General features: G+C 72.1%; 79 protein-coding genes and 3 tRNA genes. 38 read left to right on the plus strand and 44 right to left on the minus strand.

All coding sequences use genetic code 11. From position 1 onward, the window contains the following. The 3 genes from E9934_RS12980 to E9934_RS12990 form a co-directional block, all read right to left on the minus strand. Positions 1-552 (minus strand): sugar O-acetyltransferase (locus E9934_RS12980; protein WP_202977291.1); only part of this gene is annotated, 552 nt, incomplete at its 3' end. Further along, a complete protein-coding gene (locus E9934_RS12985; protein ID WP_136563322.1) occupies positions 545-1,081 on the minus strand; it encodes a PGPGW domain-containing protein in 537 nt (178 codons plus the stop codon). The genes E9934_RS12980 and E9934_RS12985, both read right to left, overlap by 8 nt. Then, entirely contained in the window at positions 1,078-1,605 is a 528-nt protein-coding gene (locus E9934_RS12990) for a nuclear transport factor 2 family protein (protein WP_136563323.1), read from the minus strand. The genes E9934_RS12985 and E9934_RS12990 overlap by 4 nt, the downstream gene beginning before the upstream one ends. 89 nt (positions 1,606-1,694) lie before the next feature. On the opposite strand from E9934_RS12990, the gene E9934_RS12995 reads away from it, so the two are divergent. Both E9934_RS12995 and E9934_RS13000 read left to right on the plus strand, forming a co-directional pair. Then, positions 1,695-3,302, plus strand: coding sequence for an adenylate/guanylate cyclase domain-containing protein (locus E9934_RS12995; RefSeq protein ID WP_136563324.1), 1,608 nt, complete (start codon positions 1,695-1,697; stop codon positions 3,300-3,302). Positions 3,303-3,333: 31 nt separating this feature from the next. Beyond that, positions 3,334-4,512: a PKD domain-containing protein gene (locus tag E9934_RS13000; protein WP_136563325.1), complete on the plus strand. Its 1,179-nt coding sequence runs from the start codon at positions 3,334-3,336 to the stop codon at positions 4,510-4,512. Between the two features lie 6 nt (positions 4,513-4,518). Here E9934_RS13000 and E9934_RS13005 read toward each other — a convergent pair whose 3' ends face one another. Together E9934_RS13005 and E9934_RS13010 are read right to left on the minus strand one after the other, a co-directional pair. Next, positions 4,519-5,103: a TetR/AcrR family transcriptional regulator gene (locus tag E9934_RS13005; RefSeq protein ID WP_136563326.1), complete on the minus strand. Its 585-nt coding sequence runs from the start codon at positions 5,101-5,103 to the stop codon at positions 4,519-4,521. A gap of 7 nt (positions 5,104-5,110) precedes the next feature. Continuing rightward, positions 5,111-8,134 carry an efflux RND transporter permease subunit gene (locus tag E9934_RS13010; RefSeq protein WP_193556909.1) on the minus strand — a complete coding sequence of 1,008 codons (3,024 nt, stop codon included), beginning with the start codon at positions 8,132-8,134 and terminating at the stop codon, positions 5,111-5,113. A 147-nt stretch (positions 8,135-8,281) separates the two neighbouring features. Between E9934_RS13010 and E9934_RS13015 the strand changes: the two genes are divergently transcribed. Next, entirely contained in the window at positions 8,282-10,012 is a 1,731-nt protein-coding gene (locus E9934_RS13015; protein ID WP_238694945.1) for an FAD-binding dehydrogenase, read from the plus strand. A 7-nt stretch (positions 10,013-10,019) separates the two neighbouring features. Here the strand turns inward: E9934_RS13015 and E9934_RS13020 are convergent, their stop codons facing one another. The 5 genes from E9934_RS13020 to E9934_RS13040 form a co-directional block, all read right to left on the minus strand. Continuing rightward, a complete protein-coding gene (locus E9934_RS13020) occupies positions 10,020-11,168 on the minus strand; it encodes a zinc-binding dehydrogenase (RefSeq protein WP_136563327.1) in 1,149 nt (382 codons plus the stop codon). Between the two features lie 49 nt (positions 11,169-11,217). After that, positions 11,218-12,129 carry a glycoside hydrolase family 16 protein gene (locus E9934_RS13025; protein WP_136563328.1) on the minus strand — a complete coding sequence of 304 codons (912 nt, stop codon included), beginning with the start codon at positions 12,127-12,129 and terminating at the stop codon, positions 11,218-11,220. Between the two features lie 191 nt (positions 12,130-12,320). After that, a complete protein-coding gene (locus E9934_RS13030; protein ID WP_136563329.1) occupies positions 12,321-13,256 on the minus strand; it encodes a glycoside hydrolase family 16 protein in 936 nt (311 codons plus the stop codon). Positions 13,257-13,404: 148 nt separating this feature from the next. Beyond that, on the minus strand, positions 13,405-15,225 hold the full coding sequence (locus E9934_RS13035; RefSeq protein ID WP_136563330.1) for a phosphoenolpyruvate carboxykinase (GTP): 1,821 nt from the start codon (positions 15,223-15,225) through the stop codon (positions 13,405-13,407). Positions 15,226-15,430: 205 nt separating this feature from the next. Beyond that, positions 15,431-17,341, minus strand: a complete 1,911-nt coding sequence (locus E9934_RS13040; RefSeq protein WP_136563331.1) for a DEAD/DEAH box helicase family protein — start codon at positions 17,339-17,341, stop codon at positions 15,431-15,433. A 122-nt stretch (positions 17,342-17,463) separates the two neighbouring features. Here E9934_RS13040 and E9934_RS13045 point away from each other — a divergent pair, with 122 nt between their 5' ends. Both E9934_RS13045 and E9934_RS13050 read left to right on the plus strand, forming a co-directional pair. Continuing rightward, positions 17,464-19,299: a TolB-like translocation protein gene (locus E9934_RS13045; protein ID WP_158294996.1), complete on the plus strand. Its 1,836-nt coding sequence runs from the start codon at positions 17,464-17,466 to the stop codon at positions 19,297-19,299. Beyond that, entirely contained in the window at positions 19,296-21,770 is a 2,475-nt protein-coding gene (locus tag E9934_RS13050; protein ID WP_136563333.1) for a hypothetical protein, read from the plus strand. Before E9934_RS13045 ends, E9934_RS13050 begins: the two co-directional genes overlap by 4 nt. Positions 21,771-22,104: 334 nt before the next feature. On the opposite strand, the gene E9934_RS13055 is transcribed toward E9934_RS13050, so the two are convergent. Further along, entirely contained in the window at positions 22,105-22,614 is a 510-nt protein-coding gene (locus E9934_RS13055) for an Lrp/AsnC family transcriptional regulator (protein ID WP_136563334.1), read from the minus strand. 129 nt (positions 22,615-22,743) lie between these two features. Between E9934_RS13055 and hppD the strand changes: the two genes are divergently transcribed. The 7 genes from hppD to E9934_RS13090 all read left to right on the plus strand — a co-directional run bounded on the left by hppD (position 22,744) and on the right by E9934_RS13090 (position 31,260). After that, entirely contained in the window at positions 22,744-23,964 is a 1,221-nt protein-coding gene (gene hppD, locus E9934_RS13060; protein WP_136563335.1) for a 4-hydroxyphenylpyruvate dioxygenase, read from the plus strand. 53 nt (positions 23,965-24,017) lie between these two features. Continuing rightward, positions 24,018-25,238, plus strand: a complete 1,221-nt coding sequence (locus E9934_RS13065; RefSeq protein WP_136563336.1) for a homogentisate 1,2-dioxygenase — start codon at positions 24,018-24,020, stop codon at positions 25,236-25,238. After that, the gene (locus E9934_RS13070) at positions 25,235-25,978 is read left to right on the plus strand and encodes a hypothetical protein (protein ID WP_136563337.1); all 744 of its coding nucleotides are present in this window, start codon (positions 25,235-25,237) and stop codon (positions 25,976-25,978) included. The genes E9934_RS13065 and E9934_RS13070 overlap by 4 nt, the downstream gene beginning before the upstream one ends. Next, positions 25,975-27,090: a fumarylacetoacetase gene (gene fahA / locus E9934_RS13075; RefSeq protein WP_136563338.1), complete on the plus strand. Its 1,116-nt coding sequence runs from the start codon at positions 25,975-25,977 to the stop codon at positions 27,088-27,090. Before E9934_RS13070 ends, fahA begins: the two co-directional genes overlap by 4 nt. Continuing rightward, positions 27,087-28,328 (plus strand): Glu/Leu/Phe/Val dehydrogenase dimerization domain-containing protein, encoded by a 1,242-nt coding sequence (locus E9934_RS13080; RefSeq protein ID WP_136563339.1) that lies wholly within the window; start codon positions 27,087-27,089, stop codon positions 28,326-28,328. Before fahA ends, E9934_RS13080 begins: the two co-directional genes overlap by 4 nt. A gap of 89 nt (positions 28,329-28,417) precedes the next feature. Continuing rightward, the gene (locus E9934_RS13085; RefSeq protein WP_136563340.1) at positions 28,418-28,609 is read left to right on the plus strand and encodes a hypothetical protein; all 192 of its coding nucleotides are present in this window, start codon (positions 28,418-28,420) and stop codon (positions 28,607-28,609) included. Between the two features lie 68 nt (positions 28,610-28,677). Next, the gene (locus E9934_RS13090) at positions 28,678-31,260 is read left to right on the plus strand and encodes a LuxR C-terminal-related transcriptional regulator (protein WP_158294997.1); all 2,583 of its coding nucleotides are present in this window, start codon (positions 28,678-28,680) and stop codon (positions 31,258-31,260) included. A 14-nt stretch (positions 31,261-31,274) separates the two neighbouring features. On the opposite strand, the gene E9934_RS13095 is transcribed toward E9934_RS13090, so the two are convergent. Continuing rightward, entirely contained in the window at positions 31,275-31,802 is a 528-nt protein-coding gene (locus E9934_RS13095) for a hypothetical protein (RefSeq protein WP_136563342.1), read from the minus strand. Then, positions 31,799-32,236, minus strand: a complete 438-nt coding sequence (locus E9934_RS13100; protein WP_136563343.1) for a hypothetical protein — start codon at positions 32,234-32,236, stop codon at positions 31,799-31,801. Before E9934_RS13100 ends, E9934_RS13095 begins: the two co-directional genes overlap by 4 nt. A gap of 102 nt (positions 32,237-32,338) precedes the next feature. Between E9934_RS13100 and E9934_RS13105 the strand changes: the two genes are divergently transcribed. Then, positions 32,339-34,858 carry a LuxR C-terminal-related transcriptional regulator gene (locus E9934_RS13105; protein ID WP_136563344.1) on the plus strand — a complete coding sequence of 840 codons (2,520 nt, stop codon included), beginning with the start codon at positions 32,339-32,341 and terminating at the stop codon, positions 34,856-34,858. A gap of 14 nt (positions 34,859-34,872) precedes the next feature. Here E9934_RS13105 and E9934_RS13110 read toward each other — a convergent pair whose 3' ends face one another. The 3 genes from E9934_RS13110 to E9934_RS13120 all read right to left on the minus strand — a co-directional run bounded on the left by E9934_RS13110 (position 34,873) and on the right by E9934_RS13120 (position 38,949). Then, complete coding sequence (locus E9934_RS13110; RefSeq protein WP_136563345.1) at positions 34,873-36,426, minus strand: collagen binding domain-containing protein; 1,554 nt, start codon at positions 36,424-36,426, stop codon at positions 34,873-34,875. After that, a complete protein-coding gene (locus E9934_RS13115; RefSeq protein WP_136563346.1) occupies positions 36,423-36,866 on the minus strand; it encodes a hypothetical protein in 444 nt (147 codons plus the stop codon). The genes E9934_RS13110 and E9934_RS13115 overlap by 4 nt, the downstream gene beginning before the upstream one ends. 148 nt (positions 36,867-37,014) lie before the next feature. Further along, positions 37,015-38,949: an LTA synthase family protein gene (locus tag E9934_RS13120; RefSeq protein ID WP_136563347.1), complete on the minus strand. Its 1,935-nt coding sequence runs from the start codon at positions 38,947-38,949 to the stop codon at positions 37,015-37,017. A gap of 146 nt (positions 38,950-39,095) precedes the next feature. On the opposite strand from E9934_RS13120, the gene E9934_RS13125 reads away from it, so the two are divergent. Genes E9934_RS13125 through E9934_RS13140 form a run of 4 tightly spaced genes read left to right on the plus strand, consistent with a single transcriptional unit; the run spans position 39,096 to position 42,861 of the window. Then, a complete protein-coding gene (locus E9934_RS13125; RefSeq protein WP_136563348.1) occupies positions 39,096-39,803 on the plus strand; it encodes an Abi-alpha family protein in 708 nt (235 codons plus the stop codon). Between the two features lie 4 nt (positions 39,804-39,807). Continuing rightward, entirely contained in the window at positions 39,808-41,082 is a 1,275-nt protein-coding gene (locus E9934_RS13130) for a DUF445 domain-containing protein (protein WP_202977292.1), read from the plus strand. Between the two features lie 53 nt (positions 41,083-41,135). Next, the gene (locus tag E9934_RS13135; protein ID WP_136563349.1) at positions 41,136-41,663 is read left to right on the plus strand and encodes a gamma carbonic anhydrase family protein; all 528 of its coding nucleotides are present in this window, start codon (positions 41,136-41,138) and stop codon (positions 41,661-41,663) included. A 13-nt stretch (positions 41,664-41,676) separates the two neighbouring features. Beyond that, a complete protein-coding gene (locus E9934_RS13140) occupies positions 41,677-42,861 on the plus strand; it encodes an MFS transporter (protein WP_136563350.1) in 1,185 nt (394 codons plus the stop codon). On the opposite strand, the gene E9934_RS13145 is transcribed toward E9934_RS13140, so the two are convergent. The 4 genes from E9934_RS13145 to E9934_RS13160 form a co-directional block, all read right to left on the minus strand. Continuing rightward, on the minus strand, positions 42,851-44,242 hold the full coding sequence (locus tag E9934_RS13145; protein ID WP_136563351.1) for a VWA domain-containing protein: 1,392 nt from the start codon (positions 44,240-44,242) through the stop codon (positions 42,851-42,853). The two genes, E9934_RS13140 and E9934_RS13145, sit on opposite strands and share 11 nt — an antisense overlap. After that, positions 44,239-45,777 carry an amidase gene (locus E9934_RS13150; protein ID WP_136563352.1) on the minus strand — a complete coding sequence of 513 codons (1,539 nt, stop codon included), beginning with the start codon at positions 45,775-45,777 and terminating at the stop codon, positions 44,239-44,241. Before E9934_RS13150 ends, E9934_RS13145 begins: the two co-directional genes overlap by 4 nt. 89 nt (positions 45,778-45,866) lie before the next feature. Continuing rightward, entirely contained in the window at positions 45,867-46,547 is a 681-nt protein-coding gene (locus tag E9934_RS13155) for an alpha/beta fold hydrolase (RefSeq protein ID WP_136563353.1), read from the minus strand. A gap of 183 nt (positions 46,548-46,730) precedes the next feature. Then, positions 46,731-47,456 (minus strand): SDR family NAD(P)-dependent oxidoreductase, encoded by a 726-nt coding sequence (locus E9934_RS13160; RefSeq protein ID WP_136563354.1) that lies wholly within the window; start codon positions 47,454-47,456, stop codon positions 46,731-46,733. Between the two features lie 51 nt (positions 47,457-47,507). Here E9934_RS13160 and E9934_RS13165 point away from each other — a divergent pair, with 51 nt between their 5' ends. Beyond that, positions 47,508-48,308, plus strand: a complete 801-nt coding sequence (locus E9934_RS13165; RefSeq protein WP_136563355.1) for an alpha/beta hydrolase — start codon at positions 47,508-47,510, stop codon at positions 48,306-48,308. Between the two features lie 159 nt (positions 48,309-48,467). Further along, positions 48,468-49,589 (plus strand): integrase core domain-containing protein, encoded by a 1,122-nt coding sequence (locus E9934_RS13170; protein ID WP_136563356.1) that lies wholly within the window; start codon positions 48,468-48,470, stop codon positions 49,587-49,589. 47 nt (positions 49,590-49,636) lie between these two features. Here the strand turns inward: E9934_RS13170 and E9934_RS13175 are convergent. Next, positions 49,637-49,709, minus strand: a tRNA-Arg gene (locus E9934_RS13175). A 107-nt stretch (positions 49,710-49,816) separates the two neighbouring features. On the opposite strand from E9934_RS13175, the gene E9934_RS13180 reads away from it, so the two are divergent. Then, positions 49,817-50,830, plus strand: coding sequence for a phospholipase D-like domain-containing protein (locus tag E9934_RS13180; protein ID WP_136563357.1), 1,014 nt, complete (start codon positions 49,817-49,819; stop codon positions 50,828-50,830). A 30-nt stretch (positions 50,831-50,860) separates the two neighbouring features. Here the strand turns inward: E9934_RS13180 and E9934_RS20465 are convergent, their stop codons facing one another. From E9934_RS20465 to E9934_RS13190, 3 genes are all read right to left on the minus strand, one after another. After that, positions 50,861-50,995, minus strand: a complete 135-nt coding sequence (locus tag E9934_RS20465) for a hypothetical protein (protein ID WP_275106633.1) — start codon at positions 50,993-50,995, stop codon at positions 50,861-50,863. A gap of 255 nt (positions 50,996-51,250) precedes the next feature. Next, positions 51,251-51,340 (minus strand) — tRNA-Ser (locus tag E9934_RS13185). Positions 51,341-51,453: 113 nt separating this feature from the next. Next, entirely contained in the window at positions 51,454-51,912 is a 459-nt protein-coding gene (locus E9934_RS13190) for a hypothetical protein (RefSeq protein ID WP_136563358.1), read from the minus strand. A gap of 114 nt (positions 51,913-52,026) precedes the next feature. Between E9934_RS13190 and E9934_RS13195 the strand changes: the two genes are divergently transcribed. Then, positions 52,027-52,114, plus strand: a tRNA-Ser gene (locus tag E9934_RS13195). A gap of 106 nt (positions 52,115-52,220) precedes the next feature. Next, on the plus strand, positions 52,221-53,018 hold the full coding sequence (locus E9934_RS13200; protein ID WP_136563359.1) for an NPCBM/NEW2 domain-containing protein: 798 nt from the start codon (positions 52,221-52,223) through the stop codon (positions 53,016-53,018). A 60-nt stretch (positions 53,019-53,078) separates the two neighbouring features. Here the strand turns inward: E9934_RS13200 and E9934_RS20470 are convergent, their stop codons facing one another. From E9934_RS20470 to E9934_RS13210, 3 genes are all read right to left on the minus strand, one after another. After that, positions 53,079-53,210: a hypothetical protein gene (locus E9934_RS20470; protein ID WP_275106634.1), complete on the minus strand. Its 132-nt coding sequence runs from the start codon at positions 53,208-53,210 to the stop codon at positions 53,079-53,081. A 76-nt stretch (positions 53,211-53,286) separates the two neighbouring features. After that, positions 53,287-54,339: a hypothetical protein gene (locus tag E9934_RS13205; RefSeq protein WP_238694946.1), complete on the minus strand. Its 1,053-nt coding sequence runs from the start codon at positions 54,337-54,339 to the stop codon at positions 53,287-53,289. A gap of 11 nt (positions 54,340-54,350) precedes the next feature. Then, complete coding sequence (locus E9934_RS13210) at positions 54,351-55,133, minus strand: carbon-nitrogen hydrolase family protein (RefSeq protein WP_238694947.1); 783 nt, start codon at positions 55,131-55,133, stop codon at positions 54,351-54,353. Positions 55,134-55,170: 37 nt separating this feature from the next. Between E9934_RS13210 and mobA the strand changes: the two genes are divergently transcribed. The 4 genes from mobA to E9934_RS13230 all read left to right on the plus strand — a co-directional run bounded on the left by mobA (position 55,171) and on the right by E9934_RS13230 (position 57,975). Beyond that, complete coding sequence (gene mobA, locus E9934_RS13215) at positions 55,171-55,770, plus strand: molybdenum cofactor guanylyltransferase (protein ID WP_238694948.1); 600 nt, start codon at positions 55,171-55,173, stop codon at positions 55,768-55,770. A 52-nt stretch (positions 55,771-55,822) separates the two neighbouring features. Further along, a complete protein-coding gene (locus tag E9934_RS13220; protein ID WP_136563361.1) occupies positions 55,823-56,146 on the plus strand; it encodes a DUF6457 domain-containing protein in 324 nt (107 codons plus the stop codon). Between the two features lie 148 nt (positions 56,147-56,294). After that, positions 56,295-57,272, plus strand: a complete 978-nt coding sequence (locus E9934_RS13225; RefSeq protein ID WP_136563362.1) for an NAD(P)H-quinone oxidoreductase — start codon at positions 56,295-56,297, stop codon at positions 57,270-57,272. 109 nt (positions 57,273-57,381) lie between these two features. Further along, positions 57,382-57,975: a bacterial proteasome activator family protein gene (locus tag E9934_RS13230; protein WP_136563363.1), complete on the plus strand. Its 594-nt coding sequence runs from the start codon at positions 57,382-57,384 to the stop codon at positions 57,973-57,975. A gap of 17 nt (positions 57,976-57,992) precedes the next feature. Here the strand turns inward: E9934_RS13230 and E9934_RS13235 are convergent, their stop codons facing one another. The 4 genes from E9934_RS13235 to E9934_RS13250 all read right to left on the minus strand — a co-directional run bounded on the left by E9934_RS13235 (position 57,993) and on the right by E9934_RS13250 (position 61,998). Then, positions 57,993-58,688, minus strand: a complete 696-nt coding sequence (locus tag E9934_RS13235) for a hypothetical protein (protein WP_136563364.1) — start codon at positions 58,686-58,688, stop codon at positions 57,993-57,995. Further along, complete coding sequence (locus E9934_RS13240) at positions 58,685-59,554, minus strand: HAD family hydrolase (RefSeq protein WP_136563365.1); 870 nt, start codon at positions 59,552-59,554, stop codon at positions 58,685-58,687. The genes E9934_RS13235 and E9934_RS13240 overlap by 4 nt, the downstream gene beginning before the upstream one ends. Further along, positions 59,551-60,831 carry a serine--tRNA ligase gene (gene serS, locus E9934_RS13245; protein WP_136563366.1) on the minus strand — a complete coding sequence of 427 codons (1,281 nt, stop codon included), beginning with the start codon at positions 60,829-60,831 and terminating at the stop codon, positions 59,551-59,553. The genes E9934_RS13240 and serS overlap by 4 nt, the downstream gene beginning before the upstream one ends. A gap of 180 nt (positions 60,832-61,011) precedes the next feature. After that, a complete protein-coding gene (locus E9934_RS13250) occupies positions 61,012-61,998 on the minus strand; it encodes an aldo/keto reductase (protein WP_136563367.1) in 987 nt (328 codons plus the stop codon). A gap of 79 nt (positions 61,999-62,077) precedes the next feature. Between E9934_RS13250 and E9934_RS13255 the strand changes: the two genes are divergently transcribed. Then, positions 62,078-63,655, plus strand: a complete 1,578-nt coding sequence (locus tag E9934_RS13255; RefSeq protein WP_238694949.1) for a bifunctional phosphatase PAP2/diacylglycerol kinase family protein — start codon at positions 62,078-62,080, stop codon at positions 63,653-63,655. A gap of 27 nt (positions 63,656-63,682) precedes the next feature. Here E9934_RS13255 and E9934_RS13260 read toward each other — a convergent pair whose 3' ends face one another. Continuing rightward, positions 63,683-64,081: a DUF4446 family protein gene (locus tag E9934_RS13260; RefSeq protein WP_136563368.1), complete on the minus strand. Its 399-nt coding sequence runs from the start codon at positions 64,079-64,081 to the stop codon at positions 63,683-63,685. A 61-nt stretch (positions 64,082-64,142) separates the two neighbouring features. On the opposite strand from E9934_RS13260, the gene E9934_RS13265 reads away from it, so the two are divergent. The 3 genes from E9934_RS13265 (at position 64,143) to E9934_RS13275 (ending at position 66,705) form a co-directional block, all read left to right on the plus strand. Beyond that, entirely contained in the window at positions 64,143-64,979 is an 837-nt protein-coding gene (locus E9934_RS13265; protein ID WP_136563369.1) for a prephenate dehydratase, read from the plus strand. A gap of 159 nt (positions 64,980-65,138) precedes the next feature. Beyond that, positions 65,139-65,513, plus strand: coding sequence for a Crp/Fnr family transcriptional regulator (locus tag E9934_RS13270; RefSeq protein WP_136563370.1), 375 nt, complete (start codon positions 65,139-65,141; stop codon positions 65,511-65,513). A 277-nt stretch (positions 65,514-65,790) separates the two neighbouring features. Then, complete coding sequence (locus tag E9934_RS13275; protein ID WP_477529283.1) at positions 65,791-66,705, plus strand: adenylate/guanylate cyclase domain-containing protein; 915 nt, start codon at positions 65,791-65,793, stop codon at positions 66,703-66,705. A gap of 42 nt (positions 66,706-66,747) precedes the next feature. On the opposite strand, the gene E9934_RS13280 is transcribed toward E9934_RS13275, so the two are convergent. Next, positions 66,748-67,710: a DUF5926 family protein gene (locus E9934_RS13280; RefSeq protein WP_136563372.1), complete on the minus strand. Its 963-nt coding sequence runs from the start codon at positions 67,708-67,710 to the stop codon at positions 66,748-66,750. Between the two features lie 10 nt (positions 67,711-67,720). Then, on the minus strand, positions 67,721-68,536 hold the full coding sequence (locus E9934_RS13285; RefSeq protein WP_136563373.1) for a glycerophosphodiester phosphodiesterase: 816 nt from the start codon (positions 68,534-68,536) through the stop codon (positions 67,721-67,723). A gap of 125 nt (positions 68,537-68,661) precedes the next feature. Here E9934_RS13285 and E9934_RS13290 point away from each other — a divergent pair, with 125 nt between their 5' ends. Both E9934_RS13290 and E9934_RS13295 read left to right on the plus strand, forming a co-directional pair. After that, positions 68,662-68,886, plus strand: a complete 225-nt coding sequence (locus E9934_RS13290) for a PspC domain-containing protein (protein ID WP_136563374.1) — start codon at positions 68,662-68,664, stop codon at positions 68,884-68,886. A 20-nt stretch (positions 68,887-68,906) separates the two neighbouring features. Further along, positions 68,907-69,677: a putative protein N(5)-glutamine methyltransferase gene (locus tag E9934_RS13295; RefSeq protein ID WP_136563375.1), complete on the plus strand. Its 771-nt coding sequence runs from the start codon at positions 68,907-68,909 to the stop codon at positions 69,675-69,677. Positions 69,678-69,687: 10 nt separating this feature from the next. Here E9934_RS13295 and E9934_RS19930 read toward each other — a convergent pair whose 3' ends face one another. Next, complete coding sequence (locus tag E9934_RS19930) at positions 69,688-70,773, minus strand: serine/threonine-protein kinase (RefSeq protein ID WP_193556910.1); 1,086 nt, start codon at positions 70,771-70,773, stop codon at positions 69,688-69,690. Positions 70,774-70,791: 18 nt separating this feature from the next. On the opposite strand from E9934_RS19930, the gene E9934_RS13305 reads away from it, so the two are divergent. Continuing rightward, positions 70,792-71,358, plus strand: a complete 567-nt coding sequence (locus E9934_RS13305) for an RNA polymerase sigma factor (RefSeq protein WP_238694950.1) — start codon at positions 70,792-70,794, stop codon at positions 71,356-71,358. A gap of 39 nt (positions 71,359-71,397) precedes the next feature. On the opposite strand, the gene E9934_RS13310 is transcribed toward E9934_RS13305, so the two are convergent. Both E9934_RS13310 and E9934_RS13315 read right to left on the minus strand, forming a co-directional pair. Beyond that, positions 71,398-72,501: a hypothetical protein gene (locus E9934_RS13310; RefSeq protein ID WP_136563377.1), complete on the minus strand. Its 1,104-nt coding sequence runs from the start codon at positions 72,499-72,501 to the stop codon at positions 71,398-71,400. 103 nt (positions 72,502-72,604) lie between these two features. Then, positions 72,605-73,234, minus strand: coding sequence for a TetR/AcrR family transcriptional regulator (locus E9934_RS13315; RefSeq protein ID WP_136563378.1), 630 nt, complete (start codon positions 73,232-73,234; stop codon positions 72,605-72,607). Positions 73,235-73,287: 53 nt separating this feature from the next. Between E9934_RS13315 and E9934_RS13320 the strand changes: the two genes are divergently transcribed. From E9934_RS13320 to E9934_RS13340, 5 genes are read left to right on the plus strand one after another with little or no spacing between them, the layout of a single operon-like run. Then, entirely contained in the window at positions 73,288-74,280 is a 993-nt protein-coding gene (locus tag E9934_RS13320) for an alpha/beta hydrolase (RefSeq protein ID WP_136563379.1), read from the plus strand. Positions 74,281-74,282: 2 nt separating this feature from the next. After that, the gene (locus E9934_RS13325; RefSeq protein WP_136563380.1) at positions 74,283-75,107 is read left to right on the plus strand and encodes an SDR family NAD(P)-dependent oxidoreductase; all 825 of its coding nucleotides are present in this window, start codon (positions 74,283-74,285) and stop codon (positions 75,105-75,107) included. A gap of 13 nt (positions 75,108-75,120) precedes the next feature. Continuing rightward, on the plus strand, positions 75,121-76,071 hold the full coding sequence (locus E9934_RS13330; protein ID WP_136563381.1) for a ferritin-like domain-containing protein: 951 nt from the start codon (positions 75,121-75,123) through the stop codon (positions 76,069-76,071). A gap of 8 nt (positions 76,072-76,079) precedes the next feature. Beyond that, positions 76,080-76,571, plus strand: coding sequence for an NAD(P)/FAD-dependent oxidoreductase (locus E9934_RS13335; protein WP_202977293.1), 492 nt, complete (start codon positions 76,080-76,082; stop codon positions 76,569-76,571). Next, positions 76,568-78,073, plus strand: a complete 1,506-nt coding sequence (locus tag E9934_RS13340) for a flavin-containing monooxygenase (protein WP_136563382.1) — start codon at positions 76,568-76,570, stop codon at positions 78,071-78,073. The genes E9934_RS13335 and E9934_RS13340 overlap by 4 nt, the downstream gene beginning before the upstream one ends. Before the next feature lie 25 nt (positions 78,074-78,098). Here the strand turns inward: E9934_RS13340 and E9934_RS13345 are convergent, their stop codons facing one another. The 7 genes from E9934_RS13345 to E9934_RS13375 form a co-directional block, all read right to left on the minus strand. After that, positions 78,099-78,722, minus strand: coding sequence for an SHOCT domain-containing protein (locus E9934_RS13345; protein ID WP_136563383.1), 624 nt, complete (start codon positions 78,720-78,722; stop codon positions 78,099-78,101). A gap of 29 nt (positions 78,723-78,751) precedes the next feature. Continuing rightward, on the minus strand, positions 78,752-79,504 hold the full coding sequence (locus E9934_RS13350; protein ID WP_158294998.1) for a sirohydrochlorin chelatase: 753 nt from the start codon (positions 79,502-79,504) through the stop codon (positions 78,752-78,754). Beyond that, on the minus strand, positions 79,501-80,625 hold the full coding sequence (locus E9934_RS13355; RefSeq protein WP_136563385.1) for a uroporphyrinogen-III synthase: 1,125 nt from the start codon (positions 80,623-80,625) through the stop codon (positions 79,501-79,503). Before E9934_RS13355 ends, E9934_RS13350 begins: the two co-directional genes overlap by 4 nt. Beyond that, entirely contained in the window at positions 80,622-81,047 is a 426-nt protein-coding gene (gene nirD / locus E9934_RS13360; protein WP_136563386.1) for a nitrite reductase small subunit NirD, read from the minus strand. The genes E9934_RS13355 and nirD overlap by 4 nt, the downstream gene beginning before the upstream one ends. Next, entirely contained in the window at positions 81,044-83,635 is a 2,592-nt protein-coding gene (nirB, locus tag E9934_RS13365) for a nitrite reductase large subunit NirB (RefSeq protein WP_136563387.1), read from the minus strand. The genes nirD and nirB overlap by 4 nt, the downstream gene beginning before the upstream one ends. 3 nt (positions 83,636-83,638) lie before the next feature. Continuing rightward, complete coding sequence (locus E9934_RS13370) at positions 83,639-85,222, minus strand: FAD-dependent oxidoreductase (protein ID WP_136563388.1); 1,584 nt, start codon at positions 85,220-85,222, stop codon at positions 83,639-83,641. A gap of 246 nt (positions 85,223-85,468) precedes the next feature. Further along, positions 85,469-86,403 (minus strand): molybdopterin oxidoreductase family protein (locus E9934_RS13375; protein WP_158294999.1); only part of this gene is annotated, 935 nt, incomplete at its 5' end.

Below are 86,403 nucleotides of genomic sequence, written 5' to 3' on the forward strand. Positions count from 1 at the left end.
CGCGAGCACGCCGGCCGGCAGGTCCTTCGTGACCACGGCGCCGGCGCCGACGACGGTGTTGGCGCCGATCGTGACGCCGGGGCAGACGATGACGCCACCGCCGAGCCAGACGTTGTCGCCGATGGTGATCGGCTCGGCGCGCTCCCACTTGCTGCGGCGCAGGTCGGCCTCGAGGGGGTGGATCGGTGTGAGCAGCTGGACGTTCGGGCCGATCTGGACGTCGTCGCCGATGACGATGTCGACGACGTCGAGGGCGACGAGACCGAAGTTGACGAAGCTGCGGGCGCCGATCCGGATCTGGGTGCCGTAGTCGACCTGGATCGGGGTCCGGATCTCGGTGTCCTCCCCGATCGCGCCGAGCAGCTCGGTGAGCAGCTCGCGGCGTCGGTCGACCTCGCGGGCCGTCGTCGCGTTGAAGGCGGCCGTGAGGTCCGAGGACCGGTGGATGGCCTCGACGATCCCGGGGTCGTCGGCGAGGTACCAGTCGCCGGAGACCATCCGCTCCAGCATCGGCCGACGGTCGTCGGGAAGCGGGTCGACGTGCTCAGTCATCGTCACGGTCCCGTCGCTCGTCGATCTTGTGGCGCATCCGGCCGCGCTGCTCCTCGGCCTCGTCGTCGGCCTCGTCGATCCTGCTCTCCAGGGCGGCGCGCGCCTCGGGCTTGCCGTGGAAGCGGCGGTAGGAGTAGACGAGGAGACCGAGGGCGATCAGCGAGGACAGGATGAGGGTGACGCCGGTCCAGGGGCCGCCGACCAGCCACCACTTGTCGTCGATCGGCCACCACGACGGCGCATCCGGCTTCACGATCCACAGGGCACCGAACCCGCCGAGGGCGAGGGCACCGAGGGTCGAGGCGAGGATCCGCGGCCAGGTCTCGACGCCCTCGGCCGCGGCGCGCAGCGCGCGCAGCAGCACGGGGTCGAGGAGCCGCTCGGCCCAGGTGTACTGCTGCGACAGGACGGCCAGGCCGGCCGCCATGAGGAGCAGTCCGGGGCCGGGGAGCACCATCGCCGCGATGCCGGCGAGCAGCAGCACCCAGCCGAGGACCTCGAGGAGCACCCGCTTCGCCGCGCCGGTCACGACCGGGGCTCCCGGCCGCCACCGAACCGGTCCAGCCAGACGAGCACGTCCTCGTCGGCGTTGCCGTGGGCGGCGGCGATCCGCGCCCAGGTGAGGGCCATCGTGTGGAAGCGCAGCGGGTTGTAGACGTCCTCCTCGCGGGAGAAGAGCCCGTCGCCGGCGTACGTCATGATCGTGATGTTGGGCTCGGTGAGCATCGTCCCGTCGCCGGGATCCGGCATCGGGTTGAGCACCTCGCAGACGAGCCGGGCATGGTCGGCGTCGACGACCTGCCAGGAGATCGGGAAGGCCGGCATCAGCCGCCCGGGGTACGACGTCATGGTCCGCACCGACCAGGCGCGGATCTCCTCGCGGCCGGTGAAGGTGCCCATCGCGTGCTCGACGTAGGTCGCGTCGGGGGTGAAGAGGTCGGCGTAGCCGTCCCAGTCGCCGGTCTCGGCGAACACCGCGACCTTGGCGTGGAAGGCGGCGTAGGCGTCGGTGATCTCGTCGGCGGTGAACGTGGGGGCGGACGTGCCGGTCATGACCTGATCCAAGCAGGTCGCGCCCAACGGGTCAGCCGAACGGTGTCCGGGCGGGCACCTGGCGTGAGTTTCGGGCATAGGCTCCGGCCATGCCTCGCCGCACCCCGTCCGCGCGCCGCAGCCCTTTCGGCTCGCGGCTGCTCGGGCCACGGGACCAGGCGCCGCGTGCGCTGCGGATCCGGATCCAGGTCCTGCTGACTGTGATGCTGATGGCGACGCACGTGATCGGTGCCGTGGTGGTCTGGGCGGTCAGCACCTGGGCCGTGCCCACCCCGCCGCCCCGGGGCGCGATGCTCGTCGCGCTGGCGATTGGCGTGCCGGCGTACGTCCTGTTCGCGGTCGTGGTCGTGACGATCTGGGGGACGACGTCGGCGCTGCGCTCGCTGCGCTGGGCCACGCAGCCCGACGTGGACCCCGACGCGGCGCAGCGGCTGAAGGCCCTGCGGGTGCCGTTCTCGCTGACGGCGGCGCAGTTCGTCATGTGGATGGGCGCCACCGTGCTCTTCACGCTCCTGGCGGTCGCGCTGCAGCCCGAGCGGGCGCTCGCCACGGGGCTGACGGTCGGGATCGGTGCCGTCGTGGTGTCCGGCGTCTCCTACCTGCTCACCGAGTTCTCGTTGCGTCCCATCGCCGCTCGTGCGTTGAGCGACGTCCGCGTCACCGAGCGGATGCGTGGCGTCGGCATCGGCTCGCGAATGATCATCTTCTGGGTGGTCGGCACCGGCGCGCCCCTGGTCGGCCTGGTGATCGCCGCTGCCCTGTCGTTCGCCCCCGGCGAGGACCAGCCCAGCCTCACCCAGATGGCGGTCGTGACGATCGTGCTGTGCGTGATCGTGCTGGTGTTCGGCTTCCTGCTGACGGTCCTCAACGCCCGCGCACTGACCACCCCGGTGATCGCCGTCCGTGACGCGCTGCGGGAGGTGGAGCAGGGCGAGTTCGACGCCGACCTGGTCGTCTATGACGGCACGGAGATCGGCCAGCTCCAGAGCGGCTTCAACTCGATGGTCCAGGGGCTGCAGGAGCGTGAGCTGATCCGCGACCTGTTCGGCCGCCACGTCGGCAAGGAGGTCGCGGCGGCCGCCGCGGCCCTGGGCGCCGGCGAGGTGGAGCTGGGCGGCGAGACGCGCACCTGCTCGGTGCTCTTCGTCGACCTCGTGGGCTCGACGACCTATGCCACGGCGCACTCGGCCGCCGAGGTCGTCGCCGTCCTCAACCGCTTCTTCGGGGTGGTGGTCGACGAGGTCGACCGTCACGAGGGACTGGTCAACAAGTTCATGGGCGATGCCGTGCTCGCGATCTTCGGCGCCCCGGTGGAGCATCACGACCACGCCGCCTCGGCGCTGGCCGCCGCGCGGTCGATGGCGGTGCGGCTGGCGGCGGAGGTGACCGAGGTCGGCGCCGGGATCGGGGTCGCCACCGGACAGGTCGTCGCCGGCAACGTCGGGCACGAGCAGCGCTTCGAATACACGGTCATCGGCGACGCGGTGAACTCCGCGTCGCGCCTCACCGACCTCGCCAAGGACGTGCCCGGCGGGGTGCTCGCGGCCTGGGACTCCGTCCAGGCCGCCGCCGACGCCGGCTCGCCCGAGGCGGGTCACTGGGTCGAGCACGGTGAGACGACGCTGCGCGGCCGGACCACGCCGACCCTGCTCGCGGTGCCGCGGGAACCCGGGACCTCCGGCGGACCTGCGCGTTGAACCCCTGACCCCGGCAGGAGGTGAGCGCAACGTGCATCGGAGGATCGCCGTCGTCATCACCGTCATCGTCAGCACGCTCGCTGCGGCGCTCACTGCAGCGCCCGCGAGCGCCGCGACGGGCGCGGTGCAGATCTACGCGCCCGCGACGGTCGCGCTCGACGAGGGACCGGCGACCCTCCTCGCCGCGGTCGACGAGGAACCCTGCTGCGGCCAGTCGGTCACCTACGCCTGGGACCTCGACAACGACGGTGCCTACGACGACGCCACCGGCGATCGGACGGAGTGGGACCCGACCCGGTGGGCCACCGGCCCCGGTCAGCGCACCGTGCGCGTCCTGGCGGCCGTCGACGGCGCCTCCTTCGTCGCGTCGTCGACGATCACGGTCATCCGGTCGTCCTCGCCCTTCACGCTCGTGCTGCAGTCGCTGATGTCGGCGGCGACGACCGGCACCGCGGTCGGCTTCTGGGCCACGACCACCAATGCACCCTCCGGCAGCGTCCTGACCTACGGCTGGGACCTCGACGCCGACGGCGACTTCGACGACGTCGCGGACCCGGGCCAGGGCTACGTCTCGCTCGCCTGGGACCAGCCCGGCAGCCACGTCGTCACCGTCCGCGCCCGGCACGACCAGATGGGCGACGACCCCTGGGCGATCTCCTCCACGACAGTGGTCGTCACCGTCCCGGTCACGCTGACCGACCCCACCCTCACCGGGATCGCTCGCGTCGGGCAACGACTCACGGCCACCGGCGCCACGGCGAGCCCCGGCAACGCGGTGCGGACCTGGGAGTGGCTGCGTGACGGCACCGTTGTCGCGACGACCGGCGTGGCGTCGTACGTCCTGACGACGGGGGATGCCGGACGCCGGATCAGCGTGCGCGTGCGGGCCGCCCTCGCCGGGCACCAGCCGGGGACCTCCGTGGTGAGCAACGCGCTCGCGGTCGCCGCCCACAACACCGCCCGACCCAGCATCACCGGCGTCGCCCGGGTCGGACGCAGGCTCACCGGACGCCCCGGCTCCTGGGTGGCGCCGGGGCACACCCGCAGCTTCCAGTGGCTGCGCGACGGGCGCGTCATCCGGGGAGCGACCCGGTCGTCGTACGTCGTGGCGCGGGGCGACCGCGGCCATCGGATCTCGTTGCGGGTGACGATGCGGCGCGCCGGCTTCCCCGTGGTCAGCGCCGTCAGCGCGGCCCTCCCGCGCGTGTAGCCCGGATCAGGCGAGGGCGTCGAGCGCGGCCGCGACCCGCTGGAGCAGGTCGCCCGGGGCATCGACGAGCGGGTGGGCGGCGACCAGGTGGGCGTCGCGCTGCAGGACGGCGAGTCCGTGGACGGTCGCCCAGCTCAGGGCGGCGAGCTCCTCCACGGGCAGGTCGGGGCCCCACCCGGTCGCGCGGGCCGCGGTGAGGGTGTCGATCGTGAGGGCCAGGTGGGAGCCGCGTGCGGCGGCGAGCCGCTCGTCGTCGACGTGCACGAGCTCGGGCCGGAACATCACGTCGAACATGGTCGGGTGCCGCCGCGCGAACTCGAGATAGGCGACGCCGGCGATCGCGACCTGCTCGCCACCGGGCTCGGCGAACGTGGCGATCGCCGTGCGGGTGCGGGCCTCGAGGGTCTCGAAGCCCTCGATGGCCAGGGCGGTGAAGAGTCCGGCACGGTCGTCGAAGTGGTGCGCGGTGGCCTGGTGGGAGACCCCGACGCGGCGGGCGATGCCGCGCAGGCTGGTGCGTGCCAGCCCGTTGGCCATGATCTCCTGCTCGGCCGCCCGCAGCAGGCGCTGGCGCAGGTCGGCGTGCTTCATCGGCCACTCACGAGGGGGAGTCTGCCGCACTCGAGCCACTCGGGGTGGGCGGCCTCTGGGGCCACCACAGCCGCTGGCCGAGGAGGGTCGCGAGCGCGGGCACGAGGAGCGAGCGGACGATGAAGGTGTCGAGCAGGAGGCCCGCCGCGATGGTGAAGCCGACCTGGCCGATCGTGGTGACCCGGCCCGCCAGCATCGCGGCCATGCTGACCGCGAAGATGACGCCGGCGGTCGTGATGACCCCGCCGGTGGCGGCGGTCGCCCGGACGATGCCGGCGACCGACCCGTCAGGCGCCTCCTCGTGGATGCGCTTGGTGAGCAGGAGGTTGTAGTCGGCGCCGACGGCCACGAGGATCACGAACGCGATCGCGGCGACGGTCCAGTCGAGCTGGATCCCGAGGCCGATCTGCCACACGAGGATCGAGACACCGATGGCGGCCGCATAGGACAGGACGACCGTCGCCATCAGCACGAACGACGCGACCAGGCTGCGCAGCAGCAGGAGCAGGACGAGGAAGACGGCGAGCAGGGCCGAGGCAGCGATCAGCTCGAGGTCCGACTGCGAATAGTGCTGCAGGTCGAGGTTGCTCGAGGGCATCCCGGTCACGAGCACGGTGGCGTCGTCCAGTCCGGTGCCGTTGAACGACTGCTCGACGAGGTCGCGCAGCTCGGTGGACCGGGCGGAGGCCTCGGGGCCGAACGCGTCGGTGTTGCCGAGTACGGCGATGCGGGCCGTGCGTCCGTCCTCGGAGACGAACAGCCGGCCGGCGGCCGCGAAGTCCTGGTTGCGCAACGCGGACGGTGGCAGATAGAACCCGCCGGTGGTCGGGTCGTCCGCTGCCTCCCCGGTGGCGGTGAGGTGGCGCGCCGCGTCGGCGAGCCCGGCCTCGAGCTCGGGCAGCGACGACGCGACCTCCTCGGTGCCGCCGGCGACCTGGTTGGCGCCGTCGGCGAGCTGGTCGGCGCCGGTCGCGAGGTCGCCGAGCCGGTCGGCGAAGAGCTGCTGGCCGGTCGTGAGCTGCTCGGTCCCGGCCCGCGCCTGCGCGATGCCACGCTTCAGCTGGCGCAGGCCGGTCTGCAGGTCGCCGGTGCCGCGCGCGAGCGCCCGGGCTCCTCGTGAGGCGGCGCGCAGACCGGGCAGCAGCTGGTCGCGCTGCGCCTCCCAGATCTGCTTCAGTCCGGTGCGGGCCTGGCGGCACGCCGGATCGAGGCCGCAGGTCAGGCTCTTGGTGGCCAGGGCGTCGTACACCAGACCGAGGCCGTCGACCGCGAGCTGCACCTGGTCGGCGGCGGTCGTGAGGCCGGTGGCCAGCTCCCGAGCGCCCGTGCGCAGGTCGCCGGTCCCGGAGACCGCGGCGTCCGCGCCGTCGAGGAGCTGGGTCATGCCACGGGACAGGCGGGCTGTGGAGGTGGCGATGCGGTCGGCTCCGTCGACCGCCGTCCCTGCACCGTCGGCCAGCTGGCTGGCACCGTCGTCGAGCTGACCGGCACCGTCCGCGAGCTGCTGGGCACCGTCGGCACCGTCGGCGATCCGGTCCTTGGCCCGGCCGAGCCGCTCACCGACGAGACCGGACTGGTGCGCGACGGACGCCTGGGTGATGGGCTCGCCCAGGGGCCGGGTGATGGTTCGGACCAGGGCGACGCCCTTGTGCTGCTCGACGGCCGCCGCGGCACGCTCGATCAGCGCGAGGTCGCGGGTGTTGCGCAGGTCGTGGTCGGCCTGGACGAGCACGTAGTCGGGCAGCACCTCGTTGACGGGGAAGTGGCGGGCGAGCAGGGCATAGCCGCGGTTGCTCTCGGCCTCCTCGGACAGCGGGTCGCGGATGTCGTAGGAGAGGTCGACCAACGGGAACAGCGCGGCGAGGAGCGCGAGCGGGATGGTGGAGGCGGCGAGGGTGCGGACCGGGTGCGCGGCCACGAGTCCGGCGACCCGCTGCCAGAAGGCGCCGGTGGAGGACGCGCGCGGCTCGGCCCAGCCGCGCTTGCCGGCCAGCGCCAGCAGTGCGGGGGTGAGGGTCAGGCTGACGAAGAGGTTGACCGCGATGCTGACGGCGACGGCGGGTCCGGTGGTGTTGAAGAAGCCGAGCGACGCCAACGCCATGCACAGGGTCGCGAGGACGACGGTCACGGCGGAGCCGGCGACGACGCCGCCGATCCGGGTGGCCGCGACGGCTGCGGCCCGGGCCGGCTCGACGCCCTCGCGGCGCTGCTCGTGATAGCGGGCGACGAGGAAGACGGCGTAGTCCGTCCCGGCGCCCAGCACGATCGCGGTGAGGAAGGAGCCGCTGAAGGTCGAGACCGCGAAGAAGTCCTGCCAGCCGCACCACGCGACGACGGCGCGACCGAGCCCGAGCCCCACGCCGACGACGAACAGGATGATGAGGGGCACGGCCAGGGAGCGATAGATCAGCAGCAGGATCAGGCCGATCAGCACGATCGTGACGATGGTGATCCGGCCGACGCTGTGCTCGGTCTCGACCGTCAGGTCGACGACGGTGGCCGTCGGCCCGGTGACCGCCACGGTCAGCCCGTCGGGGGCGAACTCCCCGGCGATGTCACGGACGGCCTCGACCTGTCGCAGCGAGGCGGGTGCGCCGGTGGCGCCGGTGATCCCGACGAGGAGGTAGCGGGCCTGCCGGTCCTCGCTGGTCAGTGCCTTCCGCAGCGCGGGGTCCCGCACGTCCTGGACGAAGGTGACGTCGTCCTTGTCCTTCAGCAGCTCGTCGTGGAGGGTCGCGGCGTAGTCGAGGTCGGTGCGGGTCAGCCCGGCCGTGCGCTCCATCGCCACGACGATGAAGCTCTCACTGCCACCGTTGCCGAACGCCTCGTCCATCTCCTGCACGGCGACCATCGACGGCGCGTCGGTCGGGACCATCGGCGAGGAGTCCTGCCCGGCGATCACCTCGAGCTGCGGCACCGCCACGTTCATCACGCCGGTCACCACCAGCCAGAACGCGACGACCCACCCTGCTCGCCGTACGACGAAGCGGGCGTAGCCGGCCACCCGGGAGCCCTCGGGAAGCTTCCCCACCGTTGCCACCTCTCCGGAGCCGTTCCTTGCCAGTGGCAAGGAGGAGTTCCCCCGGACACTAGAACCCGTTCCTTGCCAGTGGCAAGGAAACGGCGGGTGTGCCCGGTCACAGCCAGCGGCCTCACCCGCGTGTGGCAGGCTCGCGTCGTGACCAGCGCAGCGGACCAGGACCTGCAGGAATTCGCCCCCGACGCCATCGTGGTCGGCGCCGGACTGGCGGGACTCGTCGCCACCTACGAGGCGACCCGGGCCGGCAAGAAGGTCCTGGTGCTGGACCAGGAGAACCGGGCCAACCTCGGCGGCCAGGCGCACTGGTCGCTCGGCGGGCTCTTCTTCGTCGACACCCCCGAGCAGCGACGGATGGGCATCAAGGACTCCGTCGAGCTCGCCTGGCAGGACTGGCAGGGCTCCGCGGCCTTCGACCGGATCGGCGAGGGTGACGGACTCGAGCGCGGCGAGGACCACTGGGGCAGCCGCTGGGCCCGGGCGTACGTCGACTTCGCGGCCGGCGAGAAGCGCGACTACCTGCGCGGGCTCGGCCTGAAGTCGCTGACCTTCGTCGGCTGGGCCGAGCGCGGCGACGGCTCGGCGAGCGGCCACGGCAACTCCGTGCCCCGCTTCCACCTCACCTGGGGCACCGGTCCCGAGGTCGTGCGCATCTTCCGCGAGCCGGTCGAGGAGGCCGAGCGCGCCGGGCTGGTGCGGTTCGCCTTCCGGCACCAGGTCGACGAGCTGCTGGTCGAGGACGGTGTCGACGGGAGTGCCTGCGTCGGCGTCCGTGGCACGGTCCTGGCGCCCGACGACGCACGGACCCGCGGTCAGGCGTCGAGCCGCGACGTCGTCGGACCGTTCGACGTCCGTGCTGCCGCGGTCGTGGTGAGCTCCGGCGGCATCGGCCACAACTTCGCGATGATGCGGGCCAACTGGCCGACCGAGCGGGTCGGCCCGGCGCCCGAGCACATGATCGCCGGCGTGCCCGCCCACGTCGACGGACGCATGCTCGGCATCACCGAGACCGCCGGCGCGAGCCTGGTCAACAGGGACCGGATGTGGGCCTACGTCGAGGGCATCCACAACTGGGACCCGGTGTGGCCCGACCACGCGATCCGGATCCTGCCCGGCCCGTCGTCGATGTGGTTCGACGCCGACGGCCACCGGCTGACCGGCATGTCCGGCGTCCCCGGCGCCGACTCGATCGGCTCGATGAAGCAGGTCCTGGCGACCGGCGCCGACTACTCGTGGTTCGTGCTGACCCAGTCGATCATCGAGAAGGAGTTCGCGCTCTCGGGTTCGGAGCAGAACCCGGACTGGACCGACAAGGACATCCGGATGATGCTCAAGGAGCGCCTCGGCAAGGGGGCGACCAGCCCGGTGGAGGCCTTCAAGGAGCACGGCGAGGACTTCGTCGTCGCGGCCGACCTCGACGAGCTGGTCGCCGGGATGAACAAGATCGCCCGCGGCGGCCGGGTGCTCGACGCTGCGCTGCTGCGCCGGCAGATCGAGGACCGCGACCGCCAGATCGACAACGCCTACTGCAAGGACGCGCAGGTCATGGCGATCCACAACGGCCGCAAGGACCGCACCGGCAAGATCATGCGCGTCGCGAAGCCGCACAGGATCCTCGACCCCGCCCACGGGCCGCTGATCGCCGTACGCCTCAACATCCTGAGCCGCAAGACGCTCGGCGGCATCGAGACCGACCTCGACAGCCAGGTCGTCCGCCCCGACGGCTCGGCGATCCCCGGCCTGTACGCCGCGGGCGAGGTCGCCGGTTTCGGCGGCGGCGGCGTCCACGGCTACAACGCGCTCGAGGGCACCTTCCTCGGCGGCTGCATCTTCTCCGGACGGGCGGCAGGGCGGGCGATCGCCCGGGCGTGATCGTCCCCTACTGCGACGGGTCCACCAGGATCTTCGCGTGCCGCTCGGGGTCGGCGAGGTCGGCGAAGGCGTCGGCCACGCCGTCGAGGCCGACCGTGCCGGTGATCAGCGGGCGGACGTCGACCTTGCCCGACGCGATCCACTGCAGCGTCTGGTGGAACTCGCTCGGGTCGTAGGCGAACGCGAAGCGCAGGTCGATCTCCTTGTTGATCGCCATCGAGGGCCGGAACGAGTCCTGGCCCATGCACACACCGACCACCACGACGCGGGTGAGCAGGGGCGCGTTGGCGACGACGTGCTCGATCATCCCGGGCACCCCGACGCACTCGAACACGACTGGTCCGCGTGGCGTGGCACCCACCTTCTCGGCGGCCCGCATGACGTGCGCCCACGGCAGCATCGGGACGGCGCGGAGCTTGTCCATGGCGTCGAGACCGAGCTCGGCGAGCGCGATCGCCTCGGTGAGATAGCGCCTCGACTCGGCGAAGGACGCCCACGGGGACTCCTCCGCCGGATCGACCACGACGTCCGCGCCCATCTGTCCGGCCAGCGCGCGGCGCCCGGGCGAGAAGTCGCTCGCGATCACGTGCCGCACACCGGTCGCCTTGAGCATCGCGATCACCGCGAGACCGATCGGGCCGCAGCCGATCACCACCGCGGTGTCCTTCGCGCCGACCTGGCCGCGTCGTACGGCGTGCAGGGCGACCGCCATCGGCTCGGTCAGTGCCGCCGCGTCGGCGTCGAGCTCGTCGGGGACGCGCATCGTCATCGAGGCGTCGACGAGCACCTGCTCGGCGTACCCTCCCGACGCCTGGTCGGTCAGCCCGGTCAGGTGCACGCCGGCGTCGGTGCGCAGCACCGGGAGGGAGACGACGCGCGTGCCGACCGGCCACGACTTCCTCGTCCGCGGTCCGTAGCCCGCGACCGTGCCGACGAACTCGTGGCCCATCACGACGTGGTCACCGGACCGCATGAAGTGGTCGTAGCCGAGCTCGGCGACGTCCGCCGCCGTCTCGTCGCAGTGGGTGCGTGCGTGCAGGTCGGACCCGCAGATGCCGCAGCGCTCCACCTGCAGCAGGATCTGCCCCTTGCCCGGGACGAGGTCCGGCAGGTCCTCAACGGTCAGCTCGGCCTGGTGGCAGACGACGGCACGCATGGCCGGAGCCTACGCGCGCCGTCGCGCCCTCCCGACCGGCGTCCGGGGGTCAGCCCCAGACGCGGACCCAGTCGACCTGGGTGGTGGCGGGCAGGGCGGTGCCCTGCGCGCTGTAGGCGTTCTGGCCGATGCCGAGGGCCTGGGTGAGCGCGAGGAAGAAGGGCTGGTCGAAGGGAGCGGGCTTCGTCAGCGGTGCCGCCGGGCTCCACGAGTTCCGCAGGCAGACCTTGCCGTCGATCGAGATGGTGATGGTCGTGCGGGTCCAGTCGAGCCGGTAGGTGTGGAACTGGGTGCGGTCGATGAAGCAGGACCAGCTCGTCATGTTCGGGTCGGTGCCGTCCGAGGCGTAGTGGACGTAGGGGATCGCCCGGTCGGGAACGGAGGAGTAGAACTCGGCGATGTCGATCTCGCCCGACGCCGGCCAGGCGCCGTAGGCGGAGTAGCGCGGGAACATCCACAGCGCCGAGTGGACGCCGGGCGTCGTGACGTCAGGGAACTTCGCGCGGATCTCCCAACGACCGTAGGTCTGGTGCAGCCGGTTGTAGGTCGTGACCATCCCGCTGGTCACCTGGGTCTGGTAGTCCGAGCCGTCGGGCATGGAGCACGTGAACGGCGCCGCCTCCTTGCGGGCGGTCAGCTGGAGCGTGCCGCCACTGACCCGCACGTTGTCGCGGTCGTCGACGTAGCACTCGGCGCCGCTGTGCCAGCCGGTCGCCCATGTGCGCTGGACCATCCACTTCGCGGTGTCGACGCTCTTGCCCGAGAACTCGTCGAAGAACCGGCAGGTCCAGGTGCCGTCCGTGGACTGCACCGCGGCCACGCCGCCACCGCAGCCGGCTCCGGGCCTGGGCGGCGGTGCGGCACCCGCACCGGTCGGTCCGCCCGGGAGACCCGGCAGCAGGGCGAGCAGCGTCAACAGGACAAGGGCGGCGACGCCGCGCGCGACCAGCGAGAACGACATGATGAATCCCCCAGAAGCATGCGGACCGACCCTCCCGTGGTCCGCGGTCACCGCACCCTAGCGGGGTCCCGAGGTCCGTGGACAGCGTCGAAGGCAAGGTCCGGACGAGCGGGGCGGGACCATGGTCCGTCGGGACCATCGTCCCCGGGACGTCCGGGACCGGCCCGGCTCAACCCCGGGTCGATCGCGGGTCAGCCCCAGACGCGGACCCAGTCGATCTGGGTGGTGGCCGGCAGCTGGGTGGTCCAGCTGCTGTAGCCGTTCTGGCCGATGCCGAGCGCCTGGGTCAGCGCGAGGAAGAACGGCTTGTCGAACGGCGCCGGCTTCGACAGCGGCCAGGCCGGATTGATGGTGTGCCGGACGCAGACCTTGCCGTCGATGGACACCGTGAGCGTGCTCCGGGTCCAGTCGAGCCGGTAGGTCTGGAACCTCGTGCGGTCGATCAGGCAGGACGTGTTGGTGACGCTGGGGTCCCACCGCGCCTTGCGGTAGTGGATGTAGGGAATCGCACGGTCCGGCTTGCCGGAGAAGAACTCGGCGATGTCGATCTCACCGGACCGGGGCCAGGCGCCGTAGTTCTGGACGCGGGGCCAGAGCCACAGGGCGGAGTGGACACCGCGGGTCGTGACGTCGGGGAAGCGCGCCCTGATCTCCCAACGACCGTAGGTCTGCTGGAAGCGGCCCCAGGTCGTGACCATGCCGCTCGTCACCCGGGTCCAGTAGCCCCCACCGCCCGGTGTCTCGCAGAGGAAGAGCTTGGCCTTCTCCCGCGCGGTCAGGCTCAGCAGACCCCCACTGACCCGGACGTTCTCCGGGTGGTTCAGGTAGCACTCGCGCCCACTCCGCCATCCGGTCACGGGCGTGTGCTGCACGATCCACTTGTTGCGGTTGAGAGTGGTGCCGGTGAAGTCGTCGCTGAACCTGCAGCGCCAGACGCCGTCGGTCGAGGACACCGCGGCGACTCCCCCGCACGCCGTCGTACGTGCCGCGGCGTCAGCCGTGGCTGCGGGGCGGCCGCTTCCGCCGTCGAGTCCGGGAAGCACCGCGGGCAACACAGCCAGCAGCACAGCGATCGCGAGGCCGCGCGACAACCACAGGATCTTCTTCACGCCCATCCCCATGTGCATGGCGGGCTCCAGCGGCGCCGCATTCGACGAAGAGTAGCCCTGGTCACTCGCGCCTGTCGCCCACCGGATCCAGGGCGTGGGACCGCGCGGCCGAAAAGCAGCGCTGCCCCTCTCGTGACGAGAGGGGCAGCGCTGAAGGGACCTTCGGTCAGCCCTCGAGTGCCTCGGCGACGCGGCGGTGCGCCTCCCAGATCTCCTCGGGAAGACCGTCGAACTGCGCGAGGTGCTTCTCGCGGAAGCCCATCTCCTGCTGCCAGCGCTCGACGTCGATCGTGAGCAGCGTGTCGAGGTCGGCGAGCGCCTGCTCGTCGAGACCGTCGAGGTTGAGCTCCTCGCGCTTCGGCAGCACGCCCACCGGCGTCCGGACGCCCTCGACCTCTCCGTCGAGGAACTGCATCAGCCAGTTGAGCGGACGCAGGTTCTCGCGGTAGCCGGGCCACAGGAAGCGGCCGTCGTCGCCGCGCTGGAACCAGTTGACGTGCGCGAAGATCGGCTTCTTCGTCGCGCGGCCGATGACCTCCAGCCAGTGCGCGGCGTAGTCGGCCTCGGAGTAGGACATGAACGGACGCATCGACATCGGGTCGTAGCGGAGCACGCCCTCGAGGCCGTCGGCTGCGGCGGTCGCCTCGGCGCCCAGCGTCAGGCCGTCGTAGACGCCCTCGGCCACGTCGTTGATCGCCCGGATCAGCGGCTCGCGGTCACGCGTGCGGCCACCGAAGATGATGCCGTGGATCTCGACACCGGCCGGGTCCTCGAAGTCCTTCGCCACGTTGGGCACGTTGGCCAGCGTGGTGGTGAAGCGGCTGTTGGGGTGGGCCCACGGGGCGTCGACCTCGTCGCCCGTGCGCTCGGCGATGACGTCGCCCTTCCAGTCCTCCCAGCCGTCGAGGTCGGTCGGCTTGTCGCCGCGACCCTCCCACCAGACCTGCTGGGTCTTGGGGTTGTAGGCGACGTTGGTGAAGATGGCGCCGGTGCCCGGCACGATCGAGTCGATCGCGGTCGGGTTCGTCTTCTCGTTGGTGTCCTTGGCGACACCGAAGACACCGAACTCCGGGTTCATGCCATAGAGCTTGCCGTCGTCGCCGACCCACAGCCACGCGATGTCGTCGCCATAGAACTCGACGTAGTAGCGGTCACCGAGGGCGTCGGGGGCCAGCGTCATCGCGAGGTTGGTCTTGCCCGACGCGGACGGGAAGCCGCCGCAGATGTTCCACTTCTTGCCGGTCTGCTTGTCGGTGATGCCCAGCAGCATGAACTGCTCCACGAGGAAGCCGTTCTTCCAGCCGTCGAACGAGCCCTGGCGCAGACCGTGGGCGATCTTGCCGAGCAGCGCGTTGCCGCCGTAGGACGAGCCGAAGTGCAGGATCGTGCGCTCGTCGGCGACGGTCACGAAGTAGCGCTTGTCGTCGGGCGTCCCCTGGCCGAGGTTCTCCAGGTCACCGGTCACGTGGACGGCCTTGACGAAGGAGTCGCCCAGGTCGTTGATGTATTCCACGCCGACCCGCGCCATGCGGATCATCTGGAGCACGACGTTGCGGTTGTCGGTCAGCTCCACACCGGCCGCGAACTTCTCCAGCGGCGAGCCCTTGGGGGCCATCAGGTAGGGGATGACGTACATGGTCTTGCCCGCGGAGGCGCCGGTCATCAGCTCGACGAGCTTCGGCTTCATCTCCGCGGCGGGCTTCCAGTTGTTGTAGATGCCCTTGTCGGCCTCGTTGGAGGTCGCGACGATGGTGCGCTCCTCGGCTCGCGCGGTGTCCTTGAAGTAGGAGCGCGAGTAGTAGAGACCGTCGCCGGCCGGGAGCAGTTCGCCGGCGTCGAGGGACTCCTGGACGAGGCGCGCGTCGTCGGCCGCGGACACGACCTCGATCCGCTCCGCACCCGTGATGTTGGCCCAGTGTGCGACGTACTCACGAACGTGCGGGTTGGTCAACCCCGCCTCGTCGAGCGTCCGCTCCACATCAACCATGCTTCTCGCCAGCCTTTCGGTCCTTGTCAAGGTGTGGGCACGCTACCCCACAGCCCACCCGGGTCATCCCGGGGTACGAATCGGGTCGATCCGTGGACACCGTCGTCCGCGTCGGAGTCACCATGACACCCGTCGAGCGCCTTTGCACATCGGCGCGACACCCCCGAACGCGGGGCGCGGAATTGGATCGTTCGAACGCCGCGGGTCACCGCACCAGGAGGTCACGGGCCCGGCGCAGGCGCCGGAAGTACGTCGCCCGGCTGAGGAATGTGGCCCGCATCACCGACTCATGGGTGCCCCCCGCGGTGAGGTAGCGCCGCTGGATCAGGTCGAGGAGCGCGGGCTCCCCCGCGAGCGTGCGGGTGACGTGCGCATGCACCCAGGCCCGCAGGTCGCCGACGTCACCGGAGCGGACCAGGTCGGCGGTGCCGGCGGCGAGCCGGGCGAGCGCCGCGTCGTCATCAAAGGCCTCCAGCACCGCGAGGAGCAGGCCCGGCTCCACCACACCGCCCGACCCGCCCTGCTCCTGCAGGATCGCGTCGTGGAGCAGGCCCGCCAGACCTCCGGGGCCGGTGTCGGCGAACCACGTGCTGACCGGGACCCCGGCCACGGTCCGCCGGAGGTCGACGACCTCCTCATAGCCATAGGCACGCAGCACGTCCCGCTCGGCGGGACGGTCACCGACCAGGTTCGCCCAGTCGCTGCGCGGGTTGGCGATCCCGCACTGCGCGAGGCCGGCTGCGTTGCGGACGCGATCGACCTCCGGGTCGCCGGACCCGTCGACGGTGAGCTGCACCGCCGTGATGACGGCCCGCTCCGGCTCTCCGTGCGATCGGGCACGCTCGAGGACCGGAGCGATCAGCTGCCTGCGCGGGCCCGTGAGTCGCTCGGCCGCGCGCACCGACATCGCCGCGACGAGCGCAGCCACGGCGCCATCCGCGCGCCGCACCACCCGCAGGTCGGCCCCCGCCCAGGCACCGACCAGCGACCACGCTCCCGGACAGGCCGCCTCCACCCGGCGTCGTACGGCGGGCGCGTCATCGGGTCGCCAGCGGTCGGCGTAGCAGGGTGCGGGCGTGCGCGAGCCCAGCCCGGAGCGCAGCGCCGGGTCACGGACCAGCGCAGCGAGCCGCGCCACCGCTCCGGGGTCGCCGAGGAGCGCACGCGAGTGCTCGTGCCCGGCCACCCGCAGGGTCGTCGCTGCCAGCCGGGCCGGCTCCTCGCTGCGCAGCCGATCGGCGAGGACCTCCGCGAGGGTCGGGTGCAGCGCGATCCGGCCGGCCACCGACTCCACGACGCCGGTGGCCCGCAGGGTCGCGACGACCTCCTCGGTCCGTCCGGGGAAGAGGTGGCCGATGAGGGCGGCGTCGAGCCCCGGGGCCACGGCGAGCGCCGCCACCAGCTCGGGCTCCAGCTCGTCGAACGCCGAGCCGGCGAGATGGGCGAGGAGGTCGTCACTGCCCTCGCGGAGCAGGGCGGCCTCCAGACGGTCGGGCCGGGAGCCGGCCGCTGCCCAGGCCCGGGCTCCGACGACCAGCGCGAGCGGCAGGCCGCCGGCCCACCGGACCAGCACGCCACGCACGTCGGCGTCGTCCACCGCATGGGCCAGCAGGACCCGATCGGCCGCGTCCGGCGTGAGTGCCGGCACGCGCACGTGGGCCGTCAGCGACTCGAGCGCGGACGGCAGCCATCGCGCGGGGAGGCCCCGGCCGGCGAGCACGAGACGGGTGTCGGCCGGCAGCGCCTGGATGGCCGCGGCCAGCCCGGTCAGACCACCGGGCAGCAGGTCGACCTCGTCGACCAGCACGACCCGGGCGGGCGCGTCGGCGAGAGCGTCGAGCTCGGCCGCGACGTCCTGCGCGCGGGCGTCGACGACGGAGACGGCCTGTCCCAGTCGCCGCGCCTCCCGCCCGATGCTGCGCAGCGCCGCGCTCTTGCCCGAGCCGCCCGGACCGCTGAGGACGAGGATCCGCAGGGAGGAGTCGTCGAGGAGCAGCTCGCGGCGCCGCGCGACGAGCCCGGGGCACTCGTAGCGCTGGTCCTCGAGGTCGTCGGCGAAGGACACCAGGCTGGGTCGACCGCCGGACGACCGCGGGTGCAGGTGGACCGTGCCCATGCCTGGCCTCCGAGAACTTCGAGGGAGCAGCCAGCATAGAGGTTCCGAGCGAGTCTCACCTTGGTCTCAACCGGACCTCGAACCCCCGCCGCACCGCGAACGCCGACCCACCATCGATGATCGTGACGATCTCGCTCGGTGCCCCGTCCCGTCCCCGCCCCGCCGCCCTGCTCCCGGCCTGGCTGCTGGTCCTGCCGCTGACCGTGTCAGCGCTCGTCGGACTCCCGCCGGCCGGCGCGGCCCCCGCCGACGGCCCGGCCCGGATCGCCCTCGTGGCGCCGCGCTCGGCACAGGCGGCGACCGTGACCGTCTCCCCCCGCCGCCCCATGGCCGGCGAGCAGACCACCTTCAGCGGCCGCCTCTCCCCGCGGGGCAGGCCCGTGCGCCTCGAGGTGCGCGCGGGGAGCCGGTGGCGGACCGTCGCCCGGGCGCGGGTCGGCGCCGGGTCGACGTACCGTCTGCGGGCACGGGTCATGCGGACCGGCACCTATCGCGTGGCGGCCGCGGGCTTCACCAGTCGCCAGGTGCGCGTCGCGACGGTGGCACAGGGTATGAGCCGGACCTTCGACGCTCCCTTCGTGACGGGCCTGCCGCGGGTCGTCACCGCGGTGCCGACCCCGCGCCGGGCCGGGCGGTCGGTCTCGGTGCAGCGCCGCTCCGGCGCGACGTGGACGACGGTCGCCACTCGGCGGACCAATGCCAGCGGCGTGGCCCGGGTGCCGGTGAGCGGTGGCGCAGCCGGCTCCCGCACGTGGCGGGTGGTCGCCCGCTCCTTCCGCGGTGCGCCGGCCCGCGCCACGGGTGGCGTCGTCGTCCGTACGGCGACAACGACCGAGCTCCTCAGCGTGGGCCAGGCCGCGGGCAAGGAGAGCTTCTCCCCCTCCGTCTCCGCCGACGGACGGTGGGTGGCGTTCACCTCCGAGGCCGCCCTGCTGCCCTCCGACGAGGACGCGCTCAACGACATCTATCTGTTCGACCGTCGCACCGGCGCGCTGACCCATCTGCTCCCCCAGGCCAACAGTCACGTCAACAACCCGCACCTGTCGGGGGACGGCCGGTTCGTCGCCTTCCAGACGATCGCGTCGAACCTCTTCGGCGAGGGCGACTACGACTACGACGTCGCCGTGCTCGACCGGACCACCGGGGCCCTCGACCTCGTGTCGACGACGTCGGGCGGGGCCCCCGGCAACAACGACTCCTACGTGCACGCCATCAGCGACGACGGTCGTTTCGTGGCCTTCGCCTCGACCGCCAACGACCTGGTCAGCTCCCCGCCGCCCAACACCAGCGTCCGCCACCCCTACCTGCGCGACCGCAGGGACGACACGTCGTTCGGCCTCGACCGCACGCAGTCGGGCTGGTCGACCACCGGCACCTTCAGCATGGACCTCGCCGGCAACGGCTCCCGCGTCGTCTTCACCACGACCGACACCAACCTCGCCCCGGGCAACGTCGACGGCTCGGCGATCTACGCGACCGAGATCGACGCCAACGGGACGGCGTACAACCGCAAGAACCTCACTCCCGGCATGCAGGCCAGCCGCCCTCACCTCAACCGGACCGGTGAGCTGCTGGTCTTCACCTCGACCGAGGATCTTGCCGGCGACACGAATGGTCAGTCCGACGCCTACCTGCGGACTGCCGGCGGCGCCTACCTCCTCGCAGCGCCCGCGGGGCCGGGCAAGAGCATAGGCGAGGACATCTCGGCCGACGGCCGCTACGTGGTCGTCTCGACCGAGTCGCCGCAGCCCGGCGACACCAACGGCACGGACGACGACATCGTCCTCTGGGACACCGCTAGCGCGACCCCCCACCTGTTGGTGACCCGCGGTGGCCCCGGCTCCAGCAGTGGAGCGGTCCTCTCCGCGGACGGCCGGGTCGTGGTGTTCGGCTCCTTGGCGGCGATCACGGCGAGCGCCGGCGGGGACTACGACGTCTTCGCGACGGTCCTGCGATGAGGCGACGCACGACGCTCGCAGCGGGTGTGGCGCTCACGGCGCTGGCCGCGCTCGGAATGCCGGTGCTCGGCCCAGCGACGCCGGCGCTGGCGTCGTTCGATGTCGAGGCCCAGTGGACGGACAACGAGTACGTCGTCGCCACGGACACCGCGACGGCGCCGAAGGCAGCCAACCTCGAGGCGCTGCCGGACGGCCGGCTGATCGCCGTGCTCCTCGCCCGCGGTGACGACTACGGCTTCGCCGCGGAGACCGTCCTGGTCAGTCGGGTCCGCGAGGCGACGGGCACCTGGTCGGCTCCCCAGGTCACCCCGACCGGTGCTCCCTGGAGTGGCACCGGGGCACCCGAGGGCCGCACCTTCGACACCTTCGCCGACTCCTCGGGCCGCGTGCTGGTGGTGTGGGCGGTCAGGTCCGCCACGTCGGGCCAGTGGCCCGTGATGTCGGTGTCGCGCACCACGGCCGGGACCTGGTCCGCACCCCAGGAGGTCTATGTCGCGAAGACCGACGGTGCCTACGGCGACAGTCTCGAGATCGGCTTCATCACACCGCGCCTGGTGCCCGTGGGCGACACCGTCACCCTCGCCTGGAGCACCACCACAGCAGTGTCCAACGGCTCGATCGACACCTCCACGAACCCGTTTCGCGCGCGCCGGTGGACCGCGGGCACGTGGGGATCGGAGATCGCGAGCAGCGGCTACGGCGCCGCGGGACAGGACGTGGCACCGCTGGCGCCGGACTCCACCCGGGTCCAGGCCGATCCGGGGCGGGCAGTGCGAGCGAGCGACGGACGGATCAGCTTCGTCTACACGCTGGTCAAGCACCGCACGATCCGCACCATCGCGCATCCGCTCAACCCTGTGGGCACGAGCCCCGGCGACGTGAACGTGGCCAACGTCTGGGACGGCGTACCCGAGACGGACAACGCCGCCCACACCGAGACCGCCTGGGTGGTCCACCTCGACCCCGGCTCGGGGTCCTGGAGTGCGCCGATGAAGCTGGTGCGCAGCGGGCACGTGCCGACGTCCTGTGTCACCAACCTGCCGACCAACCCACCCCTGGTCGCCCACTGGGCCGAGTGGAAGACCGCCAGCGCGGCGGGCGAACTGTCGACCGGTTGCGGCTACGCCGAGGAGTCGAAGCGACCCTCCGCCTACTACGACTCCGGCGGTGACCTCCAGATCACCCTGGACCACCGGAGCGGCCCGTCCGCGACGATCGTGCTCAACCAGTTCCTCGACAAGGCGTGCGACGACCCCGGGGCGACGAACAGCACGAGGTTCTGCCTCGACGACTGGGGCACTCCCGCGTGGGCGGTCACGTGGAACGACGCCGGTCTGCGGATCGAAGCGGGCAACGACCAGCCGGGTCTGGACGCGATCCAGCAGACGCCCGCCCCTTTCCCTGCCCAGGAGTTCACGGTCGCCACCACCGCGGGGAACGTCCGCGTGGTCGAGGCGCAGGGCACCGGTGGCAAGTCGATCCTGTTCGACCGGGCGTCCGGCACCGACGTGACCTGGAACCCCGACCCCAGCAACGCGACCGGCGACGAGGTCGACATCACCCACGTCTTCGTCGACGACGGTGACGTCGCGGTGTTCTACACCTACGGCACCGAGAGCGGCGGCGAGGGCTGCGGCCTGGGCATCCTGCTCGACGGACACAGCACGGTCGACCACTACTTCGGCTGCGTCTCCGGCTCCCTCGCCCAGGTCGCTCAGCGCGACGTCGTCCAGCTCACCGACGGCCGCCTGGCGCGGATCGACGGATACGCGAGCCAGACGCCGGTGCGCCTGTTCGCCGTCACCGATCAACCGACGACGCCGCCTCCGCCGCCGGTGCCGTCGGTGACGGCCCCCGCGGCGGTCGGCGTCACGACCGCCGGCAGCCACACCGTGCGATGGAACGCCGTGCCCGGGGCGTCGTACGACGTGCGGATGCGGCGCGCCGCGTGGAACGGCAGCTTCGGCGGCCTCACCCAGCCGGCCGCGTGGCAGGGACTGGGCACGACGTCGGTCACCCACGCCCTGCCGCGCGGGAGCACCACCTGCTACTCCGTGCGGGCGCGCAACTCCGGCGGGACGAGCGGATGGAGCAGCGAACGGTGCATGGTGGCGCCGCTCGACCAGACCTCGCTGGCCAGGTCGGCGGGATGGACGGTCGTCAGTGGCGGGGCCTACTACGGAGGGTCGGCGGCGCTGACCAACCAGCAGGCCCGCACCCTCGCCCGCACCGGTGCGTCGCTGCGCCGGGTCGGCGTCGTCGCCACGACCTGCCCCACCTGCGGGGTGGTCGACCTCTACGTCGGCGCGCAGCGGGTCGGCCGGATCAGGTTGGCGCGCGGCACCGCCGTGCGTCACCGGCAGGTGCTGCTGGTCCCCGCCTTCTCGGCCCGCTCGGGGAAGGTCCGGGTCGTCGTCGCCAGCCGCAACCGCGCAGTCCGGATCGACGGCCTCGTGGTCGCCGCCCGCTGACGCCTCCGGGGGGCGCCGCTTCGTGGGGAGGCGGCGGCCAGGGAGTTTTTACCGTTGAGTTGGCCGGTCCGGGAGACAGGAGAGCGGACCCTCTGCCATGATCCTTCTTGCCGCCGCAGGTGACCCGAGACGCCTGCGGCGGCGCTTACTTTTTTCACCGCCCCGCGACGCCCGGTCGTCGAGGAGCTTGCGCAGCAAGCGTCTCGAGACGCCTGGCCGTGGTGCTGGGACCGGCCCGGTCCGGTGCACGGGCTGCGGCGGTCTCGAGACGGCCGTGGCCGGCCTCCTCGACCAACGAGAGGCCGGCGCCTGCGGCGCCGACCGATGGAGTGGCTCAGGCGCGGTAGGCGGGGGCGCGACGGCTCGGTGGCGGCTCGGTGCTGGCGAGCAGGGGCAGGACGCGGGGGGCGACGAGGGTCGACAGCACCATCACGCTGGTCGAGCGGACGACCGACGCGGACTGGTCGATGCGGACGAGGGTGGCCTGCAGCTCGGGGTGCGAGCGCGTCGCGATGCGGCACAGGACGTCGTAGGAGCCGGTGGTGACGTAGGCCTCGAGGACCTGCGGGATCGCGGCCAGGTCGGCGGCGACCTCGTCGAGCGCACCTTGGGAGATCTCCAGGGTGACGTAGGCCTGCACCTCGTAGCCCGCCGCCGCGACGTCGAGGGTCGGGTCCCAGTCGGCGATGACGCCGGCCTCGGCCAGTCGTCGCAGCCGGCTCTGCACGGTCGCCCGGGCGACCTGGGTGCTGCGGGACAGCTCGAGATCGCCGGCCCGCGGGTGCTCGGTGAGAGCGGTGAGCAGCGCGATGTCGACCTGGTCGAGGGTGAGCGGACCTGCCATGAACTGATGCTAGGGGCGAACTAGTCAATCCGGACAGTTCTTCCCCCTCGGGCTCGGCAGAACTGACCGTTCTGCCCACCTCGAGATGCGCAGGTTGTGCGGTCATGCGCACACTGTTGTGCTGCTCGCATGTCCCTGCAGGAGACCCTGACCAGCGAGGAGCGGCTCGCCGAGCTCGACCTCGACACGTTGAAACAGCTCGTCGGCCTCGTCGAGTACGACGACCACGAGGACCCGTTCCCGGTGACCGGCTGGGACGCCGCCGTGTGGGCCGTCGGCAACGCCACCCAGTCCGCCCACTTCTTCGTCTCGGCGTTCGGCATGGAGCTGGTCGCCTACTCCGGCCCCGAGACCGGCAACCGCGACCACGTCGCCTTCGTGCTCAGGAGCGGCGCGGTCCGCTTCGTCCTCAAGGGCGGCGTCGACCCGAGCAGCCCGATCCTCGACCACCACCGCAAGCACGGCGACGGCATCGTCGACATCGCGCTCGAGGTGCCGGACGTCGACAAGTGCATCGCCCACGCCCGCGCCGTCGGAGCGACGGTCCTGGAGGAGCCGCACGACATCAGCGACGAGCACGGCACGGTGCGCGTCGCCGCGATCGCGACGTACGGCGACACCCGGCACAGCCTCGTCGACCGCAGCCGGTACGACGGCCCGTACCTCCCGGGCTACGTCGCTCGCAGCTCGGGTTTCGACAGGCTCAACCGCCGAGGGGGCGAGGGTGCGCCGCGCCGGCTGTTCCAGGCACTCGACCACATCGTCGGCAACGTCGAGCTCGGCCGGATGGACGAGTGGGTGGAGTTCTATCGCAAGGTCATGGGCTTCACGAACATGGCCGAGTTCATCGGCGACGACATCGCGACCGACTACTCGGCGCTGATGTCGAAGGTCGTGGCCAACGGCAACCACCGCGTGAAGTTCCCGCTCAACGAGCCGGCGGTCGCGAAGAAGAGGTCGCAGATCGACGAGTACCTCGAGTTCTACGACGGGCCCGGCGCGCAGCACCTCGCGCTCGCCACCAACGACATCCTCGACACCGTCGACCGCCTGCGCGCCGAGGGCATCGAGTTCCTCGCGACGCCGGACTCCTACTACGAGGATCCCGAGCTGCGGGCCCGCATCGGCGAGGTCCGGGTCCCGGTCGAGGAGCTCCAGAAGCGCGGCATCCTGGTCGACCGCGACGAGGACGGCTACCTCCTGCAGATCTTCACCAAGCCGCTCGGCGACCGGCCGACCGTCTTCTTCGAGCTCATCGAGCGGCACGGCTCGCTCGGCTTCGGCAAGGGCAACTTCAAGGCGCTCTTCGAGGCGATCGAGCGCGAGCAAGAGCGCCGCGGGAACTTCTGAGGTTTCGAGGCTCGTCGCTAGGGCTCCTCACACCTCAACCACCGGGAGAGACCATGTACTACCAGCGGATCGGCGACGTACCGCCGAAGCGGCACACGCAGCACCGCGCCGAGGACGGCTCGCTCCACTTCGAGGAGCTGATGGGCGAGGAAGGCTTCTCCTCCGACTCCTCGCTGCTCTACCACCGCACGATCCCGTCGGCGGTCGTCGAGGCGCGGGTCTGGGACCTGCCCGACCTCACCACGACCCCCAACCACCCGCTCGTCCCGCGCCACCTGCAACTCCACGACCTCTTCGACGAGACGGCGTGGCGTGACATCGATGCGGTGACCGGCCGGCGGCTGGTGCTCGGCAACGGCGACGTCCGGATCTCCTACGCCGTCTGCGGGAAGGCCTCGCCGCTCTATCGCAACGGCATCGGCGACGAGTGCGTCTACGTCGAGTCCGGCACCGCGCTCGTCGAGACCGTGTTCGGCGTACTCGAGGTCGGCCAGGGCGACTACGTGATGCTGCCGCGCGCGACGACACACCGCTGGGTGCCGACGGGACGCGAGCCACTGCGGCTCTACGCGATCGAGGCCAACAGTCACATCACCCCGCCGAAGCGGTACCTGTCCCGCTTCGGGCAGCTGCTCGAGCACGCGCCGTACTGCGAGCGCGACCTGCGCACGCCGGCCGAGCCGCTGCTCGCGGACAAGGTCTCGACAGGCTCGACCCCCGACGGAGTCGAGGTCTTCATCAAGCACCGCGGCCCGGGCCCGGGCGGCATCGCGGGCACGGTGCACGTCGTGCCGGACCACCCGTTCGACGTGGTCGGCTGGGACGGCTGCCTCTATCCCTACGTCTTCAACATCGCCGACTTCGAGCCGATCACCGGCCGGGTCCATCAGCCGCCGCCGGTGCACCAGGTCTTCGAGGGACACAACTTCGTGATCTGCAACTTCGTGCCGCGCAAGGTCGACTACCACCCGCTGTCGATCCCGGTGCCCTACTACCACTCCAACGTCGACTCCGACGAGGTCATGTTCTACGTCGGCGGCGACTACGAGGCACGCAAGGGATCGGGCATCGGCCAGGGCTCGATCAGCCTGCACCCGGGCGGTCACGCCCACGGGCCGCAGCCGGGCGCCTACGAGAAGTCGATCGGCGTGGAGTTCTTCGACGAGCTCGCCGTCATGGTCGACACCTTCCGACCGCTCGAGCTCGGCGAGGGCGGCCAGGCCTGCGACGACGGCATCTACGTGACGTCGTGGGTGCGGGGGTCCGACCGATGAGGCTGCCGCTGCTGCTGGACGACGCGGCGGTCTTCCCGCCCGGCAACCTGCCGCTGGCCGAGGCCGTGGTGGCGCACCGTCGCCACCGGGAGGCGTGGTACGCCGACCTGGTCGGCCCGCTCGTCGTACCGGCCTCTGCGCTGGGCACGGTGGGCGATCTCGGCGGCGAGGCCCCCCTCGACGTGGCCGTCGTCGTTCCTGACGCAAGGGCCGCGGCGGCCACGCTGGCCGAGGCTCCCGACGGCGTGCGCGTGGTCGCTCTCGAGGTCACCGCCCCCGACATCCCGGGCCTGCAGGCGGCTCTCGGCGAGCCCGAGGGCGTCACCGTGTACGTCGAGCTCCCGCGCGACGAGGGCCGCGACGCCGTCATCGCGGAGCTGACCGGCACGTCGTACCGGGCGAAGGTGCGCACGGGCGGGGTCCGCGCCGACCTGTACCCCGACGAGACCGAGTTGGCCGCGACGATCACCGCGCTGGTCGCCGCGGGCGTGCCGTTCAAGGCCACGGCCGGCCTCCATCACGCGGCCCGCAACACCGACCCGGACACCGGCTTCGAGCAGCACGGCTTCCTCAACCTGCTCGCGGCGGCCGTGCCGGGTGCCGACGCGGCGGCACTCCTGGCCGAGCGCGACCCGCGCCGGCTGCCGCTGCCGGACCACTCGCTGTTCGGTTCCTTCGGCACCTGCTCCATCGCCGAGCCGGTCGAGGAGCTGGCCGCACTGGAGGTGACCGCACGATGAGCGAGCTGTTCGGTCTCACCAACCTGCCCTACGGCGTCTACTCCGTCGACGGCTCACCCGCCCGTTGCGCGACCCGGCTCGGCGACCACGTCGTCGACCTGGCCGAGCTGCTGGGCGAGGAGGTGTTCGCCCAGCCGACGCTCAACGCGTTCATGGCGCAGGGCCGCCAGCGCTGGGACGAGGTCCGCGCCGCGATCACCGCCGCACTGAGCGACGGCCTGCCGGAGCAGGGCGTGCACCCGATCGCCGACGTGAGGCTGCACCTGCCGTTCGAGGTCGCCGACTACGTCGACTTCTACGCCTCCGAGCACCACGCGTCGAACCTCGGACGGCTGTTCCGGCCCGACAACCCGGACCCGCTGCTCCCGAACTGGAAGCACCTGCCGGTCAGCTACACCGGTCGCGCGGCGTCCGTCGTCGTCTCCGGCACCGACATCGTCCGCCCCAGCGGTCCCCTGGCCGCCGGCGAGTTCGGTCCCACCGCCCGGCTCGACATCGAGGCCGAGCTCGGCTTCGTGGTGGGCATCGGCAACGAGATGGGTGCGCCGATCGCGGGCATCGACGCCGACGAGCACCTTTTCGGCGTGGTGCTCTTCAACGACTGGTCGGCGCGCGACATCCAGGCCTGGGAGTACGTCCCCCTCGGCCCGCACCTCGGCAAGTCCTTCGCCTCCACGATCTCGCCGTGGGTGACGCCCATGGCCGCGTTGGCGCACGCCCGGGTGGACACGCCCGCGCAGGAGCCGGCCGTGCTCCCCTACCTCACCCTCGGGTCCGACCAGCGCCCGTGGGGCCTGGACATCGACCTGGAGGTCGAGTGGAACGGCGAGGTGGTCAGCCGTCCGCCGTACGCCTCGATGTACTGGTCGCCCGCCCAGATGCTCGCCCACCTCACCGTCAACGGCGCCCCGACCCGGACCGGCGACCTGTTCGCCTCCGGCACCATCTCGGGTCCGGCAGAGGATCAGGTGGGGTCGTTGATCGAGCGCGGCGAGGGCTTCCTCGAGGACGGCGACGAGGTCGTCCTCCGCGCCACCGCCCCCGGCGCCAACGGCACCCGCATCGGCTTCGGCGAGTGCCGAGGCCGCATCGTGAAAGGAACGACCCAGTGAAGGACCTGCTCGACCGCTTCGAGGCCAAGGCGCCCGAGATCGTCTTCGAGTGGCACGACGCCGAGACCGAGGCCAAGGGCTGGGCGGTGATCAACTCGCTGCGCGGCGGCGCAGCCGGCGGCGGGACGCGGATGCGCGCCGGCCTGGACCGCAGCGAGGTCGAGGCGCTGGCCAAGACGATGGAGGTGAAGTTCACCGTCTCCGGGCCCGCGATCGGCGGCGCCAAGTCGGGCATCGACTTCGATCCGCGCGACCCGCGTCGCGACGGCGTGCTCGCCCGATGGTTCCAGGCCGTGACGCCCCTGCTGAAGACCTACTACGGCACCGGTGGCGACCTCAACGTCGACGAGGTCCACGACGTGATCCCGCTGACCGAACGGCACGGCCTCTGGCACCCGCAGGAAGGGATCGTCAACGGCCACTTCGCCGCGGACCAGCGTGAGCTGGTGCAGCGGGTCGGCATGCTCCGGCTCGGCGTCTCCAAGGTGGTCGAGGACCCGCGCTACACGCCCGACCGGGAGTCGAAGTACACGATCGCCGACCTGGTCACCGGCTGGGGCGTGGCGGAGTCGGTCGTCCACTACTACGCGACGTACGGCGACCGCGACGGCGCGACGTCGGTCGCCGGGAAGCGGGTGATCGTGCAGGGCTGGGGCAATGTCGGCTCCGCCGCGGCGTTCTACCTCGCCCAGGCCGGCGCCCGGATCGTCGGCATCGTCGACCGTGACGGCGGGCTGATGAACCCCGACGGCTTCAGCGCGGAGGAGGTCCGCGCCCTGTTCGTCGGCAAGGACGGCAACCGGCTCCGGGCCGACGACCTGGTCCCCTTCGACGAGCTCGACGCCCACGTCTGGGAGATGGGCGCCGAGGTGTTCCTGCCGTGCGCGGCGTCGCGGCTCGTGAGTGCCGACCACGTGAAGAAGCTGGTCGCGGGTGGACTCGAGCTGATCTCGGCCGGCGCCAACGTGCCCTTCGCCGACCCGGAGATCTTCTACGGCCCGACCTGCGAGCTGGCCGACGAGCACGTCTCGGTGATCCCCGACTTCATCGCCAACTGCGGCATGGCACGGACATTCACCCTCCTGATGGAGGGCATCCCCGAGGTGTCGGACGAGGCGATCCTCGGCGACGTCTCCCGCACCATCCAGGACGCGATCGCCGCCTGCCGCGCACGGTCGGACCGCCGTACCCACCTGACGGCGACGGCGCTGGAGATCGCGCTGGCCGAGCTGGTGTGACCGGCACGGCTGCGCACCTCCGCGCCGGGTATCGCCACGAGTGGGAGCCGGGCACCACGGCCCGGACCGCAGGGGAAGGCGAGCCAGCGATGACGACAGACGGAAAGGACCCGCGCGTCGGCTCCGGTCGAGGCGGCACCCTCGGCACCGGCGCCCAGGGCGACCAGCCCGACGAGCTGCGGCCCGACAAGGGCGACGAGGACGAGAAGTTCGTGGTCAGCGGCGGCGGCGTGGCCGACGCGACCGAGGACGAGGAACCGGGTCCGACCGACAACGACTGAGCTGTGAGGCCGCCGCTTCGCTCGGCGTTCCGGAGACGAGCGGCTGGCGATCTCCTATGCTCCGCCGCATGCCGTGGCCGATCCTCGACCGTCCCGACGTGGAGGACCGGCTCGACCGCTCGCTGCGCGCAGCACCGCCGCGCGCGGTGCTGCTGCGAGGCACGTCGGGGGTCGGCAAGACGACCCTGGCCCGGCGGCTGGGCGAGCGGTGGTCCCGCCAGGGCAGAGCGACGACGGTGCTTCCGATCATCGGGCTGGCCGAGCTCCAGGACGCCCCGCTGGCACCCTTCGTGCCGCTCCTGCGTCCGCTCGGTCTGCGCTACCAGGAGCCGGCGGGTCTCACCGCCCGCGACCTGATCGCCTCGATCGGCACGCGCGCGCGGCAGGTGCTCGTCGTCGTCGACGATGCTCCGCTGCTCGACAGCACCTCTGCGGCCGTCGTCCATCAGTTGGTGCGTGCCTTCGGAGTGGCTGCCGTGATGACCGCGCGCACCGAGCACGGACTGCACGGACCGCTGGAGCGGCTGGCGGTCGAGGACGCTCTCGAGACGATCGACCTCGACGGGCTCACCCGGATCGACGTCGATGACCTGCTGCGACGACGCCTCGGGGCGACCGTACGTCCCGACGACGTGACCCGTCTCCACGAGCAGACGGGTGGCAATCCGCTCCACCTGCGGGAGCTCGTCGACTTCGCGGAGCGCCGTGGCCTGCTGCGGCGCGTCGGCGCTGGCGTCGAGATCGATCAGGTCGCGCTGCCGCTCGACCTGCACACCTCGATAGCCGACCGACTCTCCGACCTGCCGCCGGACGCACTGGCCGTCCTCCGGATCGTCGCCCTCGGAGCATCGACGCCGCGCTCGGTGCTGCTCCCCACGGCCGAGGAGCAGCGACTGGCGCTCGACCTGGTCGCGCGCAACCTGGTTGAGCTGCGCGGCGACATCCTGCGGGTCGCCCACCCGACCTTCGCGGAGGCCGTCACCGCCGGCCTCGACACCGCCCGGAGAGAGGCCGTCGTTGACACCGTTGCCGGCCGACTCGAGGCCAGCGGCGACGACGGGCTGAGGTTCACGGCAGTGCGCCTCCGGTGCGACACGGCCGCTGGAGCAGGCCGTGCCGATCTCGCGTGGGCCGTGCGGCACGCCTTCAGCATGGGTGCGCATCTCGTGGCCCACGAGCTCGGGGGACGGTTGCGATCGGCCGACGGCCAGGCACCGCCGTTCGGGACGGCCGTCGACGAGGCGAGCGCGCTGTCCTTCCTGGGCCGCCACGACGAAGCAGAGGCTGCGTTCACCCGAGCCGAGGCGACCGCGACGACATCGGCCGACCTCGCCCTGCTGGCGTCCCGATGGGGCAGTCACCGTGCCTACCGCCGCTTCGACGTCGCGGCGGCACTCGTGCTCGCCGCCCGGCTCGCCCCGCGTCTCGACGCCAGCGACCGCGCCCTGCTGGAGCCTGAGATCCGCACTTGGCGGATCCTGAACGGCGAGGCTCCCGGCGGCGCGGGCGATCCGCTGCCTGCGGGCGAGGGCGCTGCACCGGAGGTCGCGGTCCGCGGGGCGATCTCTGCGGTGATGCTCGACTCGATGAGCGGCCGGCTGGGTGGGGAGGCCGCCGACGTGCTGGCCCGCATCGAGCGCGAGCAGGGCATCCTCGATCCTTTCGCGGCGGCGATGGTGCACATCCAGCAGTACTTCCTCCTGCTCTCTCAGGGACGTGGCGAGGAAGCAGCCCGGGTGTGCGAGGAGCAGCGAGTCACCTGCACGCCCGATGCCGTGGGAATGTGGTCGCTGACCCTCGGCATCCACCGCATGTACGGCGGCCGGCTGGCCGACGCACTCGCGCTGGCCGAGCTCGCCGTGGCGCAGCTGCGCTGGCGGGATCCCCTCGGCTTCTTGGGATTCGCGGTGGCGCTGCAGGCCAATGTCGCGGCCCAACTGGGCCGCGACGGGGTCGCCCGCGAACTGCTCGCCACCCTCGTCCCGTCCCAGGTCGCCGACCCGAAGACCGCGTTGCAGCGGTCGGAGGCGCTGGCCTGGCTCACGGCGCGGTCCGGTGACCCGGCAGCGGCTGCACGCCTCGTCGTGGAGACGGCGCGCGCCGCTGCCGAGGCAGGGCACGACCTGGTGGCCGCGATCTCGCTCTCGGTCTGCCTGAGGGTGGGCCAAGCCCGACAGGCGGCCGGTCTGCTGGTCGAGATCCACGGCCGGGTCGGCACCGGACTCGGCCTCTATGACGACCTGACCGCCCTGGCCGGCGCACTCGACACTGCCGCACCCGATCCGGTCCGCGCCGTCGCGGCACAGCTCGCCCGGGCAGGTATGGAGGCCACCGCGATCGATGCGTTGCGACTGGCCGAGCAGATGCCGGATGCGCGCGCCCGGCCCGAGGTGCTGCGACGTCTGCAGCGCTCACGGCGCGACCTGGAGCAGCACAGCGACGTGCGCCCCTGGCACGTCGACGACACCGACGTGCTCACCGACCGCGAGTGGGAGATCGTCGATCTCGTCTGCCAGCGGCTGGCGAGCCGCGAGATCGCCGAGCGACTGGTGCTCTCGGTCCGCACGGTCGACAACCACCTCGCCAAGGTCTATCGCAAGCTGGGTGTCTCCGGCCGGGCCGAGCTGCGTCGGCTCCTCGACGAGAGCTGACCACGGTCGACGACCTATCCGACGTTGTCACCCACCGTGTAGCCGACCACCGCGGTGTCGGTCGACGTGTCTTCGTAGGCTGCGATCACGACTCCCCAGGTGTCGTTGGTGAGTTGGGCGCCGGGGACGCCGGCCTGGATCTCGGTCACGAGCTCGAAGCCGGCCTCCTCGAGCAGCCGGGCCGCCTCCTCGACGGCGCCCTGGGCGTCGGTGTCGACCTGGACGGCCACGGACCAGCCGCGACCTCCCGCCTCGTCGACCGCGACGCCGCTGAGGATCGTGCCGTCGACGAGCGGGATCTCGTCGGGGAAGTCGTCGGGCAGCTGGTCGCCGCTGACGTAGGAGTTGCCGTCACCGTCATCGATGCGGACCTCCCCGTTGTCGGTGTCGACATCGACATCGGCACCGTCGCCGAGCTGGTCCTCGACCACCTTCTCCGTGGCCTTCTCGGCGATGTCCTCGGCGGAGCAGGCCGTCACCAGGAGCATGCCGGTGACAGCAGCGCCGGCGGCGAAGGTCCTCCGGAGCGTCGCGGACCTCATGCCCGCGCACACTCCGTGTCTCCGTCGGGGTAGGACATCACGAGGCGGTAGTCGGCTGGGAGGCCGAGCCCCTGGGACGCGCTCCGGCTGATCAGGCAGTTCGCTGTCACGTCGTCCTTGCTGCCGCTGCTGAACCGGATCGTCAGCGTGGTGGTCGCGGCGTCGACCTCGTAGAAGTCGACGTTCGCCAGCGAGGTCCGCAGCACCGTGCCGAGGTTCTCGAGGACGGTCTCGACACCAGCCTGGTCAGGATCCTCGCCCGCGGCCGGCGGAGCGTCCGCCCCGGCGGCGCTCGACTCCTCCGACGTCCGGGACGTGTCCGAGGAGTCCATGTCGTCGTCGCTGTCCGAGCAGGCGGTCAGCAGAAGGCCGGCGGCGAGCAGCACGACGGCGAACCGGTGCCGGGACCGGAGTCGGGCGGGGTGCGATGTCATGGCGCGAGCATGGCCGCCGGGGCTCGCCGGCGTCGTGAGTACGACCTACTCAACCCGAGCGAACCGGCGGACAGTCGGCTGACGACTTCTGAGAATCACCGCATGCACATGGACGACCTGGTCGAGCAACTCGCGGCGAACGTGATCGACGGACGCTGCGTGGTCCTCTCGGGCCGACCCGGCAGCGGACGTACCCACGCCGCGCGACACCTCGGCGAGCTCCTGCAGGTCGAGGGCTACCGACCCCTCGCGGTCACCGGCTCCGACGGTGACGCGCGGGTCCCGCTCGGCGCCTTCGCGCCGCTGCTCGCCGCCCACGGGCTCGGCGTCGACGCCAACGACGACGAGACCTCGCTGGCCCTGATCGCCTACACCCGGCTGCCCTCACTGCTCGCCGGCAGTCGGGCCCCGGTCGTCGTGATCGTCGACGACGCCGACAGGCTCGACCCGGCCTCCGCGGTCCTGATCGGTCACCTGGCGCGCGCGGGCGTCCGCGCCGTGCTCACCACCTGCTCCGGCGCGAGGCTCCCCCGCGCCGTCGAGGACGGGATCACGACCGGGGCGTGGGTGGAGATCCGTCACGACGGCGCCACGACGGACGAGCTCCTCGCCCTCGCTGCCGCCCATGTCGGTGCGGAGCTGTCGGCGGGCGCCGCCGCGGATCTCCTCGCCCGCGCCGACGGGCTCCCCGCCATCGCTCGGGCACTGGTCACGACGGCTCTCCTTCGATCGGCACCCGGGGGCGCGGAGGTCGAGTGGCGGCACCCGATACCCACGACGGTGCGGCGCTGGAGCGTCGATCCAGCGGCGCTGGGCGCTGAGGAGCGCCGGGCGGCCGAGACCGTGGCCGTGGCAGGCCACCTTCCCGCGGGAGCCGTGGCCGCCGTCCCCGGACTCGACACGCTGGTGGGATCGGGCCTGCTGACGGAGACCGCCGGATCGATCGCCTTCACTCGCCGTCTGGACCGCGACGTGGTCCGGGCGTCCACCCCGGGCTCGGTGGCGCGACTGCGAGCGACGCGGGCGCACGAGGTCCTCCTGGAGGCAGGGCACCGCTGGCGTCCGCGCGCGACCCTGCTCGCCGTCCGAGCCGGACTCCGACCGGCCGAGGCCGACGTGCTGCACGCAGCGCGCCAGCCGGAGCTCACGTCGTCGGAGCAGGCCGAACTGCTCGCCGTGGCACCCGGCAACCATCCGGCAACGGCCCTCCTGCTGGGCGCCGCGGCGTCGGCAGCGGGAGACCTGGACACCGCAGGCGCGCATCTCGAGCGCGCCCGGGACCTGCTGGCGAGCGCCCCCGATCCGGTCGCGCATGACGAGCTCGCCGTCCGGCTCGCCCACGAGATCGGACTGCTCCACGCCGTACGCCGCGGTGATGCACCGGCTGCCGTCCGGACCGTCAACGATCTGTTGACGAGGGTGGACGGGACCTCGGCGCGCCGCCTGATCGAGACCGACCTGGTGAAGTGGCGCCTGATGGCGGGCGAGGAGGGCGTGAACGCCCCCGTCCTCGACATCCAGCACGTTGGCGCGGCCGGCACTGTCAGCGCGGCCATGATCGGCGCGATGATCGCCAGCCTGGACGGGACCCGCTCGGCGGCGGAGCGGGAGGTCGCCGCGGGCCTCGCGGCTCTCGAGCGGACCGATATCGCACCACCCCACGCCCGGAGCCTCCTGGACCTCTCGCGGTTCCTGGCGCTCGTCTTCGACGGCGAGCTGGGCACGGCTGACGAGCTCGCCACCCAGCGACGGGACACCTCCGCGCTCGACGCCGACCCCGCCCTGGGCATGTGGGAGTACGCCGCAGCGGAGCTCGCCCTGCACACGGGACGCCTCGACGATGCGGCCGTACTGAGCGAGCGTGCCGTCCGGCACCTCGCCTGGCACGACTTCACCGGCCTGCGCGCCAGCGCCGACGCCCTACGTCAGGCCGTGGCCGTCCGGCGAGGTGGAGCAACCTCAGCCCGGGTCTCTCCGGAGGATGAGCCGGACGTCAAGGCGGCGCTCCACCTCGCGCGGGTGGCGACCGCCCACAGTCCGGGTGCCGTGGGGGTGCTGGTGAACACCGCTTATCGGGCGCTCGCCGAGATGCACGGCCACCTGGGGATACTGGCGCTGGACGAGGCCTGGATGCTGAGCCGCTCCCCCGATCTTGCCGAGGAGATCGTCTCCCTCGCTGGACGCGGGGGCATCGCACAGGCTCTCGCGGATCGGGTGTCGGCACATGTCGACGGATCGGCGCACCAGGTGGCCCGCCACGCCGCCGAGCTCGAGGAGATCGGTCTGCTCGGACGCGCCGCCGACTGTTGGGAGCAGGCCGCCCGGCTGCACCAGGAGTCCGGACGCCACGACGCCGCCTCGCGGTGCCGGAGAGCTGCGACGGTGCTGCGCTCGTCCAGGGGACTCGGGACCTGGCCGGCCCGGACGGTGCTGCTGAGCCCCCGCGAGACGCAGATCGCCCAGTTGGCTGCACAGCGCGTCCGAAGCCGAGAGATCGGGGAGCGGCTCGGACTGTCGGTGCGGACCGTCGACAACCACCTCGCTCGGGTCTATCGCAAGCTCGGGGTCTCCGGTCGCGACGAGCTCGTGCTGGTCCTGGCCGAGGCCACGGGCGCTCGATGAGTACTCATCCGGTCTCAGCCGAGGCGGAAGGCCCGGCTCGCCGTGGCCGCCGTGTGGTCCCGGGTGCCGGCGAACCGCACCACGACCCGATGCCGTCCGGCCGAGAGGCGGGCGAGGGTCACCGCTGCCGAGCCGTTGCGCAGCCGCACCGTTGTCTGCCGCCGGCCATCGACGTAGACCGCCACGGCGTGGGTGACACGCGAGGCGACGAGTCCGGGCAGCCGCAGCCGGACGGCCGCGACAGCACTCCGCCGGCCCGGATCGACACGCAGTGCCAGGACACTGAGCGCCCGCACCCTCAGCGAGGATGACGTCACCTGCTGGGTCGGTAGACCGGGGTAGGAGGAGACGGCGGTGACCCGCACCCGCACCCGGTGCAGACCATCGGCCCGGGCGAGGCGATAGGACGCCCCCGTCGCACCGGGGATCGGGCGCCCGTCCCGCAGCCAGCGGTAGCCCAGCTGGTAGTGGCTGCCCCACCCGCCGGTGCCGGCCCGGAGGAGACTGCCGACGTCCGCCCGCCCCGCGACCCTGACGATCGCGGCAGCAGGCGGCGGCAGGGTCAGGTCGAGATCTGCGACCTGGCCGGAGCCCGTGACCCATCGGTAACCCGGCCCGCTGGTGTGGTCGCTAGCGAAACCGGTCACGACCGGCTCGACGAACCCGGTCGTCGGGTGGATGGTCCCGGCGGGGACGACGATGCGCGCCGAGTAGTGGCCCTCACCAGTGTTGCGGAAGACGTAGCGGCCCGCCGGGGAGGTCGTCGCGGTGGCGACCTCGACCCACACGTCCTGGGCATGGTTCCAGCGCAGCAGGGCGACCTCGCGTCCGGGGACCGGCATGCCCGCGGCGTCCAGCACGCGGCCGCCGACGTACTGGCTCTGCAGGGTCAACGTCGGGAGCCCGGGGCCGTCGCCGATCCCGAAGCTCGCCGCTTCCCAGTAGCGCGTGGTGTCGCCGAGCAAGGTCCGGATGTAGCCGGGAAGCCAGGCCGTGACCGTGTGCGGCTCGTCGTCGTAGAGCGGCAGCGCGTAGCGCCCCTCGCCGTCCGCCGTCACCGAGAAGAGATAGCTAGGATGGTCGGCCGCCGACCACCGCCCCAGCTCGACGCGGGCGCCGGCGGCGGGCGTGCCATCGAGCTTGAGGATCTGTCCCGTCACGGTGCGAACCGGGGCGGGGAGCGACACGTCGAGATCGGCGTGGTCATCGGCGTCGATCGTGACCGTTCCCTGCGTCCCCGGTCCCGTCGGAGGGGTGGCGAGACCGTTCGCGAAGCGCCGGTGCACGGTCACGGAGTAGGTGCCGGGTGTCAGGTCGGAGTACGAGAAGACGCCCGCGGCGTCGCTCACCCCGTCCTCGTCGGCACCGTGGCCGTAGGACCACTCGGCACCGGTCCACTGCATCAGCTCCAGCTCGACCCCCTCGACCGGCACGCCTCCGACGGTGACCACACCCGTGATTCGGTTGGTCGCGGCCTGCGCGGCCGGCGACTGCACGAGCCCGGGGGCCAGGAGGGCCAGCACCACGACCAGGACGGCGGTGAGCCGTCGCGACGGGCGCACCCTCACCGCTCCGTCACCGTCACGGTCAGCTTGGTCACATCACCGCTGTCGTCGGCCGTGGTGCTGACCGAACGCTCACCGAGAATCCACAGGCCGGCGATCGTGTTGCCGACCGTCGTGCCTCCTTCGTCTGTCCAGTCCGCGAGGATGTCCGCGTAGTACGCGTGGGCATCCTCCGGAGACAGCAGTGTCTCGGTGTTGACGGTGCGTCGGGTCCGGCCTTCGGACGCCTCCTCGACGAGGTTGGCGGTGATCCTCGTGTCCGGCGGGAGGGTGATGTCCTCAGGCCAACCCTCGGGCTTCTCCGCCAGGTCCGGCCCGAGCGACACCGAGCCACCGTCGCCGGCTCCTTCGCCACCCACGGCTTGTTGCTTGTCGTCCGAGCAGCCCGATGCCGCGATCAGGACACACCACACGAGCACGACGGCTCCCACGAGCTTGCGCACGACTTCTCCTCCTCGACGGCGTCGACCTCCGTCGACGCGCTGCCGAGGAGCCTGACGCAGCCGTGCGGTGCACGCCCTGCGTAGGAACTACTCATCTCCCGCGAGCGTCTCGCCGGGGACGCCGCCTTCGCCCGCCCGGTGACCGCGCTCAGCGCTTGGGCAGCGACTCGACGTAGGCGCGGGAGAGGTCGATGAGGTCGAGGACGTAGTCGTAGTCGGTGCGCAGCCCGTCGATGCTGCGGCGGTCGCCGTCGTCGATCGCGAAGGCCTCGCCGTCGCCGAAGCCGCGGCCGGACACGAACATCAGCTCGTCGTTGACGAAGGTGCCGGTGGGCGCGTGGTAGGGCACCGACATGGCGTGCCGGTCGGTGTTGAGCAGGTCGACACCGAAGGCGACGAAGCGCTCCTCGGCGAGCGAGATCCCCAGCAGGTTGGCGACCGTCGGGAGGATGTCGAGCTCACCGGCGACCTTGTCCTCGACCGAGGCCTCCTGTCCCGGGACGTGGATCACGAGGGGGGTGTTGAAGCGGCGCAGGAAGGTGTAGTCGGGGTCGAGCGACTGCACGTCCTCGACGGTGTCCTCGGTGTTGAGGCCGGCGTGGTCGCCGTAGGCGACGAAGAGGCTCTCCTCCCACAGGCCCGCCGTCTTGAGGTTGTCGATGAAGAGGCCGAGGGCGCGGTCGGCGTAGTTCTGGGCCTGCAGGAAGGCGCCGACGAGGGTGCCCTCGAGGTCGGCCGGGAGGCGGAGCTCGTTGAGCTCGGAGGGGACCTCGTAGGGGCCGTGCCCCGACGCGGTGACGAGCTGGACGTAGAAGGGCGCGCCGGAGCGGCGCAGCTCGAGCAGGCGGTGGAGGCTGCGGCCGTAGAGCACGTCGTCGGAGGCGCCCCACACGTTGAAGTTCTCGCCCGGGAAGTAGTCCTTCTCGTGCCACCGGTCGAAGCCGACGGCCTCGAACAGCTTGTCGTGGTCCCAGAAGCTCGCCCAGTTGACGTTGAAGGTCTCCGAGACGTAGCCGCGCTCCCGCAGCAGCTTGGGCAGGCTCGGGATGTCGCGGTCGCCGTAGCCGGTCGACATCGCGACGTCGCCGATCGGATAGATGGAGGTGTTGGTGGCCCACTCGGCGTCGACGGTGTTGCCCTTGCCGACCTGCTGGAAGTGGTGGGGGAAGTAGTAGCTGTCGCCGATCAGCTCGTTGAGCGTGGGCGTCACCTCCTGGCCCTCGACCTCGAGGCCGATGACCCACTCCTGCAGCGACTCGAGCTGCACCATGATCAGGTTCTTGCCCACCGCGTCGCCGAACCCGACGGCCTCGGTCGGGTCGGTGATCGTCGTGTGGTCGCTGGCCTGGAGCTCGCTCACCTGGTCGTACGCCGTCGCGAGGTCCAGCCGCGGTGTGGGCTGCAGCGCGCGCACGAGTGCGTCGGCCTCATAGCCCAGGACGCCGAACTCCTCCGCGCGGTACTGCTCGTTGCGGACGTCGGACCCGGACCTGATGACCACGGTCGTGACGAGCGCGCCGATGACCACCATCGCCCCGAGTCGCTGCACCCGGGCCCAGCCCCGGTGGCCGTGCGGCGGGAGCCAGCGCGGGCCGTGGAGGAACCAGCCCACCACCGGCGCGAGGAGCAGGTCGACGAAGAAGAGCAGCAGCCACCAGGTCAGGAGCACCGCGATGCTCTCGCTGAGGTCGGCGGCCTGGTCGGCCTCGTGGAGGGCGGTGAAGGTGGGCAGGGTCTGGTAGTAGCTGAAGTAGAGGTAGGCGACGACGAGGAACACACTGAGCGCCGCATTGAGCGACCACAGGGCCGGCGACATGGCGGGACCGGGCGCCAGGAGTGCGATCAGGCCCACGAGCGCCGCGGCGGCGGCGACGTCCGCGACGATGCCCACCGGGCCGGGCACGCCGAAGGCGAGCAGCCGGAAGAGCTCGAGCTTGGCCACGATGAGCAGCAGCACGAGCGGCACCGGTCGGGGGCGTCGGCGCAGGCGCGGCCACGGGGCCGGCTCGGGCGAGCCGGCCTGCTCAGGCTGCTCGGCAGGAGCGGCCGCGGCGTCCACCCGTGTCCCGTCGTCGATCGTCATCCACCCGTCCGTCCTGAGATCGTCCTCACGATAGGTGACCGCCCTGACCCGCGCGGCGGACCCGCGCAACGGGCCAGCGCAACCGGCACCGCCCGAGGGGCGGCAAGCGGATACGCGGGTCGTGAAGTTGTGTCATCGTTTCCGCCATGCAGCAGTCCGGTCCGCCGTCCCGGCAGCCACCGATCGATCCGGCCGCGATCATTCCCGCTGCCGTCACGGCGACGGTCTCGGCCACGGTGACCACGCTGCGCCTGACCCGACGCGCGGCCGGCTGGACCGAGCGTCAGGTCCTCGGCGCGCTGCGTACGCGGCTGGATGCGGCTGCGCCGTCCGCCCCGCTCGCCCTGCCCGCCCCCGCACGGCCCGCGGACTCCCTGCAGACCAAGCTCTCCGGGCTCCTGGAGCAGGCGCTGGAGCTGGGCAGCAACGAGAGCCGGCAGGCACTGTTCGTGAAGATCCTGGACCAGATCGTCCCCGACGAGGCTCGCATCCTCGGGGCCCTGTCCGACGGCTCGGCGGCGCCGCTGCTGCAGGTCTACTCCCGCTCGCGCGGTGGCCTGGTGCGGGAGACCGTGCTGGAGAACGCCAGCCTGGTCGGCAAGTCGGCCAACATCGGCCTGCCGCACCTGACGCCGATGTATGTCAGCCACCTGCTCGCTCTCGGTCTGCTCGAGGTCGGTCCGGAGGACGTCGCGCTCAAGGAGGAGTACGAGATCCTCGGCGCGGACAGCGCGGTCCTGCGCGCGGTCCGGACGGCGTCGCGTGGTCCGATCCCGGCCGGCGTCGACCGGCAGACGCTCCGCCTCTCCGAGCTGGGGCACGAGCTGTGGCGGACCGCGACGGAGCAGGGCTGAGGCCGTGCTCGGACAGCTGATCGCCTCGGTCCAGACCTGGGAGGAGATCCGGGCCGACTTCGGCGTCAACTGGCTGATCTACCTGTCGATGCCGTTCATCGCGGCGTTCGTCGGCTACACCACGAAGCTCGTGGCCCTGCAGATGCTCTATCGCCCCTTGGAGTTCCGCGGCATCGGCCCGATCGGGTGGCAGGGGGTCGTGCCCCGGCGGGCGGGCAAGACCGCGGCCGTCACGATCGAGATGCTCACCGAGAACCTGCTGCGGCCGGAGGAGATCCTGGACCGCGTCGACGCCGAGGCCGCGGTCGCCGAGCTGCGGGAGCCGCTCCTGCGCACGGTCGAGGAGGTCGCGCGCGAGCTGGCCGACCTGGTCCGGCCCGGCGCGTGGGACGCCCTGCCCGCCCCGGCTCGTGCCGTCGTACGACGCCGCGTGGAGACCGCGGCGCCCGGCATCATCGACCGCCTGCTCGACGACATCCGCAAGGACATGGGGGTCTACATCGACCTCCAACACCTGTCCGTGACGATCCTGGTGAAGAACAAGCGGAAGCTGAACGATCTCGTCCGCGGCCTCGGTGGCTCGGCGATGACGTTCATCCGGCGCAGCGGGATCTGGTTCGGCTTCGCGATCGGCCTGGTGCAGATGGTGGCCTGGGCCTACTTCCAGAACCCGTGGATCATGCCGGCGTTCGGCTTCTTCACCGGCTTCTTCAGCGACTGGCTGGCCCTCAACCTGATCTTCATCCCCCGCAAGCGGCGCAAGCTGCTCGGCCTGATCCCGGTCCACGGCGTGCTGCACGCGCGGCGCGAGCAGGTCACCCGCGACTACGCCCGCATCATGGCGACCGACCTCTTCTCCGCCGACGTGCTGTTCGAGGCGCTCCTCAACGGACCGACGTCGGACCGCCTGCTCGCGGCGATCGAGAAGGAGGTCACCCGCGCCATCGACGCCGAGCTCGGAATCGCCCGGCCGATGGTGACGATGGCGATCGGCACCGCCCGCTATCGATCGCTCAAGCGCGAGATCGTCCAGCGGGTGGTGGACCGGATGCCGGAGACGGTCGCCGAGGCGAAGGAGTACGCCGACCGCACCCTCGACATCGAGAACCTGATCGTCGAGAAGATGAACCAGCTCAGCGACGAGCAGTACGAAGGCATCCTGCGCCCGGTGTTCAAGGACGACGAGTTCCTGATGATCAGCGTCGGCGCGATCCTCGGCTTCCTCGTCGGCGAGCTGCAGGTGCTCTTCGTCGAGCACTACTCCCACACGCCGCACTGACGGCCGCACCGTCCCTCTGCGAGCGCCGTCGCAGGGAGGGGTAGCGTGCGGCCGTGTTCTGCTACGAGTTCGAGGGCCGTCGCCCGCAGGTCCATCCCGAGGCGTTCGTCGCGCCGACCGCCACGCTGATCGGCGACGTGCGGATCGAGAAGGGCGCCAGCGTCTGGTACGGCGCGGTCCTGCGCGCCGACATCTGCACGATCATCGTCCGCGAGGGATCCAACATCCAGGACAACTCGGTCGTCCACGGGGCGCCCGAGGTGACGATCGAGATCGGGCCGAACGCCACGGTCGCGCACTCCTGCGTCTTCCACGGCGACTCGATGGGCGACAAGGCGCTGCTCGGCAACGCCAGCACGGTGCTCGACCACGCGACCATCGGCGCGGGCTCGCTGGTCGCCGCCGGGTCGATCGTCACCCCCGGCACGGCGATCCCCGAGGGCGTTCTCGCAGCCGGCGCACCGGCCGCCACGAAGAAGCCGATCGAGGGCACCGGCGCCTCGTTCTGGGTGGAGACCAACGCGGTCTACTACGGCGAGCTCGCCCAGCGGCACCGCGACGGCGTGAAGCCGGTCGACTGAGGACGGGCTCCCCATGACCACCACGCACCGCCGGGACGGCTTCGCGCTGGTGGTCCTGCTGCTCCTCGCCGCCGGCTGGGCGGCCAACCACTTCGCCGCGATGATCCCGGTGGTCCGCGACCGCGAGGACCTGTCGGCCACCGCACTCGCCGGCGCCTTCGGGATCTACGCCGTCGGCCTGCTGCCGGGGTTGCTCGGCGGCGGCGGGCTCTCGGACCGCGTCGGGCGGCGTCCGGTCGTGCTGGCCGGGAGCCTCGTCGCGGCCTCGGGCAACCTGCTGATGCTGCTGTGGCACCCGGTGGCCGGGATCTACTCCGGTCGGCTGGTCGTGGGCGTCGGCGTCGGGCTCGCCATGGGCGCCGGCACGGCCTGGGCGGGCGATCTGCGCGGCCGGCGCGGTACGACGGTCGCCGGCGCCGTCCTCACGGCCGGATTCGGTGGCGGACCGCTCGTGTCCGGCCTGGTCGCCCAGTTCTCACCGGACGAGGTGGCGCTGGGCCTTCCCTTCGCCCTGACGGTCGCGCTGTCCCTGAGCGTCGTCGTCGCCGCGGCCCGTCCCGGCGCCGTCCGTACACCCGTCGGTCGGCGCCAGGTGGATCCGGCCGCGACCCCTGCGCCCGCGGAGCGATCGGATCACCGCCGGGTGGGTGCGGCCCTCGCCCGGTCGGTGCCGATGGCGCTGTGGGTATTCTCCTCGGTCACCGTGCCGGTGGTCGTCCTCGCCGGCCGGGTCGGTGGCGAGCACGCCGGCCCCTGGGTCCCGGGGGTCGCGTCCGCCGTCACGCTCGGGATCGGCGTCGCGGCGCAGGTGGTGGCCCGCCGCGCCGGGTGGGGCCCGCGCTCGGGCGTCGCCGGGGCGCTGCTCGCCGCCGCCGGGTTCGTCGTGGCCGCGGTGGTCGACGCCACCGCCGACGTGGCTCTCCTCGGCGTCTCCGCGGTCGCGCTCGGGTCGGCGTACGGCCTGTGCCTGCGGGCCGGTCTGGTGGACGTCGACGAGCTCGCCCCGACCACCCATCGCGGCATCACCATCGGCGTCTTCTACGTCGCCACCTATCTCGGCTTCGCCGTGCCGACGGTGCTCGAGGCGCTCCGCTCCCCCGTCGGGACGCTCGTCCCCCTGCTGGTGCTGGCCGCGGGCGCCCTGGTCGCCGCGGCGGTGCGGGCCGCTCAGTTGCGGCGCGACACCGTCACGGGGTGAGCAACCCCGCAGCCCGCGCGCGGCGCAACCAGTCGGGGTATTCGGTCATCAGCCGCTCGAAGAGCTCGTCGTCGCTGATGGGCCGCTTGCCGATGAGCTCGTCGTCGGTGACGGCGAAGAAGTCGGCGTTGTCGGTGAACCGGCCGTCGAGGTCGTCGAGTTTCTGCAGGTAGGCGAACCGGTCGGAGCCGATGCCCATGAACTGCCAGAAGATCGGCTCGAAGGACGCGGCCCTGACCTGCTCGGTGGCCTTGGCCTGATCGGTCGGTGCGCCGTCGGTGAGGAACATGACGTAGACCGGCGTGGTGGCGCTGACCGGCTGCGTGCGTGGGGCGGACGAGCCGACGTAGTGCTGTCGGATCGCGGCCATCGCGGCGCCGTACTTCGTGGAGAACTCGAGCTTGTGCTGCTTCGTGATCGTCTTGACGTAGCTGCTGTAGCCGTCGAGCGTCAGCCCCGCGGGGCGATGGACCTTGTTGCCGAAGAGGAAGACGTCGACCTCGCCGTCGTCGTCGAAGCGGAGGCCGAGGGCGAGGACCCGCTCGGCGAGCTTCTGCACGAGGCCCTTGCTGTAGCGCGACGACATCGATCCGGAGATGTCGAGGACCAGTGCGACGCGGGCGGTGTGCTCGCCGAGGCCCTTCTTCTCCAGCGACACCCCGGCGGTCTTGACCAGCGACAGCATCGCGCCGTCGCCCGTGCTCGTCAGCTTCTTCTCGAGGTCGACGACGCGCTTCTTCTCGAGGCTGACGGTGGGGGCCGCCGGAGGCGGCGGAGGCGGGGGCGGGGGTGGCGCGGCCGCGGGGGTGGTCGGCGTGGGGTGCGTGGCGGGTGCGGGCGGAGCGGGCTCGGCGGCGACGTCCACGCCGACGTACGTCGCCAGGCCGGCCAGGCCGTCGAGGAAGCCCTGCCCGACGGCACGGACCTTCCACTCCGCTCCGCGGCGATAGATCTCGACGAAGACCATCGCCGTCTCGGCGCCGGCGGTGAGCTCGCAGCGGATCGTGGCGGGGGCGGACACGTCGGGGGCGACCTCGACCCCGAGCCCGGTCATCGACCCGAAGGTCGCGCCGTCGGCCGAGGCGCCGATGACGACCTTGTCGATCGCCGCCGGCAGCCGGGCGACGTCGATCCGGACCTGGTCGAGCGTGGTGCCGCCGCGGGCGGACTTGCCGAGGTGGGTGACGGCGCCGCCGGCGCCGGTGGGCTGGTTGTAGAAGACGAAGTCCTCGTCGTTGCGCACCTTGCCGCTGTCGGTGCAGAGGAAGGCCGACAGGTCGGCGTCGGCGGGGCCGGCCCAGGTCAGCGTCACGACGACCTCTCCGGGCAGTCCGGCCTGGGCGAGACCGACGTTGCCGCCGGGCGTCAGCAGGTGCGTCATCCGAGATCCTTCCGGGTCGGTCGATCCGTGCTGTCCATGCTGTCCATGCTCGGCAGCCGGTCCCACCACGGCGCGGCCCTCTCCAGCTGAGCCGCGAGGCGCAGCAGCAGTGCGTCCCCGCCGAGGGGCGCCACGAGCTGGGCGCCCATCGGCAGGCCGTCGGACGTCCAGTGCAGGGGCACGCTCATCGCGGGGCGACCGGTGAGGTTGGCGAGCTGGGTGTAGGGCACCCAGCCGAGGTTCTCGTTGATCATCTGGTCCACGATCGCGGTGAACCGCAGGACCGACCCGGCGCGGGCCGCCAGCAGCGTCCTCTGGACGAGCGCTAGGGGCGCGGGCAGGTCGAACGCGCCGATCCGCGGCGGCGGGGTGGCGGTGGTGGGGGTGAGCAGCAGGTCGTGCTCGGCGTGGAAGGCCGCGAGTCGCCGTACGTGCTCGTGGCGTCGCTCGACTGCTCGCACATAGGCCGTGGCGCTCGTGGCGCGGCCGAGGGCGGCCATGATCCGGGTGTCGGGCTCGAACGACGTCTCGGGGGCCCCGGACAGCTCCCGCGCCTCCTCGACCGCGCTGGCGCAGTGCACGAACCATGTCGTCAGGAAGTCCTCGGCGAGCTGCGCGTCGTCGATCGGCACCGGCACCTCGACCACCTCGTGACCCAGCTCCGTCAGCAGCTCGGCCGCGCGCCGCGCCGCGGCCCGCGCCTCGGGGTGGGGATCACTGTTGATCGAGCTCGCCCAGGTCATGCCGATGCGGAGCCGACCGGGCTCACGGTCGAGGACTGCGGCGAAGCCGCCCGCGGGCGGGCCGCCCGGCAGGTAGCCCGAGACGTCGGTCGGCCCGGCGAGCACGTCGAGCATGACGGCGGTGTCGCGGACGCTGCGCGAGATCACGCCGTCGGTGGCGGTGCCGCCGATCGGCTCGCCGTGCGACGGTCCGTGCGGGAGCAGGCCCCGGCTCGCCTTCAGGCCGAACAGGCCGCAGGCCGAGGCGGGGATCCGGATCGAGCCGCCGCCGTCGCTCGCGGCGGCGCAGGGGACGATCCCGGCCGCCACTGCGGCGGCACTGCCGCCTGAGGACCCGCCCGGGGTGTGGTCGGTGTTCCAGGGGTTGCGGGTCGGGCCGAAGACGTGCGGCTCGGTGACGCCCTTGGCGCCGAACTCCGGGGTGTTGGTCTTGCCGAAGACCTGCAGGCCCGCCTCGATCCACCGCTCGACGACGGCTGCGGTCTCGGCGGCCGGCACGTCCTTCAGCGCCCGGCTGCCACTGCTGGTCGGCAGGCCCGCGACGTCCTGGTGCAGGTCCTTGAGCAGGAACGGGACACCGTCCAGCGGCCGACCCCCGCTCGGCGGCGGACCGGTGGGCACCGGCGGCTCCATCTCGCGGACGATCGCGTTGAGCCGGGAGTTGACGGCCTCCGCCCGGGCACGGGCGAGCCGCAGCAGCTCCTCACCCGTGGTGTCGCCCGACCGGACCAGGCCGGCGAGCGCCACGGCATCGTGGTCGCGGTATTCCTGTTGGTTGTCCACGGTGGTCATCGATCGGCCCGCCTTCCTGGAGTCGCAGGCAACGGTAGATCAGCAGTCCAGACGTGGTCATCGGCGGTGGAGACCTCGGCGTGCTGCCGTCAGTCGACCTGCACGACCCGCCCACCGTCCATCGCCACGCCGACGACGGTCGACGGCGCGGCATCGAGCAGGAGCATGCCGACGAAGTCGACGGCGGTCCGCTCGAACGTGCGGTGCTGGGCGAGCATGGCGTGCTTGCCCCTGGCGACCGCGACGAAGCCCACCCGGTTGGCGACGGCCAGCCGCTCGGCCAGCTGGCGTGCCCGTTGCGCCGGCGCGATCCGGTCGAGCAGCCCGTGCACGAAGAGGATCTGCCGGCCGCGGATCCCTCGACCGTCGGCGTCCGAGGGATAGACGAAGGCCGCCAGGGCCACGACGCCACGCACCTGCGGCAGTGACGAGGCGAGGATCGAAGCGCGGCCGCCGAGCGAATGGCCGACCATGCAGACGGGCACGTCGGCGCCGTGGCGCTCGGCCACCTGCTCGACCGCCCACGCGGCGTCGTGGACCGGCGTGTGCCGGGTGTCCCACCCCCGGTAGGAGTTGAGCAGGCGGTAGACGGCCAGTCGTCCGCGACCCGACCGCGCGATCCTCCGCGCGACCGGGATCATCCGCAGGACCGAGAGCTGCGCGGGACTGACCTTCATCTGCCCGCGGCGGGAGGCGCCCCCGTGCAGCACGATGACCACCCCCTCGGGCGCCGCCGGCTCACGGACGGTAACGAGTCGCGCGGTGCTCACCCAGACGCACTACCCGCCCGGGTGGGGGGCCAGCCGCCGCGCGTCGCGGGTCCGCTGCTCACGCGGTGCGGCACCCGGGCGGCCCGGGACCGGACGTCGCCAACCCCGAGCGCTACGACGGCGTCGACGACGTCGACGTCGACGTCACCGGCCTGCCGTGATCAAGACGGGCGGGTCGCCCGCTCAGCGGCCGCCCGCGACCCGCAGGGTCGTCGCCGTGACGTAGGACGCCGCGTCGCTCATCAGCCACGCGACCGCGTCGGCGATCTCCTCGGGTCGCCCCGCCCTGCCGAGCGGGATCTGCGGCGCCATCCGATCGATCCGACCGGGGTCGCCGGTCGCCGCGTGCAGCTCGGTCTCGATCAGCCCGGGCGCCACGGCGACGACCCGCACGCCACGATCGGCCAGCTCGAGACCCAGACCGCGGGTCAGCAGGTCCAGACCGGCCTTCGCGGCGGCGTAGTGGACGTATTCGCCCGGAGACCCGATCGTCGCGGCGCCGGAGGTGACGTTGACGATCACCCCGCCCCGGTCGAGCCGCTGCGCCGCGGCGCGCGCGACCAGGATCGGTGCGGTCAGGTTGACGTCGATGGTCCTGCGGACCTCGTCGGCCGGGGTCTCGACGAGCGGCGCGAAGCGGTAGGTGGCGCCGGCATTGTTGACCACGCCGGTCAGTCGACCGAGCCCTGCCGCCTCGGAGAAGAGGTCCTCGATGCCGGCGTCGGTCGTCAGGTCGCCCCGCACCGTCACGCACCGCACGCCCGCCGCCTCGACGACCTCGACGGCACGCGCGGCGGCTGCGTCGTCGGCACGGTAGCCGAGCACCAGGTCGTGGCCGTCCCGCGCCAGACGGGAGGCGACGGCCACGCCGATCCCGCGCGTTCCTCCGGTGATGATCGTGAGCGCCATGACCGCATCATCCCAAGCCCGGCCACCGCTGACCGGGCATAGGGTGCGGCCATGTCCGCACCGCTGCCCGCCGAGGTGATCCGCGTCGATGCCGCCGAGCCGGTGGCCACCCTCGTCCTGTGCCACGGCGCGTGGCACGGCGCCTGGTGCTGGCAGGACGGCTTCACCGACCGGCTCGCCGCACGTGGCATCTCCACGATCGCCCCGAGCCTGCGCGGTCACGCCGGCTCGGCGGCCGGGCGCCGGCTCAACCGCGCGCGGATGCGGCACTACGCCGACGACCTGGCGGCGGTCATCGCTTCGCTCGATGGCCCCGTGCACGTCGCCGGGCACTCGATGGGCGGCGGCGTCGTGCAGATGCTCCTTGCCCGCGAGGAGCGGCCGGCCGTGGCGAGCGCGACGCTACTCGCCTCCATGCCACCGGCCGGCGTGCACAAGGTGACCCGCTCGATCGCCCGGCACCGCACCCGCGACTTCCTCGCCGCGAACGCGACCTGGAACCTCGGGCGCCTGGTCCGCGAGGACCACGACGTGCGCGCGATGTTCTTCACCGACCGCACACCCGCCGACGTCGTACGACGGACGCGGGAGCGGTTGCAGTCGGAGTCCTACCTCGGCTTCCTCGACATGCTCGCCCTGGACCGCCCCCGACCGCGGGCGGTCGACGAGCCGATCCTCGTGGTCGCCGCCGGCGACGACGCGATCTTCGACGCGCAGGACGCGGCCGCCACGGCCCGTGCCTGGGCCACCTCGGTCACGACGGTCGACGGCATCGGTCACGACCTGATGCTCGACACCGGCTGGGAGCGGGTCGCCGACCTGCTGGCCGACTGGGTGCTCGCCGATCGGTGATCTCCTGGAAGAACCAGAAGGCCGGACCCGAGTCTGGGTCCGGCCTGTCCGGTATCTCTTGAGAGATCACACTGCGCGCCTGTAGGTGTCGGGGGTCAGGACATAGGTCTCACATGACAGGTCCCACGTGAGTCGGGACATCCGTCACTGTCACTAGGCATGTCGAAAGCCCGGGTCGCAGTACTCAAGGTCGTCACCAACGAACTCACCGTCACCGACGCAGCCGAGCGCTACGGCTTCTCCCGACGCCACCTCCACCCCGGCAACGCCACCAGCACCGAACTACGAGAACTGATCATCGAGCTCCGGCTCAAGCTCACCTCCGCGGGCCTGGACGCCGGACCTGTCACCATCGCTTGGCACCTCGCCCAGGCCGGTCACACCCCACCACCGTCGACCTCCACGATCCGACGGATCCTGCACGCCGCCGACCTCGTCGTCCCCGAACCAAGGAAACGACCGAGGTCGTCCTACCACCGCTTCGAAGCAGCCCAGCCCAACGAATGCTGGCAATCCGACTTCACTCACTGGCGCCTCGCTGACGGCACAGACGTCGAGATCCTCAACTGGCTCGACGACCACTCCCGCTACCTGCTCGCCTGCACCGTCCACACCCCCGTCACCGGCGACATCGTGGTCACCCAGTTCCTCGAGACCTGCAACACCCACGGCATCCCCGCGTCCACCCTCACCGACAACGGCCGCGTCTACACCGCCCGCTTCGGCGGAGGGAAGAACGCCTTCGAATACACCCTCGCCGCGCTCGGCGTCACCCAGAAGAACGGCGCCGCGAACCACCCCCAGACCCAGGGCAAGGTCGAACGACTCCACCAGACCCAGAAGCGCTGGCTCGCCGGCCAACCAGTAGCGACCACCCCCGCCGACCTCCAGGCCCAGCTCGACCGATTCCGCACGATCTACAACGAACAACGACCGCACCGGGCCCTTGATCGCGCCACCCCGGCCCAGGCCTACGCCGCCCGCCCGAAAGCCACCCCACCGGCCGACCAGGACCAGCCTGCCGGGCACTACCGACTGCGCTACGACCACGTCGACACCTGGGGCAAGGTCAGCTTCCGCCGCGCCGGAAAGATGCACCACCTCGGCGTCGGCTACGCCCACCGCGGCACCCGAATCCTCGCCATCGCTGACGACACCAACGTCACCGTCATCAACCTCGCCACCGGCGAGATCCTGTCCCACCACGACATCGACCCCACCAAGCACTACTGGCGCAACACGCAAAGAACCCCCGGCCGATGGCCGGGGGTTCCTACGTGACACATGTCGGGACTCAGGTGAGACCTATGTCCCGACTCATCACACTGCGCGCCTGTAGGGATTCGAACCCCAAACCTTCTGATCCGTAGTCAGATGCTCTATCCGTTGAGCTACAGGCGCCCACCGCCCCGCTCACGCGGTGCGACCGGTCGAGGATAGACGAGGCGGCGCGCCGATGCCGAATCACCGCGGGCGTCCGGCCCGGTCCGGTGTGGAAGCATGACGCCATGGCCGGCATCGCCCCCGAGGACAGGGAGCTCTTCGAGAACGAGGCGGCGGCCTTCTACGAGCAGATCCTCGGCGACGGCAGCCTGGCGGTGGACGATCCCCGGATCGCGGAGGGAGCGGCAGGTCGCGCCGCGTTCGACCTGCTGGTGGAGCTGGGACTGATCCAGCTCGACGAGGCCCGGACGTCCTGGCGACCGCTCGACCCGAGCACGGTGCAGGGCCGCGTCGTCACGCCGCTGGGCACCGAGGGAGCCCAGCTGATCGCGGAGTCGGCCCGGTGGGCCTCCGCGTTCGCCGCGCTGAACCAGAGCTGGCGTCGGTCGCCGATCGCCAACGAAGCCGGCCCCTTCCTCTACCTGCACGGCGATTCGATCAATCCCTACCTCACCTCGCTGGTCAGCGAGGCCGAGGACGAGCTGCTGACCGCGCAGCCGCAGGCCGCGCGCAGCGCCAAGACGGTCGCGGAGGCCGCGTCACGCGACATCGCAGCCCTCAAGCGCGGCCTGAAGATGCGCACCATCTATCAGCACAGTGCCCGCCGACACTCCGCGACGCACAAGTACGTCGCCCAGGTGACCCAGCACGGCGCAGAGGTGCGCACGCTCGACGAGTTCTTCAACCGGATGATCGTGGTCGACCGGCGGGTGGCGCTCATCCCGGCTGCCGACAGCCTGGCGACCGCGGTCGTCGTGCGTGAGCCGGCGATCGTCGCCTACCTGGTCGACGTCTTCGAGCGGGCCTTCGCCCGGGGCCGGTCGTTCTCGAGCGGGGAGCAGAAGGTCATGCAGGAGATCGCCACCGAGCAGCGCTCGATGACGATCCGGATGCTCATCGAGGGCCACGCCGACGCGGTGAGCGCGAAGCGGCTCGGCGTCAGCCCCCGGACGTACGCCGGCTACGTGGCCGACCTCAAGGACGAGTACGAGGCGGAGAGCCGCTTCCAGCTGGGCTACATCATGGGCCAGCTGGGCATCGCCGGCCAGGAGGATGACGCGCCTCCGCCCCCGCGGTGAGGCGGGGACGGAGGCGTCGTCAAGGCTTGGTCAGCGCGGCTGGCTCTTGACGATCCGCCAGCCCCAGCCGGTGTCGGCCTCGGCCGCGGTCGGCAGCGACACGACGCCGGCGGCGGTGATGAGGGCGGCGAGACCGAACGCTGTCCTGCGAGCGAGCTTCTTCATGGTGTTCCCCTCCGTGTGGGTCTGAGACCCGATTCCTCGATTGGCCCGAGAATCACGTTCCTGTTCCCCGCCAGGCCACGCGCAAACCTCATCATGCAGAGAATTCGCGAAAAGCGCGAGAGTGGCCTGACCGGCTCCTGATCGACCCGAAACAGTGAGGGCTGACCAGAAGTCCTGCCGCCGCGGGCAGGGATGCAGGAGGCCCGGGCCCACTTCCGTGGATCCGGGCCACCGATGTCCTGCGACATCACACGGCGGAGGCGGAGGGATTTGAACCCTCGATGGGCGATAAACCCAAACCGCATTAGCAGTGCGGCGCCATAGACCGGACTAGGCGACGCCTCCTCCGCTGCCCGACCGGAGGACGAGCAGCGGCACAAGGCTACAAGGACCGCGGCGATGGGTTCCAATCGGTCCCACCCGCCGCGACGGCCCGACCCGGGGAGGGTCCTGACCGATCAGCGAGCGGCGCGCCGCAACCGGTCGCGTACGGCGCGCGCGACATCGTCCTTGTCGCCGGCGACGAGCTCGACGGGGATCGTCGTGGAGCCCCCCTGCTTGAGGCGGATCACCAGGCATTCGACTCCCCGCGGCGTCGCGGCGACGAGGTCCTCGACCTCGCTCCAGCGAGCCTCTGTGACCCCGGCGGCGCGGATCATCCGCACCCGGTAGCCGGCGTCGGTCAGGCGCAGCACGACGAGCTTGCTGCGCATCCACCACGAAAGGGCGATCAGGCCGAGCACCCCGACGACCAGCAGCACCACGATCAGGTCCGGGCTGGTCCCGACGGCGGCGACCAGCACGGTCGCAGCCAGCAGCAGCACGGCCAGGAGGATCAGGTAGGCGCCGACGAAGCGGGCCATCACCGGCGGGGCCAGTCGGTAGTCGCTGGTCTCGGACGACGCGGCGCTGCTCATGGCCCGATTCTCGCCGACCGGCAGGGGGCCGGCCAAAGCGGCGGCGGTCAGGCCCGGATCTGCGTCTCCTAGACTCGGTGCGTCCGGCGGTCGCCCTGGCGTCGTACCGGACACGGAGGGGTGCCGGAGTGGCCGATCGGAACCGCCTTGAAAGCGGTCGTAGGGAGACCTACCGCGGGTTCGAATCCCGCCCCCTCTGCCAAGGATCGCTGCTCGGGGTCCGGCGTCAATGGGGACCGCGACCCATCGACGGCCGGCCCCGTCGCTCCCTACCTTCGGTGCACCACCTGCTCCCGAAGGAGACCGCCATGGGGCGCCACCTCGTCCGTCTGACCACCCTCCTCGTCACCGCCGTCGGCCTCGCGCTGGCCGGCAGCGTCACACCGCAGCCAGCCGTCGCACTGGCGCTGGCGCCCGTGACCATCACGCTGACCTCCACCGGCAGCCACAGCCTCGATGCCGGTCAACGGGTCACCGTCAGCGGCACCACCTCGGCCAACCTCCGTGGCCGCAAGGTGCGCCTCCAGCGCCTGACCGGCAGCCGCTGGGTCGACCTCACGACCACCACCGTCTCCTCGACCCGCAGCTTCACGCTCTCGGTGCGGATGACGCGGGCCGGCGCGGGCCAGCGCCTGCGGGTCTTCGCGCCGGCAACGCGCACGACCAGGGCCGGGCAGCGCTCGGCGGGCCGCTACGACGTCTTCGGCTGGTACTTCCTCATCGACCGCAGCCCCGTCGAGGGCAGCGTCCAGGAGGGCAGCTACGGCGTCAACGGCACGACCTACGCCAACTCGGTGGCGCTGGCCCGGGTCAACGGGCTCGGCGACGGCCCGGCGACGGCGCAGTACGACCTCTCCCGCGACTGCACCCGCTTCCGCGCCACCGTGGGTATGTCGGACTCCGCCAGCTCCACCGCGGTGTGGAAGCTCGACGTGCTCGCCGACGACCTGCCGCTGTGGTCGCGGACCAACCTGCGCATCGGCGCCAGCCACGCCGTCGACCTCGACATCGAGTCGGGCCTGCGGCTACGCCTCAACGGCGCACGCACCGACGGCGGCAGCGGACACCTCGTGCTCGGGGACGCCCGGATCCGCTGCGCCTTCTGACCCGGATCCGGGTCGGAGCGCCCTCCCGGACCGGAGTGGGGCCGGTCCGGGAGGCGACGCTCAGCGCTCGCAGGTGCGCCCGACCTCGACGACGCACCGGTCCCGCCCGGCGTCACCCCGGCCGCGGTCGCGGTGGGCGCCACCGACGAGGAACGTGTCGTCACCGGCACCGCCGTCGAGCTGGTCGTTCATCTCCCGGCCGTCGAACACGCCGTCACCCGGGCCGCCGACAAGACGTCCAGCTCCTGCGGCCGCGCCGTCGATCCCCTCAGAGCAGCGGCGCGAAGCGCGCCGGCTCGGGACGTACGGCGGCCGCCTGCTCGGCCACGCGACTGCGCCGGCCGCGATTGCCGGTCAGGGCGAGGTCGAGGCGGATCAGGACCCAGCCGATCGCGAGCCCGATCAACAGCCCGTAGACGATCGACAGGAAGGCTTCGGTGAAGGTGACCGCCGGGTTGGCCAGGGCCGTCGCCGCAGGGGCGGTGGCCGCGACGCCGAAGGCGCACACCCACCAGCCCTGGCGGCGGCGCGCGCGGATGTGGCAGCCGTAGGCCAGGGCCGGGACGCCCAGGATCGCCTCGATCGGGCGCGGGAAGGCGCCCAGGGTGTCGCGGCTCCACCGCACGAGGTCGAGGAGCTCCTCGACCAGCCCCGACGAGCCATAGCGGCGCAGCATCTCGGCGTAGAGCAGACTCACGGCCAGGGTCGAGGCGCCGATGGCAACGGCCACGAGACCACGGCGACCGAGGCCGTGGAAGCCAGCGCCGAGCCGATAGACGAGCACCATCGCTCCCGCGAAGGCGAGCCCGAGCCCGACGTACTCGAAGCGCTCCTTCTGGATCGCCGGCTCGAAGCCGATCGCCGCCATCGCCCCCACCCCCGCGCAGGCGAGCGCGATCCCGCACTCGCGGGCCGCGGTCAGGAAGCCCGCCGCCGGCACCGTCAGCATGATCCCGAAGACCGAGGCGAGGGCGGCGGTCGACACCGCGGCGCCGGTCAGCAGGAGGTCCTGGTCGCTGATCACCGCACCGAGCGCGCAGACCAGGGTGAGCAGGCCGAAGACGAGCGGGCGGCCGCCGGTGCGGGCAGCGAGACCCCACGCGTAGGCCGTCGCGACCACCACGGCACCCGCACCGTCGAGCCAGTCGGGACCGATCGGGACCATCGCGGCGCCGAGCGCCAGGACGCCGACCCCCAGCAGACCCAGCCAGATCAGGAAGGGCGAGCGGGACGCGCCGAACTCGCCGATCAGCACCTCGAGCGGCACCCGGGTCACCGGGGGAACGCCCCGGCGGGAGGAGCGGGAGGCGGCGCGGGACACGAGCGATCACCCTACAGACGACGGTTGGCCAGTGACGGGTTGACCCGACGGGCCTCCTCGAGCACCGAGCGTTCGACGGCGGCCGACACCACGACCGGCTCCCCCGGCTCGCCGGGACCGGCCGCCGCGATCACGTCGCCGAACGGATCCACGACCATCGAGTGGCCGCAGTAGCGCGGCGCCGGCTGCCCCACCGCCGCCACGAAGACGGTGTTCTCGATCGCGCGGGCGGTCAGGAGCGTCTGCCAGTGGTCGACCTTGCGCGGCCCCGCCACCCACGCCGCCGGCACCACGATCACCTCGGCACCCCGGTCCACCAGCGCCCGCGCCCACTCCGGGAAGCGCAGGTCGTAACAGGTCATCAGCCCGACCCGCCAGCCCGCGACCTCCACCACGGTCGGCTCGATCGACCCTGCCGTGAGCCGGTCGGACTCGCGGTAGCCGAAGGAGTCATAGAGGTGCACCTTGCGGTACGACGCCTCGGCGGCGCCGCGCAGCAGCAGCGTGTTGAACGGCCGCTCGGGATCCGACCCGTCCTCGAACATGCCGGCCAGCACCGTGGTGCCGTGAGCGGAGGCCGCCTCGGCGAGGGTCCGCGCGAACGGGCCGTCCAGCGGCTCGGCGAAGGGCGCCACGTCGGAGCCCGACTCCCCGAAGTCCCGGGCGAACGCCTCCGGGAAGACCACGAGGTCCGCGCCGTCCGGGGTCAGCTCTGCCACCGCGGCCCGGTTGGCGGCCGGCTCGAGGGCCGAGGCGGCCTGGACCAGCGCGAGACGGAGGGTGGGGACGGTCACGGTGCCAGCGTAGGACTCCCTTTGCGAGACTCGGGGGGTGATCGACCACGGACTCACCGGATTCGCCGCCATCATCCTCGCCGGAGGGCAGGCCGCACGGCTCGGCGGCGTCGACAAGCAGTCGATCGAGATCGCCGGGCGGACGCTGCTGGAGTTCGCCCTCGACGCGGTGATCGACGCCAGCGAGGTCGTCGTCGTCGGCCACCACGTCCCGACCGACCGGCCGGTGACCTTCGTGCGCGAGGAGCCCCGTTTCGGGGGACCCGCCGCGGGGCTGCTGATCGGCCACGACTCGCTGCTGCGGCGCTTCCCCACGATCGCCGTCCTCGCCGTCGACATGCCCCACCTCACCAGCGCCACCGTGCGACGTCTCCACGATGCCGCGGTCGGCCACGAGGGCGCGGTGCTGGTGGACGCCGACGGCCGCCGGCAGCTGGCCATGGTCGTGGAGACCGAGCGGCTGGCCGCCGTACAACCGGACCTGGAGGGTCGTCACGGGCTCGCGATGCGCGACCTGCTCGCCCCCCTCGATCTCGCCGAGGTGCCGGCGATCGCTCGCGAGGCCCGCGACATCGACACGTGGACCGACCTGCGCGATGCCGCCTCGCCGCCCGAGGACGACCCCACGGCCGGCTGAAACGCCGCCTCACCCCTTGTCAGATGCGGCGATCGGGGATCACTCTGGACGGGTGAACCTCCACGACTGGATCGACGAGTTGTGCGATGTCCTCGACATCGAGGCCGAGGCCGACGAAGGCCTCCTGGCCGACCTGGCGGGACTCACCCACGACAACGTCCATCACTCCGCCGGCCCCGTGACCGCCTTCCTGCTCGGCGTCGCCGCCGGCGAGCAGGGCGCCGACCCCGACCGGGTCGAGCGACTCGCCGCGAAGGCGCAGGCGCTCGCCGAGTCGTGGGACCGACCAGCCGGCGCCACGTCGGCCGAGGACGAGGACGTCGAGTTCGAGGAGCTCGCCGACGCCGACTACTCAGACTCCGACTCACTGGTCTGACGCCGCCCGCCGTTGGCCGAGGAGCCCCGCGAGGAACGAGCGCGGCGTCACGAGACCCCTGTGCGATCCTCGACGAGGTCCGCACCGACATCTCCTGACGCTCGCTCCTCGATGACCAGCGCGGAGGTCCCGCTGACACACTGGCCGCATGCGTGCCGTCACCCAGTCCGCATCCGGCGGACCCGAGACCCTGACCGTCTCCGAGCTGCCGGATCCCGTGCCCGGGCCCGGCGAGGTCCTCCTCGACGTCGCCGCGACCGCGGTCAACCGCGCCGACCTGCTGCAGCGACAGGGCTTCTACCCGCCCCCGCCCGGGGCCTCGGAGGTCATCGGGCTCGAGTGCAGCGGCACCGTCGCCGCGCTCGGTGAGGGCGTCGACGGCTGGGCCGTGGGCGACCAGGTGTGCGCGCTGCTCGCCGGTGGCGGCTACGCCAGCCGGGTCGCCGTACCGGCCGGACAGCTGATGCCGGTGCCCGCGGGCGTCGACCTCGTCACCGCGGCCGCCCTGCCCGAGGTGGCGTGCACGGTCTGGTCCAACGTGTTCATGGTCGCGGGCCTGCGGCCGGGCGACGTGTTCCTCGTGCACGGCGGCGGAGGTGGGATCGGGACGTTCGCGATCCAGCTGGCTGCGGCCAGCGGCGCTCGCGTCTTCACCACCGCCGGCAGCGCCGGGAAGCTCGAGCGCTGCCGCGAGCTGGGCGCCGAGGGCGCCATCAACTACCGCGACGAGGACTTCGTCGAGGTGGTCCGGGCCGCGACCGACGGACGGGGCGCCGACGTGGTGCTCGACAACATGGGCGCGAAATACCTCGCCCGCAACGTCGACGTCCTCGCCGATGAGGGACGGCTCGTCATCATCGGCATGCAGGGCGGGGTGAAGGCGGAGCTCGACATCAGCCGACTGCTCGCCAAGCGCGGCGCCGTGATCGCCACCGCGCTGCGCTCGCGTCCGGTCGCCGGCAAGTCGGCCATCTGCGCCTCCGTCGTCGAGCACGTCTGGCCGCTCGTCGCCGACGGCAGGGTCCGACCGGTCGTCTCCGCGGTGCTGCCGCTCGACGAGGTCGCCGAGGCACACCGGCTCATCGAGTCGGGCGAGGCGGTCGGCAAGGTGCTGCTCACGCCCTGATGACGCGCGGGGTGCGGTTGGCGTCGTACGTCGGCCCACCTCGCGCCCCACGGAGTCCCACCTCGCGCCCCGGGAAGTCCCACTTCGTGGGATCGCCTAGGTTGGGGGCATGAGCGAGCAGGGCGAGGAGCACATCGTGGTCGTGGGTCCGGACGGGCAGCCGATCGGCACGGTGCCGGCGAGCGCGGTCGAGCAGGGCGCCGAGGATGGGCAGGACGACGACAACGAGCGGGCATTGACCGACCTGGTCGAGCAGCCCGCCAAGGTGATGCGGATCGGCAGCATGATCCGACAGCTCCTCGAGGAGGTGAAGGCGGCCCCGCTCGACGAGGCCAGCCGCAACCGCCTCGCCGCGATCCACCGCTCGTCCATCGCCGAGCTCGAGCAGGGCCTGGCCCCCGAGCTCGTCGAGGAGCTGGAGCGGATCACGCTGCCGTTCACCGAGGACGCGACGCCCACCGAGGCCGAGCTGCGGATCGCCCAGGCGCAGCTCGTCGGCTGGCTCGAGGGCCTCTTCCACGGCATCCAGACAGCGATCTACGCCCAGCAGATGGCCGCGCGGGCCCAGTTCGAGCAGATCCGTCGCGCCCTGCCGCCCGGCATGGCGATGGGCGGCCCCGGCGCCGAGGAGGCGCCCGGCGGTCCCGGCGCGCCGGCTCCCGGCGAGGAGCCGCGCTCCTCCACCGGCGGCCTCTACCTCTGACCCGGCGCCACTGACCGCTAGCGGCGCTGGCGGCCCGCCCAGGACACCAGCACGAGGCCGAGCAGGCCGGCGAGGACCAACGCCCCGCCCGGAGCGACCGTGCGGCCCAGCGAGAGCGACCGGTCATCCTTGTCGTCGAAGGCGACAGGCACCGACTCCTCGGCCGGGTCCTCCGCAGTCCCGGCCACGAGGGTGGCCTCGAGGTCCTCGCGCTGCTCCTGGGTCAGCGCATCGCCGGCCGGCGCGCGGCCGATGCCCGTGCACAGGTCGACGTCGAGCACCTTGCCCGTGGTCTCCTGATCGGTGGGGGTCTTGGCGAAGAGCACGAGGTCCGCGCCGTTCTGCAGCACGCGGACGTCGCTGACCATCGAGGTGTCGAACCGCACCGTCAGGAGCGACGGCATCAGCCGGCTGCCCAGGCTGTCGATGACCCGGACCTGCCAGCTCACGACCTGGCCGGTCGCGCCGCCCTTCTGCGGGGCGCGCAACCGGGCGTAGAACACGGCGTCGGACTCCTTGGCACGTGCTCGCACCGCCGCATCGTCGCCGAGGTCGACCGGCTCGCAGGCGTCGACCCGCGCACTCGCGGCAGCGGTGGCACTCGGCCCGCCACCCATGACGAGGAGAGCGCCGAGGGCCACCACAACAACGAGAAGGGCCAGCAGCAGCGCCGTCGGGCGGCCGGCAGGACGGACGGGGGGAGCCGGGGTCACGCGTCCATCCCACCAGATGTGGGCGACGGGAACCAACGGGAGATCTCCACGGCCGCCCCGTCGTCGTCGACCGACGGTGCCGTCGCATCGGCGATGGCCTTGACCTCGTCGACGGCCTGACCCATCGCGACGCCGCGTCCGGCCCACTCCAGCATCTCGATGTCGTTGCGGCCGTCACCGATCGCCAGCACGTCGGCGCGGTCGACGCCGAGCTGGGCGGCGACGTACTCCAGGCCGGAGGCCTTGGTGATCCCGACCGGCGCGAGATCGAGCCACGCCGTCCAGCCGACGATGTAGTCCGTGCCGTGCAGACCGAGGTTGGCGGCGAGCCGGACGAAGTCCTCCGCGGTCGCCTTCGGGTCGCGGATGATGACGCGGCTGACCGGACCCGCGACCATCTCGGCGATGTCCGAGACGATGGTCTCGCCGCCGAGCTCGCCGTCGGGGAACGGGGCGGAGACGCGGTAGCCGACGCCGCGCTCCTCGACCGCGACGATCGCGTCCGGATGCTGCTCCAGGACGGCGTAGACCGCGGCACGGGCGTCGAAGGTGACCTCGTGGACCACCTCGGCCGGCGGGTAGCGCAGGACCACCGCGCCGTTGGAGGCGACGATCCACAGCTTCTCGCCATGACCGTGCAGGTCGAGCAGGTCGGCGACACCGGTCATGTTGAACGGCGCGCGCCCGGATGACAGGACCACGTGCGCCCCGGCATCGAGGGCCCGCTGGACGGCCGCATGGACCGCCGGCGTGACCTCCTCCAGGCTCATCCCGCGCCCGACCACCCACCGCAGCAGGGTGCCGTCGATGTCGAGGGCGACCAGCCGTGGCCGCCAGCCGGGCTCGCCGGGCCCGGGACGGGTCACGACCGCACCGGCTCGAGCACCTCGAGCCCGCCCATGAACGGCTGCAGCGCCTTCGGGACCCGCACGGATCCGTCGGCCTGCTGGTGGGTCTCGAGGAGTGCGACGATCGCGCGGGTGATGGCGGTCAGGGTGCCGTTGAGGGTCGCGATCGGTCCGGTCCGGTCGCCGAAGCGGCCGCGCGTCTCGAGGCGCCGGGTCTGGAAGTCGGTGCAGTTGGAGGTCGAGGTCAGCTCGCGGTACTTGCCCTGCGTCGGGATCCACGCCTCGCAGTCGAACTTGCGGATCGCGCTGCCGCCGAGGTCACCGGCCGCGATGTCGACGACCTGGTAGGCGAGCTCCAGCTTGTCCAGGAACTCCTTCTCCCACGCGAGCAGCCGCTGGTGCTCGGCCTCCGCGTCCTCGAGCGTCGCGTAGACGAACATCTCGACCTTGTCGAACCAGTGGACCCGGATGATCCCCTTGGTGTCCTTGCCGTGCGAGCCGGCCTCCTTGCGGAAGCAGGGGCTGAAGCTCGCGTAGCGCCGGGGCAGGCTGGCGCCGTCGAGGATCTCCTTGGAGTGGTACGCCGCCATGGGCACCTCCGACGTACCGACGAGGTAGAGGTCCTCCCCCTCGATCCGGTAGATGTCCTCCCCGCCGCCCTGGTCGAGGTAGCCGGTGCCCTCCATCGCCTCGGTCCGCACGAGCGAGGGCGCGATCACCTGCGTGAAGCCGGCGTTGCGGGCCTGCTCCATCGCCAGGTTGACCAGCGCCAGCTCCAGCTGGGCCCCGACGCCGGTGAGGAAGTAGAAGCGGCTGCCGCTGACCTTCGCCCCGCGCTCGAGGTCGATCGCGCCCAGGAGGCGCCCGAGCTCGAGGTGGTCGCGCGGCTCGAAGCCCTCGGCGGCGAAGTCGCGCGGCGTGCCGACGGTCTCGATGACGACGAAGTCGTCCTCGCCGCCGGCCGGGGTCTCGTCGGAGACGACGTTGGGGATCGCCTTGAGGGCGGTCGACCATGCCTCGTCGGCGGCTGTCTGCGCGGCCTCGAGGTCCTTCACCTCGCCGGCCAGCTGCTTGACCTGCGCGAGCAGCGCCTGCTTCTCCTCGCCCTGCGCCTTGGCGACGTCCTTGCCGAACGACTTCTGCGCGGCGCGCTTCTCCTCGAAGAGCGCGATCGCCTCCCGGCGGGCGGCGTCGGCCTCGAGCGCCCGGTCGACGACGTCGGGGGAGGCCCCGCGCTTGACCTGCGAGGCACGGACGCGGTCGGGCTCGTCACGGAGGAGACGCGGGTCGATCATGCTCTGAGGCTATCCGGCCGTCTGCCCCCGCCGGTCGTCGAGTAGCAGGCGAGCGCCAGCGAGCCGCGTATCGAGACGGACCGTAGCCAACGCGCCGGACCTGGCCAGACCCGGCATCACCTCACCACGTCTCGATACGCCGCCTCGTTCCTCGGCGGCTACTCGACGACCGAAGGCGAGTCAGAACAGGGCGACCCGGTCCGGGGCGGGGAAGAGGGCGTCGAGCTCGGCCAGGTCGTCGGCCGTCGGGGCCCAGCCACCGGCCGCGGCGTTGGCGACGACCTGCTCGGCCGTGGTCGCCCCGGCGATGACCGACGTCACCGGATCCTGCGCGAGCAGCCAGCCGACGGCGACCTCGACCTCCGTGAGCCCGCGGTCGCGGGCATAGGCGGAGAAGTCCTGGAGCGCAGGGGACACGGCGGTCTCGAGGAGGTGCTGGCGGCTGCGGGTCAGGCGCGAGCCCTCCGGGGCCACGCCCGAGGCGTACTTGCCGGTGAGCAGGCCGTTGGCGAGCGGGAAGTACGGCAGGACACCCAACCCGAGCTGACGGGCTGCCGGGAGCACCTCGAGCTCGGCGCGACGGTCGATGAGGTTGTAGTGGTTCTGCGACGACACGAATCGCTCGGCGCCGAGCTCGCGGGCGACGTACTCCGCCTGCGCGATCTGCCAGCCGGCGAAGTTGGAGTGCCCGAGATAGCGGACCTTGCCCGCCGTGACGAGGTCGTCGAGCGCGGCGATGGTCTCCTCGATCGGCGTCCCCGGGTCGGGGGTGTGGAACTGGTAGAGGTCGATCCAGTCGGTGCCGAGCCGGCGCAGCGACGCCTCCACGGCGGTGCGCAGATAGCGGCGCGAGCCCCGAGCGCCGAAGTCCGGTCCGTTGACTCCCTGCATGTCCATGCCGAACTTCGTGGCCACCACGACCTGGTCACGACGACCACCGCCGAGTGCCTTGCCGAGCCGCTCCTCGGAGAGGCCGGGGCTGGCGCCGTACATGTCGGCGACGTCGAAGAGCGTGATGCCGGCGTCCATGGCCGCGCCGACCACGCGATCCGTGCCGTCCTGCGACTCCGTGACCGTCCCCGGACGGCCCAGGTTGTTGCAGCCGAGCCCGACGCGGGAGACGACGAGACCGGAGCGACCGAGGGCGGCGTACGACGGGGAGGACATGTCCCGACCGTAGCGACCGCGGGCACATGGCGCCGCGCTGACTGCGACAGCGCGTCCCCGCCCGCCTAAAGTACGGCGAGTGATCGATCGCCCACGCCGGACCCCGATGCTGTGGGCCGTCGCCCTCCTGGCCCTCTTCGCCGTCCTCGCGATCGCGGTCTACGCCGAGTGGGGCTGGCTGGTCGACGTCGACCACCGCGGCGAGCCCGTGCGGACGTGGGCGCTGGACGACCGGGGGCTGCGTGAGCCCCTGCGGTGGCTCGAAGTCGCCTTCGACGTCATCGCGATGACGACCTACACGGTCGTGCTCGCCGCCGCGATGCTGATCAAGGGCCACCGACGCGCGGCGATCCTGATCGTCTCGGTCATGGTGCTCAGCACCGTCGCGATGCGCGGCGTCAAGGCGCTCGTCGGCCGTGAGCGACCCGACTGGCAGGACCTGGACTACTTCCTGCACAGCCCGTCCTTCCCCTCGGGCCATGCCACGTCGGCTGCGGCGTTCGGCGGCCTGGTGATCGTGCTGGTCACGATGCTGGTGCGTCGCTCGGGCATCCGCCGGATCGTGGACGGCGTCGTCGTCCTGCTCGTGGTCCTCGTCGCCGCCGACCGCGTGCTGCTGGGCCGGCACTACCCGTCCGACGTGGTCGGCGGCGTGCTGCTCGGCAGCGCGATCGTGCTCCTCGGCGTCGCCCTCTACAGCCCTCTCCCCCGCAGCCACGCCCTCAAGGCCGAGCCGCTGCCGCAGGCCTATCCGTCCAGCCGCGACCTCGCCGTGATCCTCAACCCGATCAAGGTCGAGTCCGTCGAGCAGTTCCAGACCATGGTGTCGTCCATGGCCCGCGAGGCCGGCTGGAACGAGCCGCGCTGGCACCTCACCACCGTCGAGGACTCCGGCACCGGCCAGGCCGAGCAGGCCGCCGTCGAGGGCGCCGACCTCGTCATCGTCTGCGGCGGCGACGGGACCGTCCGCGAGGTCTGCGCCGAGCTCGCCGGCACCGGCATTCCCGTCGGCATCGTCCCGGCCGGCACCGGCAACCTGCTGGCCCGCAACCTCGAGATCCCGCTCTTCATCCGCGCCGCGATCGACATCGCGCTCACCGGCCAGGACCGGGCGATCGACATGGTCGCCGTCGAGGGCGACGGCCTGGAGCCCACCCACTTCATGGTGATGGCCGGCATGGGCTTCGACGCCGCGATCATGGAGGGCGTCAACGAGGACCTGAAGAAGAAGGTCGGCTGGATCGCCTACGTGCTCTCGGCCCTCAAGGGCCTGATGTTCCCGGCGATGAAGCTCGAGATCTCCATCGACGACATGCCGTTCACCAAGCACCGCGCCCGCACCTGCGTCGTCGGCAACGTCGGCAGCCTGCAGGGCGGCATGGTGCTCCTGCCCGACGCGGCCATCGACGACGGCCAGCTCGACGTCGTGCTGCTCTATCCCCGCCGCTTCCTGTCCTGGATCCCGCTGTTCGTCCGGGTGCTGACCCGGCGCGAGCACAACGCGGGCGAGTCGGTCGCCCGGATGACCGGCCGCAAGGTCGTCATCCGCGCGCACGGCGACGTGCCGCGCCAGCTCGACGGCGACACGATCGGCCCCGGCTCGGACCTCAGCATGGAGTGCATCCACGGCCGGGTGCTGGTGCGCGTTGCGCGCTGACCCCCCGTTGGTTGAGGTGCGACGAGATCAGCTGCGCGCCATCCGGGCGTGGGCGACGGCCTCGGCCTCCTCGGGCGACAGCTCCTGCTCGCTCTGCCAGCCTGCGACCGACTTCGCATAGGTGCGGGCCTCGTTGCGCCCGCGGATCGAGGTGAGCACGACGCCGTCGCCGGCGTCGTCGAGCAGCGCGAGGGACCACGACAGCCGCCCGCCCATCTCGTCGAAGGCGTCGTAGCGGACCACGGCCAGGTGCCGCAGCGCCCCCACCGCCTCGGCGCGGAGGGCGGCAACCTCGCGGCGCAGGCCGGCCGCATCGGCCGGCAGGTCGTCACCGCTCGAGCGACGCGCGCCGGTCGCCGTACGCACCGACAGGGCGAGGGCCGCGAGGCTGACGACGAGGGCGAGGATCGCGAGGGTGGCAGCCATGTCCGTCACCGTACGACGACCGCCGGCCGGGCGGCCCCGCGGCACGCCCTACCCTTGGCCCATGGCCCGCATCGCGTACCAGGGGGAACCCGGCGCCAACTCGCACATCGTGTGCAAGCAGCACTATCCCGACGCGGAGGCGGTGCCGTGCGCTTCGTTCGAGGACGTGTTCGCGGCCGTGGCGAGCGGTGACTGCGACCTCGCGCTCATCCCGATCGACAACTCGATCGCCGGACGGGTGGCCGACATCCACCACTTCCTGCCCGAGTCGGGGCTGCACATCATCGCCGAGCACTTCCTGCGCATCCAGTTCCACCTGATGGTCAACCCGGGCGCCGGCGTGGAGACGATCCGGACCGTGCACAGCCACGTCCACGCGCTCGGCCAGTGTCGCAAGATCATCCGCGAGCTCGGCCTCGCCCCGATCATCTCCGGCGACACCGCAGGGGCCGCGCGCGAGGTCGCGGAGGCCGCCGATCCGACGCAGGCGGCGATCGCACCACCGCTGGCGGCCGAGATCTACGGCCTCGACATCCTGCGCGAGGACGTCGAGGACGAGGACCACAACACCACCCGCTTCGTGGTGCTCTCGCCGGACCTGATCGAGGCTCCGGCCGGCAACGGCCCCGTCGTCACCAGCTTCGTCTTCAACGTGCGCAACCTGCCGGCCGCGCTCTACAAGGCCCTCGGCGGCTTCGCGACCAACGGGATCAACATGACGAAGCTGGAGAGCTACATGGTCGGCGGGGAGTTCACCGCCACCCAGTTCCTGGCCGAGGTCGACGGACACCCGGAGGACCCGGGTCTCGCGCGGGCGCTCGAGGAGCTGGCCTTCTTCACCACCGACATCAAGGTCCTCGGCGTCTATCCGGCCGACCCGTTCCGCGCGCTCTCCTGAGTCGCCGGCACCGGCGGGATAACGCGGGTATCCCTGACACGTTGTGACAGTAGTCTCATCAAGCCTCCCCCGGAGGGGCGATCGACACTAAGGTCGGAGCTAGCAGCGCGCCACATGGGGCGTCGTACGCCGACGTACGGCACAGCGAAAGGGTCAGCAATGGCAACGTTCTTCGAGCACTTCACGCCTGAGGAGATCGCGCGGATCAGCGCGACCGGACGGCGCGTGAAGCTCCCCGAGGGCTGGTCCCCGATCTGGGAGGACACCCCCGCCGACAAGGCCTACGTCATCCTGTCCGGCACCGTGTCGGTCCGCCGCGACGGCGCCGAGATCGCCCAGCTGGGCCCCGGCGACATCGTCGGCGAGGCCGCCATCGTCGGCCACAAGCTGCGCAGCGCGACCATCGTCGCCCTCACCCAGCTCGACACCATCCACCTCACCGACGAGACGCTGCGCGAGCTCGATGCCGAGTGGCCGACCTTCCACGACGCCCTCGTCGAGGTCGCCCAGTCGCGCATGCCCGCCGACGGCTGACCACTCACCACCGATGACGCCGGACGACGTCCCCGCCGCCCCCGGCGGGGACGCTCCCGGCGGCTCGTCCGGTGCCCTCGTCGACGCTTTCGAGGCGCACCTGCTCGGCACCACGCCGCACCTCACCCAGGCGCAGGTGGCCGAGGCCTCCGGCGTACCCGTCGAGGTGGCGCGCCAGCTGTGGCACCTGCTCGGCTTCGCCCACGTGCCCGACGACGAGGCCGCCTTCACCGACGCCGACGTGCGGGCCCTGCGCCTGACGCGCGACCTCGTCGGGATGGGGGTGCTCAGCGAGGAGCGGCAGGCCGGGCTCGTCCGCACGTGGGGGCGCAGCTTCGCCCGGCTCGCGGAGTGGCAGGCCACGCTGCTGGCCGACGTCGCCCTCGAGAGTGGCGTCGACCTCGCTGACGGCCTCCTCCCCATTGCTGGCGAGCTGACCCCGCGGGTCGAGGAGCTGCAGAGCTATGTGTGGCGTCGTCACCTCCTCAGCGCCGGCTCCCGGCTGCTCGCCGGATCCAGCGCCGGCGCGACATCGACGGTTGCGGTGTGCTTCGTCGACATCGTCGGCTACACCTCCCGCTCCCGTGAGCTGAGCGACCGCGAGCTCGTCTCGTGGCTGGAGGACTTCGAGAGCGCCGTGCTCGCCCTCACCGTCGACCGGGGCGCGCGGATCATCAAGAACATCGGCGACGAGCTCCTGATCGTCGCCGACTCGGCCGCGGCGATGGCCGACATCGCCCTCGAGCTGACGCGCCGTGGCGCCGACCCCGACGACGACTTCCCCGCGGTCCGCGCCGGCATCGCCCTCGGCGACGTCGTGACCCGGCTGGGCGACGTCTTCGGCCCCACCGTCAACATCGCCGCGCGGCTCACCTCCATCGCCCGCCCCAACACCGTGCTGGTCGACCTCGGCCTCCACGACGCGCTCGAGGGCTCCGGCGAGGGCTCCGGCGAGGGCTCCGGCGAGGNACGGCGCGGGCGATCCCGACGGCTCCGAGGGCCAGGGGTCGTCGTACCGCTTCCGACGCCTGCGCCGGGTCTCGGTCAAGGGCTACTCACGCCTCAAGGTCTGGGCACTCCAGCTCCCCTGACCCCACGAAGTTGGCCGGTTTCTCGCACGAAGTACGAGGGATTCTCACTCGAGGTGCGGGGGTTTCTCACCCCTCCCGAGAAACCGGCGTACCTCGGGTGAGAAACCAGCGCACTTCGTGCGAGAAAGGGGCGAACTTCGTGGTCAGCGGATGGTCACCTGGCGGTTGGCGAGGCCGTTGCGGGCAGAGCGCTGCTCGGTGGTGAGGTCGGAGCTGTCCGCGAGGGCGGCGTCGAGCTTGGCCTTGAACGCCTCGGCCGGCTCCTCGAGCGCCTCGGGACCGGTGCCGACCTCGAGGTCCCAGACCGGGGCGAGGAGACCGTGGGCGCGGAACATGCCGACGAAGCGGGCGCCCGGCACGATCACGTCGTCGCCCGACACGTGCAGCCGGGCGAGGGCGTCGAGGAGCTGGTCCTCGGGCTCGGGCATGACCCAGCGCAGGTGCTCCTTGGCACCCATGCGTGTCCAGTACGCCGCTGTCACGCTGGTCAGCCGCGCGGTCGGCGCGGCCGCGCCGTCGGCCTGCTCGAGGGCCTGTGCCAGCTCGGAGGTCTCCTCCATGTCGGCGACCCAGAAGTCGAAGCCCTCGTGCACCTGGACCGCCAGGTCACCGGCGGCGCCCGGGTCACCCGGGCCGGCGACGAGGTCCTGCAGGCGGGGCCCGGGTCCGGGCGGAGCGGTCAGGCCGACCATGCCGGCGCCGGGCTCGGCCTCGAGGGCCGCCAGCAGCACCGCGGCCAGGTCACGCGACGGGTCGCCGAACGCGTGCTGGACCTGCAGCCCCAGCCACACCTCCCCGCTGTCGCGCACCATGGCGGGGGCCGCCATCGGCAGCAGCGTGCAGAGCTTGACCGTGCGATCGGCGTACTCCCCCGTCAGTGGGAGTACGGCGGTCGCGGCCGGCACGAGCTCACGCAACGCGATCAGGTCGCACTCGGACGGGAGGCCCTCGAAGGGACGCTTGACGAAGACGTCGCCACCGCCGGGGGCGCCGTGGCAGGCCTTGTAGCGCTTGCCGGAGCCGCAGGGGCAGGGCTGGCGCGGGCCGACCTCGCCGGGGGCGGTCTCGGTCGCGGCCGACGTCTTGGTGCGGTTCTTCTTCGCCATGCCGCGAAGACTATTCCGAGGCGCCGAACCGGGTGTCGAGCAGGTCGAGCATGAGCCGTGGCCGGTCGCTGATCACGGCCTTCACACCGAGGTCGAGGCAGAGGTCGAGGTCCTTCTCCTTGTTGACCGTCCACACGTGGATGTCGCGGCCGCTGCGGGCCAGGCTCTCCCGCGTCCGCGGATGCTCGCGCAGCATCTTGATGCCGGGCCCGAGGATCCAGTCCCGTCCGATGACCCGGCGCAGCATCGGCCACGAGTTGGGCTTGTCGACGAGCTGCACCAGCTGGACCTCGGGCGCGAGCCGCTCGATGCGCTGCAGTGCGGTGAAGGAGAAGCTCATGACGCGCACGGGCGAGCCGGCGCGGTCCCAGCCGAAGTCGCGCAGCATCTCGACGAGTCGCTTCTCGACCAGCCCACCGAAGCGGGTGGGGTGCTTGGTCTCGATCGCCATCTCCACGCGGCGGTCGTAGTCGGCGACGGTCTCCAGCAGCTTGCGCAGGGTGAGCACCCCGCGCAAGGACTCGTCGTCGTCGGGCGCCTCGTCGTCGAGGTCGGCCCACGGGTTCTTCCACGCCGCGAAGTCGAGCTCTGACAGGTCGGCGAGATTCATCGTCGAGACCAGACCGCGGTTGGCGGCCGTGCGGCGCAGGGTGCGGTCGTGCACGCAGACGAGGTGGCCGTCGGCGGTGAGCCGGACGTCGCACTCGAGGCCGCCGGCGCCGGCGTCGAGCGCCTTGAGGTAGGCGCCGAGCGTGTGCTCGGCGAGCTCGTGGCTGGCGCCGCGATGGGCGACCACCTGGGGACGGAAGGACGGCGCGGCCGGCACGGGATGATTGTGGCAGGCAGAGGTCGCGCTGCGCAGGCGGCTGGCCGCCTGCCGGGGTCGGGATCAGGGTCGGTTCAGGGCTCATCCCGATGGGGTGGAGGCGCGGGGAGGCGCAGTGTGGTGGCATGAGCTACAGCAACTACGACCCGTCCACCAGCAGCACCCGCGGCCGCAGGCTCACCCGTCGCCGTGACGACCGGATGATCGCCGGCGTCTGCGGTGGCATCGCCGACCACCTCGGGATCGACGTCACCATCGTGCGTCTCCTCCTCGTCGCTGCCGTCGTCTTCGGCCTCGGCAGCGGGGTCCTGCTCTACCTCGCCGGCTGGGCGCTGATGCCGGAGGCCTGAGCCTGCGGGACCCTTGACGCATGCCCGACCCGCTCCTCGTCGCCCGCCTGCGCGCGGCCGGCTGCGTGTTCGCCGAGGACGAGGCGGAACTGCTGGAAGACGCCGCGAGCGACCCGGTGCAGCGCGAGGTCCTCGTCCGGCGTCGGGAGGCCGGCGAGCCGTTGGAGTACGTCGTGGGCTGGGCCGCCTTCGACGGCCTCCGGGTCGCGGTGGCGCCGGGCGTGTTCATCCCGCGGCAGCGCACGGCGTACCTCGTGGAGCTCGCTGCCGCCCACCTCGCCGGGACCTCGGGCCCGCTGGCGCTCGACCTCTGCTGCGGCTCGGGCGCCCTGGGCCTGGCGCTCGCGCGCCGCAGTCCGGGCCTGCGGCTGCATGCCGTCGACATCGACCCCGTCGCGGTGGCGTGCGCGCAGGTGAACCTGGCCGGGGTCGGCGGCCAGGCCGTCGTGGGCGACCTGACCTCCCCGCTGCCACGCGGACTGACCGGGTCGGTGGACGTCGTACTGGCCAACGTGCCCTACGTCCCGACCCGCGCGGTCGACCTGATGCCCGCCGACTCCCGCGAGCACGAGCCACGCTTCACCGTGGACGGCGGAGCGGACGGGCTCGACCTCCTGCGCCGTGTCGCCATCGAGGCACGTGACTGGCTGCGGCCGGACGGCCTGCTGCTGGCCGAGGTCGCCGACGACCAGCTCGACGCCGCGACGGCTGCCTTCGCCGCTGCGGGCCTGGCCCCGACCACCCACCACGACCCGGAGCGGGAGACGACCGCGCTCGCCGGCCGTCGCTGATCGGGACCGATCACCGCAACGCGAGCGTCAGGCCGTAGGCGGCGCCGAAGGTCACGAGCAGCATGAGCACGGAGAGCATCACCAGACGCAACGCACCGGGACCGCTCGGGTCGGACGGGGCGGACGGGTCGGACGGGTCGGACGGGTCGGATGGGTCGGACGGGTCGGACGGGCTGGAGTCCTCCGGGGCGATGGCCAGTGAGCGCAGCAGTACCGTCGCGGCCATGGGGTCGAGCGCGTCCTGCTGCTCGAGTCGGTCCACCGCCAGAGCTTCGCGCAACGCGACGACGAAGGAGGCGACGTCGGGCCAACGGTCCTCCGGGGCGATGGCCAGTGAGCGCAGCAGTGGGGTGTCGAAGGCCGGCGACACCGGCGCGACCGACGACGGGGCGGGCGGCAGGGACGGACTCGCCAGCGAGCCCAGGCCGCCGTCGCGGACCAGCCGGCCGGTCAGCAGCTGATAGGCGACCGCGCCGAGTGCGTGCACGTCGGCGCGGAGGTCGAGGCCGATGCCGTGGGCCTGCTCGGGCGCCATGTAGGCCGGAGTGCCGACCACCTGCGTCAGCCCACTGGCGTGCAACATCGCCTTCGCGACGCCGAGGTCGGCGACCATGACCCGCACGTCACCATCCCCGCCGCCGGCCCCGCCGCCGGGCCCGCCGTGGGCCGAGCGCAGCAGCAGGTTGGCGGGCTTGAGGTCACGGTGGATGATGCCGTGCCGGTGTAGCACGTCGACCCCGCGACCGGCCTGCGCCATCAGGTCGACCACCCGGGCGGCGGGGAGCGGACGCCCCTCGTCGACCAGGTCGGCGACGGAGCCGCGGTCGGCGTACGACATGACGAAGTACGGCGTGCCGGCAGCCTCGCCGATGTCATAGACCCGCACCACGTGGTCGCTGTCGGCACGGCGCAGGATCCGGGCCTCCTCGAGGAAGCGCTCGGTCACGTCCTCACGGCTGGCCCAGTTGTCGGCGAGGGCCTTGACCGAGACGGGCGAGTCCAGCTCGTCGTCGTGATAGAGCCAGAAGGTCGCGAACGCGCCGGCGCCGATCCGGTCGACGCGGCGGAGTCGTCCGAGTCGCTCCGGCAAGGCCACGCTGCGTATTGTGCCGGAGTGTCCTCCCCCGGCCCGGACCTGACGCCCGACGAGCTCGATTCGCTGGCCCTGCGCGCCGCGGCCGGCGACCGCGAAGCGCTCGAGGACCTGCTCGCCGCCGTGCAGCCGCGGGTCCGCCGGATCTGTGGGCGGATGCTGCTCTTCCCCGAGGACGCGGAGGAGGCGACCCAGGACGCGCTGCTGCTCGTGGCCACCCGGATCGGCACGTTCGCCGGCCGCAGCCGGTTCACCACGTGGCTGCACGCCGTCGCGTCCAACAGCGCGCGGTCGACGTACCGCACCCTCAAGCGACGGGCCGCCGAGCGCGCCGTCGACGAGCTGCCCGTGGCCGCCGACCCCCGGACCACCAGCGTCATCGCCGGCAGCCGGCTGGACCTGCTCGAGGCCCTGGAGGTGCTCGGCAGCACCCACCCGGAGCTCGTGGAGCCGCTGGTGCTCCGCGACGTGCAGGAGCTGGACTACAACGAGATCGCCCGGCTCCTCGACACCCCGCTCGGCACCGTCAAGGCGCGCATCCACCATGCCCGCAAGGCCGTCCGGCCGATGCTGCAGGTCCACGACTGAGCCCACGGTCGCGTGCCGCACGCCCCCGCCGCCCCGCCGTCACGCGGAGCCGAGCACCACGTTGCCGTCGAGGCGGGTGACGATCGTGCAGGCCTCGGTGGCGACATCGCAGCGCTGCAGCGTCGGGCTCGCCTCGTCGTTGAGGTAGGACAGCGTGTCGACCGTGCCGTCGTCGACCCACTCCGCGCCGACCAGCAGGCCGCCGGGGTCGAACTCGTGGGCCACCTCGCCGCTCACGGGGTCGACCACGCGCAGCCACGAGGAGCCGGGGCCGTCGTTGGAGGTCCCCATGATCAGCAGGCCGGTGCCGTCGGGCGACCACGGGTCGCGGGATGCGGGCCCGATCCCGCACTCGTCCCACCAGGCATCGGCGGCCGCGGTCTCCCCGCCGGTGAGGCAGTCGCCGACGGGGTTGTCGGGGGCGTAGTCGGGGTTGAGGTAGGACGCGACGACCTGCGAGCCGTCGGGCGAGGTCAGCGGCACCTCCAGCCCCCGCCGCCCGAGCTCCTCGTGCGTCCAGTGGTCGGTCTCGGTGTCCACCAGCTGCGGCCCGTCCTCGATGTCCCAGCCGGTGATGACGCCGCGGGTGCTGATCGCGATCCCGGGCAGGGGCAGCGAGCGGTCCATGAAGGCGAGCTCCTCGCCGACGCCGTCGATGACGTCGAGCACCTGGGTGGCGCGGTCCTCGAACACCGCGACCCGCCAGGCCAGGCCGTCGGAGAAGACGACCCGGTCCCGCTCGACGCTGAGGTCCCAGGTGCCGCGCCACTGGCTGATCCGCCAGGGTGCGTCGTCGATCGAGACGTAGGTGCCGATGTAGGTCTCGCCGTCGTCGGACACGTTGACCACCAGCCAGCCGTCACGGACCCGCTGCAGCGCAGCGACCTGGCCGGACGCGACGTCGGTCGGTACGGCGACCGAGCGGTCGCCGTCGTGGATCGCGCCGTCGGCGTAGTAGAAGACCGGGGCGTCCTTGCCCGCCGGGTCGCCGGAGCCGCTGGGGTCGCCGGTGCTGCTCGCTGCGCCGCTGGGGCGCTCGCCCGCGGACGGCGAGTCGTCCACAGAGCTGACGGCGAGGGCGATGCCGCCGCTGGTCCCGAGGACGGCGGCGACGGCGAGTGAGGCGATGGTGGCGCGATGCATGACAGGTCCCTTCCGACGAGGTGTGGTGCCCGGTGTGATGCTCGCCGATCCGGAAAGGTTGCGACGGATCCTCTCCTGCCGGTCGTGCCCGGTCAGCCCCGGGTCAGGCTTTCAGGAAGCGTGGCGCCAGCGCGGCAGCGACGCCGGAGAGCTGGCGCACCAGCGTGTCGGCGTCGGCCTCCACGATCCCGGAGCGCCACGCCAGCACCGCCTCGATGAAGCCGCCGATGCCGATCATGATGTTGAGGCGCAGCTCGGCCTCGTCGATGTCGGGCAGGAGGTAGGGACGGCCGAGGTGCATGAAGATGTCGACCATCTGCTGGATCGCCTCGCGTCGTCGCTGCTCGAGCACGGCGCTGCCGGCATGGTCGCCGAAGACGATCTGGGCGCGCTGCGGCTCGTCGCCGATGTGGTGGACGATCGCGACGAGCGCGGCGTCGAGCTGGTCGAGCGGTCCGTCGTCGGCGTACGACGCGATGGCGTCGAGCAGCATCGCCAGGGTCTCGTCGCGGGTCTGGTCCCACACCGCACCCAGCAGCGCCTCGCGGTCGGTGAAGCTCTCGTAGAAGTAGCGGTCGGTCAGGCCGGCGCGGGCGCAGACGCCGCGCATGGTGACCGCGGCCCAGCCGCTCTCCTGCCAGATCTCGCGGGCGGCGGCGAGCAGCGCCTCACGACGCTCGCTGCGCCGCTGGTCGGCGGACTTGCCGCCGTAGGCCCGGCGTGGCGCCCGCATTTTTTCCACCCCTACATCTTGACGCGAGCCGCCGGAGATCGCAATCTGAAGGCATGCGCCCTCAGAAGTCGCGACGACGCGGCTCGCTCCGCAGTCGCGTCACCGCCACGACCACTGCACTCGCCTTCCGCCCCCTGACGCACGCGATCCCGCTGACACCCACCGGGGTCGGCGCCACCCGGAGGATCGCCGCGACGACGATGGCACTGTTCGGGCCGCCGCTGCGGGGCAGCCGGATCGTGCGTCTCGACCCGCCGCTCACCTCGGCGCCGACGGCCCGCGGCGAGTGGGTCCGCGCCCGGGGCGCCGACCGGGACGACGCCGTCGTGCTCTACGTCCACGGCAGCGCCTACGCGATCTGCTCCTCCCGCACGCATCGCGGCATCACCACCCGGCTGTCGGCGCTGACCGGCCTGCCCGTCTTCTCCTGCGACTACCGCCTGGCCCCACGCCACCGCTTCCCCAGCGCCGCCGACGACGTCCGCGCGGCCTACGACTGGCTGCTCCGCGAGGGCCACGACCCCGACCGCATCGTGCTCGCCGGCGACTCGGCCGGCGGCCACCTCGCCGTCGACCTCACGTTGGAGCTGCTCCGCGAGGGACGGGTGCCGCCCGCCGCGGTCGTCGCCCTCTCGCCGGTCGTCGACCTCACCATGTCGCTCGCCGCCGCACGGGAGCGGATCCAGCCCGACCCGATGATCTCGGCGGCGCGCGCCGCCCGGCTGCTCGACCTCTACGCCGCCGGCCACCATGACCACCTGCGGCTGCGCTTCAGCTTCGACGAGGCCGACCGCTTCCCGCCGACCCTGGTGCACGCCGGCAGCCGCGAGATGCTCGCCGCCGACGCGGTGGAACTGGTGCGCCAGCTCGAGACCGCCGGCGCCCACGACTGCGAGCTGCGCGTGTGGCCCGACCAGATGCACGTCTTCCAGGCCTTCCCCCGCCTCGTGCCCGAGGCCGCCGTCGCGCTCGAGGAGATCGCCGACTTCGTGACCGACCGCCTGACCGCGGCTGCACCCGCAGCGGCGCTACCGAAGGGAGCCTGACCATGGCACGCCGTACGACGAACGCATCCGCCGTCGTGACCGGAGCCGCCAGCGGCATCGGCCGCGCACTGGCCCGCGAGCTGGGGAAGCGCGGCGGCCGCGTGGTGTGCGCCGACATCGACGAGGTCGGGCTCAAGGAGACCGTGGTGGCCGTCGAGGCGGCCGGCGGTGAGGCACTCGCCACCACCTGCGACGTCGCCGAGCTGGCCGACGTCCAGCAGCTGCACGACACCGCAGTCGACTGGATCGGCCACGCGCCCCGCCTCGTCATCAACAACGCGGGCATCGGCGCGGGCGGCCACCCGGTCGGGGAGGCGCCGCTGTCCGAGTGGCAGCGCACGCTCGGCATCAACCTGTGGGGCGTCATCCACGGCTGCCACGTCTTCACACCGACCCTGCGGGAGGCCGGCGCCGGCGGCATCATCAACGTCGCCTCGGCTGCTGGCTTCACGGCCGCGCCCCGGATGGCCGCCTACAACGTCAGCAAGGCCGGCGTCGTGAGCCTCTCCGAGACGCTGGCCGCCGAGCTCGACGGCACGGGCATCAAGGTGACCGTGCTGTGCCCGACGTTCGTGCGAACCAACATCTTCGAGGGCGAGCTGATCGAGGCCGGCGCCGCGGGCATGGCACGCCGCATCGCCGGCATCGCGGGCTTCTCCCCCGAGCGGGTGGCACGGATGACCCTCGACGCCCACGACCGCGGGCGGCTCTACGTCGTCCCCCAGCCCGATGCCCAGCTGCTGTGGCGCACCAAGCGCCTGGCTCCGGGCGCCTACACCAAGGGCGCCGGCCTCCTCGGCCGATTCCTCCCCGACCCCTCCGCATGAGCAGGAGCACGACATGAGCACCAGCACCAGCAAGGGCGCGTTCGACTTCGACCAGATGCTGCAGACCATCAAGGACAAGCAGTGGTCGCTCGCCGACATCGACTGGGGCGCGCCCGGCGCCGAGCTCGTCACCGACGAGGTGCGCGCCAAGATGAAGCCGTTCATGGCCGACCTGGTCTGGATCGAGCACGTCGGAGCGCGCGGCTTCGCGTCGCTGGCGAAGAAGGCGCCGACGCCCACGATCAAGCGGATCTATGAGTACTTCCACGCCGAGGAGCAGAAGCACGCCAACGCCGAGCTCGCGCTGATGAAGCGCTGGGGGATGCTCGACGAGGACGGCAACCCGCCCGAGCCCAACATCAACGTCAAGCTCGCGATCAAGGTGCTCGACGACTACGGCGACACGCTGCCGCTCACCGGCCTGGCCACGCTGATCCCGCTGCTGGAGTGCGCCCTCGACGGCGCACTCGTGAAGTTCCTCCTCGACGAGGTCCACGACCCGGTCTGCCACGAGGTCTTCCGCCACATCAACTCCGACGAGGCCCGGCACATCACCGTCGACTTCCAGGTGCTCGAGCTGATCGGCGCCGGCCCGCTGCACAAGCTGCTCATCGAGTCGCTCGCGCTGCTGCAACCGCAGGTGATCATCGGCCTGATCGTCGTGTTCACGCCGCTCATCAACAAGATGCGCGACAACATCGTGGCGATGGGGCTTCCGGAGCAGAAGCTCTACAACGCGGTGAAGCGCTTCGCCACGATCGGCTCGCGCGGCGCGCACACGGCTCGCATCCCGGCCTACCACGTGCTCAAGGCGCAGGCCGCGATGGTGGTCGACCGCACCTCGCCCTATCACCGCCTGCTCGCCGACCCGATGGTGAAGCTGACGTCGTTCGTTCCCGCACGCGTGCTGGGCAAGCCGCAGGCGTGGGTCGACGAGTTGACCCACGAGCCGATCGCCTCATGAGGACCCGAGTGAGCGCGATGACCACCCAGGGCACGTACGACGGCCAGCTGCTCCGCGGCGACGAGTGGCGCGGCCGCGACTTCACTGGCCAGTCCGTCGCCGTGATCGCCCACGGCCACGAGGCTGCGGCGATCGTCCCCGAGGTGGCACGCACCGCCCGGGCGGTCAAGGTGTTCCAGGAGGAGCCCGACTGGCTCCTGCCGGCGACCCTCCCCCTGCCGGCCCTGCTGCGGCGGCCCGTCGCGCGCCTGCACCTGCGGCTCGCCGTACGGGACCCGTGGACGCGACGACGGCTCACCCCCGACCACCGGTTCAACACCCGCCGGCCACGGACCGACGGTCACTACTACGCCGTCCTGCAGCAGCCGCACTGCACGCTGATCTCCTGGCCCGTCTATGCGCTCGTGCCCGGAGGGGTGCGCAGCGCGGAGGGCATCGAGCACCATGTCGACTGCATCATCCTCGGCACCACCGCCGCCCACCGAGAGGACCTCCAGTGAGCAGCCCGTCCGACACCGGCCTCCAGCCCGACCATGAGGTCGTCATCGTCGGAGGCGGCTTCTCCGGCATCGGCGCCGCGATCATGCTCGACCGCGCCGGCTTCTCCGACTACCTGATGCTCGAGGCCGGCGACGGCGTCGGCGGCGCCTGGCACTGGAACACCTATCCCGGGGTGGCCGTCGACATCCCGTCGTTCAGCTATCAGTTCTCGTTCGAGCAGCGCGCCGGGTGGTCCCGCGTCTATGCCCCCGGCCGGGAGCTCAAGGCCTACGCCGAGCACTGTCTCGACACCTACGACATCCGCCGCCGCACCCGCCTGCGCACCACCGTCACCGGCGCGACCTTCGACGACGACGCCCACCTGTGGCGCCTGGACACGGCCACCGGCGACACGATCACCGCCCGCTACGTGGTGAGCGCGACCGGCGTACTGACGCAGCCGAAGGCGCCCGACATCGACGGCCTGTCCGACTTCGCCGGCACGGTCATGCATACGGCGCGGTGGGACCACTCGGTCGACCTGACAGGCCGCAAGGTCGCGATCGTCGGCACCGGCGCCTCGGCCGTGCAGGCGATCCCCTCGATCGCCGACCACGTCGACCACCTCACCGTCTTCCAGCGCACCCCGATCTGGTGCCTGCCCAAGCCGGACGCGCCGCTCCCGTCGGTCGCCCGCACCGCCCTCGGCGTCGTCCCGGGCGCGCGGCGAGTCACCCGCCTCGTCAGCCAGTCGTACGTCGAGCTGACCTTCCCCGTCGCCGCGCACTTCGCCGGCCTGCTCCCCGTCGCCGCCGTCGGCGAGCGCCTCGGCAAGGCCCACCTGCGGCGTGCCGTCAAGGACCCGGCCGTGCGGGACAAGCTGACCCCGCGCTACGCCCTCGGCTGCAAGCGGCCGAGCTTCTCCAACAACTACCTGCAGGCCTTCAACCGCGACAACGTCACCCTCGAGACGTCCGGGATCGAGTCGATCACCCCGACCGGCCTGCGCACTGTCGACGGCACCGAGCACGACGCCGAGGTGCTGATCCTCGCCACCGGCTTCAAGGTCTTCGAGAAGGGCAACATGCCGCCGTTCGCCGTGCGTGGCGCGGGCGGGGCCGACCTCGAGAAGTGGTGGGAGGAGAACCGCTTCCAGGCCTACCAGGGCATCTCCGTGCCCCGATTCCCCAACTTCTTCACGATCCTCGGGCCCTACGGCTACAACGGCTCCTCCTACTTCAACCTCATCGAGACCCAGAGCGCCCACATCGTCCGCGCGCTGCGCCACGCCCGGAAGGTCCGCGCCACCCGGGTCGAGGTGACGGCGGAGGCCAACGCGTCGTACTTCGAGAAGATGCTGGGCCGGCGCAAGCACCAGGTGTTCTTCCAGGACTCCTGCGGGCTGGCCAACAGCTACTACTTCGACGACAACGGCGACGTCCCCTTCCGCGCCGCCACCACCGTCGAGACCATGTGGGACGCGCGCCGCTATCCGCTCGAGGCCTACGCGTTCAGCGGCTGAGCGGTCCCGGCCCCGATCCCGCGGGTCAGATCTCGTCGAGGATGCGGGCCCGGGTGGCGTCGTACTCGTCGCGGCTGATGAGGTCCTTGCCGAGCAGGTCGTCGAGCTCGGCGAGGCGCTCCGCGGGGGACTCCTCGACCGCAGCGGCCGGCGAGGCGCCCCGCAGCCGCGCCGAGTCCCAGTCGAACTCCCACTCGTGGGTCCCCGGGTCGACGAGCACCGGGACCTCGCCGGCGAGGAAGGGCAGCCGGTAGGTCGGGATGACCATCTTGTCCTCGACCTCGAAGGGCGTCATGTCGTCGCCGTGGATGCGCAGCCGCAGGCTCATCAGGGGCTGGTCGTTGATCGTCACGTTGGTGGGGTCGAGGCTGATGATCTCGGCGTGACCGCGGCGACCCGAGGTGCGCAGCCGGTGGGCGGTACGGCGCTGGCGGGTCCGGATCCGCGCGACGAAGACCGCGATGACGACGTCGATGACGGTGATGGCCACGCCCCAGGGCAACAGCCAGCCGGTCCCGGGGCCGTCCACGGTCAGTCCGGCGATCAGGAAGATCGGGCCGACGATGCCGCACAGCAGCATGAAGAGCAGGGTGGGGATGAAGGTGCGCAGGAACGACGGCGGCTCCGGGAGCGGCTCGACAGCGGTCACCCGCCCAGCGTAGGGGCCTCGGCGTCGATTCAGGCGGGGACGGAGACGGACGCGCTGGGGCCCGCCGCGAGGGCCCGGGCCCGCCCGCAGACGAGGTCGACGACCCGTCGGTGGGGGCCGATGACGTCCGCGACGACACCCGCACCGGAGGCGAGGGCCTCGGCCCGGGCCTTGCGGTGGAAGTGCCCCGTGGCCAGGAGGTACGGCGAGACGGCGTCCCCGGCGCGCACGACGCTGTGCGGCCGGGGGCCGAGACCGGTGAGGGTGGCCAGCCGGACCGGCGTACCCCAGGCGTGGGCGAGCAGGCGCGTGGCGCGCTCGAGGTCGTCCAGGGCGAGCGGGTCCGACGAGCCCGCGGCCACCAGCACGACGGGCTGTCCGGGGCGGGCGCCGGCGTCGCGCAGGCGCTCGGCCTGGGCCTGGGCCAGCAGCGGGTCGGGGCCGAGGCCGGTGCCCAGGCGGACCAGGTCGCGGCGGGTGGCGGCGGCGACGGCGGTGGGCAGGTCCTGGCGGAGGTGGAAGCCGGTCGAGAGGAGCAGCGGCACCACGACGGTGGGCGTCTCGGTCGCGGCGACGACGTCGGCGAAGAGCGGCTCGCAGAGCTCGACGTAGGACGTCGTGGTCGGCATGCCGAGTCGACGGCCCGCGTCCGCGGTGATCCGGGCAGCGACGAGGTTGCCGGCCGTCGTACGCGTGCCGTGGGCGACGGTGACGAGACGTGCCACCTCGCGGGGCCAGATGTCCCACTTCGCGTGGCGAGATGTCCCACTTCGCGGGGTCACGGGGCCACCGCCAGGCGATAGCCGCGCTTGACGACGGTCTGGATGCAGCGGGTGCCGAGCGCGGCGCGGAGGCGGGCGACGGCCATCTCGACGGCGTGCTCGGAGCCGGCGGTGCCGGAGGGCAGCGCGCCGAGGAGGTCACGGCGGGACACCACGTTGCCGGGGTTGACGAGCAGGGCCTGGAGGACGGCGTAGGGCGCCGGGGAGAGCTTCACCTCGACGCCGTCGACGAGGACGTCGTCACCGTGCAGGAGCAGGGTGTGGCCGGCCACCTCGAGGGTGGTGCCGGTGGCGCGTGACGGCAGCTCGACCTCCAGTTGCTTGACCATCGCGACCAGGCGCGAGCGCTCGGGCCAGATCGTGGGGACGCCCCACATCTCGAAGGCGGCGGCGGTGACCGGGCCGACGCAGGAGGCGATGACGTCGGCCTGGAAGGCCGTGACGACCTCGTCGCGGCAGCCCGAGGAGGCCGCGACGTCCATCATCGCCGCGACGGCGGGGGCGGCGGTGAAGGTGACAGCATGGACGCGACGCTCGGCGATCTGCTCGACGAGGCCGAACATCGGCTCCGGGTCGGCGGCGCCCTCGACCCGATAGACGGCGACGGTGGTGACCTCGGCGCCCAGCCGGCGCAGTGCGTGCGCGGCCATCGACAGCGACTGGCCGTGCTCCTGCACGACGATCCGCTGACCGGCGAGGTCGCGACCGCGCAGGTGGGCGAGCACGTCCTCGAACTCCTCGGACTCCGGCGCCCACAGCTCACGCAGCCCGAAGCGACGCAACGCGCCGACGCTCTTGGGACCACGGGCAAGGATCTCCGCCTGCCCGAGGTGGGCGAGGAGCCGCTCCTGCAGACCCCACCGCTCGGCCGCGGTCAGCCACGACTTCAGGCCGATCCCGGTGGTCGCGACGAAGATGTCGACCGGTTGCGCCAGCACGGCCTCGGTGGCGGCGCGCAGCCCCTCCTCGTCGATCCGGTTGGGATCGACCGACAGCGCCGGGGCGTGCACGACCTCGGCGCCCCGACGCTCGAGCAGGCCGATCTGCTCGTCGGCCTTGCGCGCCGCAGTGACGCCGATGCGGAATCCGGCGAGGGGCGCGTCAGTGGCGGGCGGGGTCACGACCCGATTGTCTCGCGCCGGGCGCCCACGACCACAACGCCGTCGACCACGCTGACGTCGTAGGTCGCGACGGCGACCGCCGGGTCGTCGAGGCACACGCCCGTGCGGAGGTCGAAGCGTTGCTTCAGCAGGGGGCTCGCGACGAACGGGACCGCGTCCTCGCCCAACGTCCCGACGATGCCGCGCGACAGCACGGAGGCCCGGCCGAAGGGGTCGAAGTTGGAGAGCGCGAAGACCTCGTCGTCGTAGGTCCGGAACACGGCGACCGCCTCGCCCTCGACGAGCGCGGTCACCCCGGACTCGCGGCGGATCTGCTCCAGGCGGCAGATGACGGTGCCAGGGGTCTCGCGACGCTCGCTGGCGCTCGCTCCTCGACCACCAGGACCAGCGCTCGCTCCTCGACCAACGACAGAGTGGGTCATCGGGGGGCTCCGACCGGGATGGTGGTGCCGAGCGAGACCGGCGCGTCGTTGTTGGCGGCCTGGATCTGGCCGCGCTCCTCGCGGAAGGTGATGTTGGGGTCGGGGGTGCCGGGGGCGTTGACGAACGACACGAAGCGCGCCATCTTCTCCGGGTCCTCGATGGTGGCCTTCCACTCGTCGAAGTAGGAGTCCACGTGGGTGTCCATGGCGGCCTCCAGCTCCGAGCCGAGCCCGAGGCTGTCGTCGACGACGACCTCGCGGATGCGGTCGAGCCCGCCGATCTGGTCCATCCAGTACGACGTGCGCTGGAGCCGGTCGGCGGTGCGGATGTAGTACATGAGGAACCGGTCGAGGTAGCGGATCAGCGTCTCGTCGTCGAGGTCGCCGGCGAGGAGCTGGGCGTGCGACGGGATGGCGCCGCCGTTGCCGCAGACGTAGAGGTTCCAGCCCTTGTCGGTCGCGATGATCCCGAAGTCCTTGCTGCGGGCCTCGGCGCACTCGCGGGCGCATCCCGAGACGCCGCCCTTGAGCTTGTGGGGTGACCGGAGCCCGCGGTAGCGCAGCTCCAGCTGGATCGCCATGCCGACGGAGTCCTGCACGCCGTAGCGGCACCAGGTCGACCCGACGCACGACTTCACCGTGCGCAGCGACTTGCCGTAGGCGTGACCCGACTCCATGCCGGCGTCGACGAGCCGCTTCCAGATCGCCGGCAGGTCCTCCATCCGGGCGCCGAAGAGGTCGATGCGCTGGCCGCCGGTGATCTTCGTGTAGAGGCCGTAGTCCCGGGCCACCTCGCCGATCACGATCAGCTTGTCCGGGGTGATCTCGCCGCCGGGGATGCGGGGGACGACGGAGTAGGTGCCGTTCTTCTGCAGGTTGGCGAGGTAGGCGTCGTTGGTGTCCTGCAGCGTCGCGTTGGCGCCGTCGAGCACGTGGTGGTTGAGCAGGCTCGCGAGGATCGACGCGACCGTCGGCTTGCAGATGTCGCAGCCGCGTCCCCTGCCGTGGCCGGCGACGATGTCGTCGAAGCGGTTGTAGCCGTGGACCGCGATCGTGTCGAAGAGCTCCTGGCGGGTCATCGCGAAGTGCTCGCACAGGGACGTGTCGACGACCTTGCCGACCGAGGCGAAGTGGTCCTCGACGATCTTCTTCACCACGACCTTGCACGACCCGCAGGTCGCGCCGGCCTGGGTGCACTTGGTGACACACGCGGGGCTGTCACAGCCCTCGCCGTCCCTGGTGGTCGAGCCTTCCGAGACCGCGGCGACGATCTCCGCCTTGGTGACGTTGTTGCAGGAGCAGATCTGGGCGTCGTCGGGCAGCCCGAGCTCGATGCCGGCACCGCGGCCGGCCGGAAGAATCAGCTCCTCGGGGTTCTCGGGCAGCTCGATGCCGGACCCGACCAGGGGCCGCAGCACGCCGTAGGCCGACGCGTCGCCGACGAGGATGCCGCCGAGGAGCTCGTAGCCGCCGGTCGCGTTCTCCGCGACGACCAGCTTCTTGTAGATCCCCGCCACCGCGTCGGCGAAGACCAGCTCGAGGCAGTCCTCGGCCGCACCGAACGCGTCGCCGAAGGACGCGACGTCGACACCGAGCAGCTTCAGCTTCGTCGACATGTCCGCGCCGGTGAAGGCACCGGCGGTGCCACCGAGCAGGGTGTCGACGACGACCTCGGCCATCGTGTAGCCGGGCGCCACCAGGCCGTACATCCGGCCGCCCGGGGCCGCACACTCGCCGATCGCCCACACGTGCTCGTCGGAGGTGCGGCACTGCTCGTCGACCAGGACCCCGCCGCGCTCGGCGATGTCGAGGCCGGCGGCGCGGCCCAGCGCGTCACGCGGCCGGATGCCCGCCGAGAAGATGACCATGTCGAGGTCGATCGGGTCCTCGTCCTTGAACTTGATGGCGCTCACGTTGCCGTCCGCGTCCCCGTCGATCAGCTCCGTCATCACGCCCGTGTGGACGCTCAGACCCAGCTCCTCGATGTGGCGCTTCAGCGTCGCGCCGCCCGCGTCGTCGATCTGCACGGCCATCAGTCGCGGCGCCATCTCCACCACGTGGGTCTGCACGCCGAGCTGGTGCATCGCGTTGGCCGCCTCGAGTCCGAGCAGGCCGCCACCGATGACCGCACCTGCCCGCGCACCCTTCGACGCCTCGCGGATCGCCTCGAGGTCCTCGATCGTGCGGTAGACGAAGACGTTGCCGAGGTCGTGACCCGGCACCGGCGGCACGAACGGCGCCGCGCCGGTCGCCAGCACCAGCTCGTCGAACCGGTGGGTCGTGCCGTCGGCCAGCGAGACGGTCCGCTCCTCGCGGTCGAGCCCGGTCACCTCGGACTCGAGACGCAGCGTGACCCGCGGGTCGTCGTACTCCCCGGTGGGGAGGTAGGACAGCGCCTCGGCGCCCACGTCGAAGAAGGAGGTCAGCGCGACCCGGTCGTACGCCGGACGCGGCTCCTCGCCCAGCACGAGGATGTCGTAGGTCTCGGTCAGACCGCGCTCGATCGCGGCCTGCACGAAGCGGTGGCCGACCATGCCGTGACCGATGACGACGAGTTGCTTGCGGAGGTGAGGGGCCCCAGATGACATGGTTCAGGCACCTTTCGTGGCGAGGGCGGGGTCGCTGCTGCGGCTCTGCAGGAGCTGACGGACGGTGCTGGCGCAACCACCGCAGCCGGTGGTCGCGCGGGTCGTGTCGCGGGCCTGCTCCAAGGACGAGCACGCGCGGATCCGGCCGGCGCTGACGCCCGCGCACGCGCAGACCTCGGCGTCGTCCGGCAGGACGAGGGCGGCGCTGCCCGAGTCCTCGGAACGTTCGGGCATCAGCAGGCTGCCGGGCTCGTGGGCGCCGAGGACCGTCTGCCGGTCGAAGTGCTGGGTGATCAGGCCGACCCGGGACAGGTCGCCGACGAGGGTCGCGGCGACGATCCGTCCATGGCGAACCACCAGCCGGCGGTGGGAGCCGCGGATCGGGTTCGACACCTCGACCACCTCCCCGCCCGCGGCGACCTCCGCCTCGGCGTCACCGAGGACGGCGACGTCGAGGTCGGTGGCGCGCAGGCGGGCGACGATCCGGCTGCCGTCGTAGGTCACCTGCTCGTCGAGCAGGATCCCGGCGAGGACCCCGGCCTGCTCCCACGCGGGCGGGACGAAGCCGGTGGTGCGGCCGTCGTGCTCCACGCAGTCGCCGAGGGCATGGACGGACGGATCGGTGACGCTGGCGAGCCGGTCGTCGACGACGATGCCGCGGCGGACCTCCAGCCCCGCGCCGCGCGCGAGCGCCGTCGAGGGTCGGCCGCCGGCCGTCAGCACGAGCAGGTCGGTGTCGAGGGTGAAGCCGTTGTCGAGCTGGACGGCCACCGCGCCCGGGTGGGTCGGCAGCGGGTCCATCACGCGGACCGCCCCCGTGAGCGACGGCTCCCGGTGGTCGAGCCTGTCGAGACCCGCGTGCAGCCGGATGGCCCGGGCGCCGGTGTAGACGCTGACGCCGAGCCGCTTGAGGTCACGGGCCAGCACGCGTCCCGCGCCGGAGGAGATCTGCTGGTGGAGCAGGTGATCGCCACCCTCGACGATCTCGGTGTCGAGACCGCGGGTGCCGAGGGCACGGGCCACCTGGAGGCCGAGGAGACCGCCACCCACGACGACCGCCCGCTGGTGCCGCGGCGCACCGCTCTCGTCGGTCTCGGCCAGCGCGGCCAGCAACCGGTCGCAGTCGGCCTGCGAGCGGAACGCGTGGACGGCCGGGTGCAGCGAGCCGTCCATCCGCACCAGGCCGCGGATCGGCGGCAGTGTCGGGATGCTGCCGGTCGCCAGGACCAACCGGTCGTAGTCGATGAGCGTGCCGTCGACCAGCATCACGTCCTTGCGCTCCCGGTCGACCCCCAGCACGCGGGCACCCAGGCGCAAGTCGATGCCGTGCTCGTCGTACCACTCGGGCGAGCGGAGCGTCAGCGACTCGGGGCGGTGCGTGCCCTCGAGGAGGGCGGACAGCAGGATCCGGTTGTACGGCGCCACCGGCTCGTCGCCGAGCACGGTGATCGCCCATCCCGGGCCGGTTGAGCCTGTCGAAACCCCGCCGCGGGCGACGAGCTCCTCCACGAGCCGGGTCGCGGCCATCCCGGAGCCCACGACGACGAGCCGCTCACGCGGCTGGTCGATGCGCTGGCTCCCGGTCATGACTCCATCGTGGAGCGGGGACGTTTCGCGCTCCGGGCCGTTTGTTACACCCGGGTGTCAACACCTGCTCACGACCTAACAACGCCGCCCGGGGCCTCGCTCGTCGAGTAGCAGGCGAGCGCCAGCGAGCCGCGTATCGAGACGACCGCAGCCTGGACGCCCGACCGGGCCAGTCCCGGCGCCGGGCACAGACGTCTCGATACGCCCGCTCGTCCCTCGCGGGCTACTCGACGACCGAAGGGCGGGTCAGACCAGGACCTCAGCCGCACAGACCTTGAACTCCGGCATCCGGCTGGACGGGTCGAGGGCGTCGTTGGTGAGCCGGTTGGCGCCGACCCAGTGGAACGGCACGAAGACGGTGTCGGGGCGGATGGTGCTGACGATGCGGGCGGGTGCCTTCATCTCGCCGCGGCGGGTGCGGACGAGGACCGGCTCGCCGTCGTGGGCGCCGATCCGGTCGGCGAGCATCGGGTGCATCTCGACGAACGTGCCCTCGTCGGTCAGGGAGCGGATGCGGCGGGTCTGGGCCCCGGACTGGTACTGCGCGAGGACGCGGCCGGTCGTCAGGTGCACCGGATAGTCATCGTCGGGCTGCTCGGCGGCGCCGGCGAACTCCTGCACCAGGAAGCGGGCGCGGCCGTCGGGGGTGGCGAACGCGTCGGCGAACATCCGGGGGGTGCCGGGGTGCGGCTCCTCGCCGGCGGCGGTGGCCGGGCAGGGCCAGAAGACGCCCCGCTCCTCGGCGATCCGGGCATAGGTGATGCCGGAGTAGTCGGCCTTGCCGCCCGCGGTCGCGCGGCCGAGCTCGGCGAAGATCTCCTCCGGCTCGACGGAGAACTCGACCGGGCTGTCGAGCCGGGAGGCCAGGCCGGCGATGACGTCGAGGTCGCTGCGCACACCCGCCGGCGGGCTGATCGCGCGGCGGCGCAGGATGACCCGGCCCTCGAGGTTGGTCATCGTGCCGGACTCCTCGGCCCACTGCGTGATGGGGAGTACGACGTCCGCGAGCGCCGCGGTCTCCGACATGACCATGTCGCAGACGACCAGCAGGTCGAGCGACTCGAGGCGTTCGGTGATGTGCGTGGCCCGAGGGGCACTCACGACGATGTTGGAGCCGAAGACGAGCAGCGCGCTCGGTCCACCGCCGTCGCCGAGGGAGTCGAGCAGCTCGTAGGCCGACT

The organism is Nocardioides caeni, from assembly GCF_004912195.1.
GTDB lineage: Bacteria > Actinomycetota > Actinomycetes > Propionibacteriales > Nocardioidaceae > Nocardioides > Nocardioides caeni.

Coding starts and splice junctions, on each gene's coding strand:
- E9934_RS13320 (WP_136563379.1), top strand. CDS start 73,288: ATGCGCCCTCAGAAGTCGCGACGACGCGGCTCGCTCCGCAGTCGCGTC.
- E9934_RS13370 (WP_136563388.1), bottom strand. CDS start 85,222: ATGACCGGGAGCCAGCGCATCGACCAGCCGCGTGAGCGGCTCGTCGTC.
- E9934_RS13070 (WP_136563337.1), top strand. CDS start 25,235: ATGAGGCTGCCGCTGCTGCTGGACGACGCGGCGGTCTTCCCGCCCGGC.
- E9934_RS13250 (WP_136563367.1), bottom strand. CDS start 61,998: ATGTCCTCCCCGTCGTACGCCGCCCTCGGTCGCTCCGGTCTCGTCGTC.
- E9934_RS13055 (WP_136563334.1), bottom strand. CDS start 22,614: ATGGCAGGTCCGCTCACCCTCGACCAGGTCGACATCGCGCTGCTCACC.
- E9934_RS13225 (WP_136563362.1), top strand. CDS start 56,295: ATGCGTGCCGTCACCCAGTCCGCATCCGGCGGACCCGAGACCCTGACC.
- serS (WP_136563366.1), bottom strand. CDS start 60,831: ATGATCGACCCGCGTCTCCTCCGTGACGAGCCCGACCGCGTCCGTGCC.
- E9934_RS13140 (WP_136563350.1), top strand. CDS start 41,677: ATGACCACCACGCACCGCCGGGACGGCTTCGCGCTGGTGGTCCTGCTG.
- E9934_RS13030 (WP_136563329.1), bottom strand. CDS start 13,256: ATGCACATGGGGATGGGCGTGAAGAAGATCCTGTGGTTGTCGCGCGGC.
- E9934_RS13100 (WP_136563343.1), bottom strand. CDS start 32,236: ATGACATCGCACCCCGCCCGACTCCGGTCCCGGCACCGGTTCGCCGTC.
- E9934_RS13170 (WP_136563356.1), top strand. CDS start 48,468: ATGTCGAAAGCCCGGGTCGCAGTACTCAAGGTCGTCACCAACGAACTC.
- E9934_RS13260 (WP_136563368.1), bottom strand. CDS start 64,081: ATGGCTGCCACCCTCGCGATCCTCGCCCTCGTCGTCAGCCTCGCGGCC.
- E9934_RS13295 (WP_136563375.1), top strand. CDS start 68,907: ATGCCCGACCCGCTCCTCGTCGCCCGCCTGCGCGCGGCCGGCTGCGTG.
- E9934_RS13090 (WP_158294997.1), top strand. CDS start 28,678: ATGCCGTGGCCGATCCTCGACCGTCCCGACGTGGAGGACCGGCTCGAC.
- E9934_RS12990 (WP_136563323.1), bottom strand. CDS start 1,605: ATGACCGGCACGTCCGCCCCCACGTTCACCGCCGACGAGATCACCGAC.
- E9934_RS12995 (WP_136563324.1), top strand. CDS start 1,695: ATGCCTCGCCGCACCCCGTCCGCGCGCCGCAGCCCTTTCGGCTCGCGG.
- E9934_RS13125 (WP_136563348.1), top strand. CDS start 39,096: ATGCAGCAGTCCGGTCCGCCGTCCCGGCAGCCACCGATCGATCCGGCC.
- E9934_RS13280 (WP_136563372.1), bottom strand. CDS start 67,710: ATGGCGAAGAAGAACCGCACCAAGACGTCGGCCGCGACCGAGACCGCC.
- E9934_RS13270 (WP_136563370.1), top strand. CDS start 65,139: ATGGCAACGTTCTTCGAGCACTTCACGCCTGAGGAGATCGCGCGGATC.
- E9934_RS13120 (WP_136563347.1), bottom strand. CDS start 38,949: ATGACGATCGACGACGGGACACGGGTGGACGCCGCGGCCGCTCCTGCC.
- E9934_RS13065 (WP_136563336.1), top strand. CDS start 24,018: ATGTACTACCAGCGGATCGGCGACGTACCGCCGAAGCGGCACACGCAG.
- E9934_RS13105 (WP_136563344.1), top strand. CDS start 32,339: ATGCACATGGACGACCTGGTCGAGCAACTCGCGGCGAACGTGATCGAC.
- E9934_RS13190 (WP_136563358.1), bottom strand. CDS start 51,912: ATGAGCAGCGCCGCGTCGTCCGAGACCAGCGACTACCGACTGGCCCCG.
- E9934_RS13035 (WP_136563330.1), bottom strand. CDS start 15,225: ATGGTTGATGTGGAGCGGACGCTCGACGAGGCGGGGTTGACCAACCCG.
- hppD (WP_136563335.1), top strand. CDS start 22,744: ATGTCCCTGCAGGAGACCCTGACCAGCGAGGAGCGGCTCGCCGAGCTC.
- E9934_RS13325 (WP_136563380.1), top strand. CDS start 74,283: ATGGCACGCCGTACGACGAACGCATCCGCCGTCGTGACCGGAGCCGCC.
- nirD (WP_136563386.1), bottom strand. CDS start 81,047: ATGACCCACTCTGTCGTTGGTCGAGGAGCGAGCGCTGGTCCTGGTGGT.
- E9934_RS13165 (WP_136563355.1), top strand. CDS start 47,508: ATGTCCGCACCGCTGCCCGCCGAGGTGATCCGCGTCGATGCCGCCGAG.
- E9934_RS13095 (WP_136563342.1), bottom strand. CDS start 31,802: ATGAGGTCCGCGACGCTCCGGAGGACCTTCGCCGCCGGCGCTGCTGTC.
- E9934_RS13085 (WP_136563340.1), top strand. CDS start 28,418: ATGACGACAGACGGAAAGGACCCGCGCGTCGGCTCCGGTCGAGGCGGC.
- nirB (WP_136563387.1), bottom strand. CDS start 83,635: ATGTCATCTGGGGCCCCTCACCTCCGCAAGCAACTCGTCGTCATCGGT.
- E9934_RS20470 (WP_275106634.1), bottom strand. CDS start 53,210: ATGAACGACCAGCTCGACGGCGGTGCCGGTGACGACACGTTCCTCGTC.
- E9934_RS13330 (WP_136563381.1), top strand. CDS start 75,121: ATGAGCACCAGCACCAGCAAGGGCGCGTTCGACTTCGACCAGATGCTG.
- E9934_RS13025 (WP_136563328.1), bottom strand. CDS start 12,129: ATGTCGTTCTCGCTGGTCGCGCGCGGCGTCGCCGCCCTTGTCCTGTTG.
- E9934_RS13005 (WP_136563326.1), bottom strand. CDS start 5,103: ATGAAGCACGCCGACCTGCGCCAGCGCCTGCTGCGGGCGGCCGAGCAG.
- E9934_RS20465 (WP_275106633.1), bottom strand. CDS start 50,995: ATGAAGAAGCTCGCTCGCAGGACAGCGTTCGGTCTCGCCGCCCTCATC.
- E9934_RS13200 (WP_136563359.1), top strand. CDS start 52,221: ATGGGGCGCCACCTCGTCCGTCTGACCACCCTCCTCGTCACCGCCGTC.
- E9934_RS13020 (WP_136563327.1), bottom strand. CDS start 11,168: ATGCGTGCCGTCGTCTGCCACCAGGCCGAGCTGACCGTTGAGGACCTG.
- E9934_RS13310 (WP_136563377.1), bottom strand. CDS start 72,501: ATGCATCGCGCCACCATCGCCTCACTCGCCGTCGCCGCCGTCCTCGGG.
- E9934_RS13290 (WP_136563374.1), top strand. CDS start 68,662: ATGAGCTACAGCAACTACGACCCGTCCACCAGCAGCACCCGCGGCCGC.
- E9934_RS13230 (WP_136563363.1), top strand. CDS start 57,382: ATGAGCGAGCAGGGCGAGGAGCACATCGTGGTCGTGGGTCCGGACGGG.
- E9934_RS13040 (WP_136563331.1), bottom strand. CDS start 17,341: ATGGGCACGGTCCACCTGCACCCGCGGTCGTCCGGCGGTCGACCCAGC.
- E9934_RS13265 (WP_136563369.1), top strand. CDS start 64,143: ATGGCCCGCATCGCGTACCAGGGGGAACCCGGCGCCAACTCGCACATC.
- E9934_RS13150 (WP_136563352.1), bottom strand. CDS start 45,777: ATGACCACCGTGGACAACCAACAGGAATACCGCGACCACGATGCCGTG.
- E9934_RS13145 (WP_136563351.1), bottom strand. CDS start 44,242: ATGACGCACCTGCTGACGCCCGGCGGCAACGTCGGTCTCGCCCAGGCC.
- fahA (WP_136563338.1), top strand. CDS start 25,975: ATGAGCGAGCTGTTCGGTCTCACCAACCTGCCCTACGGCGTCTACTCC.
- E9934_RS13315 (WP_136563378.1), bottom strand. CDS start 73,234: ATGCGGGCGCCACGCCGGGCCTACGGCGGCAAGTCCGCCGACCAGCGG.
- E9934_RS13160 (WP_136563354.1), bottom strand. CDS start 47,456: ATGGCGCTCACGATCATCACCGGAGGAACGCGCGGGATCGGCGTGGCC.
- E9934_RS13050 (WP_136563333.1), top strand. CDS start 19,296: ATGAGGCGACGCACGACGCTCGCAGCGGGTGTGGCGCTCACGGCGCTG.
- E9934_RS13180 (WP_136563357.1), top strand. CDS start 49,817: ATGGCCGGCATCGCCCCCGAGGACAGGGAGCTCTTCGAGAACGAGGCG.